This is a genomic window from Glutamicibacter sp. NPDC088483 (assembly GCF_044753145.1).
Lineage (GTDB): Bacteria > Actinomycetota > Actinomycetes > Actinomycetales > Micrococcaceae > Glutamicibacter.
Genome location: NZ_JBIVMP010000002.1, coordinates 1 through 115343, shown reverse-complemented (window position 1 = coordinate 115343; position 115343 = coordinate 1). Strand labels below are relative to the sequence as shown.

The following is a 115343-nucleotide window of genomic DNA, read 5'->3' as shown; positions in this document are numbered from 1 at the left end:
GTGACCCTTTCCGGGATTACTGCGGCAAGCCTCTTGGCACCCATCGCCCCGAGCCTGGGCATCGACCCGGTGCTCATCGCGTTGGCGGCAGGTTCCGGAGCGCTGTTCATGGTCCATGTCACCTCGAACACCTTCTGGCTCCTGCAGTCGTTGTTCGGGCAGACCGTGCGCGGTGCGCTGAAGACCGTCAGCGTAGGCGTCTCGGTCGCATCCATCGTGGCCCTTGGAATGGTCATGATCCTCAACCTCTTCATTTAGCGCGACAGCAAAGGAACGGCAGAACATGTCAGAGCACATCACCCCATTGAAGGGTGTCCGCGTTCTCGAATTGGGCAATTACATTGCCGCCCCCACTGCAGGCCGGCTCCTGGCGGACTTCGGCGCCGAGGTCATCAAGGTGGAACGCCCGGGAACCGGGGACGAGCTGCGAAATTGGCGGCTCAAGAAGGGCAGCGTCTCGATGCTGTACCGGACGATCAACCGCAACAAGAAGTCCATCGTCCTGGACCTGCGCAGCGACGCCGGCCGGGAGGCCGTGCTGGAACTGGCCAAGCACTGCGATGTGCTGCTGGAAAACTTCCGTCCGGGCACCTTGGAGAAGTGGGGCCTGGGCCCCGAAGAACTCAGCGCCGTGAATCCGGACCTGGTGATCACCCGCATCTCGGCCTTCGGCCAGACCGGGCCGCTCTCCGAGCGCCCAGGCTTTGCCGCCGTGGCCGAGGCCTTCAGCGGCTTCCGCAATCTGGTGGGCGATCCGGATCGCGCGCCGGTTCGTGTCGGCGTATCGATTGGCGATTCCATTGCCGGACTGTACGCCGCGTTCGGCGCGGTGATGGCGCTCTACCAGCGGGAGATGGCGCGCGGGGAAAAGGCCTCCCTCGGGCTGGACCATCGCGTGATCGATGTGGCGCTGCACGAGGCGATGTTCTCCATGATGGAATCTTTGCTCCCTGACCACGGCGCCTACGGCGAAACCCGGACCCGCACCGGTGGACGCATGGAAGGCATTGCGCCATCCAATGCCTATGTCTGCGCCGATGGGGCCAGCATTGTGGTCGCCGGAAACGGTGACGGGATCTACCGCCGCTACATGGAAGCCATCGGCAGGCCGGAGCTCGGGGCCGATCCGCGGCTGCAGGGCAATGCCCAGCGTTGGGAGGCAAGGGAAATGCTGGATGCCGCCATTGGCCAGTGGGCCGCAGGCGTGGATTCGAGCACGGCCCTGGCCATCCTCGATGCGGCAGGAGTTCCTGCCGGCCCGATCTACACCGCCAAGGACATTGCCAACGAGCCGCAATACATCTCCCGGAACATGATCCAGCATCTGGATGTCTCCACCGGAGAAGAAACCTTGCAAGGTGTCGGCTTCCCCGGCATCGTGCCGGTCATGGGAGGCACCTCGCTGCCCATTCGGAACCTCGGCCCCGACCTCGGGGAGCATACCGAACAGGTATTGGGCGGATTGCTGGGAATGACCGATGCGCAAATCGCGCAAGCCTCGGCTGGCGAAAGGAATATCGCGTGAGCTACTCATTCACCCCCGCAGCCGCGTTGCGCGACGTCACGCTGCGTGACGGGCTGCAGCTGACCGGGAAGCTGCTGAGCACCCCGGAGAAAATCAGGACCGTGCGCGAGTTGATCCGGCTCGGAGTACAGGAAATCGAGCTCGGCTCCATGGCGCGTGCCGACCTGGTGCCGCCCATGGCCAATACCCTCGATGTTGCCCGGGGGCTGCGCCCCGACGAGCTGGAACGCTGCTGGATCTGGGTGGCGACCCCGGGGCATGTGGCCAAGGCGGCCAAGGCGGGCCTCCGGAACTTCCAGTATTGCCTCTCTGTTTCTGATGCGCACAACCAGGCGAACATCGGGCGCAGCACGGAGGCGAGCCTCGCCGCCCTGCCAGAAGCCGTGCGCTATGCCCAGGAAGCCGGCGGGCGCATCCAGCTGTGCCTGGCCACCTCGTTCACCTGCCCTTTCGAGGGGCAGGTCCCCGCCGAGCGCGTGCTGGAGATCGCCAATGATCCACGGGCCGAGGGCACCTGCGACATCGTCATCTGCGACACCCTGGGCCAAGCAGTTCCGGCACAGGTCGCCTCGCTCATTTCCAGGGTGCGCGGCGAAACCCCGCAACGGCGCATCGTGTTCCACGGCCACGATACCTGGGGGCTGGGTGTTGCCAATACGCTGGCAGCCATTTCGGCAGGAGCCACCCTGGTTGATGGAGCGCTCGGCGGCTTGGGAGGCTGTCCCTTCGCCCCCGGGGCCAGCGGGAACACGTCCAGCGAGGACATCCTGTTCGCCACCCAGCCGCCATGGCTCACGCCGCAGCGCTTTGCCGGGCTCGTCGGGCTCTCCGAATCCTTGCTGCAGGAGCTGGGCGAGCCGAACCGTTCCAAGTCGGCCCAGGGGGCGCGTTCCAAGGCAGAAGCCTTTGCCTGGGTGATCCCCTCTGATGCCACGCCGGATTGCGGAACGAGCCTCTAGTGCCGCTGCTGCCTGGTGCCGCCGCGGCCCTCGGACCGGGCGGGCGGCGCTAGGCGGAAGGCCGGTGGGTTTCGCCCGGGAAGCGTCCGCCGATCAGCCGGGTCATCCGTTCAGCAGTGTCCAGCAACGGTTCGATCCAGCTCTGGCAGATCTCCCGCGGCATGCGCAGGGTGGGTCCGCTGATGGTCACCGCCGCCACTAGGCCCGCCGCGGAATCGAACACCGGTGCGGACAGTCCCGAGGCCCCGCTTTCACGCTCCCCCGTGGTGATCGCGAAGCCATCGGCGCGGGTCTGCTGAACCGCTTTCTCCAGGCTGGCCATGCCGGTAATCGTGGCATCGGTCAACGGCTGCAGCTGTGATTCCTGCAACCGCTGCATGAGCTCGGGCTTCCAGGCCAGCAGCACGCGGCCGGCAGATCCGGCATGCAATGGGGCGAGCTCACCCAGGTGCATTTCCCTGCGCAGCGCGTGGCGAGTTTCGGCAATGCCCACGCACACGCGGAATTGCTGCTCGGCACGGAAGAGGCAGGCTGTTTCCCCGGTGAAGTCGCGCAGTTCGCGCAACGACGGGCTGATGACGTCCAGCACTTCCCGCCCCCGGGTCGCCGGCGCGGCCCAGTAGGCCATTTTCATCCCGATGCGGAAGCCGTCATCCTCGCGGTCCAAGAAACCCTGCCCCACCAAATTCGCGACAAGACGCTGCACCGTGGAGGCAGGCAAATCCGTTGCTTCACGGATATCGGCCAAGTTCATCACCGGCTGGCGCAGTGAAAAGGAATCGAGGATGGAACTGATTTTTCCCAAGACCAACAGGGGGTTGTGCTTCTTGGCGGGGGTCTCTTCCTTTGGCATAGTCCAGACGCTAGACCATCGGCATCTGCGAGTCCAGTTGCCTGCCCGGCACTGCTCTCAGGATCCATGGCCAGCCCGCCACCGTCAGCATCCCCGCCAACGGGTTCAGCCGGATCGGGCATTCGGTCACTATGCATGCCCGCACAGGAAGCTAGTGGACAAAATTCGTGAACTTCAGCACCTGCACCACGCATGGTGACGCAACAATTCGCCAGAACTGTGCACTGAAGTATATTGAATCCTGAAGACCGAAGAATTCTGTCGGGCGCAGGCGCCCATCACGCAAAGGACCCCCATGGGCAATACCGAGAAGTTCCGCGCAGCACGCGATCTGCTGCTGGCAGCACGCGATGACTACGACCGGGCTCGGGCAGAGTTCACGTGGCCGGAATTCACCGATTTCAACTTCGCCTACGACTGGTTCGACGAGGTAGCCAAGGACCCGGCGCGGGCCAATGAGCCGGCACTGATCCTCACTGAACCCGATGGCAGCTCGGCACGCTACAGCTGGGCCGAACTTTCGCGCCGCTCCACCCAGGTGGCCCGCTGGCTTTCCGACGAGGGCCTGCAGCGCGGCGATACCATCATCGTCATGCTGGGCAACGAGGTGGCCCTCTGGGAAGTGATGCTGGCCGGCATGAAGCTCGGCGCGGTCATCATCCCGACCACCACGCAGCTGGTCAGCGCGGACCTCGCCGACCGCATCGAGCGCGGCAACGCGAACTGGGTGATCACCAGCCATGACCAGGTCGCCAAATTCGAAGCAGTCCCCGGGGACTACCGGATCGTGCAGGTGCGCGGGCAGGCCGCCGAAGGGACCTTGCACTATGCCAAGTCCCACGACGCACCGGCCGAATTCCGCCTGGACTCCCCGACCCTGGCCGATGAGAACATGCTGCTCTACTTCACCTCGGGCACCACCTCGTTGGCGAAGCTGGTCCAGCACACCCATACCTCGTACACCATCGGCCACCTGGCAACCATGTTCTGGATCGGCCTGGAACCAGGCGATGTCCATCTGAATGTGGCGTCCCCCGGGTGGGGCAAGCACGCCTGGTCGAATTTCTTCGGCCCGTGGATCGCCGAAGCGACGGTCTTCGTCTACAACTACGAGCGCTTTGATCCGCTGGCGCTGATGAACCAGATGGATACGGAGAAGGTCACCAGCTTCTGCGCACCGCCCACCGTCTGGCGCTACCTGATCCAGGCGGACTTAGGCAGCTTGCAGACTCCCCCGCGCAAGCTGGTCTCTGCCGGCGAGCCATTGAACGCCGAGGTCATCGACCAGGTGCGCACCGCGTGGGGGCAGGTGATCCGTGATGGCTACGGGCAGACCGAGACCACCGTGCAGATTGCCAATTCGCCGGGCACCGAGGTGAAGGTCGGCGCGATGGGCCGCCCGATGCCGGGCTACGCGGTGGAGCTGCGCAATCCGACCACCGGGCAACTGGCCGAAATCGGGGAAATCTGCCTGCGCCTGGATCCCCGGCCTGCCGGCTTGATGAAGGGCTATTTCGCCGATCCGGAGAAAACCGCCGAGGCGCTGCGTGGCGGCGTGTACCACACGGGAGATATCGCCGAACGCGATGATGAAGGCGTCTTGACCTACGTGGGGCGTGCCGACGACATCTTCAAATCCAGCGACTACAAGCTCAGCCCCTTCGAACTGGAGTCAGTGGTCCTGGAGCATCCCGCGGTGGCCGAGGTGGCGGTGGTGCCTTCGCCGGACCCGCTGAAGCTCTCGGTGCCCAAGGCCTTTGTGGTGCTGGCCTCGCACGTCGAGCCCGGCGCGGAGGTCGCCAAGGACATCCTCGGCTTCTGCCGCGAGCACCTGGCTCCGTACAAGCGGATCCGGCGGCTCGAATTCACCGCGCTGCCCAAAACCATTTCAGGCAAGATCCGCCGCGTGGAGCTGCGCCTTGCCGAGGAAGAGCAGCATGCGGCCGGCACGACCCCGAGCGGCGAGTACCGGGATACCGACTTCCCTGAGCTGAAGGAACGCGGCTAGGAACGACAAGCAGAAGACAGCCCGGCGGGAAGCGGATCCAGCCTTCCCGCCGGGCTGTTCTTTGGACGCGGTGAGCGCCTAGCGCTTGTTCTTGGCCTTCAGCGCATCGACGATGCCCTTGCCCAGATAGAAGGCGCCATCGGCGTACCAGGCCAGCATCAGCAGCTGGCGCGCCGGCTTGGGCAGCCAGGCGAACTTGCCGCTCTTGGCCAGGACCAGGTGCGCTGCCGCGCCGGAGGCCAGTACGGCGGCACTCGAACCCATCAGCGCTTTCGGATTCCAGTTGTGGCGGTACAGCAGCCGTTCCAGTCCCTTGGCCTCGCGCTCCTGCTCAGCCAGTGCGGACTTCAAGGTCTTGAACGGGCCGCCGGTGGCAATGACCCTGCGGTCTTCGGGCAGCGGGCGGCCGGTGAGGTAATCGATGCTGCGCGGGTCGAAGCCGAAGAGCGAGACCAGGCGCTTCATGTCCTTCAGGTCCCCGCTGCTGCACAGCAGCTGCTGGGCCTCGGCGCGGTCGGCCGGATCCGAAATCAGCTGCTCGATGATCTGCATTTCTTCTTCGTCCCACCCATTGAGCAAGCTGTTGAGCTCATCGAGGCGCTCCGCTGCCGGCGAGCCGGCTTCCGGTTCCAGGATTGCCGTGCGTTCCAGGTCCACTACCATGGACACCGAGGAACCGAACATGGTCCGGCGTGGGCCCTTGGCCTCGATGGTTGCGGTAATGGCATTGCCGGTACGGTCCAAGCACAGGTACGGGCGGTTCGAGCGCGAGATGCTCGGGGCATAGACCGGTTCCTTGGGCATGGCCATCAGGCCGGATGCATTTTCCCAAACGGTGATCTCGTTCTCGGCAAAGCCGGCTGCCAGCACCAGTTCGGACCCCTTGAGCTTTGGCCCGTGCAGCAGCTCGTTGGTGCCGCCGTACTCGCCGAGCTGCTCGTCATCCGGGTTGGGGCCGTCAATTTCGTCCCCGTCCACCAGTACGTAGTCGGCCCCGGTGGAGTTCTTCAGCTCGTGGACCAGTTTGGTCACGCGCGAGCCTTCGCGCAGCTTGCCCTTGGCATCGATGCGGTAGAGCACCGCATCGCGGGCTTCGCTCACCGTGGCCACCTCGGCGGCTACTTCAGTGGAGTTCTCGCGCTCAACAGCTCCGCCGATGAAACCCAGCAGGCGGCGATCGGCCAGCGCGGTGCGTACCAGTTGTGCAGATTCAGGCTTGTCGCCCATGAAAATGAACTCTAGGTTGAGGTAGTTGAACCCGGTTGAATCCACGAAAAGTAACCCCTTTGGTTAATTGGATATGGCGATAAGTCAATCATAGGCGGTAACCCGTGCTGTCCTGGCAGACAGCGCCCGGGCGGTGGCCTGGCGCTAGCGCCGGCGCCGGGCGCGGAACCAGCGGACCGCGCCGAGGACGGTATTCCCGGTGGCATCAACATAGCCGAGCACCAGCAGCAGCACGATTACCCAGGGCGGCGCCCAGGGCTGCTGCCAATGGGTGGCCGCAAGCACCAGCGAGAAGACCAGGGCCTCGATGAGCCCCAGCGCCAGCTGCGCGGCGGGTTTCCACGACAACGTGTTGTACCATCGCGGCCTGGCACCGGAGGTGCGGGATTCGGCGATCAGTGCACGGCCCACTGCCCGGGCCATTGACACCGGTTCGATCCATCGCGCGCCCTCGGGAAGATCGGCGTCGTCCAGATAGCGGGCCAGGACCGGTGGATGCCCGAAGGTCTCCAGCACCCGCTGGGCCGACTGCAGGCTGCCGGTGCCCACCAGCGCCTGCTTGAGCCGCTCGATGTGCTCGGCGCCGACCACAAGCCCGGCCAGCTCGTCGAGTTCCTGGCCATCCACGCTGTCCTGGTTGGCGATCAGCCAGTCCAGTTCGCGCCGGGCGGGTGTGGAGGCCTGAGGCCAGAAGGCGGGGCTGGCCGCGACCGGCCAGATGTGCACCCAGGCCGGGTGCCCGCCGAGCTTGGCCGGCTGCTTGTCGAACCAGAAGCTCGCGGTGAAGCGCGCGCCGGTGCGGCTGAGCATGATCGCCGGATGCTGGCTGGCAGCCAGCACGCCGCCCACCAGGCAGCCTTCGTGCACGGCCACGGCCGCGCCGGCGGATTCCGGCGGCAGGAGCTGCCAGCTGGTTTTGCTCGCGGCGGCCCACACCCCCATGTCCGGCTCGTTCAGCGCGCCGATGGCCACGGTCCGCCCCGGCGGCATGGCATCGAGCCGCGGATCCTCGATGGGCTCCCCGGTTTGCACCTCGGCGTCGTCCTGGTCGATGTACAGCGCACCGGTGCCCAGCTTCAGCGCCAGCGCGAAGTCCTCGACCTGCTGGCCCAGCCTGATGGCGCCCGCGGGGCCAGCGAGCAGCAAGAGCCCCTCGTGGTTCACCGCCAGACTGGCCTCGATCATCGCCAGCCCGTTCCAGGGCACCGGCACGGAGACCAGCGAGATCACGTCGCGGGCGGCCAGCAGCTCGCGGACCTTGGCTTCGGCCTGCTGCGCCTGGGGTTCTTCGAAGAAAAGAGTCAGGGCGGCGACCAGCGTGTGCTCCTGGTCGCCGCCCTGCAAGGACTGGTTGCTACTTGTTGCCAAGGTACTTTTCGAAGCCCGCCGGCAGGTTCAGGCTCGAAGGGTCGAAGTCCTGGTTGGCGCCCTGCCCGAAGGCGGCACCGCTCGGGGCGGCGGCCTTCTTGTTCTTGGCCTCCAGCTCGGCCTGCGCGGCCTTGGCCGGGTTGCCGAACTTCTGCTGCTTCTTGCCCTTGCCCTTGGCCTTCGCCTTGCGGGCAGCACCCTTGCCGGCCCCCGGCATGCCCGGGATGCCGCCGCCGGCAGCCATCTTCTTCATCATCTTCTGCGCTTCGGCGAAACGCTCCAGCATCTGGTTCACCTCGGAGACCGAAACGCCCGAGCCCTTGGCAATTCGCGCGCGGCGCGAGCCGTTGATGATCTTCGGAGCCACACGCTCGTGCTGGGTCATCGAACGGACGATGGCCTCAACGCGGTCGATCTGGCGTTCGTCGAACTGCTCGAGCTGCTGGCGGGAGATCTGCGCGCCGGGCATCATGCCCAGCAGCTTCTTCATCGAGCCCATCTTCTTGATCTGGGCCATCTGGGCCAGGAAGTCGTCCAGGGTGAAGTCTTCCTGGTCGGCGAATTTCTTCGCCATGCGCTCGGCTTCGGTCTTGTCCCAGTTCTTCTCGGCCTGCTCGATGAGCGTCATCACATCGCCCATGTCCAGGATGCGCGAAGCCATGCGGTCCGGGTGGAAGATCTCGAAGTCGTCCAGGTTCTCGCCGGTGGAGGCGAACATGACCGGCTTGCCGGTGACCGAGGCGACCGACAGCGCGGCACCGCCGCGGGCATCGCCATCGAGCTTGGAGAGCACGACACCGGTGAAGTCGACGCCCTCGTGGAAGGCCTGGGCGGTGTTGACCGCGTCCTGGCCGATCATCGCGTCGATGACGAAGAGGACTTCATCCGGGTTGATGGCGGCGCGGATGTTCGCGGCCTGGGCCATCATCTCGGTGTCCACGCCCAAGCGGCCGGCGGTATCGACAATCACGATGTCGTGCAGCTTGGCCTTGGCCTCGGCCACGCCGTCGCGGGCTACCGCTACCGGGTCGCCGGTGGCGGTGTCGAATTCCGAGGAGACGCCCGGGTGCGGTGCGTAGACCGGCACCCCGGCACGCTCGCCGTTGATCTGCAGCTGCTTGACGGCGTTGGGGCGCTGGAGGTCGCAGGCCACCAGCAACGGGGTGTGGCCCTCGGACTTCAGATGCTTGGCCAGCTTGCCGGCCAGGGTGGTCTTGCCGGCACCCTGAAGGCCGGCGAGCATAATCACCGTCGGCGGGTTCTTGGCCAGGTTCAGGCGGCGGGTCTCCCCGCCCAGGATGCCAACGAGTTCCTCGTTGACGATCTTGACGACCTGCTGGCCCGGGTTCAGCGACTCGGAGACCTCGGCACCCAGAGCGCGTTCCTTCACCTGGGCCACGAAGCCGCGGACCACCGGTACGGCAACGTCGGCGTCAAGCAGGGCGCGGCGGATCTCGCGTGCGGTACCGTCGATATCCGCTTCAGTCAGGCGGCCCTTGCCGCGCAGGTTCTTGAAGGTTGCTGTCAGGCGATCGGAAAGTGAATTAAACACGTGCCGGGCACTTCTTTCGATAGGTCTTGTGGTGTGCATTGGAAAATCGCACAGGACTCAACTCCCAAGAATATCAATAATCGGGCGCTGGACTAACCAGCTGTGCAGCGTTTCACCAGTTGTCTCTTCCCCGGCGCCACGCTGCTCCCGCCCAAAGGGACGGGAGCAGCATCAAGGAACCGGGCAGCCAAGGACTACGGCTTGGCCTCGCTGGCAGGTGGTGCGGCCGCTGCCGGCGCCTGCGGGAGCTTGGCCGGGGCAGCTGCTTCGGGCTTCACCGCCGCCGTTGCCTTCGGCTTGGCCGGTGCCGGAGCAGCTTTCTGCACTGCCGGCGCTGCAATGGCAGGCGTGGGCTTCGGCTTGGGCAGGGTTGCGACCGGCGCCTTGGCGATCTGCTTCACGGGTGCTGCAACTTTAGGCTTGGCCGGGGCCGCGGCCTTGGGCTTCGCTGGCGGCTTGGCCTGCTTTTTCGCAGCCGGTGCGGCGACAGCAGGCTTGGGCTTGGGCTTCTCAGCCGGTACTTCCTTCGCGGCCGGCTTTTTCGCAGCAGTGGACTTGGCCGGTGGCAGGGCCTTGGCCACTGGCGGTTTCTTCTCCGGCTCTCCTGCTTGCAAGTCCACGGTCTTGGGTTGGGCTGCACCTATTTGACGCTCGACGCGGGCAGCAGGGTCCGTGGGATCCTCGCTGGCTGGAGCATCCTTACCGCCTGGGTCCTGGTCCTCCCGGGGGTTCAACGCCTGTTTCCTCGCTGGGTCCAGGCACTTGGGTTGGTTCAGAGGTTGGCGTGGAGTTGGTCGATTCCGATGCTTCCGGGACGCTATCCGGAGCTGATGGCGCCACGCTGGAAGGTAGTGCCGAATGACTTGGCGACGCGGTCGGCGCCGTCGACGGGCTCGGCTCAGCAACTGGTGCAGTGCTGGGCGTCGGCGCTACGCTCGGCGCGCTCGGCTTGGCCGAAACGGGTGCTGGTGACGCTGATGCAGATGGCGTGGCCTTCGGGCTTCCGGTATTCAACTTTTGTGGCGGCTCGGGTGTCTTGCTCGGCTTAGGCGTCTTGCTCGGCTCTGGTGCCGGGTGCGCGGGACGCGGGGTCGGGCGGAGTTTGCCGGATTCCTTTTTCGGCTGGGCCTTCGGCTTGGCTGGCGCGGCTGGTTTCTTCTTGCTCGCCGCTGGCCGCTGGAGCGGATCCGCGTGGGAGTGCCTCGTGGTCTTCGGCGGCGCTGGATGTTCCGTTCGGGCCGATCCGTGATGCCTGGCCGCCCCGGCGTACTGCCCGCTTCTTCCTGTTGCCGGTTGATGGCGCATCGCACTGCCGGCATCGACTGCAAATTGCGTCGAAGCGAACAATGCCTGGCGTTGCCCGCCGCCTGAAGGAAGGTAGTTGCGCGGATTATGCCATTGGCCATTGACGATGACCTCGAAGTGCACATGGCACCCCGTGGAGTTGCCGGTGGTCCCGGCCAGGGCGATGATCTGGCCTTGGACAACAAGCTCGCCCACTCTGACGAGCAAGAGCGAATTGTGGCTGTATCCGGTCTGCACCTCATGCCCGTGGTCAATGGTGACGCGCTGACCCGAATGCCCGGCCCAGCCCGCGACGACCACCCGGCCCGACTCGCTGGCGCGCACGGGCGAACCGCAGGAAATTGGATAATCCTGGCCGATATGGATTTGGCGGCCGAACCCGGTCGGGTTGAACCTCCAACCGTACGGACTGGAAATCCGGCGGGTGGCCACTGGATGCTCCAAGAGCAGACCAGGGCTCAGCATTGCCGGACGAATGCCCTGGTTGGCAGCTAGCGGCGCGGGCTGTGCCAGCGCTCCAGGGCTTGTCTTTGCTGTCATCGCCGCCCGATTGGCGGCCACGTGTGCCAGCGGGTCGGGCGCGGACCCTCCGGTCCTGCCGCCAAGTGAACTCAGTCCGAGGACTTGGATAGCGGATGTTCCGCCCAGATCCGGTGCGGTGACAGCCTCGCTCCCGAGCGCCGGCGCTGGCGCGGCGGGAAAGGCCAGTGTGCTTGATTGGGCTCTGGCTGGCACTGCACCGGCCGCCCCGGGCCAAGCCAATGCACTGTTTAAAGCGAAGGCCGCTGCAATGGCCAGCGCCCCATACGGAAGCCGCCGGCCATTCCCGAAAACGCCGCGCGGCACAGAGCTGCTTAAACCATGATGTTGTCGTTTCATAACTTGCCAGTCCCCCAAAAACTGCAACTACTCAACAGAACCTCAGAATAGCCCCGGCATGATGATTAATCCATGGCTAGTTGAAGCCATCTTCAGCAGCGTGAGGATTCCATGCACCACTGCTTTCCCCCCTGCGCCATCGCGGCCACGCCACGCGCGTGGAAATCCAGCACCGGTTCGATGCGGTTTCGGGACCTGGGCGAGGCCCGACGCACCCTGGAATCCGCCAAAGCACCATGCCTCGCCATCCCAGCCAGCACCTGTTAGGGACCGGATTCGGGCTGAAGCATTTCAAGCCCCCACATGGCATGTGGGCTGGCATGGGCGGTGAAGAGGGCTTCAGCTCGCCGCGGCAGCGGTCTGGCGGGCGGCCCGAGTCCCGGAATTTCCCAGGCCGGGCGATGTCGCTGCCGGACTCAGCCCTACTCATGTGGTGATAATGCTCTTGGGACCGCGCCGCGGCGCAACCGGTCCCACAGCGCAACACGCAGCAAAGGAGCACCGGTGGAGACCAGCACCCTGTCCAGCAGGCTGTCGCGGTGGGCGGCATTGTCCCGCGCCTGGCTGCAGGATTATCTCTATGCCGGTGCCTGGCAGCTGCGTTCGCTGCTGCCAGGTACGGAGGCCGGCCGGCTGCTCTCCGGCAGCCATCCGGCAGCCGAACCGGTGGTGCTGATTCCGGGTATCTGGGAATCCTGGAAATTCCTGCTCCCGCTGGCCGACGCGCTGCACCAGGCCGGCCACCCGGTGCACGTGATCCCGCAGCTCGGCTTCAACCGCGGCACGGTGCCGGAGATGTCCCAGGTGGTCTCCAGCTACCTGGGCCGGGCGCAGCTCGACGATGCGGTGCTAGTGGCGCACAGCAAGGGCGGTCTGATCGGCAAGTACCTGATGTCCGCCTCGTCGCAGGGCTACCGGATCAATCGGATGATCGCCATTGGCACCCCCTTCTCCGGTTCGCGCTATGCACGCTATGCGCCGGTCCGCTCCCTGCGTTCCCTGTCGCCCAACGACCAGGGCCTGCTCAAGCTCTCGGCCAACCTGAGCGTGAATTCCCGGATCATCTCCATCTACAGCAGCTTCGACCCGCATATCCCGGGCGGCTGCGACCTGGCCGGAGCCACCAACATCAAGCTGCCTACACTGGGGCATTTCCGCTTGCTGGCCGATGTGCGCCTGCACGCCGCAGTGCTCAAGCACTTGGCGCCTGGACTGCCTCCGGCCAGCTGAATTCCGGCAGGCAGCGCACCGCAATCCGTGCGTTCCGTGTGAATCGCCCGGTGCTGTTGAGCCCGCCGGGGCCCTGGCCTAGCGTGAGCGGACAAGGGCTGGATCCCCAGCCCGCAGCCCAGATGCAGATAGGAGTAGCCGATGGACCCGCAGGAATCCTCCGCGTCGCAGCCCGACGCACAGTTGGATGAATCCCAAGAGGCCAATCGCGAAGCCGCAGCCACATCCAACCCCGACCCAGAGCAGCAACTGATTACCGGACTGGAGCCGGGCGGTTCGGTGCCGCCGGGCGAAACCCCGCCCGGTGAAGGCTCGATGAGCCAAGACCAGGGGCATGGCGAATAGCGGCCCGCAGCGTCCGATCAGCGAGGCGCGCATAGGACCCTGGCTTGAAGAGCTGGCCGAGTCGGACGGGAATCCGGGCGGCGGAGCGGCGGCGGCACTAATGCTCGGTGTTGCCGCCGCGCTGATGTCCATGTCCGCCGGCTACGTCTCGGCCTCCGGACCCGCACAGGCAGAGCTCGCCGGCCTGCAGGCCCGGGCCAAGCAGCTGCGGATCGACGCGCTGGGCATGGCCGACCGGGATGCCAAGGCCTCCGCGGATTTCGGGGAAGCGTCCGCGCAACCGCCCTCGGAGCAGCGCGACCGCCAGCTCGCCGCGGCCTGCTTGCAGGCCGCGAAATCCTCGGCGGCACTCGGTGCGCTGGCCATGACCGCCGTGAATGACCTGCGCTGGCTCGACCAGCACGCGAAACCGCAATTGGTGGCCGATGTCGCCGCCGCGCTGGGCATGGTCCGCGCAGTGCTGCAGGCCGCCAGCAGCAACCTGCGCTACGACCTGTCCCAGCTGCCCTCCGGCCCGGCGCACGCGCAGCACTCCGGATTATGGGATACCGCAGCATCGCTGGAGCGGGCGATGCAGACCGCCGCGCAGCTGGCCGCACGCGTTGATGCACGCATCAAGCGCTGATCCGGCTGCCCGGGAGCACCCTCGATGACAAGGAATGATAGCCATGGCCCAGACACCGATTAATGCACTGATCCTGGTCTGCACCCTTTCCCCTTCGCCCAAAGCCTCCAGCAGCGATCTGCTGGCCCGGCAGGTGGCGGCGGAATTCACGGAGCACCAGGTCCACTCCGAGATCCTGCGCATTGCCGATTTCGACGTGAAGCCCGGAGTGCTCAAGGACATGGGAGACGGCGACCAGTGGCCGGGGATCCGGCAGAAGCTGCTGGCCGCGGACATCCTGGTGCTGGCCACCCCGATTTGGGTAGGCCACCCCTCGAGCCTGGCCCAGCGGGTGCTGGAACGGCTGGATGCCGAGTTGTCCCAGACCGACGAGCAGGGCCGCCCGATCCTCTTCGGCAAGGTGGGAGTGGTGGCAGTGGTGGGCAATGAGGACGGCGCGCACCACGTGATTGCGGAGCTGGGCCAGGGCCTGGCCGATGTCGGGTTCACCCTGCCGGCCCAGGGCTCGACCTATTGGGTGGGGCAGGCCATGCACACCACCGACTACCAGGATCTGGACCAGACCCCGCAGGCCACGGCCAACGCCACGCAGATCGCCGCACGCAACGCGGCGCATCTGGCGCGGCTGCTCAAGGCCCGGCCTTTCCCGGCCCCCTAGCCGCCGGATGCTGGGTGCAGCCTGCGGATCAGCGCCCGGCCATTGGCCAGCGGCGGCCGGTGCCCTAGCGTTTCAGCCAGCAGAAGACTGCAACCCCAGGCGAGAACTAAGGACGGGCACATGCCGCACAACACCATCGACCAGACGACCTTGCACCGGTACCTGAGCGAACACCTGCTGGGTTCCGAATCGGGGCTGAACCACTTCAAGGCCGCCCACGGCACTTGGGCGGACACCGCCTATGCCCAGCGCTTCGAATCGCTGCACCAGCAGGTCCAAGCGGATCAGGATGACCTGAAACGGATCATGGACCGGCTGGGCTGCACCAAGCGGCCGATGGCCCGACTGCTCGCTCCGGTGGCCAAGCTCGCCGGGCACGTCAACCCGTTCAATCCGCTGCGCATGCGCAAGCTGGCCGCCGCGCAGGTGCAGCTCGATGTGCTCACCGGGCTGCTCAATGCCAAGCTGCGCATGTGGCAGACGCTGCTGCTGATGCTGCCCCATGATCCGCGCCTGGACCAGGCGCTGCTGCAGGACCTGTCGCACCGTGCCGAGTCGCAGATCAGCCAGCTCAAGGCGCTCAGCGACGAAACCTGGCCCGAGCGCTTCGCCCCGCCAGTGAACGATGAGCAGGGGGAACACCGCCCATGACCGGCAGGAAAGCGAACATTGTCGGCGCCGGGCCCAACGGGCTGGTCGCCGCGGCGGTCCTGGCCGAGCAGGGATTCGACGTCCAGGTCTTCGAGCGCAATGCCCGTCCCGGCGGTGCCGCGGCCTCCGGCAGCACGCTGGGCGAAGGCACCATTGTGGACCTGGGAGCTGCCGCCCACCCCTTCGCCTATGGCAGCCGCGCCTTCGCGCATTTCGATCTGGCCGGACATGGTTTGCAGTGGGATTTCCACGGCTATCCGCTGGCCCACCCGCTGGACGACGCCGAGTCGGTCTTCCTGCACCAGGACCTCGAAGCCACCATGGCGCAGTTCCCCGCAGACCGGAAGATCTGGCAGCTGCTGCATGGCCAGCTGGTGCGCCATCCGCAGGAGATCCTGGACAACGCCACCAGCCCGCTGCTGGGCATCCCGCCGCATCCGGTGCTCATGGCACGCTTCGGGCTGCGCGCGCTGCCGCCGGCGAAGCTGCTGGCTTCCGCCGCGTTCCGGACCCGGCAGGCCGCGGCGCTCTTCGCCGGATCCAGCGCGCATTCCATGCTGCCGCTCTCCCACCCGTTCACCTCGGGATTCGGCGCGCTCTTCGGGGCCTTGGGCCAATCCTGGGGCTGGCCGGTGGCGCACGGCGGCACCGGCAGCATCATCGACGCGCTGCTGCGGGTGCTCGACGCGCTGGGGGTGCAGATCCATACCGGGCACCAGATCAGTCACCTCGCGCAGCTTCCCGATGCGGACCTCACCTTCCTGGATGCCACGCCCCGCCAGGTAGTGCAGCTCGCCGGAGACCAGCTCCCGGCACGACTGCGCCGGCGGTTCGAGCGCTGGCGCTATGGCACCGCGGCCTACAAGGTGGACTACCTGCTCGATGGGCCGATTCCCTGGAAGGATGCGCGCACCGCGCAGGCCGGCACCGTGCATGTGATCGGCGATGCCGCCGAGCTGGCCCGGGCCGAGCGCCAGGTCGCCGCCGGGGCAATGCCCGAACGCCCATTCGTGATGGTGGTCCAGCCTTCGAGCGCCGATGCCTCGCGCGCCCCGGCCGGCCGCCAGGTCATCTGGTCCTACGCCCACGTGCCCCAAGGCTATGACGGGGATGCCGGGGCGCTCATCGATGCGCAAATCCAGCGCTTCGCGCCGGACTTCAAGGACCGGATCGTGCAGCGGGTAGTCACCGGCCCGGCGCAGCTGCAGGCCTGGAATCCGAACCTGGTCGGCGGGGATATCGGCGGCGGATCACTGGCCGGCACCCAGCAGTTCTTCCGCCCCTCGCCCTCGCTGAATCCCTATTCGCTGGGCGTGCCGGGACTGTACCTGTGCTCCTCCTCCACCCCTCCGGGCGGCGGGGTGCATGGCATGGCCGGCTGGCATGCGGCGCACCGGGCGCTGCGTGATCTTGGGCGGCACTGAGCCTCGCAACCGCGGTAGCTGAATAGGGATACTGACTAGTAGAGAATAAAGTCTGGGAATTTCCTCAGAATCGCGGCCTGTTCGCAACAACTTGGTGGGCCAATGATAATTTTTTATCAAGTCCCCACCGCTGGCCGCAGGGTCCACAGCGCATTTCAAGGGCCACGCTGCCCAGTCCGGAGGGACAGATAACTGCATTGTTGAAGTGAGAAGTATCGTCTAGAAGTGGAGGGTAGTTCACATGCCAGGAAGGCTAGTCAGGTCCCAGACCGCGTTGCGCGTAGCAGAGTTGCTGGGATCACGCGAGGGAAGAAGGCATCTGAGCAGCTATGGCTGGACCCAAGGAATGCCAGTGGTCATGACACAGCCTTTGGAAGCGCTCGATGATGTGATGGGCCTGGTCTCGGTGCACAAGCGGCCGGTGCTGGTCGCGATGGTTGAACCGCAGACCGAGGAACTGAAGTTCTTGCACATTTCCGAGCCTTCTCCAGTATTGGAAGTGGTTCAGGCCAGCGCGCCGCGCAGCAAGATCAAGGATCTGTTCGGCCAGGCCGAGCACAGCGGAATGGCTGCATTCCGTGTGAAGTACTGGCAATACACTGCGCTCGCCCACGCGGTTCCGGCTTTCGACGCCAGCAAGCTGGGACACAGGTACGCCACGCAGGAGTCCGGCAGCAGCGTGTAACCGCAAGCACCGCCGCAACGGGCACAGCCCCTCGGGAAATCGCGCATCCGCGCAGATTCGCCGGGGGCTGTTCCTATGCCAGGAACCGGGACCGCTTACTTGGGCGCTACCGGGCGTGGAGCATCTGGTGATCCAGCGCGGCAAGATAGTCCGCGAAGCCCTCGCGCAACCGCCCGCGCAAGCGCCCCGAGGTGATCGCCTGCAGCCGGGCCGTGGCCTGGACCCGGTAGCCGGCGCGGCGCAGCGCCTCGACCAAGGCCACATCCTCCCGGGCCGCCAAGGGCTCGAAGCCTCCAACATCCAGGTAGGCAGCAGCGCACACCCCGAAGTTCGCTCCGTGGATATGGCCATGCCCCTCGATCGGCTGGTAGGCCTGCTCCCATAAGGCGAAGATATGCTCATCGAGTTCGCCGCGGTCCGGTTCCACGGTTCCGGCCACCGCATCGGCCCCGCCGGCGTGCAGGCAGGCAAAGCCCTCCAGCCAATGCTCGGCGACGCAGGTATCCGCGTCGGTGCTGGCCAGCCAGATGGCGCTCGGGTCCGCGTCCGCGCCGAAGCTGGCCAGGGCGTGGCGTGCCCCGGCATCCCGGCTGGCTCCTACATTGCCGAAGCTGGCCTGCAGCAAGCTGATCCGCTGATCTGCGCTGATCTGCCGCTGGGCAACCTGTACCGTGCCGTCGGTGCAGCTATCGGCAACCACGATGGCCCGGACCTGCAGCTGCGGGCGGGCACGCGCCAACCGGTCCATGGCCGCGCGCACCGAATCCAGGCAACGGCCCAGGCGTTCTTCCTCGTCATGGGCCGGGATGATGACCGCCATGGCCGCCAGCTGCCTACCCATGGGCACCAGCGGGCTTGCGCAGTATTTCAAGCAGGAAATCGGCCTCGCGATGCTCCACGATGCGCTCCCACCCCAGTTCTCCCGCCATCCGGTGCACATCCTCCCCGTCCAGCGGCCAGCCTTCAATGGGATGCAGCCAATGGCAGAGCACCAGCTCTCCGCCGGCTTCCAGTGCTGCAGCACTGGCGGCGAGCACCTGCTCCAGTTCGTCAGCGGCCAGGAAATAGCCGATCTCGCTGAGCACTACCAGCTGCACGCTCCCCGGCTCCAGCTGCGGAAATTGTTGGGGCACCGTGGCCTGCAGCAAGCTGACATGCTCCATTCCGGCCACGGCACGCCGGGCCTGGGCTAGCGCGGTAGCGCTGGCGTCCACCGCCAGCAGGCTGGTGCTGCGGCGGGCCAGTTCGGCGCTCTGCACCCCGATGGAGCATCCCAGCTCCAGAACCGCCGCATACTGCTCCCGGGGCAGGGAGGCGAGCAGGATTTGCTGCTTGCGCTGCTCGTAGCGGCTGCTGCGGTATTCCCACGGATCTTCGCGCTTTCCGTAGAGCTCGTCGAAGACCGCCGGAGCCGACGCGGCGTCCTTGTGGCCAGGCCAGGTGGCGCGGAAGATCTCGGCGCCGCGGGAAAAATGCTGCAGGAAGCCTTCGCTAAGGAGGACCTCGTCTCCTGGCAGGGCGGACAGCGGCCTCGTTTGGGAACGGTGGGCCTCCAGGGCGCGGGCCTTGGCCTGGGCGCTGGAAGCATCCAGGGCCAGCCGGCGCCAATGCCTGAAGCTGGGCTGCCGGCCCGGTTGCGCCCAATGCCAGAACCAGATGGGGAATTCCAGATGGCAGGCATTGTGCGCCAGGGCGCAGTCCGCGGCGAGCAGGCCCAGGATTTCGTGGTCCGGGTGCCCGTCGCCGCGGTAGGTGCTGGCGATCAGGCAGCGCTCGCCGGCGTGCTGCTCAAGGGCTGCGCGGATCGGCTCCTGCTGCGCTTCGAGTTTCCCATCGCCCAGGCCCAAGCAGTGCAGATGCAACGTTCCGCTGCGCGGTCCTTGTGCGCGCAGCGTGTCCATGGCCTCGGCCAGCTCGGCCTGGCGCAGCGCGGCCAACCGGGCCGCGGAGTGTGTTGTGGAGTCCGGATGCGAGGCTTCCCCGAAGCTGCAGACGATCACGTGGACATCGATCCCCCGGCCAAGCGCCATGCGGATCAGCCCTCCAGCTCCCAGCGTCTCGTCATCCGGGTGGGCGGCCAGAACAATCACCGATGCGATTGCGTGGAAGAGCTTCTCCGGATCCAGTACGGCGATCCGCTCTAGCCCAGCCTGCTGCCAGCAGCTTGCAGAGGTTCCCTGGTCCTCATGCGTGAAGTTCACCATGCGCTGCCGCCTTCCGCGCCGGCGCGGTCCACCATCAGCTGGCCCAGCGCCGCGTCATCGCGGGCCGCGTGGTGCTGGCGCAGATATATGCCCAGGTCAGCTGCACGCCGCGCATGCTCCTCATCGGCGGTCAGCGGGCCCGGACCGGTGGACTGGCCGCTGAGCTGCAACACCCGCTCGCAGGCCCCGGCCACCTGGCCGCGGACCCGGTGGGCCGAAATGGCATCCAGCGCTCCGGCATCGGCCAGCCCGGCGGCCTGTTCCAGCAGCGCCGCGCAGCCGGCCAGCAAGCGGTCTGCTTCGCCGAGCCAAGCAAGGGCCAGCTGATCCGGGGGGCGCGCTTGGGCGCTGCGCAGCAGATGGCGGTAGATTCCCACCGCTGCCCCGAACCAGCAGGCGGCCACGCCAACGCCCCCGACAGCGAACCCGGGACGGGACAGGTACCAGCCGGCGTCCTGCACCGGTTGTGCCGGCACGCCGGTGAAGTTCACGCTGCCGCTGGGCAGCTGCGCCATGCCGCGGCTGACCCAGGCATCCGATGCCGGTTCAACGCCCGGATGCCGCAAGGAAACCATGAACAGCCGGCCACCATCGGGCGTGGGGGCGGTGACCAGGGCATGCGTCAGCTGCGCGGCCAACGAGCACCAGGGCTTGGTGCCGTTCAGCTCCCATCCCCCGCCGGACTGGCGAACCGCTTCCAGGGTGGCGTTGGGCGGCTGCGCGGCGAAAACGCCCCATGCAGTGCCGGCCGGCCACGAAATGCCCGCCTGGCTCAGGATTCCTGCGGCATCCAAATGCGGTTCCAGCGTCCTGGCTGCGACCAGGTCGGTGGCGGCCACGGTGGCCAGCAGCTCCCACAGGCGCTGGGTCTGTCCGGCCGCTGGCACCGGAGGTTCCTCCCCCGAACTTTCCAGCGTACGCAGCATCGCTTCCGGGTTGCCCTCGCAGCGCACGGCGGCCGCACGCACCGCTTCTTCGGCGCCCCACCATAACTCGCTGTTGCGGGGGCGGGATCCTGGTTCGGCTGCACTAAATGACACCGGCCGCTGGTCCATCGGCTCTCCTTCTCTGTTCGGAACTTTTGGCCAGTCTAGGTCACGGCCCATTCGTGCCCGGCCCAGCTGAATGACTCCTGATAACCGCAAAGGACCACGCAATGCAGCGAGGCAGCTTATGTGGTTGGCCGCCGCGACGGCGGCACTGTGATGATCTGCAAAGTTGGCCGCAAGCAAACTTTCAGCTTCGGGACCCCGATTTGCAATCTGCCCTATAGTTCAAATTGTAAGTAACCAGATCCACACAGGAGGTAAGAATCATGGGAATTGGAGACAAGATCCAGAACAAGGCCCAGGAAGCATCTGGCAAGGCCAAGGAGGCCTACGGCGATGCCACTGATAATGAGCGCCTGCAAGCTGAAGGCGTGAAGGACCAGGCCGCCGCCAAGGCAAAGCAAGCAGGAGAACACGTCAAGGACGCCGCGAAGGATGTCAAGGACGACCTGTCCTAAACCGCACTACCAGCTATGCCCCATGGATGCGTATCCATGGGGCATAGCTCTGCGCTAGGTAATGTGCACAGCAATACGGCCGCTGCTCCGGGAATTCGGAGCAGCGGCCGTTGGCGGTTTTCGGCGTCCTAGAGTTCGACGCTATTCGAGTCCCCGGGCTCGGCAGGTTTTCCGGTGAGCTTCTGCTTCACCCAGCCGGCCACCAGGCTCGCCGCCCCGCCGGGGTTCTCCCAGTATTCAGCGGAGTCGGCATCGATGCGCAGCAGCACAGTCTGCGCAGATTCCGGGCCTTCGCTGGCGAAGGTCTCCACCGCGGCGTTCCACAGTTCCTTCTTCTTGGCGACATCGAGCACCACCTCGGCGTGGCCGCTGACCGACACCCACGCCTTGGATCCGCTGAACGCGGCATTGACCAGTCCCTGGGCCCGGATTTCCTGGACAATCCCGGCGTCGGCGGCAGAGAAGAACCAGAGCTCTCCTTCGTCGGTGGCTTCAATCAGCGTCAGGGGGCGGCTGGCCAGCCGTCCAGCGCTGTGGGTTGTGACCATGGCGATCCGCAGGTCCTTGATGATGCTGATGACTTTGCTTGCTTCGTCGTTGGCCATGATGAGCTCCTTTGTCTTGGAATGATCTGTTCGTTTCACACGCTACCGAGGTGCCGGCCCGCGCCAAGGGGCGCCCAGGCGATTGCCAGCTTCGGCTCCTGCTCAGCTTTCCGGGTTCCGCCTGGAATCCGGATCCGCTTGCTCTTCGGCGTCCAGCTCGCTGGCGAAACGCAGCTGCCGCCCGTCGCTGATGTCCTGCTCTTCTTTTTCCTCCTGCTTCATGCTGGCCTTGGTATCCCGCGGCGGAAGCTGGACCGAGCGCTCGGCGGCAATCCCCGCCTGCAGCTGGCGCCCGCGCTCGGCTTCCGCGTCGAAGACCGCGCCGAACAGCAGCGACAGGTTGGCGATCCACAGCCACAGCAGCAGCACGATGACCCCGCCGATGGCGCCGTAGGTCTTGTTGTAGTTGCCGAAGTTCGAAACGTAGAAGAAGAAGCCGACGGTCGCTACCGCCAGCACGAGCAGCGCGATGGCCGAGCCGAGGCTGATCCAGCGGAACTTCGGTTGCTTCACATTGGGAGCCCCGTAGTAGAGCACGGCCACCAGCACAATCGCGCACAGCACGATCACCGGCCATTTGGCGATATTCCATATCGCCACCGCGCCCTCGCCCAGCCCCATGGAATTGCCCAGCGCCTGGGCCAGCGGACCGGAGACGATCAGCAGCATCCCCAGCACGGACACGGCCACAAGAAGCACCAGTGTCAGCAGCAGCATCAGCGGGCGCAGCTTGTAGAACGGCCGGCCTTCGGCCACCTCGTAGATCTGGTTCATTGCCCGTCCAAACGCCCCGACATACCCCGAGGCGCTCCATAGCGCACCGAGCAGACCGGCAATCAGCGCCAGGCCTGCCGACGGGGCCGAGGCCAGCTGCTCGATGGGCTGGCGCAGGGTTTCGACCACTTCCTTGCTGGCCAGTTCCTGGATCAGCGAGAGGATGTTGCGGGTCATGTTCTCCGCCTGGCCGGCAACTCCGAGCAGAGAGACTACCGCCAGCAGGGCCGGGAAAATGGAGAGCATCGCGAAATAGGTCAGCGAGGCCGCCATATCCGTGCATTTCTTCCGGGAGAATTCCCTGATGGAGCGCTTGGCCGCGTATTTCCATGACCTGGAGTGCATATCCGGCGGGGAATCGGGTTTGGATTCGGCATCGGGTCCAGGAGCGTGCCGGGCTTTGGCAGCGGTTTCGGCCGCGTTCCCGTTCCCGGCATGGCTATCGGTTCCTGAAGGCATCTTGCACCTCTTTTCATCAGCTATCTGTGCCAGTTGATTGCCGCCGGCCCAGCTGCTGGGCCAGGCCGGCGCGGCAGGCGCATCGAGTCATGCACCTGCCGCGCCACCTGCTAGGCCAGCTGGGCCACGCTGCTACTCGGCGACCGGGAAACGCTCCCACGCGCGGTGGGTGGACAGCAACTGCTCCGCGCTTTCGGCCACCGCCGAAAGTTCCACCAGCGCGATGCCCGGCGCATCATCCTCCAGGCCGACCGCTTGCAGCAGGCCATCGGAGAGCCCGTCCAAGGTGATGATGGCCTTGTTGTGCCGGTAGGCCTCCGCGACCAGCAACGCCACGCGAGGGTCGATGGGAACCCCGCCTGCCCCCAAGGCACCGGCCTTGGCATCCAGCGCAACCGCGGCGTCCGGGGCCGGCGGCAACGGGCCGATGAGCACCAGCGCATCGAATTCGATGGAGCGCGCCGTCAGGTAGGTGCGGTCAATGGGCAGGTCCGGGGCCACCTCGCCGCCGGAGGCCGAAACGAGCAGCGGGGACATGCCCCGTTCGGCCAGCGCCTGGGCTATTGCCGGCACGTGCTGGTGGTTTCCGCTGTTGAACACCACCCCGACCTTGCGCCCGTCCACCGGCCAGGCTTTTCCGATCTGGGACAGCGCGGGGCTGGCCACCGGGTCATCCAGCTGCACTGCGGCCGGTGCCGGCAGGCCCAGTGCCTTGGCGACCCCGGCGGCCAGCTGGCTATCGATCTTGGCCAGGCATTCCACCTGCCGCTGGCGGATCGCGGTATCGGTGCACTTGCCCAGCTCAAAGGAGTAGGCCTGCTGCACATGGGCGCGCTCCACGGCCGAGAGGCTGATGTAGAACAAGCGGGCCTGGCTGTAGTGGTCCGAGAAGCTGGCCGGTTCGGAACGCACCTTCTTGCTTTCAGGCACCGGCTGCGGGAAGTCCAGCGGAGGCTGCTGCCCGGAAACCACTTGCGACATGTAGGGGCAGCCGCCATCCAGCGAGTTCGGCTTGTACGGCGCGATGCCTTTGGGCACCCGGTGCTGGTGGAAGCCGTCGCGGAACATGTCGTTGACCGGAGAGTCCGGCGAGTTGATCGGGATCTGCGCGAAGTTCGGTCCGCCCAACCGGGTCAGCTGGGTGTCCAGGTAGGAGAAGAGCCGCGCCTGCAGCAGCGGGTCGTCGCTGATATCGATGCCCGGAACCAGATGCCCGGGGTGGAAGGCCACCTGCTCGGTCTGCGCGAAGTAGTTCTCCGGGTTGCGGTCCAGCACCATCTTGCCCAGCGGCTGGACCGGGGCCAGTTCTTCTGGCACGAATTTCGTCGGATCCAGCAGGTCGATGCCCTCGAAGACCCCCGAACCGTCGTCGGGGAAAATCTGCACGCCCAGTTCCCATTCGGGGTAGGCTCCGGCATCAATGGCTTCGGCCAGATCGCGGCGGTGGAAGTCCGGATCCGCGCCGGCGGCCAGCTGGGACTCTTCCCAGGCCAGCGAGTGCACGCCGAGCTTGGGCTTCCAATGGAACTTCACCAGGGACGCTTTGCCCGCCTCGTTGACCATGCGGAAGGTGTGCACGCCGAAGCCTTCCATCATGCGCAGCGAGCGGGGTATCGCACGGTCGCTCATCTGCCACATCACGTGGGCCTGAGCAGGGGTATGCAGGGAGACGAAATCCCAGAAGGTATCGTGGGCCGATTGCGCCTGCGGGATCTCGGTATCCGGGTGCGGCTTCGCGGCATGGACCAGATCCGGGAACTTGATGCCATCCTGGATGAAGAACACCGGGATGTTGTTGCCCACCAGGTCGAAAATGCCCTCTTCGGTATAGAACTTCGTGGCAAAGCCGCGGGTGTCGCGGGCCGTGTCCATCGAGCCGCGGGAACCGACCACGGTGGAAAACCGCACGAAGACCCGGGTCTGCTTGCCCGGCTTGAGGAAATCGGCCCGGCACAGCTCCGAGGCGTTGCCGTAGCTGATGAAGGAACCGTGGGCGCCAGCCCCGCGGGCGTGGACCACGCGCTCCGGAATCCGCTCATGGTCGAAATGCATGATCTTCTCGCGCAGGTGGTGATCCTGCAGCAAGGTGGGCCCGCGCTCTCCGGCTTTCAGCGAGTGGTCGGTATCGCTGACGGGAGCTCCCTGGTTGGTGGTCAGGAATTCGCTGTCCTGGCCGGGGCCGGACAAGACCGGTTCCCCTCCCGGGCTTGCTTGCTGTTGTGGTTCGCTGGCCATGGCACTCTCCTAGCTGCTTGGGAATAATCGGCTGGTGAATGCCACGCTAGGGGCCGGTGCACCGCTGATGCCAGCGAACTAGGCGATTCCCATGATTTACACATGTGCCCGGCACCGGGCGTGAACACGCCAGGACCGCCGGTGGCTGCATGGCCCACCGGCGGTCCTGGTAGGACGTTTCAGAAACGCCCTGCCCCTCGTGCTTGTGTTGCGTTATTTTCCAGATTCCGCTCCTTACTTGGAAACCAGCTGGTATCCATTTTCGTTGTGCTCCGCCTCGTCGATCCCGGCAATTTCGATATCTGCCGCGACACGCCATGGGCTGAACTTTCCAATGACCGTGGCGATGACCCAGGTCATCACCGCGGAGAAGACCATGACCACAATCAGGGTGGCTGCCTGGGCGATCAGCTGGGCGACGCCTCCGCCGTAGAACAGTCCGCCAGCGCTCTCCTCGGTTGGCAGGGCGAAGAAGCCCAGGAACAGGGTTCCGATCAAGCCGGCGACCAGGTGCACGCCGACAACATCCAGCGAGTCGTCGTAGCCCAGCTTCCATTTCAGGTTCACTGCCCAGGCTGCACCGGCGCCAGCCAGGACGCCCAGCAGCATCGCGGCCCACGGGGCCACATCTGCGCAAGAAGGGGTGATGGCGACCAGGCCGGCCACCAGGCCGGAGGCGACACCCAGCGAGCTGGGGCGGGAACCGCGAAGCTTCTCAACCAGGATCCAGCCAAGGACGGCCGCACCCGGAGCTGCCAGGGTGTTGACCCAGATGAGTCCAGCCTGCTCGACGGTGGTCGCCGCACCGGCGTTGAAACCGAACCAGCCGAACCACAGCAGGCCGGCACCGAGCATGACCAGCGGGGTGTTGTGCGGCTGCGGACGATCGTGGAAGTTGTGGCGCTGGCCCAGCTTCAGGGCCAGGACCAGGGCTGCGATACCTGCGTTGGTGTGGACCACTGCGCCGCCGGCGAAGTCAATGGCTTCGCCGAAGATGCTGCCCAGGAATCCGTCTGCGGAGAGCAAGCCTCCACCCCAGACCCAGAAGGCCACCGGTGCGTACACCAGGGTGACCCACAGCGGGACGAAGAACAGCCATGGCGCAAAGCGGGCACGGTCGGCGATGGCTCCGGAGATGATGGCTACCGAGATCATGGCGAAGGTACCGGCGAATCCGGCGGCGAGCAATTCGGACTGCTCGGTGTTGTGCATGGCGAAGTCGCTGATTGGATTACCGACGATTCCGGCGATGGCTGGTTCCCCGGCAGAGAACGAGTAGCCCCAGAGCACCCAGACAACGGCGGTGATCGCCGCGGCGGAGAAACTCATCAGCATCATGTTCACCACGCCGGTGGCGCGAGTCATGCCGCCGTAGAAAAGTCCCAGTGCCGGTGTCATCAGCAATACGAGTGCGGCAGCTATCAGGATCCATAAGCTGGCTACATCCAACTCCATCTGGATCACTTCCCCTCAAGGTATTCGGTGTATCGGTGGTGTTATGACTATCTAACGCGCCCGATGTTTCCGAACACTCGCTGCTTCGTTTCCGCCGTGTATCAAGTTCCTGCCGGGGGTAACGTTTGCTTCTCGGCAATGTTTCGCCGCCGTTTCGAACAGTTCACGGTGCTGCTGGCCGACGGTCAAAAGAACAGCCCGGCATCAGCAGAAAGTGCTTTCTGCTGATGCCGGGCTGGCGAGGCGGATGCCGGCAGCGGCTACAGCCGCTTGATCTTCACGACCTGGAACTTCGGCACCGTAGTGGATCCGCCGATGGTCGTGTCGTAGCTCAGGGATCCGGTCACCGTGGCGGTGATTTGGACAATGTCCTCGGCCACGATGTCATCCAGCGCCTCGCAGTCCGCCAGGCCGTCACCGGCAGTGAACATCGAATTGTGCTCGTAGTCGTATTTGCCCACCTGCGCGTGGCTCAGCTCGGCACGGAAGGTGCAGGGACCGGTCGCGGAGTCGAACTGGGTGACCAGGCCGTAGAGAATCACATTCTCATCGATGTGCGAGTCCGGTTGCTTCACGATTTGCGCCAGCGCCCGCTTGGTGACCTTCTTGGCCTTGTTGGCCTTGGCTTTTTCCGCCGCGGCCTCAGCTTCCCTGTCTTTCTTTTCCTTCGCCTTGCGTGCCTTCTGGGCTTCTGCGGCCGCTGCGCGTTCTTCCTCGGCTGCGCGAAGCTCTGCTGCTTCTTCCTCGGCCAGGGCCAATTGCGTTTCGGTTTCTGCCAGCTGGGCTTGCAGTGCTTCCTTTTCAGCAGCTATGGCTGCGCTCGAGGCTTGCGCAGCCTCGAACTCTTCTGCCGATACCCCGCAGGCAGCCAGCGATAGACTTCCGGCCAGTGCGGTTGCAGTTACTAAGAACCTTTTCATGCTCATTCCCCATTTCACAAGTGCGAGTTGCTTGAACCCCCAAGTTTCAAGTACCCATGATCCTTACAGGGGCCGGGGACAATTTAGCTGGAGCAGGCACACTGGAAGCATGGACCGATCTTTCTTCTTGCCCGATGCCTTGGACGTTGCGCCCCGGTTGCTCGGTGCAGTGCTCACCGTGGATTCCATTAACGGACCGGTCAGCGTGCGCATCACCGAAACCGAAGCGTACATGGGCCTGGGAACCGCAGGGCCCTACGATCCGGGCAGCCACTCGAAGGACAGGAAAACCGAACGCAACGCGTCCATGTTCCTGGAACCCGGGCACGCATACGTGTACTTCACCTATGGAATGCACTACGCCCTGAATTTCGTCTGCTCACCACCAGGAGCTGCGTCCGGGGTGCTGATACGTTCTGGCGAAATTATTTCCGGCGCCGACCTGGCCCACGCACGAAGACTGGAGAAGCGGCCCGTCCGCTACGCCCGCAACCCCATCCCGGAAATCCAGCTGGCCCGTGGACCGGGGAACTTGGCCACCGCATTGGGCCTCACAAGACTGGAACATGACGGGCTGGATCTGTTCGCTGCACCCTTTACCCTCCGTGCTGCCTGTGGTCTCCCGGAAGCTTTGCGCACTGGACCCCGCGTTGGCGTCGCGGGGATAGCCGGCGGTCCGCAGTTCCCCTGGCGATTCTGGCTGCCCGATGAGCCAAGCGTTTCCGCATTTCGCCCGGGCCGCGATGCTCCCGGGGCAGTCACGGGCATTAGGAAACAAAAATAGGCTCTGGCCCCAACGCATTCACTGCGTTGAAGCCAGAGCCTATCGAGCAAGGTGCCGCAAAGCCCTATGCTGCCGGGAACAGTTCCTTCGAATCCAGTTCCTTCTTCAGCCGGGATTCCAGGGTCTGGGACAGGGACTCGGCAAAGGTTTCGGTCAAGTGCGAGTGGTCCCAATAGGCCACAATGCCACCGACTACCGCAAAGCAGCGTCCGTCCTCGCACAGCTGGTCATTCATGTCCACGTCAATAATATTCGGCTTGTCCAGGGCCTTCACCGCGTCGGCTTGCGGATCCATCGGGATCCATTGCTTCGCCTCGCCACTGCATTCGCTGAATTCGCCATCGCTGGAGGCCACGCAGTCAGGCACATTCTCCACGGTCTCCCCCGGGAAGGACGTGTCCCGGATGACCGCTACAGCGGCGCCAGTGCCGGCCCAGTCCTGGAGAATCTTTTCGTAGGCCTTTTGGGCAGGTTCAGCGGTGTTTTCCATTTCGTATCCGGAAACCGGAAGGGACTGGCGGTTGGAGCTGATCACCAGATCATAGTCTTCCTTTTCGATCTGCTTGGTCACCCAGCTGCCATAATCAGCGCAGCCCTTTTCCCGTGCCTCGGAGTCAAAGACCTGCGGTTCGCCCATGACGGCGCAACGGCTGGCCAGATAGGTATCAATACTCCAGCCATTCTTTTTCGCCATCGGTTCCAAAGCAGGAATCCACTGGCCTGCATGCGAGTTTCCAACCAGTGCTACCTTGATCTTGCCATCACCGTAGTTGCATACCGGGCGGTCCTTGTAGTCGGCGTCCTGGCTGGCGAAGCAATCGTCCTTGTAGACAACCGGCTTGTCGGTCTTCGCAACTACCGGGGCGGGAGCCACCGGCTGGTAGGCCGTCTCGATATTCACTGCTTCACCGCATGATTCACTGAGCGACGCGGCACCGAAGCAGTCTTCGCCCAGCTCCTTTTCGACCTGGGCCAAGGCCTTGTCGACGTCTTGGGCGTCATTGATAATGCGTTCGGTGTTGAGGTAGAAAGCTCCGGCAACCAAAGCCAAGACGAGGCTGCCCGTGGCAAGGAAGCGTGGCGCCGTGAGCAGTACCGAGGCGTCAATGAACTTACGGAATCGAACCTCGACAAGCTTCTGCGTCAAAACAGCCAAGACCAGCGTCAAGGCCAGGGCAATGATCTTCTGAGGCCACTTGAAGTCTTCCACCATGAACGGCATCAGGATCAATAGCGGCCAATGCCAGAGGTAGATGGCATAGGAATTGTCACCGAAGAACTGGAACGGCTTGCTGCTCAAGAACATGTTGGGCGAGTACTTGTGCGTGGAATGGCAGAGCAGGATCAGTGCGGTGCCGAATACGGGAATTGCTGCAATGTATCCGGGGAACGGCATCTGCCCGGTAAAGGCCACTGCGCTGAATGCGACGGCAAGGACTCCGCCCCACGACCCGATCAAGCTCATCACATCACTCTTGGCCGCATGCGCGCGCGTTCCCAATGCCGCTACCAAGGCGCCTGCCGAGAATTCCCAGACTCGGGTAAAGGTTGAGAAGTATGCGCTGCCCGGTTCGGTCGCGGTTGCGTATAGCGAGTATCCGAAGGAAATCAAGAAGACGGCGCTGATTCCGGCCAACGCGGCGGTTGCCGGCTTGATTCCGGACTTGACGGCAGCAATGATCAGCAGGCCGATCAGAATTGGCCATACGAAATAGAACTGCTCTTCTGCAGACAGGGACCAGAAATGCTGGAAGGGGCTTGGAGCTTCGCCTTCGGCAAGGTAATCGACTTTGGTCAGTGCCAGGTACCAGTTCTGGAAGTAGAACGTCGCGGCCATCGCTTGCAACCCCCAGTCCTGCCACACCGTGGACGGTGCGAAGAACCAGATGCCCAAGACGCTGGCCAGGATCACCAAGAAGGAGGCAGGGATCAGCCGCTTGACTCGCCTCATCCAGAAATTGACGACATCGCCAATGCTCTTCGGCGGCTTGGCGAGCAGATGCGAAGTGATCAGGAATCCCGAGATCACGAAGAACACGTCGACTCCGACGAAGCCGCCGGGCAGATAGTGCCCCCAGAAGTGGTACAGCACAACAACACCTACGGCGATGGCGCGCAGGCCCTGGATGTCCATGCGAAAAGCCGTGGGCTTAGGGTCCTGCTTGACTGGTATGGGCAGGTCTTGGTTCGACGACACTTCTGGATGGATCCTTTACCGGCTGGTCTGGCCGCACGGGGGCACCCAGAATCAACCGGAGTATCCCTCATGCAGTGCGTACAGATTGAAGGGACACACTTCCCCAGAAAACATCTTTACCCAAGTAGTCTGGACGTTTTCTGTAGCACTGGTCACTGCCTCCTTGGGTGACCCGCGGCCAGAAGGCGCCGGAAAAGTTCCATTCACTCACTGACTAGATCTTTTCCGTGGAGGCCCCAAGGAAAGTTTCGGACCCAGGGTCGAGTGGTGTGACTGACCTCACTGCAAGATTTCCTTGATTCCAACCCCTGTGTGCGCCCCATGGCCCAACAGGAACAAAACTGCTCTGTGCAGGAATTGCAGATGCGCAGCGCCCGCTTAAACAAGATCTCCCCGCCGTAGGAAACGACGGGGAGATCAAGAAAATATGGAATTATCGATTAGCCTTCGAGCAGTGCGTCCACGAACTCTTCCGGGTTGAAAGGCGCGAGATCATCCGGGCCCTCGCCCAATCCCACCAGCTTCACCGGAACACCGAGCTGACGCTGGATAGCCACGACGATGCCGCCCTTGGCAGTGCCATCGAGCTTGGTCAGCACGATGCCCGAAACATTGACAACCTCGGAGAAGACCTTGGCCTGCTGCAGGCCGTTCTGTCCGGTGGTCGCATCGAGGACCAGCAGGACTTCGTCAATGGTGGCCTTCTTCTCGACCACTCGCTTGATCTTGCCCAGCTCGTCCATCAGGCCGACCTTGTTCTGCAGGCGGCCGGCGGTGTCGATCATGACAATGTCGACTTCCTGCTCGATGCCCGCGGAAACGGCTTCAAAGGCAACGGAGGCCGGGTCGGCACCGTCGATTTCGGAACGCACGGTAGGCACGCCTACGCGGTCGCCCCAGGTAGCCAGCTGCTCGGCGGCGGCCGCACGGAAGGTATCGGCAGCGCCCAGCAGGACGTCCTTGTCTTCCGCAACGAGTACTCGCGCCAATTTGCCGATGGTGGTGGTCTTGCCAACACCGTTGACCCCGACCACCATGATGATGCTTGGGCGGTCCGGATGCGGTTCAGGCAGGTAGCTGCGGTCCAAGCTAGGATCCACCAGCTTGAGCAGTTCCTCGCGAAGCATTGCCTTGACGCGAGCCGGGTCCTTGCTGCCTTCAATCTTCACTCGTTCACGCAGTGCGTCAACAAGCTCAAGCGCAGGCTCGGTACCCAGGTCTGCCATCAGCAGATTTTCTTCAATCTCTTCCCAGACATCCTCGTCAATTGAGTCTTGGCTGAGCAGGGCCAGCAGGCCCTTGGAGAACATACTGTTGGATTTGGTCAGTCGCGCACGCAGCCGGGCCAGACGGCCCTGCACTGGTTCTGGAACATCGAGCTGTGGCGCAGCAGGTGCGGCAGGTGCGGCAGGCTCTTGGACCGCGACAGGCGCATCGCTTGCACCGGCAGTGTCCGCTGCGGCATCAGTATCGCCCTCAGCACTCTGGCCAGCTGGCAAGTCGTCTGCATCGCGCTCTGACGTATACGGAGTCTTGGGCTTGCGGCCCTTGGTGACGAAGGCAATGACGCCAATGGCCACCACGGCAACAACCGCGACAATGATGATGGTTAATATAAGCGAATCAGACACGCTCTAAATCGTCTCATATCTCCAACGATTTAGGGATCATATGGCAGGCGGCACCAGCATCAGCACATTTTGCATTCAAGGCTAGACTGGCAGGTGCGTTGCTTAGCCCCGTTCGTCGTTCCAGAAAGGCTGAGGGTTACTGTTCGCTGAGCGGCAGAACCATCTGTTCAATTGATATGGCATTGAAAACCACCCGTGCTGCCAAGGCGCCCATCCCCCAAGAAATCGGCGTATTGCTGGTTGCGGCATTCATCATCGCATTGGGTTTCGGGCTCATCGCCCCCATCTTGCCCCAGTATGCAGTGAGCTTTGATGTCGGCAATGCGGCCGCCACGATTATCGTCAGCATTTTCGCCTTTACCCGATTGATTTTCGCACCGGTAGCAGGTGTCCTGGTAGGCAAGCTCGGCGAGCCCAAGATCTACGTCACCGGTGTTTTGCTGGTTGCGGTATCGACTTTGCTTTGCGCTGTGGTCCAGGACTATACGCAGCTATTGATTGCTCGTGGACTGGGCGGGTTCGGTTCGACCATGTTTACTATTTCAGCGATGGCATTAATTGCGCGGCTGGCTCCGGAGAAATCCCGTGGACGCATCTCGGGCTTGTACGCCGGCTCGTTCCTCTTGGGCAACGTCTTCGGTCCGGTTCTTGGAACCTTGCTTGCCCCGCTGGGCATGCGTATTCCGTTCTTGATTTACGGCACCGCCCTGGTGATTGCCGCAGGCGTGGTCTACATGGCCTTGGGCCGTCGCCGCGATCTGGATGCAGATGCGGCAAACCCGCGATCAAGGCATTCCGATATTGAAGTGGTGACCACCCGCGAGGCGCTGGTCTCCCCCGCCTACCGGGCGGCATTGTTCTCCGGGTTCAGCTACGGCTGGCTGGCGTTCGGCGTGCGCAACAGCATGATCCCGCTTTTCGCCTTGGCCGTGTTCGGCCAAACCATGGGTGCCACGGCCGCCGGAATCTCCATGACGGTGTTTGCCATCGGCAATGGTTGCGCGCTGGTGTTCTCCGGTCGCCTGACAGACAGCATCGGACGCAAGATCCCTGTGGTCCTTGGCATGAGTGTCCTGCTCGTGTCCATTGGCGCGATGGGGTATTCGACGTCCCTGGTTGGCTTCATCGTCTTCTCGGTCCTGGCCGGCATTGGCGGCGGGCTGCTGGGCCCAGCTCAGCAAGCGTCCGTGGCTGACGTAATTGGTTCCGGCCGCAACGGTGGCAAGGCACTGGCCGGATTCCAGATGTGCACCGATCTAGGCTCCATCATCGGCCCGCTGCTGGCCGGGGCCATGGCCGACATGATCAGCTTCCAATTAGCCTTCAATATTTCGGCTGTCGTGGGCCTGGTCGGAGTGATTGCCTGGCTGTTGGTTCCCAAGACCATAAAACCGGTGGAATTGGCCGATTAAGCAATTCCGCAGTTTTAGATTTCCCCTGACTTTCGCGCCGATATTAATTCCCGGAATCTTGCCGGGAAACATCGGGTAGATATACTAGCAATGGCTTTCGCCATTTCACTTGCACTCGATTATTCAGGGGAATCCATGCCGGCTATCCGGACGCGACGATCCAAAGCTCTATCAATTGCGGTTATAGCCGCACTTTCCATCCCGCTTTCTGCTGGTCCGGGGTTCGCCTCTCCAACAGAAGAGCCCTCCGCTCAAACTGTTCAGTCTCCCTCGCCCACTGCTACCGTGGCTGATGCGCCGGAGCCATCGTCTACGCCGTCTCCCGAGGCCAAGGCCACCGGGACCAGCACCAGCGAAGTTGAGACCAAGGCGCCATCACCCAGTGCGCCGGCTGCTATTGCCACTCCAGCAGCTGAAGAAATTTCCAAGGCACTGTCCAAAGACGATGATCTTTCCAAGAAAGAACGCGTGCAGCTAGCCGACAAGGCGCTGGCCGAATTGGAGCTCGTGCACCTCGATGCCCAGCTGGGCCAGGGTGCCAAGCGAATTGCCGAAACCGGTGACGCGACGATCCCTACCATGGACGAACTAGCGAATCTCGCGAAGCTGCCTTCAAATGATTCTGCGGCTTCAGTTCCGTTCCAGGTGGGCGCGCCAGCTTCCCTCGATGAGTTGCGGACCTGGCGTCCACCGGGCACCCTTGGGATCGATGTTTCCCGCCATCAGGGCGACGTGAACTGGTCCACTGCCAAGGCAAACGGGGCACGTTTCGCCTACATCAAGGCCTCCCAGTCGTGGCCTTCTTCCTTGTACAAGGACCCTAAGTTCAGCCAGAACTACACCAAGTCGCGCAATGCCGGCCTGATTCGCGGTGCGTACCATTTCGCCATGCCTGCCCATTCTTCCGGTGCTGTTCAGGCCAGGGAATTCATGGCCAACGGCGGCGGTTGGACCAATGACGGGTACACCATGCCGCCACTGCTGGATATCGAGTGGAACCCGTACAACAAGACCGCTTATCCGCAGGGCAAGGGCGATATGTGCTACGGCATGACGCCTTCCCAATTGGTTACCTGGATCAAGGACTTCGGCAATACCGTCAAGGCCAAGACCGGTCGCCTGCCGATGATCTACACGGCCCAGTCGTGGTGGGATGAGTGCACGGGTGATTCTGAAGCGTTCAAGTCTTGGCCACTGCATGTCTCGATTTTCCCCACCGCTGACGTTGCGAAGAATCCCCGCGAACTTCCTGAAGGCTGGACCACGTTCAATGTCTGGCAGTATTCTTCCAACTCCAATATGTTGGGGTCAACGAAGAATGTGGATGCCAACGTGTGGAACGGCGATCTGACATCGCTGCGCGACTTTGCGAAGAACCGGCGCAGCACGCAGTACAAGCTGACTACCAGCTACTTTGGCGATATGGATGTCTGGCCGACCCGCTTGGGCCCATCGCGCATGTCTGGGGCCAACCGCTATGGAACGCCTGTTGCGATCTCCAAGCGCACCTTCCCCTACGGGGCCAAAACTGTTGTCGTGGCTTCCGGCGAGCACTTCGCTGACGCACTATCAGTTACCTCGCTGGCCAACCGCCACAATGCCCCGCTGTTACTGACCAAGCAGGCCTATCTGCCGAGCGCAGTGGCTGCGGAAATCAAGCGGCTCAATCCATCACGCATCATCATTGCAGGTGGCCCAACCGCAGTCAGCAGCAAGACGTTCACGCAGCTGAAGAAGTATGCGCCGGTATCCCGCGAAGCAGGAAATACGCGCTATGGAACCAGCGCAGAAATTGCTACGAATTGGTCTTCTGCCAAGAACGTGTTTGTGGCATCTGGACGCTCGTTCCCTGATGCCCTGTCCATGGCAGCTGTCGCGGCAGACCGCAAGGCTCCATTGCTGCTGAGCAGCAAGAAGTACGTGCCAAGCACCATCTTGAAGCAGCTGAAACGCCTGAATCCCTCCACCGTGTACTTGGCTGGCGGGCCACTGGCAATCTCCAGAAATGCGGAAAACGAGATCCGAAAAGCGCTTCCGAATGCCAGGATCGCTCGTTACGGCGGCGAAACACGTTATGACACCAGTGCTGTCATCGCCAAGGCCTTCTGGCCAAATGGTGCGCAGCGCCAGTTCATTGCCAACGGCAAGAGCTTCCCCGACGGACTGAGCGGTGCCGTCGCTGCAGGCTACAATGGCGCGCCAATGCTGCTGGCTAAAAAGTCCTGCCTGCCATCTTCGGTAGCCAGCGCAATGCGGGCAATGGACGGCTGGACTAATGTGCTGATTGGCGGTCCACTGGTTCTCGACGATACTGTGGCATACCGAATGAACGGACAGAAAAACATCTGTTAGTTTCCCAAGGACCGATGGTTGACGTCTAAAGCCACTCCTTGGACCGTAACCTGGTTAACTGGCCAATTCGCCATGATTACGAAAGCTGAATTTAACCTTCCATTCCTGTTCACGTTTCAAGGCTTCATTCATCCGTAGCTCCTAACAGTTAGAAGACCGCGTCAATGATAGGATCGGCAGATCCTTAGGTGAAAGAGGAATCCAAGTGTTTGATCGACTCCGACAAGCTGCAAACCGAATATTCAACGTCAGGATAGTGAACGCAAAGCCTATTGCTGTAACTCTCGACCCCATAGTTGGGCCTGATCAAACGCAAGCGAAACTGCTTCGTCAGATTCATGCAGAACTCAAGACACATCGTCGGGAACTGGAAACCATCCGCCTCGCAGTCACTTCTGAAGTCATGCAGGATGTCACGGCTTTCCACCGCAAGCAGGTCAAAACGTTACTAGAGACATTGGAGTTGCTCGCTTCTACTGACGTGTCTATGGCTCGTTTTGGCGATGGTGAATTCCGCCTAATGTTGTTGAATGATTTCAACCTGCGTTTCCAAAAGAATTCCCCAGAACTTCAAGAAGATCTACGCAAGGTATTCGTTAGCAGAGACGCCAACGTATTAGTCGGTTTCCCTCAGCTCTTCCGTGATGCACATTGGTCCGGTGTATATCAGGAGCTCTGGCCACAGTTGAGCCAGCTGACAGCGATGGATCGAAGTTATGCCTGTGCGCATATTACCCGTCCTCAAGCTTTTTCCGCCCTAGGAGATCGTGCCGTTGAATTGTGGCGTCAGGTATGGGCAGGCAAGAAAGTAGCCATTGTGACTGGCGAGGGATCTCGTTTTGACCTGATTCCCGAACTTTTCGACAATCTTGCAGGTCACGAATTCATCCACTCATTACCAATTGATGCGTACGATGACATTGACCGTGTTGAGGCGTTGGTTTCTGACAGTGATTGTGACCTAGCGCTGGTGGCACTTGGTCCCGCCGGCGGCATCTTGGCTCATCGCCTCGCTGCATCCGGGAAGAGAGCTCTAGACATTGGCCACCTGTCGAATAGCTATGAAAACGTCTACAAGGGCGCGCCGCGCCCTGAAGCCACTGCGGTAATCACGAGCAGCCAAATAAGCGCATAGTCGCAGAATTTTGAAACTACATACTGACGGCGGTGGTTCCGAGCATGTGCTCGTGACCACCGTCGTCATTTCTAGTATTTATGTGCCTCCCTTAAGGAAGTGCCGAAACACCAGCGTGCTACACGTCACGCAAAGATCCTTGAACAGATTCCACCGGGAAAGCATCACGTAGCAAGGTAAAATCTATCTGGTGTTCTGGCAACGTAGCCTGCTAGGTCAATGCTTCCGAATCAATAATGGCAAGTACTTCCTTCATGATCTGCACGCCGATGACGGTGTCCCAGCCCGAAAAAGGCTGAAGAGGGTCTATAACTTGAAGTTCTATGCGGCCTGCTGATGGTCACTAGTGTCCCTCCAAACCCATGGGACACCGTATTGTTTGGGCCGCAAACAAACCGAGTAGGAGACTGGAAACTGCCAGCTTTGAACCAGCTATTTGCCCCTCTACTGACTTCACAGCATTGCGCACATCTATCGCACGTCTGCTGATTACATCATGATGAATCCGTGGTAAATGAACGTAGTGTGAAATGGCAATTACCTCGCGTGGCTTGGCTTCGCGCGCAAAAATCATGTCTGACAGCACCAGCCCTGTGTCATCGTAGACTTCTGGTACTTCCCAGACAGGAGAGTCTCATAGTTCAAGGCGGGTACATTTTCCACGTACCGCATGAATCTCTATACCCATAAACGCTTGACTGCATCAACTTAATTCGGTGCCAAGAGGCGCGTCAGGCCACTTCCCCACACGTCAACATTGCGGCGATTTATCCAACCCAAGATAGATCCCACATTGCACAAAATGCGAGCCCTGGTGCGAGGGCGGTTGACTTGAAAATGGTTGACGACCCGAGTATGCCTCAACCATCTGTGGCCCAGTGCAGTCTCCAAAGTTCGGTTTGACTGAATAACGGTACATCCGAACATTTTTGTCAGCGCCGAATTCGCCAACTTCTTCTTGCTGACGCAATGACAAGCAGGCGCTGGTAACGCAGTTCATCTGTTCCGCTACGGCACCGAGATAGATACCAGCGGACAAGGGATTCGTCGGATTACCGTTCTCGTCGAATTTACCGGATTCCTGAGTGACCAACACATCGTTTAGCCATTGCAATCCAGCTACGATGGCGCCCATGCATCCAACGATGCGTCCGCTGGTTGACAGAACCCAAAGGAAAACGACAGTCGACCCCAACAGTGAAACTGAGGCGCCGAACTTCCGTCTACTTGGCAGAAAATTCTGTGAACGCCCTAGTCCCAATGGAATTGTTCTCGAATTTTGCAGTAATTTCATTGTGAGCGGAGTTTTGCACTGCTACGATAATCCGCGATTTCCGAAGCTTCAATACTGAAGAAATGAATCCATATTTTTCGCGTTCAACGACTAACATGACGTGTCGCGCTAACAAGCAGTACTGCCTTGGATCCCAATTCTTGTATCCAATCACACGCAGTTGCCGACACAGTTATCGCTTCACGAATCGCTTTGCAGACTGGGTCAGGAAGCACCATCGCGTTCGGTATACCAGCGTCGCATATTCGGGCATCAAATGTTCTGCATTTTACGGTCAATTTTCTGGCTAATCACCGTAGAAACCCCGTCTCCGCGCATAGTGACGCCGTACAGGGCATCAGCTACTTCCATGGTCTTCTTCTGGTGGGTAATCACAATCAGCTGCGATGACTCGCGCAGCTCTTCGAAGATCGTGATCAGGCGTCCCAAATTCATATCGTCCAAGGCCGCCTCCACCTCGTCCATCACGTAGAACGGCGACGGGCGAGCCTTGAAGATGGCGACCAGCAACGCGACAGCAGTCAGCGAACGCTCGCCACCGGAGAGCAGCGAGAGCCGCTTGATCTTCTTGCCGGCCGGACGCGCTTCCACCTCGATGCCTGTGGTGAGCATGTTTTCGGGATCGGTGAGCACCAGCTGGCCCTCGCCGCCTGGGAAGAGGCGATCGAAGATCCGCCTGAACTGAACGGCGGTGTCGTTGTAGGCCTCGGTGAACACCCGCTCGACGTGGGAATCAACGTCGGCAATGATCTGCTGCAAATCCCCTCTGGACTTCTTCAAATCCTCGAGCTGGCCGGAGAGGAACTTATGGCGTTCCTCCAAGGCAGCGAACTCTTCAAGTGCCAACGGATTGACTTTGCCCAAGGCCGCCAGGTCGCGTTCGGCCTTCTTCAGCCGCTTTTCCTGCTCGACGCGATCATATGCTCGGGTGCCGACAGGATTGCCTTCTTCATCAACGTTTTGCCGCAGCGCGCCCCACTTGTCGTCTTCGTCGAGGGCCTCCGGAATCAGCTGGTCTGGACCGTAATTGGCGATGAGGTGATCAGGGGTGTATCCCAGTTCTCCCAGGGCCTTGGTCTCAAGATTTTCAATGCGCATCCGCAGTTCCGCACGGGCCATCTCATCACGATGCACAGCATCAGCAAGACGGGCCAGCTCGGCGGAGAGCTGCTCCGCTTCCTTGCGTTGGCTGACAAGCATGGATTCCAGTTCGGATTTCTTTCCGGCCAGCTCTTCGCGTTCTTGGCCAGCCATCGATACGGATACTTCAATGAAACGCAGGACGCGCTCAGCAGCTTGCTCAATACGGATCGCATTGGCCGCTTGCTCCTTGCGCTGCTCCGCTCGACGAGCTGCAACTTCACGGTGATTGCGCTCAGCTGCCGCAGTGCGGCGCAGACCCTCAACGCGCGAACGCAACGCAGAAACGCGCTCTTCACTACTGCGCAAGGCAAGACGGGCTTCTAATTCCTGCTGTCGTGCCGCGGCTGCAGCATCTGCAAGAGCTGCTCGTGCAGCGTCATCAACAGTATCTTCATCTTGATCCGTTGAAGCTAGCTCCATGCGCTCGGTAATCTCTTCCAGAGATTCCTGCTCGATTTCCAGCTTCTCCAGCGTTGCTTCGAGCTTTTCTTCCAGCTTGGCTTTGTCCGATCGCGCGCTGCGAAGTTTCTGTCCAAGACGTGCCAGATACGAGGATAATTCATCAATGGTGGCGTCAGATTCAGCCAGCGCCGACAGGGCTTCATCTCGCTGTTGCTGAGCGATGGAAAGCTCTGGTCCCCGCTGAGCCAATCTTTGCTCGACTGTGGAAAGTTCTTCCTGGCACTGGGAGAGTTCAGTTTCCGTCTGCTCCACTAAGGCCTGCTGCGCGATCAGGGAAGCGCCTGCTGAGTCCCCCACGGAACTGCGGACTGCCGAAACAGTGATGCCATCCAAGGTGGTGAGCAGCGCAGATGGGTTCTGCACCAAGGCCGCAGGTGCTTGGCTCATTTCCTCAATGATGTAATGGCCAACAAGAAGCTGATCAAGCAAGCTGTCCAGCGGGCCATCGGCAGCTACAACTTCACGAGCGCTGACGGCATTAGGCATTGCAGTAGCCTTTGCACCACTTGGCAGAACTTCGGCGTGCAGGAATACCTGGCTGGCCTGCTGCTGTTGGAGGTCCTCGATGAGATCCAACGCATCACCAAGGTTCTTGGCTACCAAAGCTTCGGCACTGTCACGCAAAATCGCGGCGATGGCCTGTTCATATCCCGGATTAACCGTAATCAGCTCCCCCAAACGGCCCAGGAGCAGTCCGGATGTTGATCCAAGAAGCTGTGACGACTGATCATCTGGTTTGGAATTCAGCTTCAGGGCTTCAAGGCGAGCACGCAATCCGGAAACACGCACCGATAGCTCGCGTTCACGCTGACTGTCGGCATTGTGCTCTTCTGACAATGCTGCGTGTTCCCGATCTGAACTCTCGAAATCTATATTCAGCTGGGCTTCGCCCGCCAATTTTTTCTCAAGATCACCGGCAACTTCTGCGTGAGAGCGCAAATCCAGTTCAAGGTCCGAGTCGAAGGACTGGACGCTTTCCTGGAGGCGGGAAATTTCGGCCCGGGTCACGTCGACACGGCTGCGTGCGGAAGCCACCTGCGAGGCGAGCCGTGACATGCCTTCTCGACGGTCCGCCGCGGCGCGGAGCATGGCAGCCATCCGCTGCTGTTCGGCGCGTGATGCTTCCTCGGCCTGCTCTTTAGCCTCTACAGCTTCAGCAAGAATCTCGTGGCGGTCTTCAAGAGCTTCTTCAAGTTCCTCAAGTTCTTCGCTCATTCGCTCAGCTTGAGCTTCCAAACGCTCAGGATCACGGCTGGAATCGAAATGGGTTTCATTGCTTTCCAGCAATTTCCCGCGTTCACGAGCCAACGCGGCCAGCGATCGATAACGCTCTGCCTGCGTGCTCAACGAAACCCACGTTTCCTGGATCTGAACTAGTCGCGGGGTAATGGTTTCCATCTGGGCAGTCAGTTCAGCGATGTGCTTCTTGATGCGTTCCAGGCGTGCCGCAGCGTCTTCTTGCTGAGCTTGGATTTTGGATTCGTCATCAATATCCTGGGCCAGCTTGTTGTTCAGTGTGACCAAATCATCTGCCAGCAGACGGGACTTTGCATCCCTGACATCAAGCTGCACCGTCTGCGCACGGCGAGCGATTTTCGCTTGCCGTCCCAACGGAGCCAATTGGCGGCGAACCTCGGCGCTCAAATCCTCAAGACGATCCAGATTTCCCTGCATCGCTTGCAGCTTGCGCAGGGTTTTCTCCTTGCGCCGTCGGTGCTTGAGCACGCCGGCCGCTTCCTCGATGAAACCACGCCGATCTTCAGCGGTGGCGTGCAAGATGCGGTCCAGCTGTCCCTGACCGACAATCACATGCATTTCTCGACCCAGACCGGAATCCGAAAGCAGCTCTTGAATGTCCAGAAGACGGCAAGAACTTCCATTAATGGCGTATTCGGATCCACCAGTACGGAACAGCGTGCGGGAGATAGTGACTTCTGCATAGTCGATAGGCAGCTGGCCATCAGAGTTATCGATTGTCAGGGACACATGGGCACGGCCCAGTGGTGGGCGGCCAGAAGTGCCAGCAAAGATCACGTCTTCCATCTTGCCGCCGCGAAGCGTCTTGGCACCCTGTTCACCCATGACCCAGGACAGCGCGTCAACCACATTGGACTTGCCGGAACCGTTAGGTCCTACAACAGCCGTGACGCCCGGTTCAAACTCAAAAGTGGTCGCCGATGCGAAAGACTTGAATCCGCGAACGGTGAGAGTCTTGAGATGCACGGCGTGAAGTTCCTATGTTTGGGCGAAATCGCTAAAGTTAGGTTGGGCAATCAAACCCAATCCTTGTCGCAATTCTAGCGAAGCGCACTGGGGATTATCTGGTTGTGCTCGCAAAATCCGAGGAAGAAAATCGAGGGATAGATCATTCTATGAGCATTCTGACGCAGATTGACCAGTGGCCAAGTGACAATGCGGTATCCGTGGTGGTGAACGGCAATGGTGCAATCGTTGACCAGCACGGTGATACTGCCCGTGTTTACCCCTTGGCTTCGGTGACCAAGTTGCTCAGTGCCTACACGTTCTTGGTTGCTCTGGAAGAAGAAGCCATCACCCTCGAAGACCCTGCAGGGCCAGAGGGTTCAACCGTGCACCACCTATTGGCGCACACAGCCGGGTATGACTTTGATTCCGGAACCATCCGCTTTGCCGTAGGGACTAAACGCGGATACTCGAATTACGGCTTTGAAAAGCTCGCAGAGCATCTGGAACAACAGACCGGAATCAGCATGGCCCAGTATGCCCAGGAAGCGGTCTTCGCTCCTCTGGGGATGGCTGATACAGAAATTGCCGGCAGCTGCGCAAAGGATGGCCGATCCACCGCTGCCGACCTGGCAAAATTCGCTGCCGAACTTTTGAACCCAACTATCGTGGCGCAAGAAACATTGAGCGAGGCAACGCGTGTGCATTTCGAGAACCTCGCTGGAATTCTGCCCGGCTATGGCCGGCAGAACCCGAATGACTGGGGACTCGGGTTTGAGATCCGATCGTCCAAAGCGCCGCACTGGACAGGTGCAAACCATCCCGCGTCCACCTATGGACACTTTGGGCAGTCTGGTACGTTCCTCTGGGTGGACCCTAAACATCGTCTGGCCTGTGTGACGCTCACCGATAAAAGCTTTGGCCAGTGGGCTGTTGACGCTTGGGCCCCGTTCAATGACCAAGTTCTAGTCGCCACGAAAATTACTCGGAATAACTAGTTATTCCGAGTCAGTCTGCCTACGATCCTTTAGTTTGATCTTCGATCAAAACAGCTAGACTGATCAACAGATATAGAAACAGTGTGAATCACAGCTATTCTAAGCATAATCACTATTACAGCTCACTCCTTTCAACACCTATCATCCAGAACTAACGAGGATTTCAATGACTGATAAAAACTACAGGCAGTGGCAAGTTCTGCACTACGTATGGGACAACTTGTCAGATTTTAAAAATCGCTGGATTATGCTACCGGGGATCCATACCATTCAATTTGGTAAAGATGAATCCCCAATTGACATTTATGTAAATGAATATATTAATGCGTCAGATTTTAAAGCACAACCAGTGTTCTTCACAGGTGCCATCTCTTCTCGAGGAGATAAGAAAGGGCCATTCTTTTCCGGACTGGGACTGACGAACAATAAAAAACTTCCACTAATCGCCGTCGCGGACCCAAGCCTCGATGATGACGCTTCCTTAAGCCTAGCCTGGTACACAGGTGGTCCAACCGACAACTTCACAGCTAATCTACTCGCGACTTTAACTGTCCTTCAGGAGAGCCTTAAACGCGAGTTGATTTTCATAGGTGGATCAGGAGGTGGATTTGCTGCGCTAAATATCGCTTCAAGGTTCAAAGGAGACTCGACCGCGCTGGTTTGGAATCCACAAACGGATATATATGAATACGCAGAACGCTTCGTAAAAGCATACTTGAGAAGTCGGTTTAATTTCGCCTTTGCGACTTTAGGCTCACCCGATTGGAAACAATTTTGTAAGAGCAGAACCGATTCCAAAGTACACACCCACGTTTTGCGAAGCCAGACTCTTACCGCGCCCCGACGTGTTATTTACCTTCAGAACAGTGCTGATTGGCATCGGAGCAAACACCTCAAGCCCCTCTGGTCAATGACGACGCAAAAAGAACTACAAGAAGGGGTCAATTCGCTGGACGATAATCACATCGTCTTCGTCAGGGAATTCGCCGAAGGGCACGCACCACCACCGTCCACCCTAATCGGTAGCCTCTTGGAACAATTAATGGACCTCTCGATGAATGCCAAAGATTTAAAATTCTAAGAAGCAAACTCAAATTGAATTCATCAAAAAACGGAAGCCAGTGAGACTGACAATGCTTCCCGCTAAGCAGCTCGCACTGTCCGACCTAGGTTCATCCCTCGAAAATTGCCCATGTTTTCGATATGAAGAAGAGCGGGACACTCCTACCCTAAAGCCGGAGTCACGAAACAAAATGCGCGCTCCTCGTTTACCCGCAATGGGTCAAATGAGATTTCGTTGTGATAACGCGAAGCCATCGACCGTCAAAATAACTATCCAGCCCCAGATAAGGTCCTAGATATGCTGAATCGTACCAGGAACATTAAGAAGCACTCTTCCCGCGGTAGACGCATATTTGACGACTTTGATAGCGCACTTCGTGCAGGTCTTTCTGAAGGGCTTACCATTATCAAATCCAACGGACGATATTTCGATTTCTACTTCGAAGACCGAAATTCTCCGGTGACCCTTGTCACATTCCATGCGGCAACTGGACCCAAAACCGTTGAGTATCCTATTTTTACCGGATCGGGTTTCGCTGAGAAGCTCGGTGTCAACTTACTCGCCTTCGCCGACTCCGCTTGTGGCGGAGCAGAAAAACTACTCACTTTTTGGCACCAAAGCACCAAACGAGTTCCGTCTGGTAAGTTCATCCCGTCAATCATCGCCCTGACACAGCGTCCCGGGCAAGAAAAACATCTTATTTTTTTTGGTTCCTCCGCTGGCGGATATGCGGCTCTTCATTACAGTACCTACTTTCCAAAGTCAGTTGCATTAGTGATGAATCCTCGCATTGAACTTCTTGGAAAACCTGATCGCTTTGACGACTACTCCCGAAAAGCGTATCCGGGATGGAACCCACAAATGATTGCCGCAAAAATTCCAACAAGCATGTCAAAGTGGTACGCCAAAGGAAGAGAAAATACCGTGGCATACATACAAAATACTGGTGACAGACTGTATTACGAGAATCATTTCTCGCGCTTTGAGGCTGCTACGCGTGAGCAATCAAATATTCATTTTAAGATCCAGAATTGGGGAAAGGGGCACATAGTCCCTCCTGCGAACGAATACATGGAACCTCTTAAGTCACTCGTTAACCATGCTCCGAATTGGAACGCAGGGCTATCAAATTTTGCCAGTTGAGGCACCCGTACTTCCAATTCTAGTCACCGTTCATTCGTGATTATCATCTTGGGTTCAGGTTGCTCGTAGTCACGGGGACTGCCCACCGAGACTTGAACAAACATCACATAGTAAGGTTAGACGTATGGCTTCTACTAAGACCTATGCTCCGGTGATTACGGGGTTACCGCATACCTCAATCAGTTCGGCGCCAATAAACACAGTTGTGAAACGGAATGAAGATCCCGTTATTCGTGGTTCACGACGATTCTGGCTCGATGGAAGCGTAATTCTAAACGGAACATGCATTAAGCGAACTGCGGATCTCGATTCGTCACTACCACAAGCCGCGGAACGGTGGAGTATTGAAGAACTTGCTGATTGGTGGTCGAAAGGTGCACGAAACCCTGGTGCACTATTCATTGAAGATTCAGTAGATTCATGGAGCGCTTGTCTTCCTGACCCACTGGGCGGTGCACTTGCGTTCTCTCTCAATAAGCAGGGCAAAGCATTCGTTTCTACCAGCATCGTAGAAATTGTACATGCAGCCGAGACACATGGAATCATCTTGGAAAAGGATCCATTGTTTCAGGTAGAGCGTCTCATGCTTGGCAACGGAGGGCTCACACCTGCAAGTTACAAGGGTGTACATTCACTTGAGCCTTTTCAGTATTTCGTATTGTACGGAAATCAAATCTTTACAAAGAATTACAAGATTCGCGAGAGCCTTGACTCTGCATCGCTCTATGATTTGTTTACAATTCTCCGATCTGACGTCCAAGGCGCTGTCCAAGCAATAGCAGAGACGAATTCTCAGCAAATCACCGCACACTTGACAGGCGGTTTTGACTCACGCCTAGTTCTCTCCGCAGTATTGAACCTAGAACTGCGAGATCGAGTCAATATATTCTGTTCCGGCCCTGAAGGTTCCACCGATCGAATAATCGCCGATGGCCTGACGAGACAATACGGCTTACAACGAGTAGACGGGGCAGGGCTCACGACTGCACCAACGACGAACATGTCAGAACGACTAATGGGCGCACTCTTTGCGAGTGGTGGAATAACTAATACGGGCCCGTTCGGTCGAGAAATCTCTGTACCAGTTAGCGCAATGGGCGGCGGCTACGGAGAAGTGCTTCGAACATTCTTTGGAAACAGAAAAATTACCGACTCACTTGGTCGACTTGATAGCAGCCTCCTTATATCAAGCTATCTGCCCACAGCAAACACCAAGAGCACCTATTTTTCGCCAGAAGCAATCGCGAACGTTTCATCATTACTAACAAAAAAATTCGATCACTTGTCCCATCTTTATCAGGATGCCAGTTTCATAGGCGATGCGTTTTATACGCATAATCGGAATCGCTACCATATCGGTCAGACGTCTTTATTATGGAGTCGTGTTGGCTCTAGGTTTGACCCGTTGTATTCTGTTGCTGGTTTCGAATTAGCCAGAAGATCTACGCAACATGTCAGATCGGCAAATCTCATTGGCCATGATTTACTAGACTCGCTGAAACCTGATCTATTATCATGGCCCTTCGATTACGACAGGTTCAGCCAAGACCTATTGCAACTAAGAAATCGACGAGAATTACGTTCATGGCCAAAGAATAACGAGAAAATTAGTTTTGTAAAAGGGCTCACACCTGAATGTGAAGCTGATAGCACTTTCCTATCCGTTCTTCGACGCCTAAATGCCACCGAACCCAAACTTACTGCCGCGCAACGCAAAGCTAAGGTGGAGGAAGCCAACGGATTGGGAGTTAATTTTTGGCAGGTAGTTTACAAGGAGACTGGACAAGAACTGTTATCTAGCGCTCTCGAACAAACGAATGGTACTGCTTTACAGGGAACTGTCGATATCGAATACATTCGTAAATTATCAACTGCAAGTTCACTAAACAAGAAGCAACTTCGTGATCTTTACAGTTTGGGTGGGATCATGTCTTGGCTCAGTTTCGGGTAATTAAGAATAGTCTTACTAGGTTAAGATCTTCAGTATCCGATAATCTTTTCTCTCATAACTACTAATATTTATTTCGCAGGAACAATGGTAAATTTCTTCATATACGGTGGCTGCGTTTCTAGGGATGCCTATGAACTGGTCAAGGATGAACATTATTTAACGGGTTACATCGCTCGCCAGTCGCTTATTAGCGCCAACTCGCTACCCGAGACACGAATTAACACAGCAAATTCATCGACAAACTTTAATTCCCGGATGGTAGTCGGAGACATTAAGTCCTCGCTCTTCTCTACTTTGCGTGAAAAATCGAATGAAGTCGAAGTATTCCTATTTGACATCTTAAGTGAACGACTAGGAGTTTATCGACTCCAGGGCGGGCGATACATCACGAACTCCGCGGAACTATCCAAATCAAGTCTTTTAGATGATTTTCCGTATGCCAAGGCTAAGATTCATTTTGGCACCAGCCAACACTTTGAGCTTTGGAAACAAGGAGTACTTACCCTCAAAGATATTCTCGTAGAATGTGGTCTATTCAGCAATAGCATATACATTGAGACCATTTGGACTGATCATTCTTGTCAAGGCAGTAACGTTCCTAAATTCAGAAACTGGTCCGCTCATTACGCGAATAAGTTATACGAACCATATTTTTCGTACCTTCGAGAATTGGGTTTTAGATCAATAAAACCGTCTCTGGATATCAGCCTATCCGATGAAAATCATAAATGGGGTAGTTCACCGTATCATTATCAGCCGGAGTACTATCAGGAAATCCTTGTGCAAGTATTCGACCAAATTTCAGAAAAGTAGCTTATCTCGGTGCACGGCGTGGTCGCGGCTGGCACACTGGGCAGCTATAGGAAGAACGGCCCATGAAGGGATCACGACGAATCAGAGACTCACGGCCGTTTTCTCTGCAACGCAAACAGGCTTTGCCTTCGCGCCCGTAGGCGTTCAAGGACCTGGAGAAATAACCGCTAGCGCCGTTAACATTCACGTATAGAGAATCAAAGCTCGTACCACCAGCGGCGAGGGCGCGTGTCATCACGTCAACCAAAGCATCATTGAGGCGTTGCACTTCTGGACGCCTGATAGTGCCAGTATTGCGCAAACCTGAAAGGCCTGCTTGCCAAAGTGCTTCATCCGCATAGATGTTGCCGACTCCGGAAATGATCCCCTGGTCCAGAATGGCTCTCTTGAGTTCTGTCGTCTTTTTGCGAAGCGCGACGTACAGGTCTTCGGTCTTGCGGTGAGGATCCATCACGTCTCGGGCAATGTGAGCAGCCGCCTGTGGGATCGATGCTTTTAGCGACCCGGCTCCGGCAGGCAACCCATCGGTTGTTGCAACCAGTGGGGAGATAAACATTCCCCCAAAGATTCGCTGGTCTACGAAACGCAGTTCGCTGGGGAAATCAGATCTCTCGCTGAGTGAGAGCCTGACTTTTAGATGTTTCTCATCGTGAGCATCAGGTTCTTCGACAAGAAGTTGGCCGCTCATGCCGAGGTGGGCAACCAATGCTGCCGGAGTTGAAAGGCCTTCGAGGTCCATCCAGAGGAACTTGCCCCGGCGAACCACGGAAGCGATAGAGCAACCGCTCAATGTCTGTTCAAAATCTTCAACGCCGTCGGTATGACGGCGGACGGACCGCGGGTCCAGCACTTGAGCGGTTAGTACCGTTCGAGTGCGAACCCACTTATCCAGTCCTTCTCGGACCACTTCAACTTCTGGCAGTTCTGGCATGAACTAAACGCTATCCCTTAGGTAGCTGCTCACCTGGATGCAGCAACAGCCAAGTCTTGTGTGCCGCTTCCTGCTCAGCTTCCTTCTTGGATGGCCCATGCCCCTGGCCGTATCCCTCGTTTCCGATGCGGAGTTCGGCAAGGTAAGTGCGTGCGTGGTCAGGACCGGAACCACTGACCTGGTAGTGCATCTCGCCTAGCTTTTGGGAGGCTACTTCTTCCTGGATTACAGTTTTCCAGTCAGTCGTCGCGCCCAGCAGCCGATGATCTTCCAGCAGTGGAGTGACGAAGCGAAGCACAAACGAGCGCGCAGCTTCCATGCCTTGAACCAAGTAGGTGGCCCCAAGAATTGCTTCCATGGTGTCTGCCAGAATGGAGGATTTATTGGCTCCGTTGGACTGGGCTTCCCCACGTCCTAGGAGCAGGTGCTCCCCCACTTCCAAATCACGGGCAATGATCGCCAAGGCGCGGGTACTGACAATAGCCGCTCGCCGCTTCGCGAGATCGCCTTCTGGCAAATTCGGGAAAGTTGCGTATAGGTATTCTGCAACGCAGAAGCCAAGAATTGAATCACCTAAGAATTCAAGGCGTTCATTCGTTGGAATGCCACCGTTCTCATAGGAATATGAGCGGTGGGTAAATGCAAGACGAAACGTCTCGGAATCAATATTGATTCCGAGACGCTTCATAAGTTCTTCTTTTGAAGACATGTCTTAGACGTCTGCGACCTTGCGACCCTTGTACTCAAGGAACAATTCGGTACCAGCCGAGTCGGTGACAACCTTAGCCTGGTGAGGCAGGCTGTAGGTTACGCGACCGTTTTCAACGGTCTTCACCAGGTTCGGTGCGGTAGCCTTCCACTGAGAACGGCGGGCACGAGTATTCGCACGGGACATCTTCCGCTTTGGAACAGCCACGACTACTTCTCTTCTCTCTTGTCTGACGTTTTATCATTTGTCGCATCCTCTGCGACAATGTCGGACAGCTGCGCTAGCGCTGCCCAACGTGGATCCAGGATCTCATGATCATGCTGAGGGTCATCGTTGAGACTGATTCCGCATTCACTGCAGAGCCCCAAGCAATCTTCCCGGCAAACCGGCTGGAACGGCAGGGCGGTAACCACTGCGCTCCGTACTACCGGATCGATGTCAATCAAGTCACCGACCACCCAATACTGATCCACATCATCATCGTCTTCGAATTCTTCGCTCTCTTCATAATAGAAGAGCTCTTGAATATCAGCCTCGAAGTCGTACTCGATGGGCTCCAAGCATCGTCCACATTCCCCAGCGATTTGCGCTGTAGCGGTACCCGATACCAGAATTCCTTCATGCACGGCTTCAAAGCGAAGATCTAAGTCAAGCTCAGATCCTCCACGAATACCGATGAGTGCATTTCCCACATCTGCGGGTGCCGAAACCTGCTCATTGAGAGTTTTCATTGAGCCAGGCGAACGGCCGAGCTCCCTGGTTGAAAAAACCAGAGGCGAGTTGCGATCGAGTTCGCCGTGTGACGATCGATCAGAACGCTTTTCGCTAATGATGACTCCTATAGAAACATAGTCCGACATTTCATCTTAGCTTGCCGTAGGCCAAGTTCCCAAACTGAAACCAGTTTTCAGAGCTCGATGCCGGTGTTGCACTCACCACAGCATATCGTAGACGACCTGCCAATCCCTACTTGCACGCGTTGCTAATCCAACATTCCCGACCTTGCAATCCGCGCCGCGGACTTCGAAGAAGAATCGGAATAACGCCAGGGACGAGCGCGACGCAAAACGGCTTATAGCAAACATCCCGAAGAAAGCTTGCCCAGCGAATTATGCTTGGTCATGCTTCGAATTAAGTGGTGAGGGATTCTCCGTGAAAGTGTTACGAACCGTCAATAGCGTCGTCAAGAAAGTGCAATCGCGCTTTGAGACACGGCGACACCTGAAGTTCATTCAGAACCACGCCACAGAACTACGCCACCTGCCCGTGGACGCTGACCGGTACAAGGTAGCGCTGCACTTTCCCGATGAGATGGCCAACGCCTACCAGATCAGGCAATGGTACGAACCGCTTTTAGCCTTGGCAGAGTTCGTGCCGGTGGTAATCATCGCACGAAGTCCAGATACTGCGCTGTCGCTGCGCAAGGAATGCCCGCTACCGATTCACTTCGCCCCCGCCGTGGTAGATGTTGAGCGATTCATGCAATCCCAGGATCTACGTGTGGTGTTCTACGTGAATCAAAATATCCGGAACTTTCAAATCATGCGGTTCAATGCGCCTAATCATGTCTTCATCTGCCATGGCGAAAGCGAAAAAGCCTACATGTGGTCCAACCAGCTCAAGGCCTACGATTATGTATTTTCAGCCGGTGAAGCAGCTAGAGATCGCCTGGTAAATCACTTGCGCAATTTCGACGCTTCGTTGCGATGCCGGTTAATTGGGCGTCCGCAAATAGATGTGGATTATGCGTCGCCTGTCGACCTGAATAAGGAACTACCGACGCTTCTCTATGCCCCAACCTGGGAAGGCGACCGGCCTTCCATGAATTATGGCTCCGTACTATCCCATGGTGAACAATTAATTGACGCCTTGATCAAGGACGGCGGATTCAACGTTATTTTTCGCCCCCATCCACGTTCTGGACTGGGTGCGAAACCCTATGGGCAAGGCGTAGAAAGAATCCGAAAACAGCTGAGGGCGCACAGCGAAACTTCGAAAGCCCAATTCATTTTCGATGACTCGGCCCACTGGGGCTGGCAGTGGTCAGCTGCCGACCTTTGCGTGACTGACATTTCCGCAGTTGCTTATGACTTTTTAGCTACAGGAAAACCAATGTTCGTGACGCAACCGGTGTCGACCGAGGCTACCGTTGATGAATCTCCAGCGCTGCAACAGGTGCCTGCCCTTACAGCTGCGGCGGCAACGGAAATCAGCCGGCTGGCGCGAGAAGCCTTGGCCGGCAATAACCCGCAGCTACGAGGACTGGTCAATTACTACTTTGGCGACGTTTCCCCCGGTGCCAGCATGCAACGTTTCATTGCAGAAACGCTGGCGCTAGTGCAAGAAGACAGCGTCACTGATCACTAGCCAGCTTCAGCAGCATAGTGGTGCCGGGCCTGCAGGAGGCCCGGCACCGCAATTTCAATAAGCTGCGGTGTCTTCCTTATTTGAAGAAGCGCTCAACAACGCGCCGCGCGGCATGCCCGTCATCATTTGGGGCAAACTGTTGAATGAATTCGTCTCGATTCACCCCTGGCAGATCAGCCCCCGCCAAAGCTGACGATAGTGCATCCCAAAGGTCGTTCTCTTCTTCAACAATTGGGCCAGGCAACGCACTCTCGTAGTCCAAATAGAAACCACGCAGATTATCCCGGTAGTTCTCCAGATCGTATGCATAGAAGATAATTGGTCGTCGCAACAGCGAGTAGTCGAAGAATACCGACGAATAATCAGTAATCAATACATCAGAAGCAAGGTACAGTTCCTGAATATCTGGATGACTCGAGACATCGATAATGCGATGCCGCAGGCTCTCCGGAATCGACACGGCATTTGATACCAGCACATGCATGCGCAACATCAAGATGGTGTCTTCGCCAAAACGACGGTCGAACTCCTCCAGATCCATTGGCAGGTCGAATCTGAATTTACCGCGGCTTGAAGCCGCATCGTCACGGAATGTCGGCGCGTAAAGTACGGTCTTGATTCCTGGGGGTATCGCAAGCTCATCACGTACACGCTTTTCTTGCTCAGCAACGTCGGTACCGGTCAAGATGTCGTTTCGGGGATAGCCGAGCTCCACGGCTTCGCCTGAGAATGCATAGGCGGATCGCATGATTTCGCTAGTGTAGCGAGAAGGTGAAATGAGGTGCGTCCATTGGCGCGTTGCTCGTGTAACACGCTCAAGATACCCCTCATCGCGGCCTTGAACTTCGCGAACATCGAGTGCCATCTGTTTGAGTGGTGTTCCGTGCCAGGTCTGCAGGAACACTCCCTTCGCGCGACGCTTCACATAGTGCGGGAAGCTCTGGTTATTCACCCAGTATTTTGCCCGTGCGAGATGCCAGAAATATTCTGGGGACAATCGCTTAACGGTAGTCGTCAAAGGATCGGAGAAGCGGTGCTTTCCCGAGTAAACCCATACCTTGCGACGTGTGTCACCTTGTCGCAGCAATTCCTCGTAAATATACCGAGGAGAGTCGCCGTACTGATTCCCGAGACCCGATTCGAAGACGATGAGGTCTTCTTCCATGGGAGCAAGCTTGTACAACTTGTATAGCTTGCGCATGACGTCAAAGTACCGCTTGTTCCTACGGAACTTGTTCTTCAACTTAACCGGCAATTCGGCACGCCAGCCAACGTTGGGTCTGCCACGCAACTCGGCTCGCTCTATTTCTCCCGTTATGCGTTGCGAATTGTTTTGGTCCCGGTGGGTCATGAACACGTCAGCACGTTGACGGTACTTGTCTTCCATGGCTTTACCTCGTTGCAGGGTACGCGAAAGATCATGCAGCAATGTTTCTGCATCAAAGGCAATGCGGCCTGGCAATTCGTCGTCCAAGTTCAAATGCGATCCGCTCGGTCCCAAGAAGCGAGAGCGATCGAACTGGTAGTAGTGAACAGGCTTGTGCAGGAAGCTGAAGTCAAAGTTCACTGAAGAGTAATCCGTGACCATGATTGCCGCGGTCTTGATTAGTTCCTGGACGTCAATTTCACCTTGGACAATTAGTCGAGCGGGCGTGCCAGCGAAATGATCCCTGAATTGCATCATGTTGGGATGGAGGCAGAAAACAACTTCCAGGCCATGCCTCTGGACTAATTCTGCAAGTTCCGCCGAATTAAGCAGGTTTTTCCATTGCTCGAGGTAGTCCGATTCAAGGAAAACTTCCTCATTCTGCAACCAATCACGCCACGTTGGGATGATCAGGAGCATGTTCTCGTTAACACTCAAATCCGTCGCTAGCAAGGAATCGAACCGGGATAGCCCGGTGACCTTGACTTCGTCAGGCGAATAAAGGAAGTCCTTAACGATGTACTGCTTCTCGCGCTCAGAGGAAACCATGAACAGGTCCGTCGCAAAGCCAGGTGAATTCTTGCCGTAGTTGGGAACCATCCATTTGGTTCCCATGACGCCATGCTGCAAGAACACCCGAGTAGCGCGGCAACGCGACGAGAAGCTATGGTGCCTTGTTGGGTACAAGTAATCGGCATGGTGCGTGCCGATGACTCGTTGTGCACGAATAGCCAATTCAAAATGTTCTTTGCTGCCATGGAAAACGACGTGATCCATGGAATCGAAATTCCGCAAATCGGGAGCTTTCTCATCGATGACATAGTATGCATCAATATCTGGGCGTTCTTTGCGCAGGTATTTGAACAGATGCAGCCCGTTGTCCTGAGCCTTGTAGGACAGTTCGCCGACGATCCAAATCGGCTTCGAATCCGATGGCTGGCTGATTGGGAAACTACGCTGTTTAGCGTTAGCAAGTACGGCAAAGGCTTCTTTGTCGAACACTTCCAGAATCACCGATGTTGATTTTGCTTTGAAGGTGAAATACGGAGAAATCGCTAGAGTCTGTTCACCGATTGTCACCGCATCCGCCCGCGTCGTGCTGCGCACGGCAAACGGGGTACGAGTCACCCGGATGCGTGCAAGCTCACCGCTGGAATTCGAAGTCGCCAGCAAATAGAGATCGTAATTATCTCCACGATCGATCGCCTCCCAGTCAGCAGATTTGAAATCCAGGGTTGCTGACCAGCTGTAGATAGCACGTCCAAAACGCTTTGCTGCATGCTTTTCGTCGAAAACCAGCTCCGCTGGAACTTCCACTGCAAATTCCGATTTTCGTCCAACCAGTTGCAAAGTGACTGAGGACAACCGGTCGCTCTGCGTTTCCAGCACTCCGCCCAACGACAGCATGCCGTCGTGGATCCGGGTGATGTCAGTACGAATTCGATATTTGAAGCGTAGAGGGCGGTTCAGGGCCAAAGCCACTTCGGCCTTCTTATTGATATAAAGTCCTACGCTGCGTTCGCCTGAATTATAGACCGTGTCATGGCTAAAAGTAGTCGACGAGAACCGCCCCAGAATACGGTGGGCGATAACAGGGCCGCTGAGGATTAGTTCCCCAACGTCGATCCGTTCCCGGACCTCTTTGCGCCTGAGCAGTTCGCCGTCTTCAGTTAGCTGCAACCATGCGATACCCGGAGGCAATTGATCGAATTCGGAGCTGAAGGTTAGTGCAAGACGAACCGTACCGGCGTACAGGTCATTTTCTAGAGTCACGTGGTTGTCATCTGCGTCATCCGAATCAGGAACGCTGGATTCCGGCTCTTCGTCACTGGAAGCGAGTTCGCGATAGTCTTGCCACCGATCAAGAAGGGGATGCAGAGAGATCTCAGCATGGATTCGATGGGATTCATCGTGACCGTTTTTGACTAGATCAGACGTAAGTGGCGCAACAGAAAGAACGATATGGCTACCGTGTAATACCGAAACGGATTGCACGGAATGGGCAACGCTAGCGTCCAGATGCAGAACTTCATCACGAATTGCAAGGTTCAGCTCTTGGTAGCCGCTGTAGTAGCGATACTTCTTACGCTTCAACCGCTGGGTACGCAAAGTCTGCATCGCTGACTGCGCCAAGTCTTGCATAGCTCGAATTTCAACTGCCACGAATAGTGTCCTTCAATGTTTTAGCTGTTATCCCCCGCCTCAGTCTTTCAGCGGAACAGCCTGGAAATCGCGCGTGTACAACATGAATAGGCCGCTAGCACCACACGGCAGTGGCCGTCATTTCATGTGATTCACAGTCTAAGATTACCGCCCATGGGCGCTCAAATCAGTTTGAAACCGCCACGGACACCTGCAAATGGCCATAGAGTCTGCCTCGACTGGAGCGTTGTCATTATCTGGCGCTTAAAGCAATTGGTCCCAATTCGTATGGTACGAATCGGGACCAAGGAGTCAGCGGACCTCTAGCTGTGCCAACCCCGGAAGTTCTCCAGCTTTCCTTGACGTTCAACAATCAGCTTCTGAATGACGTCCTGGAATCGCTTAGTTGAATCGCCTCGGTTCAGGTCGCCAAAGTAGAACTGGCGCATTTCAATGCGCTGATCCTTGTGTCCGTCACGAGTCAGTGCATCGGCGAGCAGGTCTCCAACGTTCTTCACGCTATCTTGGTCTACCACGTGGCAGGCCTGCGCAACGGGTGCATCGCGGTGAAGAATTTCGCGGTTACTACGTCGGTCGGAAATGACTAACGGATTGCCCGGGTGGAGGTACAGGTAGTCCAGGCCTACGCTGGAAACATCGGTAATCAGCGCATCGGTCGACTCGAACATGGCCAAGATATTGCCCTGTTCGGATATCGCGTGCTCTCCGCCGGCTTCATTGGCAGCTTCGATCATTTCCAGAATGCGTGCGTGTGCCTGAGCAACGCCAGGAGTATTGCTTTCCTGAATTCGTGGGTGCGGCTTGTAGACGACGCGCCAAGAAGGGTTCTCCAACAATGACTCGACAATGGCAACACCGTATTTGTCCAACGAGGTGTAGTTGTTGTCTTCGTTTTCCCCTTCCCACGTCGGCGCATACATGACATCGAACTTCTCGCTTGGTTCCAATTCAAGTTCGAAGTTGATATCCAGCTGCGGACGACCGGTGACTTCCAATTTGTTGAACTCGAAGTCAATCAACATTGCCTCGTGGCGCTTGATGGCTGCAGGGCCTGCGACAAAAACCTTGTCGTAGGCCTTGGCCTTATTCGAAACCATCGAGAGTTTGTCGCTCTCACCATGGTTTACATGCACGTGAACAAGCCTTGGGTGATCCAGGGACTGGAAATTCGTGCGCGAATTGTTGGTGTATATGACCAGCTTCAGGTCATTGTCATCATAAAGATCCATGAGATCGGTCAATCGGCGTACATAGATCCGTGGCAGGTCTGTAAATTTCTCCGCCGCTTTGAAAGCACTCAAAGTACGGAAGACCAGCAGAACTTCTTCTTTCTCATGGAGTTCTTCAAGCACCGGAAGCCACTGAGTCACCTGATAGATCTTGTCAGCGCCATCGCCGAAGTAAACCGCTACAGATCCTGGTACCGGAATATTGGATACACCAACATTCACATTGGCCGACGGACGACCGGTTAGCCCCATCAGACGGGATATCCGTTTTGCTTCCGGACGTCGCCCCACTTTTTGCAGGGCGCCCTTTACGCTGGACTTGATGGAGTCTGTGATGTGCTCGCTAGCCATGAGTACTTTCAAATCTCGAAAACAACAACTTACAACTAAACGAGTTTACTAGCTCAGTTCCTTCACGATCTGGCTCAAAGTGTCCAATGTGTTCTTTAACGACGTGACATGTCGCTCATCGAACTCGCTCAGGACACGTTTCATTTCAGTTGTCGAGATACCGGAGGTACGTGGAAGGTAGACAACTTCGACTTCATCACCGAGGTCGTCAAACTTGCCCATCCAGTCTTCGCCGATGCCGAAGACCTTTGCATCGTACTTCTTGATGTCCGTACGTTTCTGTTCCCAGTTCTCTTCGGGAATGGCGAGGTCTACGTATTTGATGGCCTGGACGATCTCAAGACGCTGTTCGAAAGGAACTACAGGCTTCTTGCCCTTGATGGCGTTGAATTCGTCAGTGGATACGCCAACAACCAGGCGGTCGCCCTTCTCCTTAAGACGCTTCAGGATATTCAGGTGGCCGATATGGAACAGGTCAAAAGTTCCGTACGTCAAAACAGTTTTAGTCATGGGTCCCTTTCGAAGTAAGGTAATAGCTTCGCTTGCTCAGCTAGTGGCGCTCACTTGTATTCGTCGTTAGATAATAGGCAGACGACCCGCGAGGGTCATGCGAACTATTGTTTTCCATCTAAGTTTAGGCCGTGGTTCACGGTACCAGGGGCTGCCGGTCCAACCTGCCCGCCATCCGGCTATGTACTGGGACACAGCGCTTTTGTTGTGTCGCAGCCGCAAGCACTCAATGAGCATCCAGGTTGTTGGATAGATCCAACGCAGCGGCACGGGCAAGTTACGGCGAGCCAGCCACACCCGGTTTCGGGCATTCAAACGATAGAACTCGTCGTGGCGTCGTGGATCCACGATTGGATGGCCAATCTGCATGTCGCCGGCATACCAGACGTAAGTGCCGGTGTCCCATACACGCCAGGCAAGTTCGATGCCTTCATGCGCGTACCAGAATCCCCCTGCCCAGCCACCAGTGGAATCAAAAATTCTACGGGTAGTAACTAGGCAAGTTTCACCCACGTGGAAAACTTTGCTTGGTTCAACTGCCGTTCGTTTTTTCAATCGCGGGATCCAACGTCGTGGATTCTGTTCTTCGTTTTCCGGATCAGTGATGCGCGGCTGCAACAGCCCCATGCGAGGGTAATGCTTGAACCGTTCGACAGCCGTAATCAAGAAGTCATCATCGATGAACCATGAATCGTCATCGAGGAAGCACAAGTATTCGCCATTTACCTGGTTCACTCCAGCATTGCGGCCGGCCGGAATGCCCAAATTCTCTGGAAGAAAATGAGTCTTGATCCCTTCAGGGATATCCGTAGGATCCCATCCGTTGCCTACGACTACAGCGTCAATCAGCACTGAGCGTTGAGCCAGCAAAGATTCCAGGGCGCGTCGGAGCTCAACCGGGCGGTTACCCATGGTCAACACAACTACGCCGATGGTTGGCTTGATCTCTGCAGGCATTTGTCCTCTAAGGCGGTGGGATATACGGAATTAGGTCAAACTATGCTTTGAGTCGGGACGAGGCCATATTGGAAAGGAAATGCCCAAAGTTCACCAAGACGCATGCAGGCAACAGGATCCAGATCATCCACTTTTCAGCGACTCCTGGAATACCAACGATTACGGAGATAATTGAGCATCCAAGAATGATCAGCGATAGTTCCACTGCGTGCAGTAGCTTATGGAATGGCAAGAAGCGAGCCAAGGAACGCAGCTTTCCAACGAATGAAATTGTTGGAACAGATCTGGCGGCGGCAGTATCCGGCAATTTCCCGAGACCCGCCATGCCTCTGGCCGCATGAACCATGAGTGACTGCGAACGGTTCAGGACCAGAAGAACCGACAGGCAAGCGGCCATGAACAGTGTAGGCCAGGCCTGCTCAACTGAGGAATCATCCGCAGATAGTTCTCTGAAGACTCGGTAGCCCAAAGCAATTGGGATCAGCGCCTCTGTTGTGTGGTGCCCAACCATGTCAATGAAAATACCGCGAGGAGATTGAGTTCCCCTCCAACGTGCGACTTCTCCGTCAGAACAGTCAAAATACAGCTGGAGCTGCGACAAGATTACTGCCAGCAACGGTCCCCAGATGCCAGGGATCAACAACGCTAGAGACATGATCCAACCCGCAAGAATCATCAAGCCGGTAACGCCATTGGCACTGATACGCGTGCGCACCAGTATTGCGGTGAGGTAAATGGAGATATGACGCAGGTACAGCTCAGCTGTCCAGTGCTCGGCATTCTTACGCGCACGGACTTCCGGAGGTTGGCAGACCGCACGCAGCTGTTCGAGCGTTGGATTCTTTGGACGTTCAACCATGATTACCTAACGCGCCCTTTGTCGACAGTGCCGGCTGCCCCGCAAAAACGACCCTTGATGTATCCAAAAGCCCAAGGCAAATGGATTGCGGGGAAAGCACATGCTGCCAGCAACTTGTCTTTCAATCCTTTTGCGTTGCTAGTCAGCCCCGCAGCCAACGCGATCGCTGCATAGACCGCAGGTACGGCCTTGGCCAAGTTCAAAACTACGCTCACACCGGTTGGGGCTGCTTCGCGAACTAGCGGCTCAATTACAGTTGCCGCTAGTCCCGTTGCGACCCCCAAAAGCAATAGTGGTGGAACATCGTGGCGCAACGACTTACCTTCAGGGAAGCGCCGCGCAATTTCTGCTCGCCAAGTCCCCGAGGCCTTGGACTGGCTAATCAAGGATTTGAAGCTATCACGCGGATAGTAGCCGACCTTTAGTTCTGGATCGAACCAAACGGTGTGGCCCGCCTGGCGAATACGCAAGCAGAGTTCCCAATCCTGGGCTCGCCATAGTTCCTCGTTGTAGTAACCGACTTCTTCAAATACTTCGCGACGAAAGATACCGAGGTACGCAGATTCAGCAGGGCCTTCTGGGGCACCCGAATGATATGCCGGTCCGCCAAAACCAAACTTCGAATGATAAGCCGCTGCGATTCCTCGCTGGACAGGTGTACGCCCTTTTGCGTCCATCAGTCCCCCAACGTCGTGCGCATTCACGCGAAAAAGAGTTTCGATTCCACGTTGTGTGTAGTGCGACGGCAGCTCGCTATGGGCGTCGACGCGAATAACTATCGGCAAAGTAGACGCCCGAATAGCCAAGTTGAGACCAATGGGTGTTCTGCCAAGAGGATTATGGACTAATACGATTCTTGCGTCGGCATCAGCCAGGCGTCGGGCAACGTTGTTTGTTGTATCAGTACTGCGCCCTAATGCCAGTACAAGTTCCTTCTCGCCAGAATAGTCCTGCCCCAAGATCGAACTTACCGCTTCTTCAAGGTAGTCCGCTTCGTTCAGCACGGGCATGACATAGGAAACGCCAGGAAGTTGAGTCATGCGGGCCTTACTTCTTCGCTTTCAAGAATTTCTGATATTCCTTTATCACTGAAGCAGTGTCACCATCCATCATTTGCACACCCTTTTCAATCCAGATGCAACGATCACAGGTTTCCTTGATGGAATTCATAGAGTGGGAAACATTGAAAATGGTACCCGCGCTATCCCGGATTTCGCGGATTTTGGCCTCACTGCGCTTTCGGAATTTCGCATCGCCTACAGCAAGAGCCTCATCAACAATGAGGATGTCATGTTTTTTAGAAGCTGCAATCGCGAACTTTAGCCTTGCGCCCATGCCCGAAGAATATGTACGCATTGGGAGGTCGATAAACTCTTCGAGCTCGGCAAATTTCGTAATCTCTTCCCGCATCTTCTCGACTTCAGCGCGGCTATATCCAAGCGCCAACCCACCTAGGGTAATGTTCTTGTCGCCTGAAAGATCGGGGATTAAAGCTGCGCCTACGCCAAGTAGGCTGGGGCGTGAACGAGCGAATACTGCGCCATCCGATGGCGGAGTCAGTCCAGTGATGGCCCTAAGCAACGTGGATTTGCCCGAGCCGTTCGAACCAATTACACCGATTGATTCATTTTCATAGGCGACAAAGGAAATTCCCTTGAGCGCATGAACTGTTCGAACACCTCTGAGCTTTGGTTGGAGAAGGCGGCGGGCGCCTGCGTTTCCAATTGCCTTGCCACTTGCAAACACCTCATACTTCACATGCAGATTATCGACGATGACGACAGGCTGCCTTGACGAATCCACAGTAATCGACTGCGACTCGACTTGGTCAGGCGTCACAACGTCGATGAAGGAGGTGTCATCTGAGAATATAGGCGCTGGCTCGTACTCCGGATGCAGCTGCGGGTTAATCAGATCATCGAAACTAATTCGCACGTCCGTACCTTTCTTCGGCCTTCCAGAAGAAGATCAACCCAGCGATAAGCATGAAAATTGCCCAAACGGATATAACCCACCATGCCTGCGGGTCATACTCAGCATGATCCATGATGAATCCACGAGCCAATTGCAGGGTCTGATATATCGGATGTATGTCGAAGATTGCAATCATCCAGGGCCAATGATTCAGAAGTCGTTCTGCGCTGAAAAGCACTCCTGAGGTGTAAAACAGAACGCGGCCAATCATGGGTAACACGTTCGAGAAGTCACGGACGTGCACAGTGATGCGAGCACAAATTAACGCGACTCCGAGGTTGAAAACAGTAAAGATTGCAAGGATCGGTATAATCCCAAACCAAGTCCACTTAGGGCTGGTACCAAGAATCAGAGCGTAAATGAACATCACTGCGATCATTGGCATGAGAGTCAGCAAGTTCTGGGTAACCTGAGCGACAGGCAGAGATAATCGTGGGAAGGCAAGAGATTGCACCAAAGCCGCATTCCCCGTGATCGACTTGGCTCCGCCGTTCATCGAGGTTGAGAAGAACTCGAAAAGGAAAACGCCGATCACGACATAAACGGGGAAATCGACACCTCGTGCGCCGCCCTGCAAGATGCCGAAGACAAATCCGTACACCAAAGCATTGAATGTCGGCTTGATTACGATCCATACCATCCCCAGGCGATTTCGCTGGTTCTGCGATTGGACGCGTGCTTTAGCCAGCTCATAAATGAACTCGCGGCGTTGCCATGTCTGCTTCAGATAGTTGACCAATGTTGGTCTTGCACCAACACGGTGCAAGCCGTATTTTTCGGCCTCATCTGCAACTGTCATGCGAATTATGTCCTCTTGTTCGAATGCTTCTTGATGCATTATCGGCTAAGCATAGATGTACAAAGTCTAGTAGATGGAGAGCTGTTCTTCTGGCTTTCGCTCTTCAGCTTGGTGTAGTACATCCCACATCTACTACTTACGGTGTTTCAGGCGGGTTTTCGCGAAGGTAGTCAGCCATGGCATCGCCTTGCAAAGCTTCGCTAATTTGAGCAATAGCGAGTTCGCTTGCCAATTCTATTGATTGCCCGTCTGCACTAGTCGATGTTCCAGCAGTTGGCATGGTGAACATCTCCATATTCTCCGTGTCCACGTTTTTGAGTTGCAAACCCAGTCCGACCAAGGTTGCGGCATCAAAGTTGTCGTCAAAGGTGAGATAGGGAGAAACCTTGTCGACGATTTCGTACAGCTTGACAGGGTTAGTTAATGTTCCTGATGAGAGCACCTGATTTGCTGCTGCAGCGATGAACTTGCGTTGATTCGCGACACGTTGGTAATCACCATTGGTAAACGACTTTCGCTCGCGCACAAACCGAAGTGCGCGGTCGCCTTCCAGCGTGATGTCGCCGGCTGGGTAGAAGTAGTCCGTGTCGTTTGCCGTGAATGGGATCTCATTATTTACAGTCACACCACCGAGAGCAGTCGATAATTCACGGAACCCTTCGAAATCAACCATGGCTACATGATCAAGCTTGGTGCTGAAGAGTCCTTCAATCGTTTGCATCAACAGAGGAACCCCGCCAAGCGATATCGCGGCATTGAGCTTGTTCATTCCATGCCCCGGAATCTCCACATACATGTCTCGAACCATCGACATAACGTAGACCTGTGAGCGGTCTTCCGGGATATGAACAAGCATCATTGAATCGCTACGTTGTGAAACTGCCCCATCAAGAGCTTGAGCATCGGCAGTACCTTCATCTGCATGATCGACGCCCAGTAATAAGACATTCATGGACTTATCTTCAGGATCTTTGATCGGACGAGCTTGCTCCTCGGCGTCTGAAAATCCTAAATCCACGGTATTAGATTTCGTGTTGAACTGGCGCTGCAAATCGAAAAGAACATAGCCGGTGCTGAGCACTGCCACCAGGAGCACTACAACTACAGACACGACGATGCCTTGTGTTCTCTTCTTTTTCCGACGTTCAGATCGAGTCCGCGCGCTCCGCGACAAAAAGACTGAATCTTGGTCTTGCACTATTCTCATTCCTACTCCACCGGGCAACGATCCCCCAAGGTCAACGGCAGCCTGGGTGACTTCGCGCAATGAAAAAGACTACCCAAGATAAATGTGATTATCCTGAGTAGCCTAGGTCAAGAATTAGTCTTCTAGAGTTCTAACGAAATTCTTCAGCCAAGTCTTCAAGTTGGCCCCGAGTTCTTCGTTCTCCACAGCAAGGGCAATGTTCGCTTGCAGATAACTTAGTTTGTCGCCTGTGTCGTAACGCCGACCTCGGAAAACTACAGCGTGCACACCAGCTCCCTCCCCGTCGGCAGTCGCCAACTCTTGTAGAGCATCCGTTAACTGAATTTCATTGCCCCTACCGGGAGCCGTGTGCTTCAGAATCTCGAATACACGGGGATGCAGTAAATAACGTCCAATGACAGCTAGATTACTCGGTGCTTCTTCAACGCTCGGTTTCTCAACCAATCCATTAACTTTGACGTAGTCGGCATCCTCTACCGGGGACACATCTGCACATCCATAAGCACTGATTTGTTTCGGATCAACTTCCATCAGAGCAATAACTGAACCGCCAGTCGACTTTTGAATGTCAATCATGGAAGAAAGCAAGTCATCATCTTCATGGATCAAGTCATCACCGAGAAGAACCGCAAATGGTTCATCCCCTACATGTTGCTTGGCACATAAGACTGCATGACCCAGCCCGCGAGGATCGCGTTGCCGTACATAATGGATATCCCCCAACGCTGTGGCATCTTGCACCAACGCGAGCTTCTTCGTATCACCCTTCGCTTCCAAAGACGCTTCCAGTGACGGAACACGATCAAAATGGTCTTCAAGAGCGCGCTTGTTTCGTCCGGTAATCATCAGGACATCATTAAGCCCAGCACGAGCAGCTTCGGCGACAACGTATTGAATCGCTGGCTTGTCGACGACTGGGAGCATTTCCTTTGGCATTGCCTTCGTTGCAGGAAGGAAACGTGTCCCTAAACCGGCTGCCGGAATGACCGCTTTGGTAATAGCGCGAGGTGCAGACATAGTGTTGAATCCCCTATCTTCGGATTAGTTAATGGCGACAGTATTGCGCAACTACCTACGGATGAGTAAGCCTCTTGATTACAGCGCGCGGGAAGTACTCATCAACGTCCCCGCCAAGAGCCTGTACTTCCTTGAGCAGAGATGAGGAAAGATGCGTGTATCGCGTATCAGCCTGAAGGAAGACCGTTTCAACACCTGTCAGATGCCGATTCATCGTGGCCATGGGAATCTCATAGGCGTAGTCAACAGTGCTACGCAATCCCTTGACGATTGCTTCCGCTCCCTGCTCCTTGCAGAAATCAGCTAGCAGCCCCTGGCCCATCGGCACAGCGGAAACCCCACGCAGTCCACCGACAGTTTCTTCTACCATGGCGACTCGTTCGTCTTCGCTGAAGCGATACTTCTTGGAGTAATTCGTGGACACTGCCACGATCACCTCATCAAAAAGGCTCGCCGCACGCGCAATGATTTCGACGTGTCCATTATGAATTGGGTCAAAAGAACCCGGGCATACCGCTCTTCGCATGAACTGAATCTATCAAGAACTCATGTCAAATTAGCGATCTGGTGTGAATGTCTCGTAAAGATTCCATGACTTAATACCCTCGTTCCTCTGTACGAGACGATAATGGACTCATGAGCATTGAATTCACTCCATGGCAGCGAACCGCATATGGTGCCAACCTACTAGATTCCAATGGACAGCCCGGAGTGACGATCTTTGAAGAAATCACCGCATTAGCGAATCACCACAAGGCCATCAATCTAGGCCAGGGGTTTCCCGATTCCGAGGGTCCACCAGAAATCAAGCAAATTGCCATCGACGCAATTCAAAATGGCGCTAATCAATACGCACCAGGTTCAGGGACCCTGAACCTCCGCGAAGCTATCGCTGCGCATCAGGAACGGTTCTATTCGTTGAAGCTTGACCCGGAGACTGAGATTGTCGTTTCCACAGGCGCAACTGAAGCCATCGCCGCTTCTCTGCTGGCATTCCTGGAACCTGGCGATGAAGTTGTGACCTTTGAGCCTTACTACGACTCCTATGCAGCCATGATTGGGTTGACCAACGCTGTGCATAAGGTCGTTCAGCTCAAGGCTCCGGATTTCGAACCAGATTTGGATGACCTTCGACGTGCAGTCACTGACCAGACGCGGGTAATCCTCGTGAATAATCCCCATAATCCAACTGGCACCGTATTAGATGTTTCAGTGCTCCAAGAAATCATTGCCCTGGCGCATCAGCACAACTGCATCATCATCGCCGATGAGGTCTATGAACATCTGACTTTCGGTGTGCGACATGTTCCCATCGCGAGCTTGCCCGGTGGACCAGAGCGAACCATCACCATTTCTTCAGCGGGCAAGTCTTTCTCCTTTACTGGCTGGAAAGTAGGCTGGGCAACCGGTCCTCGCCAACTGATCACTGCTGTCCGTACAGTGAAACAGTTCCTGACCTACTCCTCGGGCCCAGCGTTCCAACCGGCAGTAGCGAAAGCCCTGCAACTTCCAGACGCCTTCTTCGAGCGCTTCGCCGCCGATCTCGGACAGTCGGGAGAAATTCTCGCATCAGGCCTAGAAACAGCTGGCATCCCAGTGATTCGCCCAAAGGGTACCTACTTCTTGGTTGCTGATGTACGTGGCTTTGAATTGAATGATGCTGCTGAAGTAGCACGAATGATGCCCGAGCGCATCGGCGTTGCAGCGATACCGATGTCGGCCTTTGTCCGTCCCGAAAACCGAAATGATTACCAGGGTCTGCTGCGCTTCGCCTTCTGCAAAAAGCCTGACGTGATTTCCGATGCGGTTCAGCGATTGCAGCGCCTGCCAGAGGTGCTCTCCAATTGACACGAAAGCCGGCTAAACGGTGGCTTGGTTTCGTCCAGGAACACGCCACGATTTACGACGATGACTTGGTCCCCGGGTCAAAAATACTCGCCATAGGCGACGCGCCCCAGTCGCATGTCAATCTTTCGCATCCGGAAGAAGTCTTCTACGAATATCTCGCGCGCATTGCCAATCATCTGAAGGTCCTGCGCCCAGAAGAGCGTCCAATGAAGATGCTGCATCTCGGCGCTGGCGCCTTGACTCTGGCTCGCTGGGCGAGTGTGGTTTATCCATCGAGTACTCACGTAGCTGTAGACATTGAGCGGGAACTTCTTGATTTCGTTCTCACGCATCTGCCTTTGCCTCAAGGCTGCGACCTGTCTCCAATTGTTGCCGATGCAAGGAGCGTGCTTGCTGAACAACTGGTCGATGAAAAATTTGACGTCATCGTACTGGATATCTTCTCTGGGCCGGACGCACCTGAACACCTCACCACCGACGGCTACTATGCAGAACTCAAGAATTCGTTGGCCAACGACGGATTGCTGTTCGTGAACATTGGCGATGATCCTCCCTTGGATTTCACCTGTTCTCAAGTTGAGGCAGCAGGTTCCAGCTTTGAATTCGTGATGCTGAGTTCAAGTCCGGAGATGTTTACCAAGCGCTTCCCCGGGAACTTGATATTGACAGCGTCCGGCCAACGATTCCGGGACGATCTAATACTCGAATGCCAGGCAGCGGGACCATACCCGTCAGAGGTTCGCCATTCGATGGATCTAGATGGGTTCTGCAAACCATAGGTGCGTTTCGCCGTATTTCTTGTCGGCGAACTTCTCCATGGCGCTCGGCCATGTTGGTTCGGGTGAACGACCGGAACGCTCGACGATCACGGTGGCATCTTCAGCTAGGATTCTGGATATCTTTTCGAGTGTGACAGCTAGTTCTTCTTCAGTCAGGGGGTAAGGAGGATCCAGCAAGACCACGTCAAAAGTCTTGCTGGGCACTCCAGAAACCGCGTTGTAATAACCATCGAGGACGCTATCAACGCTCCCGCGCTGAACCGTCACGGTATCGGTCTTCAATACCTTATTCACCAGTGCCGCATTTTGCTGGCAAACAGAGACCGCTTTGGGCGCCTTTTCTACAAGAACAACCTGCCGCGCACCGCGACTGGCTGTCTCGACTCCTAGCGACCCTGATCCTGCAAAGAGATCCAGTACTCGTGCACCGGAGAGGATGTCCCAGCTTTCCAAACGGGAGAAGAGGGCCTCTTTGACCCGGTCCGTTGTAGGGCGTGTTGCATCACCAGGTACGGACTTCAGTGGACGCCCGCCGGCGGCTCCAGCGATTATTCGGCTCATTGCCTAGATCTACCTTCAATCAGTTCTTATTCAAATATTCTTTGGTGGATTCATCAAGCCAATTCCCGGCAGCCACCAGGAGCCCGGGGTGTTGACGTCCCCAGTTGCCATCGGCAAGGAGGAGACCCGCATCGGTTCTCGCCCGCTCAATAAGCGAGCGATCCTTGATGATGCTCAGTTCCCGCAACGACGATCGGCTACCCGATTGCTGAACGCCGAGGATGTTTCCTTCTTTGCGTTCTGCCAAGTCTGCTTCGGCTAGCTCAAAGCCATCGATTGTTGACTCGATCGTCTTCAATCGTCCTACCGACGGATGGTCCGCGTCCAACCATGTGGTCATGAGGCACGTCCCGGGAAATCCGCCACGGCCTACGCGGCCACGCAGCTGGTGGAGCTGCGAGATGCCAAAGCGCTCAGCGTCCATGATCACCATCAACGTCGCATTATGAACGTCAACACCGACTTCAATGACAGTCGTAGAAATCAGCACGTCAATTTCGCCACGTGCAAAGGAATCCATGGTTTCTTGCTTGTCTGCTGCATCCAGTTGCGAGTGCAGCGCTTCGGTACGTATCCCAACAAATTCAGGCATCCCACCCAGCAACTCCTGCATGGCTTCGACGCTCATGGTTTGTCCGGCAGAATCTTCATAGGTCGCTAGGAGAACGCCTTGTTCCGCTGTCGTGTCCGAAATTCTTGGACACACCACATAGACTTGGTGGCCCTTCCCGACTTCCTCAATGATCCTTGAGAACAACCTGTCCCGGAAACCGGTCAGCTGCATGGGCACAATATGCGTTTGGATCGGTGCGCGCCCCGCGGGCAGGCGCTTGATTGTCGACGTGTCCAAATCGCCGAACACGGTCATAGCGACGGTTCTCGGGATCGGCGTAGCGGTCATGACCAGTGTATGCGGAACAGAGCCGGCCGCCTTAGCCCGCAAGGCATCGCGCTGTTCAACGCCAAAACGATGTTGCTCATCCACGACGACTAGGCCAAGTTCAGCAAATTGCACCTGATCGCCCAGCAGGGCATGCGTCCCAATCACCAGTCCTGTTTCACCGCTGGCAATACCTAATAGGGCTTCGCGACGCTGTGCAGTTTTTGCCGAACCTGTCAGGAGCGCGACTCCAGTTCCCTCGCCTTCGCCGAACAATCCGGGTTCTGCAAGGTTGCCAAGCATCTTCTTGATAGACGCATAGTGCTGGGCGGCCAGGACTTCTGTCGGCGCTAGGAGCGCCGCCTGTCCTCCGGCATCGATCACCTGCAAGATGGCGCGTAGCGCGACAATGGTCTTGCCGGAGCCCACCTCTCCCTGGAGCAACCGATGCATCGGATGTGGCTGTGCCAGATCGGCAGAGATTTGTTCTCCGACAAGGAGCTGGTCTTCAGTCAGGGTAAACGGCAGGATGGCATCAAATTTATCGGCCAGTCGTCCTGGCACCTGTGGACGCGCGATAGCTTTCTGCGCTCCCAGCTGGCGACCGCGTTCCCCTAATGCCAGCTGCAGCATGAAGGCTTCTTCAAAGGCAAAGCGCTGTCGAGCCACGTATGCCTGCTTGATTTCTTTGGGAAAATGTCGATCCAAGAACGCTTGATGGCGTACTGGGTAATGATGGGTGCGTAGCAGTTCTGCTGGAAGAAATTCAGGAAGATTCTGATCTGTGAATTGTTCCATCAACAACGCCATCAAATCCCTGATGCGCTTATTCGGCATCTTCGCCGAAGCCGGATAGATCGGGATAGGGCGCGGATCCGCTTGTGATGCCTCATCTAGGATCGCGTATTCGGGCTGGCTCAGCTGCAGATGGTCTTGGTACCAGCCAACCTTGCCGCTGAACATTGCAATAGTTCCAATATCCAGGTCCGTTCGGGCTTGGTAACCATTGAAGAAGGTCATCTTCAGCTCTTGGCCACCTGCACTGAGCTCATCGCTAACGGTCACTTCAAAAATGAAACCGCGACGCGAGTGCATCTGTCGCTGGCTAACGTTGACCACCTGGGCTACAACGGTGACGTGCTCGTCAAAGGGAAGCTCTGAAATCGGCGTAAGTTCGCCTACTTCGACATAGCGCCGCGGAAAATGCCAGAGGAACTCCCCCACTGTGCTGTAGCCGAATGCCTTTTCCAGCGCGGTGGCGTTCTTATTTCCGAGGAATGTTGAGAGTTCTGCATTCTCAAACGTTGTCAGCGTTGTTTCAGCCATCGTGGGTGCACAGATCGGTGACGCTGATATTCACTGGGTCACCGTATTTCTTGATCAGGTCCAAGGCTTTTTCAGACTCCGGGACATGCACATGTACGCGCCAACGGTAAGTGTCTTCTTCAAGCTGGTTTACCGGTGACATGATCACGGAATTGCCCATGGCATCTAGCTGACCGCGCAGAGTAGCAGCGCCTAATGCATCCAGAGATACAGTGCACATGACTTCGACGCCGGTTTCAGTGTCATTGTTCAGATGAACATGCGGATCCTGGACCTGATAGCCATGGAATTTCTCGTAGGACTCAAAATCAGTGGCGTCGCTTCGAATAGCAGCGCAAAATTCATCGATGATGATAAGCATGCCCACCGCGCCCGCATCTACTACACCGGCTTCAACGAGGGACGGGAGCTCTGTTTCAGTTCCCTTCACTGCCAATCGAGCCGCTTGGCTCATCTGGGTCAATACCGTGTCCAACGCTGCACGGCTCTCTAAATCACACTTCAAGTGAGCAAGGGTTGAGCCTGCGGCCAACGCGATGGCGTTGATCACGGAGAGCATGGTGCCTTCAACTGGTTCACTCAGTGCTGACCAGGAGCGCACCTTGGCGCGTTCAAGCCCAAGAGCTAGCAGCGGAGCGGTAAGCCGCTCGTAACCGACCCACGGTTCACTCAGGCCGCTGAGAAACACAGCCAGCAAGGTTCCAGAGTTGCCGCGCGCCGATTCCATTGACGCGCGCGCAGCAACTTCTAAGAAGCCACCGATGTCGTCGCTTTCCAGTTTACTCACTGCATCGTGACCTGCCCGTGCAGTCAGATACAGGTTACTGCCCGTATCTCCGTCTGCTACCGGGAAAACGTTGATGGCATTGAGCCGGTCAGAATGGTTCCCGAGACTCTTGACACTCCGTGCGAGCCATTCTCTGATGGCACGCACCGAGGTATCGAGTTTTTGGGGAGTCATGGAAAGTTGGTCCTTCAGTGGAGTTATCGTGACAGGTCAGTAGTTTCTACGAACTCTGCCATCTTGTCTTCTTGCAGTGCCTTGCCAAACTTCTCAATCACTTCCATATCCGGAATGACAATGGACTGTCCGTCGGCAGAACGTCCCGGACCCTTGTTAGGAAGGGTGAAGAATTCCATATCGTTCGAACGCAGGTTCAGCATGGAGGAAGCGTAAGAGGCAACCTTGCCAGAATCCAGAGTTTCATCAACTGCAATGAACGGTGCAATTTGAGAAACAACTTCAGAGACCTTACCCGGGTTGGTCAGGGTTTCCTTGGACATCAACTGACCAAGCAAAGCCTTGACGAAAAGCTGCTGGTTCTTGACGCGTTCGTAGTCGCTGCCTGGGAAGGACTTGCGTTCACGGACAAATGCCAGTGCCTGTTCACCGTCCAGAGTTTGAACACCCTCTGGGAAGTACATGCCATTAACAATCGACTGCTTGAAGCCGCGCGGATTATTGACGGTAACTCCGCCCACTGCATCGGTTAGACCCTTGAATCCTTCGAAATCGACGGACGCGACGTGGTTAATGCGAACACCAAAGAGCCCCTCAAGGGTTTCGACTGCTTTGGGCACTCCACCGCTGGCAAAAGCGCGGTTGATCTTGGCAGTGCCTACGCCCGGAATATCAAGCCAGGTGTCGCGCATGACGGAGGTGACAAACACATTCTCGCGGTCTGCAGGAATATGAACCAGCATCATGGTGTCTGAGCGGCCACCGTTAGGCAGGGTACCAAAGTCTTCGCTGTCCTCATCCGCCTCACGAGTTGCGCGAGTATCGCTTCCGAGCAGCAGGATGTTGACGGCGTCCTTGGACTCGTCATTGACTTCAGGACGAGTTTCTTCGGCAGGGAAGGCATCCGTAATCGTCTGGCTTTCAGAGTCGAAAGTTCTGCCAAGGTTCCAAAGGTAACCGGCGGCAACAAGCGCCGCGACCATGACGAGGGCAAGCACGCTTAAGACGATGGCTCGCCCTGTGCGCTTTTTCTTTTTGCGCGGTCGCGCTGGGTGCTCTTCAAAGGACATTTGCTACCTTTCACAGTTTCAACTCTGTACATCCTATCTTTCAGAGTGCCGATGTAGTCTTATAACGTGTCTAAAATCAGCTTGAAAGCCCGACTGTCACCAAAACTTAACCGAAAACTTGCTCAAACTTCGGCATTGGTGATGAGCGGTACTTTATTACTACCAGTACTTGCAGGCTGCGCATCAGTCGCTTCCGTGGACGCTGCCCCGGACGCAGCCAACCCGCTTTGTGCGGAAATGATGGTTGTCCTGCCCGAAGCCATCGATGATGCCGAGCGTCGTTCAACGACCTCGCAGGCAACCTCGGCCTGGGGCGACCCGTCAAAAGTTGTCTTGCGTTGCGGTGTCGAAGTTCCAGGACCCACTACTGACCCCTGCGTATCCGTGAATGACGTCGACTGGGTAGCGAATGAGGATGAAGAATCAGGTATCTGGACCTTGACTACTTACGGCCGGACGCCGGCGACCGAAGTCGTCTTGGATCCTAACGTCATCCCGTCAAGTACCGTGCTGGCCACGCTGTCGGATGCAGCCCAGAAGATCCCGGCTTCCAAAAAGTGCGTCAGCGTTGACAAGTCAGTGAACTTGTAAGCGGATCGCCTACAAGTAAAGCGTGAGGGTGTGTTGATTCTTCAACACACCCTCACGCTTTAACGGCTATTCCCGGATTAGCGCAAACCGATATTCCGGTCGGTAGCCAGCCCAATCAGCTCATCAATAAGTTCACGGTACTCAATTCCCGTTTTGGCCCACATTTGCGGGTACATGCTTGACGGCGTGAAGCCGGGCATGGTGTTGATTTCATTGATGATCCACTCCCCTTCAGGAGTGTAGAAGAAATCAACTCTAGATAAGCCTTCTGCATCAATAGCGTCGAAGGCCTTGACTGCAAGTTCGCGGATCTCGCGAGTGGCTTCTTCGCTCAGATCTGCTGGGCAGCTGAGCTCGGCCGCGGCGCCATCAACATATTTCGCTTCGAAATCGTAGAAGGTGTGCTCGTTATCTGCCACCGCGATTTCGCCTGGCAATGACGCACGCGAAGGTTCGCAGCCGCGGCCTTCAAGAACACCGCATTCGATTTCACGGCCAACGATCCCCTGCTCGATGATCACCTTGGGATCTTCAGCACGGGCAATTTCAATAGCGGCACGAAGCCCCGAAGACTCGTCTACCTTGGTGATGCCTACCGAAGATCCTGCACGGGCCGGCTTGACGAACAACGGGTACTGCAGGTCTTCGCAACGCTTCATGGCAGCTTCGCTGTTGCGCAGCCACTGCTTGTTGGTGATGACTTCGTACGGGCCTACTTTGAAGCCTGCCCCTTCGAAGACTACCTTCATGAAATGCTTGTCCATGCCCATCGCGCTGGCTGCGATACCCGAGCCAACGTAGGAAACGCCAGCCATTTCCAGCATGCCCTGGATTGATCCATCTTCGCCAAATGGACCATGAAGCAACGGGAAGACCACGTCGATCTCGCCCAGATCTGCCACCGTGGAGTCCGAGTAGGACAGCAATGATGTCTTCTGCGCGTCGGTGGAAAGATGCACCGGATGATCCACCGAGGAAATTTCTGGCAGCTTGCCAGCATTCAGTGCCCAGCCTTCTGGATCCTCGTCCAGCAGGGTCCAGCCGCCGTCGCGGGTGATACCCACCGGAACAATTTCGAAACGCTCGCGGTCGATGGCGTGCATGACGCCGGCCGCAGTAACGCAGGAAACGGAGTGCTCTGAGGAACGGCCACCGAAGAGCAAGAGGACGCGGAGCTTGCGTTCAGTCATTAGTGACGTTCTCCTTCAGATTTCAATTCACGCGCCAACAGGCGTGCAGCCATATTTTCAACGCTCAAGGTGCCCTCCAGGACCATGACCACTGCTTCGGTGATTGGCATTTCCACGTGATGGGCCTGGGACAAGTCGAATACGGCACGTGCTGACTTGATGCCTTCCGCAGTCTGCGACATGCGGTCATTGACCTCTTCCAAGAAGAGCCCCTGGCCAAGCAGGCGTCCTGCAGTGTTGTTGCGGGAGAGCGAGGAAGAACAGGTAGCCACAAGGTCGCCTAAGCCAGAAAGACCTGCCAAGGTGTCCAAACGGCCACCCAGGGCGAGGACCAAGCGAGTGGTTTCAGCCAAGCCGCGCGTGATGACGGTGGACTTGGTGTTATCGCCCATTCCCATGCCATCGCACATGCCAACGGCAAGGGCGATGATGTTCTTGACGATTCCGCCAAGCTCAACACCCAAGACATCGTCGTTAGTGTAGGGACGGAAGTATGCAGCAGAGCACAGTTCAGCAATCCACTGCGCAATATCAGAATCGGTGCAGGCCACGACCGAAGCTGTTGGCTGCTCGCGTGCGATTTCCATTGCCAGGTTTGGTCCGGACAGCACAGCGATCTGCTCTGCAGGCAGCCCGGTGACTTCGGCGATGACCTGGCTCATGCGCAGATCGGTCCCGCGTTCAAGACCCTTCATCAGTGAAAGCAATACCGCACCGGGTTCAAAGAATTCTTTGAACTTCGCCAATTCCTGGCGCAACGACTGAGCCGGAATCGCCAAGACGACAAGGTCAGCGTCGGTGAGAACGGTCTTCGGATCCGATGATGCCGTGATGTTGGCCGGAAGCTTGGTTTCGCGCAGGTAGCGTGAATTGGTGTGGCGTTCATTGATTTCAGTGGCGGCGTCTTCGCGACGGGCCCAAATCTGAACGTCGATGCCCTTGTCTGCAACGGAATCAGCAAGCACCTTGGCGAAGGTTGTCCCCCAGCTGCCAGCGCCCATGACGGCGATTTTGCGTGGTAGCGGCTTAGTCAATGTCAGTCCTCTGGAAGGTGTTGATCAAGGTAATTAGTTATCCGGGGTATCGAAATTGCGTCCAGTCTTCGACTGGCCATGCTTGCTGGGATCCCAACGCGCAGCTGGTGCTTCTTCTTGGCGCAGTTCTGCGGTCAGTGCGGTGATCGCGTCCATGATGCGATCGGTGGCTTCTTGCAGCACTGCACGAGTCCGCGGGCCATCACGCAAGTCATCAAGATCCACTGGCTGGCCAACTGACACCGTGACGTGCTTTCGCGGGAACGGATACATTTTCTTGGAATAGCGCGGCAGCAGTTCCTGGTCGCCCCAGTGAGCCATCGGTACCACTGGTGCGCCAGTCTGCAGGGCCAAACGTGCGGCACCGGTTCGTCCTACCATTGGCCACAGAGCAGGGTCGCGGGTCAGAGTCCCTTCCGGGTAAATGACTATGACCCCGCCGGCGTCCAAGACTTTTCGGGCCGCGGCCAGCGATTCGCCAGCATTGGATGCGCTGCGTGACACCGGAACCTGGCCGGTCTCGCGCAGCATCCATCCGAGCACTGGGATCTTGAACAAGGATTCCTTGGCCAGCCAGCGTGGCAGCCGGCCATTGCTGTAAATAGCATGGCCGACAACCAGCGGATCAATCTCGGTCAGGTGATTGGGGCAAAGGATGTACCCGCCCGGAGGGAGGGTTTCGAAGCCCTTCCACGTTTTGCCCATCAAACCGTTCATGGCAGAACGGACAATGCCCGCCAATAGCGAGAAAACCCGTTTAGTCTTAGCAGATTCGCCAGGGGCCAGAATCTTTACCACGAATCGGATCCCCTTTAGTTGCTCAGCTCTACATTTGCGCCCAGGGCCTGCAGCTTCTCCATGAAGTGCTCGTAGCCTCGGTTGATGATTTCAATGCCGGTGACCTTGCTGGTGCCTTCGGCAGCCAGGGCAGCGATCAAATGGGAGAATCCGCCACGAAGATCAGGAACATCGATGTCGGCACCGGTCAGCTTCGCTGGGCCAACGACAACAGCAGAATGCTTGAAGTTGCGCTGCCCGAAGCGGCAAGGGGTGGATCCGAGGCAGTCGGTGTGAACCTGGACGGTGGAACCCATGCGAACCAGCGCATCGGTGAATCCGAAGCGGTTCTCATACACGGTCTCGTGAATGACCGATACACCCTTGGCCTGGGTCAGGGCCACTACCAGCGGCTGCTGCCAGTCAGTCATGAAGCCCGGGTGGACGTCGGTTTCCAGGATCAGTGGATTAAGGTCTCCACCTGGGTGATAGAAGCGAATGCCGTCGGACTTGACGTCGAATTCACCACCTATCTGGCGGTAGACGTGCAGGAAAGCAGTCAAATCACGCTGGGTCGCGTCCTGGACGAAAATGTCGCCCTTGGTGACCAGCGCGGCAGAGGCCCATGACGCGGCTTCGTTGCGGTCAGGCAAAGCGGAGTGATCGAAGCCCGTAAGCTTCTCAACACCCTGGATGCGGATCACGCGGTCGCGGTGCACCGAGATGATGGCGCCCATCTTCTGCAGCAGCGAGATCAGGTCTAGGATTTCTGGCTCAATGGCCGCGTTGCTGACTTCGGTGACACCCTTGGCTCGAACGGCCGAGAGCAGTACCTGTTCGGTGGTGCCGACACTTGGGTATTGCAGTTCAACCTTGGCGCCGGTCAGCCCATTAGGGGCCGAGATGCGGATGCCATCGGCAGCCTTGTCAACGATCGCTCCAAAGTCGCGCAGCACTTCCAGGTGGAAGTCAATCGGACGGTCGCCGATGCGGCAGCCACCCAGATCCGGGATGAACGCTTCGCCCAGGGCGTGGATCAATGGTCCGCAGAAAAGAATAGGGATACGCGAGTCACCGGCATGGGCATCGATCGCCTGGTTCGAGGCGGTCTTGACCTGGGTAGGGTCCATGGTGAGATCGCCGGTTTCAGGGTCCTGGTCAACCTTGACACCGTGGATTTCAAGAAGGCTGCGCACGACAGCTACATCTTTGATCTCCGGTACGTTGCGCAATACCGAAGGGGTATCGCCAAGCAGAGCCGCGACCATGGCTTTTGGCACTAGGTTCTTTGCTCCGCCGACTCGTACGGTGCCCTTGAGCGGGACACCACCATGGATCGTCAGGATCTTACCCATGTATGAATTACCTCATCGCGTAGTCGTTATCGCCCGCCGAAGCCTCTAGGCTTTCGAACTGGCAGGACTAAGTAAGCATACCGCCTCTGTACCTGCCAGTATGCCCAGATCATCTCGTGGCGCACACATTGTGAGCATGCTTTCAGACAGACCTATTATGCTCTGCCGAAATTCATTCCATCAGGAATGCAATAATCCGCTCACCCCTAACAACGTCAGGGAGGAGCGGACCATTCCAATTACTTTGAACTCGTTGCTTAGCCTGCGGTTCGTGCCGGCAAAGTCTGCGGCTTATGCGCAGGACGCTTGGCTTCGTATGCGGTGATATCCTCCTCATGCTGCAAGGTCAGGCCGATATCGTCCAGGCCTTCCATCAAGCGCCAGCGGGTGTAGTCGTCAATCTGGAACGGTGCCGAGATGGAACCGCACTGGACCGTACGCGATTCCAGGTCAACGGTGACCGTGGTGCCGGGATTGTTCTCCAGTTCCTTCCAGATCAATTCAATATCGCTCTGGGCCACTTCAGCAGCAACCAGTCCCTGCTTGCCCGAGTTCCCACGGAAAATATCGGCAAAACGAGCGGAGATCACAGCCTTGAATCCGTAGTCCTTCAACGCCCAGACAGCGTGCTCGCGCGAAGAACCGGTGCCGAAGTCGGGACCTGCCACCAGCACGGAGCCCGTATTGAAAGGTTCCTGGTTCAGGATGAAGTTCTCATCCCGTCGCCAACCCGCGAACAACGCATCCTCGAATCCGGTACGGGTGATGCGCTTGAGGTAAACAGCAGGAATAATCTGGTCCGTGTCCACATTGCTCTGGCGCAGTGGAACACCAATACCGGTGTGGCTGACAATCTTTTCCATGACGGTGATCCTTCCTAGACCGAAGCCGGTGCGTTGACAAGGTCGCTAGGCGACGAGAGAGTTCCACGGATTGCGGTAGCCGCGGCCACCAGCGGCGACACCAGGTGGGTACGTCCGCCCTTGCCCTGGCGTCCTTCGAAGTTGCGGTTGGAGGTGGACGCGCAGCGCTCCCCCTCGGCCAGCTGGTCCGGGTTCATGCCCAGGCACATGGAGCAACCTGCAAAGCGCCATTCAGCACCGAAATCCTTGAAAATCTGGTCCAGGCCTTCTGCTTCGGCTTCCAGCCGAACACGCGCCGAGCCGGGTACCACGATCATGCGGACATCAGGATCCTTTTCCTTGCCCTTGATGACCTGAGCTGCTGCACGCAGGTCCTCCATGCGGGAGTTGGTGCAGGACCCCAGGAAGACGGTATCCACGCGGATGTCCTTCAGCGGAGTGCCGCCGGTCAGACCCATGTAGTTCAAAGCACGCTCGCAGGCCTTGCGATCATTCTCGTCTTCGAAGTCTTCCGGAGAAGGCACATTCTCAGACAGCGATACACCCTGGCCCGGGTTGGTACCCCAGGTGACAAATGGTTCAAGTTCATCTGCATTCAAGAAGACTTCAGCGTCGAAGCGCGCGCCTTCATCGGTGTGCAGCTGCTTCCAGTCCTCGACGGCGGCGTCCCAGTCTTCGCCTGCCGGTGCGTGCGGGCGCCCCTTGACGTATTCGAAGGTGGTCTCGTCCGGAGCGATCATGCCGGCGCGGGCGCCAGCCTCGATGGACATGTTGCAGATGGTCATGCGGGCATCCATGGACAGCGAACGAATCGCTGAACCACGGTACTCCAGCACGTATCCCTGGCCGCCACCGGTACCGATCTTGGCAATGACCGCCAAGATGATGTCCTTGGAGGTAACACCAGGCTTCAAGGTGCCTTCGACGTTAATCGCCATGGTCTTGAATGGCTTCAAGCTCAGCGACTGGGTGGCCATGACATGCTCGACTTCCGAGGTGCCGATACCCAAAGCAAGGGCTCCGAAGGCGCCATGGGTCGAAGTATGCGAATCACCGCAGACAACAGTCATGCCTGGCTGGGTCAGACCCAGCTGCGGACCTACCACGTGAACGATGCCCTGCTCCTTGTCGCCCAAGGAGTGCAGGCGAACACCGAATTCCTTGCAGTTATCCCGCAGGGTGTGGATCTGGGTGCGGCTGGTCAGGTCGGCAATGGGCTTGTCAATATCCAGCGTGGGAGTGTTGTGGTCTTCGGTCGCAATCGTCAGGTCTGGACGACGCAGCGGACGGCCAGCCAGGCGCAGGCCCTCGAAGGCCTGCGGCGAGGTCACCTCGTGCAGCAGGTGGAGATCAATGTAGATCAAATCCGGCTGGCGGGCTTCACCTTCGCCTTCTCCTCGGCGCACAACATGTGCATTCCAGACTTTTTCTGCCAATGTCTGGGGCGACTGCATGGCGGACATGCGACACACTCCTCAAGCTACGAACATTTGATACTCCAACTTTGACACTTCATAGATCGACTTTTCCAGTATGCGGACTTGAATCTCAAATACTGAGACGTGATACTGGAACTATGACAACAGGCAGCGGCGTAGGCGTACTGGACAAGGCAGCAGCCATTCTCAACGCATTGGAGAATGGCCCCACTTCCTTGTCCCAGCTGGTGGAACTCACCGAGATTTCGCGTCCTACGGTGCACCGCATTGCGCAATCGCTGGTTCACCATGGATTGGTGGGACGCGACATGCATGGCCGCTTTGAACTGGGAAACCGTCTGGTGGAACTCGCCAGCGCCGCTGGCGAAGACCGATTGGTCAGCGCCGCTGGCCCCGTGCTCATCAAGCTTCGCGACCTCACCGGTGAAAGCACGCAGATTTTCCGCAAGCAGGGCGATTATCGTGTGTGCATCGCCAGTGCTGAGCGTCCAATCGGCCTGCGTGACACCATCCCTGTTGGAACCCAGCTGTCCATGAAAGCCGGCTCGGCAGCCCAGATTCTGCTCGCCTGGGAAGACAATGAACGCATGGTCGATGGATTGCATCACGCGCGCTTCACGCCGACAATTCTGGCTGGCGTCCGTCGACGTGGTTGGGCCCAGTCGCTGGGAGAACGCGAGCCAGGTGTTGCTTCCGTATCGGCACCTGTTCGCGGTCAGTCCGGACGAGTCATCGCGGCTCTGTCCTTATCCGGCCCGATTGAACGGCTCACGCGCCAGCCGGGGAAGATTCACCACGAAGCCGTGACTAGCGCCGCCCACGAGCTTTCTGAACTGCTGCGCATCCAGAATGATCGCGCGTAGCCAGCTCTTGAAGCACGTTCGGTGCAGCTAGCCGAAGTGGTCAAAGCCTGTCTCGGGCTTTGAGACCTTGCCATCAAGTTTCACTACTGCGCGGCGGCCATTAGCCGGCTTGGCAGCACCAATTACGGTGAATTCCTCTGGGATTTCAATTCCCTCTGGGAAGGCGGCAAGGAGTCCAAAATCTTCGCCGCCGTACAGTACCCACGACATCGGATCGGTGCCTGTCAGTTCTGACGCGGCTTCCAAGCGAACAGCATAATCCTGCAGCGCGGAAGACTCTAACTCGAGATTCACATGGCTGGCTTTGGCCAGGCGCCCAGCGTCACGGATCAGCCCATCAGATATGTCCATCATGGCTGTAGCACCAGCTCCCGCGGCACGCGGGCCGGATTCCAACGGTGGCACGGGTCGGCACTGCGCCTGGACCAGCCGGCGCACCGCCCGGCTCCAGTCTTGTTCGTTGCGATCATGTTCCAGGACGGAAAGCCCTGCCCCAGCTGCACCGACACGTCCTGCCACGGCAATGCGGTCGCCAACTTGGACTCCGCTCCTCAGGACCTTGCCATGCTCGCATTCGCCCAGAACTGTAGTGGTAACGGAAATTTCTTGGGACTTCCCGAGGTCTCCCCCCAGAATGGTAAGTTCCTGTGCGCCAAGTCCCTGTATCGCCTCGGCGATGCCGCGGCTGAAGTCCCTGACCCATTCCAAGGAAGTGTCCTTCGGCAGGGACAAAGAAATCACGGCGCCAGTTGCGTGACCGCCCATCGCATTAATGTCCGAAACATTTTGGGCAATGGATTTCCACCCGATGTCATAGGCTCTGTGCTCTAACCCGCTGGGCCAGATCAACCTAAAATCTTGATTCTCAACCAGAGTATCCACGGAGACGAGAACTTCCGTTCCGCGCACGCGCAGCGCGCCTGCGTCATCGCCGGGCCCGAGACTTGCTTGTTCAGAATCAAGCAGCGGCAACATCGCGTCCAGGATGCCTTGTTCCCCAAGGTCACCTACCGTTGCATCGACGTTTGGTTGGTTTGTAGTCACAGGGTTCTAATCGGCTTTCTTGGCTGCTGAGGTGATCAATGCTGAATAACTATTGAAGGTGTCCAAGTGCTGGTCAACAGGATCAATCACGGCCTGCCTGACCAAGTGGGATATCGAGCGTTCAATGTTCTTCAACGCTTTCCTACGCTTAACTTTAGCGACTATTCGGTTGACAAACGAGCAAGCCAAGCCAAGGACAATACCCAGCAGTATTCCTATGAAAACCAGCAGCGTCGGGACGGCGATTCCTTCGACCCGGGGAGCCTGTGGCAGGTCGAATTGGAAGTATCCAGCCACCGGATAGCCTGCGAGCCACAAGGCTCCGCCCAGGGCCGCAACAAGTGCCACCCATTGGATGACTTTGACTACCGGCCACCACCACGAGGACCGTTCAACACCCAGCGGTGTGCCGGCTATAGCCGCATCGATGCCGTCATCTAGTACCTCCGTATTCGCGTGCACCTTTTCACGCAGTGGCTCTTTCCAGCTTTCCGGAAGATCATTGGAAGCCTCGGAAACATACTGGTTAATGCCATGTTCGATAGCCGAAGCCTCCGCGACAGAAAGCTCTGGACGCGAAGTCAAGGACAATTCCGGGTCTTCATACCGGCGCCCAAGATTCATCCGTTTCAGCGGATCGTTGCGCAGCTTGACCAGCCACGTGGTCAAAGGCCATCCTGTTCGCGAAGCACCCCGAAGCAGGTAGGAGGTCTCCACTGCGTCAGCAATGTACTGGGCGCCGTGCGCTTTTGCGATCACACGCTCCAGCTCTGCTTGGTGCAGCTGGCTAGGCAGGCGCACCTTTTCCACCTGGAGCTCCTCACTGAGGCGGTGGATGACTTGATCAACATCTGCGCGGAGCCGACGCGTGGAAAGTGCCTTGTTTTTCGCCGCGGCCGCAATCTTGGCATGCACATCTGCGATCCCTTCGCCCGTGGCAGCAGAGGCGCAAACGATGGGAAGGTTCTCCAAGCCGGAGGTTGCCAAGATGCCGCGCAAGGAATCGACGACTTGCTTGCGTTCTTGTTGTGCAATCTTGTCAATCTGGTTCAGGACGATCAGCAGGTTCCCCTGCTGGCTGCGCAAGGAATTGAGATATCCATGGTGTATTGACGCGTCGGCGTATTTCTGCGGATCAAGCACCCATACCAGATAATCCACTTGGCCCACCAAACGAGCAGCAATCTTGTGGTGATCCACTGCCGTGGAATCCATGTCCGGTAGGTCCAACAGCAAGAGACCGGAGTCGAACTTCTTTTTCTTTCCATGTTGCGCCCGGTTGTCCTGATCGCCCATGACGTGACGAGTAGTAACTTCCAGCCAGTCCAGTAACTCGCTTGATCCTTCTGGTTCCCAGATTGCAGCGACAGTATCAGTAGTAGTCGGGCGGATGACACCCGTGGCCGCCAACTCATGCCCTACCAAAGCGTTGAACATCGTTGATTTTCCGCTGCCCGTGGCACCGAAAAGTCCTACAACCACATGTTCGGATGAAAGCTGGCGCCGAGATTCAGCACGCGTGATAACGTCCGCGGCTAGATCGATGGTTTCTGGTTCCAGATATGGTTCTGCAAGCTGCATCGCTTCCACGATGCTGTTGATTTGAGAGTTGAGACCGCTGACTGCTCTGAGAATCTTGCGCTCGGACATTAGTGAGCCCCTTTGCTGCTCAAGGCTGAGGTAATCTTGCCCAAACGATCGGCAAGCTCCGGCTGCGATTTTGCGGCTAGCTCGTCCAGGTAGATCGACGAGGTCCTATCCAGTAGATCCCGTGCCCGGGTGTCAAGCATCTTGCGGGCTTTGGTGGCCATGCGACGTACCGCATCCTCGCCAAAAATTGCTTCCAGCAGTTTCTGCCCTACCAATGCGGAGCCGCCGGCAATACCGATTTCCAGACCGGTGAGGCCCGCTGTTGACGCAAAGACCACGACCATCAGGATGACCGCCACCCCGTTGACTCCAAATGCCGCCATGCGGGCCGTCTTGCGCTTCCCGGCGCCCTCCTGCCGAATCATGTCCAAGACATCTTTTTGCCAAAGCCGGATGCTTTCCGAAGCTTGCTCATTGAGATCCTGTGGCGGGCGCGGCGATTGCAGATTAGAGCTTAACGCTTGGCCAAATGGCGTGTTCTTCCACGACCTGTCAACGTCGTGGCAGGCCTTGGTTGCCTCGGCAATGAAGACCATGTGCAGGCCTGATTCGATGGCTTGTTCAACACGATGGGTTGCTGGCGGTTTACCAGTCAGGAATGCGCCAACACGATCCCTCATCCGTCCAATGGCGCCTTCGATTCCGCGCAGCAGCTCGCCCGCTCCTACGAAGTCCTGCCACCGGGCCAGGATTTCGCCACGCAGCAATGAGCCGTCATTGAGCGAATCGTTAATTCTGGCCAGCGATTGCTCAAAGCGCTCATTGGTAATGGCGCGCAATTCAACGAGCTGTTTCTCCTGCTCTTGCAGTTCAGCGATAAGCTCACTGACATCTGCGGTGGTGCGCCGCAACGCGCCGTCAAGTGTTTGGGCCGCAATCTGCTGCCGTTTAGCGGAATCTGCTGCCAGTGAGTTCAGCCACGCGAGCAAGGGTTCCACGTGCTCACTTGGAATCAATTTCTGGTCATCCAGTTGCGTCTCGTTCAGGACATGCAGCAACGACGGATCCAGGTCCTTCTCGCTTAACAGGCGTTTCAAATCCGGAACAATATCGTCTTCGGCTCCAGGTGGCACCCTGTTCAAGACGACGCAGACGGTAATTTTCCGTGCGCCGGCTTCGGTGAGCATATCCCAAGGAAGAGCATCGGCGTATCTATTGGCTGTGGTGACAAAAATCCACAGATCTGCTGCGTTCAGAAGCTGGCCCGCCAATTCCCTGTTCTCGTCGGAAACCGAGTCGATATCCGGGGCATCGAGGATGGCCAAACCTCGTGGTACCTGCTCACGGGGCGTCATCAACAGCGCATGATTACTGGCTGCTCCGGCATCGGCATTGAAGCCACGTCCGGCTACGCGTTTAAGTTCGGGAAGAATCCGTTCAGATTCAAAGAAGGATTGGTCAACAGGGTTGAAAGCCAAGACCGGAGTCCGGGTGGTCGGACGCACGGCGCCGGAGAGACTGACAGGTTCTCCCAGAAGGGAATTGACTAGAGTCGATTTGCCCGAGCCCGTGGAGCCACCGACGACCACCAGTAGCGGTGCGCCGAGATTCGAAACTCGTGGAATCAGGTAGTCCGAGATTTGATGCAATGCCTTGTTGCGCAGTTCTTCGAACGCAGAGGCTTCTCGTGGCTGGCCATTTACAAAGGAAAGCTCTTCGAGCAGCTTCTGGAGCTCGCTCAAACGCGCCGCGGAATCACTGCCAATTTCGGTTTGCGAGGCAGTTTCCTGCGCTGAGCTCTTAGCCAGATCTGAATTCGACTCCATGAGAACTATCTTGCCTCATGCCAACAGGGAAACCCGCGAGCCTGATGCAGATTTTGTCCGGGAAACGCAAAAACCGCGGAATTCTCCGCGGTTTTACTGTGGTGACCCCAACGGGATTCGAACCCGTGTTGCCGCCGTGAGAGGGCGGAGTACTAGGCCGCTATACGATGGGGCCGTATGCTGAAGATTAATCTTCAGCTCACCAAATCTCTTTGGTGAAGCGCTGGGATACCAGGACTCGAACCTAGAATGACGGAACCAGAAACCGTTGTGTTGCCAATTACACCATATCCCACTGTGACTTGGCCTTTCCGGAATTCAGCTGAGCGTCATTCCGGCCACTGCCGTAGCACGAGATAAAACTATACCGGCCTAATGTTCAGTACACAAATCGAGCCTCGCGACCGGTGCCCCACGCAGAATCCGCGGAAAATCAGCAAAGAACAGCTGCCAGTCATCCCAAATCCGCCACTAGCCAAGCAGGGAAATTCTTGTGAAGTGAAGCACTGTCCGTGAGAAAATACTGGAGTCCCCCGTCAACGGCACATTGATAGCCGCCAACAGGGTCATCCCCTATGCAAAGCGCCTGTGCCGGCAGACCCTCTAGTTCAGCGCACCGGCCAAGGAACGGGGCACAAATGGGGTTTAGGCTTCTCCGCTTGACGCGGTTAATCTTGCCAAACTCCACGCACGCAGCAACCGCACTTCTCGCTGCCCCATGAACATAAGCCCGCCTGCCATGTACCTTTCCCGGGCATAAGCACCATCATCCGCAAAACCTGCCTCAATCCCGGCCAGTCGCTCAAGATACAGATGCGCCAGCTCCGGCTCGGACATGGACGATAAACGCGGATTGCGGCCGTTCGCACATCTACGAGTGCGTCAACAATCTCAACGAAAACGCCTCGGACAGGACCAGCTCACAGGACTGGAACCATCCGAGGCGTTCAACGTGCTTCTCAGCGGGCATTCGGCGAATAGCTAGCGGGACTCGCCAAATGCGCGCAAACGCTTGAGACTCGACTCGCGTCCAAGAATTTCCATGGACTCGAAGAGCGGTGGAGATACGCGCTTTCCCGAGATAGCAACGCGGGCTGGACCGAATGCCTGACGAGGCTTCAGTTCCAGTTCGTCCACAAGCTTCGTGCGCAGTGCTTTCTGGATGGTTTCGGCGTTCCATTCGGTAAGGGTTTCGAGGCCCTGGACGGTAGCGTCGACAACCTCAACCAGGTTTGCCGGCATTCCCTTGAGCGCTTTCTCATCAATGACAATTTCGTCATCAGACTTGAAGAGGAATTCAAGCATGTCGGTCGCTTCACCCAACAGGGCAATACGTTCCTGCACCAGCGGCGCAGCCTGGTCCAGGATGTCGTTTTCACGTTCAGTCAGCTCCTCGCCCACCAGGCCAGCGGCCTGCAGGTAAGGGACCAAACGATCACGGAAATCCTGTGCTTCGAGCATGCGCACGTGGGTTCCGTTGATTGCTTCTGCCTTCTTCACATCGAAGCGGGCAGGATTGGACAGCACATCTGCTACATCGAAGGCTTCTACCAGCTGCTCACGCGAGAAGATATCTTCATCAGCACTTAGCGACCAGCCAAGAAGCGCGAGATAGTTCAGCAGGCCTTCCGGGATGAATCCATTGTCGCGGTGCAAGAATACGCTGGATTCTGGATCACGCTTGGAGAGCTTCTTGTTGCCCTGTCCCATAACGTATGGCAGGTGGCCAAAACGCGGCATGTACTGGGCAACGCCGATATCGTGCAGCAACGCATACAAGACGACCTGGCGTGGGGTCGAGGACAACAGGTCTTCGCCACGAAGTACGTGGGTAATGCCCATCAGCGCATCATCGATTGGGTTGACCAGGGTGTACAGCGGCTTCCCGTTGGCGCGCACCACCACATAGTCGGGAACGGATCCAGCCTTGAAGGTGATCTCGCCACGTACCAGGTCATTGAAGGTAATGTCGTGATCCGGCATGCGAACACGCAATACCGGTTCACGACCCTCGGCCTTGAACGCGGTTTTCTGCTCATCGGTCAGTTCGCGGTCGAAGTTGTCGTAGCCCAGCTTCGGGTCACGGCCGGCTGCCTTGTGGCGTGCTTCAACTTCTTCTGGGGTCGAGTAGGACTCGTAAAGATGGCCTGCAGCGCGAAGCTTGGCAATGACGTCCTCGTAGATCTCACCACGCTGCGACTGGCGGTATGGCTCATGCGGACCGCCCGCGTTGACGCCCTCGTCCCAATCGATACCCAACCAAGCCAGAGCATCCAAAAGCTGGTTGTAGCTTTCCTCGGAGTCACGCTTGGCATCAGTGTCTTCGATGCGGAAGACCATTTTGCCGCCGGTGTGACGCGCGTAGGCCCAGTTGAAGAGGGCAGTACGGATCAAACCTACGTGAGGGGTACCAGTTGGGGATGGGCAAAAACGAACGCGTACCGGGGTATCTTCGGTAACAACGGGAATCAACGAAAGATCAGTCATGATGTTTTCATTCTATGCCTTCTGCAAAGAAACTTGCAGTTAAAGCGCGAGGCTCCCGATCACATTAGCGATCGAAAGCCTCACAACATCAGTGATGGTTCCTAGCGACGGAAGACGGTTCGCAATGAACCGATACCTTCGACTTCCACTTCTACAACGTCGCCTGCATTGACTAGGCCGACACCCGCAGGGGTCCCAGTCATGATGACATCGCCTGGCAGCAAGGTGAAAGCTTCGGAAGCACGAGCAACCAATTCGTTGACTGGCCAGATCATGTCGTTGGTAGTTCCATCTTGGCGAACCTCGCCATTGACGCGGCTGATAATTCCCAGATCATCCGGGTCGGCAATCTCAGTCTCAATCCACGGGCCCAGCGGGCAAGAACCGTCAAAGCCCTTGGCACGAGCCCACTGCGGATCGGTGCGCTGAGCATCGCGGGCGGTCAGGTCGTTTGCTACGGTGTAGCCGAAGATCACGTCCTGCGCCTTGTCGGCTGGAACGTCCTTGCAGATACGGCCGATCACCACGGCAAGTTCACCTTCGAAGGAAACTTCATTTGAAAACGCCGGCAGGGTGACGGGGTCTCCATGGCCGACTACGGAAGTATTCGGCTTCAAGAACATCAGCGGCTCAGCAGGAACTTCATTTCCAAGTTCCTTGGCGTGCTCGCGGTACGTGCGGCCAAAGCCCACCACCTTTGAGCGAGGGATGATCGGCGCTACCAACCGAACATCATCCAAAGGGTGCGTAGCACCAGTGGTCTTGATCCCCTGGAAAAATGGATCTCCAGCCAAAACATGAATATCGTTACCGTCGACGACGCCGTACAGCGGGTCGCTATCTACTACAAATCGTGCAATGCGCATGAATACAAGCCTAAACTATGACGTCTCGGCTTTTCCTTCACTGCAGGAACTGCGACTGCGAAATACGGCTAATGAAGGGAAGGAAATCCTCGGACGGCAATCCACCTCGGCTCGTCGCCGCGAACTTGGCTAGGTCAATTCCGGCGCCAGGGCAAGCTGCACCAGTGTGGTTTGATTTAGAATCCCGTACACGTGGCCGTCGGCACCAACGGTCAATCTGGTGCCGTGCCGGTCATGGCTTCGTGTGGACACGACGGAATGAGTAGTTCCTGCAACATAATCCATCACTGTTATTCCACCCCCTGCAGCATGAACCATCTTCTGCCCATCCGGCGTTGCCCTTACGTCTGCAGCTAGCCATCCAGGACGATAGGAAGTGTTTTTAACGTTGTTGACGATATGCCGTTTCTTCAACTGTCCGCTGTCCAAGTCCAGCAAGGCTACACCTTGCAGATCGGCTACGGCCAGCCAACCGCCGGTAATCACAGGTGAATACAACGCGCCAGCGGATTCCACAGGACTTGTTTCCCAGAGGATCTTGCGGGACGCTATGTGCATCTTGAAGACCTTGGCAGGACTTTTCGTATCTTCAACGCCATATCCGTTGCGTACCGAAGTGGTGCCATAGAGATACGATTCATCGGCGGCTAGCCCGATGATGGAATGGCCTGAAACGAATCCTTTGCCGTCCCCGTCAAGAACCCAAGAGACCGTATCAGTAGCAGGATCAATCTTCCCCAGAACACCGCCTGAAACTCCATATTCCGGAACAGTTCCGAAAAACACGCTGGATGAATTTGCTGCCCAGCCAAAGGGCCTCGATTGCGAGTACTCAGTGAGCAGCCGTGCAATCCGGTCATAGTTTCTGTCGGCGTTGTTTTGAGGTGTCTCCATGAGGACCAGGTCAGCACTACCGTAGGAACCGATATAGGTTTTGTTCTGGTCGTATTCGACCATTCCTTCGATCTGATTGATCACCTGCTCGTCATCGCCGGAGTTCCAACGAACGCCAGTTTCCGGATTCAACGCGGCGACACCGTTCGCCTTGTAACCTCCGATATAGATGTTTCCGTCACTGTGTCCGAGCAGCGATTGGATCTTGATGGCGCTCGGGGTCAATCTGATTTCGCGGGTAGCGCGTACGCGATTCAAACCCAAATCGAATGTTTCGCAGAGAATCCCATCGGTTGTCGTACTGAAGATGAGGATGCGCCCATTCTGCGGAATGATGCACAAGATGCCACGCGCCTCGACTTTTCCGAGCTGCTTGTCATCCATTCCCTGGAATGCAGTTGAATGCAGATGGCCGGCAGTGATGCTGAAGAATCTCCCCGAACTGGCCTTGGAAATCTCGCGCGATGCCCATACCCGGGTCACTGGCTCGTGCCATTTCATCGTCCGGGTATCGAGTATGAGTTGTTCAGAAACGGAGCTAACGGTAACAGCGAGGTAGTGCCCGATAGGGTCGATTGACCCAATGAATCCATGGGCCACATCCACTGGAAGGTCTATTTCACGTACTGCATCCGGCTTCCCCGCCTCAAAGGTGAATAGCCTAGGATTCCGAGACCCCGTTCCCATCCAAACCCTGCCCCGGCCATCCAATGCCAGCCGGCGGATATAGTCGGTGTCTTCGGCTACACGATCAAATACTCGAAGATTCTTGCTTTCGACGTTGTAGTTGAAGCTTGCGCCGAGTGGATAGGTTCCTCCCCACAAATTGCCGCTCGAATCAAGCCGAAGCTCATATGCAACCGAGGCGCCTTCAACGTCCACCAGGGTAGTGAACTGCTCAGGAGTTGCTGGATTCCATGCGAGAACACTCCCGTCCACACTGACATATAGTGTTTGCCGGGGTTCATCCCAAACCATCGAATCAATTCCGTGCCCGCTGTCATCGGGCAAATTCAACGTGTGAATAGCGTTGCCGACGGAGGGATCGATTATTTGCAGTTCATTGATATGCCCGACAACAGACACCGCCAACCGAAGCTTCGAAGAATTGCGATAGTTGGTTAGAGGTACCGCCTCTAGAATCTTCAGCGTCGAATATGCTCTGCCGAAGACCTTTTCATGGCCACTAATTTCTTTCCCACTCTTCAGATTCGCTAAATACCGCATATCGGGAGTCGGTTTCGGCGTGGGGCTCGGAGACGGGGTCACTGAAGGAGCGCTAATCTCAGAGGCCCGACGGTCCGGGAAGAGGAAAGAAAGCCCTGCGGCGGTTCCACCAACAACAGCCAGACCGAGCAAGCTTCGTCTTGCAATGCTTCTAGTTTCCCTGCGCTCTTCTCCAGACAAACATTACTCCGTTCGATCGGCCCCAGAACTTCTTGCAGTGGAGCAGCGTCTGCTACGTACTGACGCTAGCAACTGCGTTTGCACATGACCAATTCGGTTTAAAAACCACTGGTCCCGAGACTACAAGTCTCGAGACCAGCAACTTTGAGCTAGCTTTACGCCAAACGTTCCAGCCAACCGTGACGGTCTTCCACGGTACCCCGCTGAATTCCCAGCAGTTCTTCGCGAATGGACATGGTCACCTCACCGGCTGCAGCATTCTCCTCACCAATGAGCTCTTCGCCGTTCTTCAGCAGGCCGATTGGGGTGATCACCGCTGCTGTACCGCAAGCAAAGACCTCGGCAATATCGCCTGAGGCGATGCCTTCACGCCACTCATCCAGGGTGATCTTGCGTTCTTCGACCTCCATGCCGCGATCCTTCGCGAGCTGGATGACCGACGAACGGGTCACGCCTTCAAGGATGGTTCCGGTCAACGCTGGGGTCACCAGCTTGTTGTCCTTCGTTACGAAGAAGACATTCATGCCCCCGAGCTCTTCAACGGCATTGTCATTGAAGGAGTCAAGGAACAGAACCTGCTTGCAGCCGTTTTCTTCAGCTTCCAGCTGGGCTACGAGCGAGGCCGCGTAGTTGCCACCGCACTTAGCCGAACCTGTACCGCCTCGGCCTGCTCGTGCGTAGTTCTTCGATACCCAAATAGCCACTGGCTTGAGTTCGCCACCGAAGTAATTGCCTGCTGGAGATGCGATGACGCGGTAGGAAACCTCACGCGCTGCACGCACACCAAGGAATGCTTCGGTAGCAATCATGAATGGACGCAGGTACAGGGCTTCGCCGTCACCGGTAGGAACCCAATCGATATCCGTTGCCACCAGCTTGCGCAGCGAGTCGACGAAAACGTCTTCATCCAGCTGCGGAAGTGCTAGGCGCTGAGCCGACTTGTTCATGCGGGCAGCGTTGGCCTGCGGGCGGAAAGTCCATACCGAACCATCGGCGTGGCGGTAGGCCTTCAGGCCTTCGAAGATTTCCTGGCCATAATGCAGGACCGAGGCGGCCGGATCCATGGCGATAGGGCCGTATGGCTCAATTCGAGCATCATGCCATTCACCGTTACGGCCGCTATCGTCTGCTGACCAGTCGATGACTGCGGTGTGGTCAGTGAAGAAGTCTCCGAACCCAGGATTAGCCAAGACGCCGGCTCGGTCCTGTTCGCTCTTGCGATTCGTTGAGAGATTTTCGGTGAATTCCATCTACCCTGGACTTCCTAGTTCAATAAACAAAGAACGGATGCTCCACGCCTCTGCGGAACATCCGTTCGTGGATTTGGCTACTGGTTATCAGCTAACCAGAAACGTCACTTTCAGCTTATGCCAGTAACGCGACAATTGCATCGCCAATTTCACTTGTGGTGCGATTATCGGTCAATTCTTGACGTGAAGTGATCTCTTTTTCAACAGCTTGCTCAACTGTGCGAGCTTCTTCAGCCAACCCGAGGTGATCAAGCATCAGTGCCACGGACAGAATCGCCGCGGTTGGGTCTGCCTTCTGCTGGCCGGCAATATCCGGAGCCGAACCATGAACCGGCTCGAACATCGATGGGTAGGTACGGTCCATATTGATGTTGCCACTGGCTGCCAGGCCAATACCACCGGTAATGGCGCCGGCCTGGTCGGTGAGGATGTCGCCAAAGAGGTTGTCAGTGACAATCACGTCGAAACGCGATGGGTCCGTGGTCAAGAAGATGGTAGCCGCATCCACGTGCAGGTAATCGTGGGTAACCTCTGGGAATTCCTGCGCCACCATTTCGACAGTGCGCTTCCACAAATGCCCGGCGTGCACCAACACGTTGTGCTTGTGCACCAGGGTGACACGCTTGCGTTCACGCTCTGATGCACGGCGGAATGCGTCGCGGACAACACGTTCCACACCATAGGCGGTATTTACCGATACTTCGGTAGCGATTTCATGCGCGGTGCCCGTGCGCACCGAACCGCCGTTGCCTACATACGGGCCTTCGGTACCTTCGCGAACCACCACGAAGTCAATTTCACCGGGGTTAGCCAGGGGGCTCTCAATTCCAGGATAGAGCTTAGCCGGACGCAGATTCACGAAATGATCCAGCGAGAAGCGGAGCTTCAGAAGCATTTCGCGCTCGATAATTCCGGACGGAATGCGCGTATCTCCAGGGGCAGCGCCAACAGCGCCGAAGAGAATGGCATCGTGCTTCTTAAGAGCTTCCAGCGTCGCATCCGGAAGTGTTTCGCCAGTCGCCAGCCAATGCTCTGCACCAAGCTTGTAGTCGGTCAGCTTGATCTCGTTCTTGCCACCATTAGTGACGAACTTCAGAACCTTAACCGCTTCGGCAACAACTTCTGGGCCAATACCGTCACCCGGAATGACCGCAATATCAATTACATTTCCCATGGCACAGATTCTATCGACTAGCGTCCGCCATTTGAGAGTTCATCTCAAATAATGAGATTTGATGAGTTTCCGCCGACATATTTCCTCCCTGGGCATGAGGCATCGCCGTCTTCATTGCCGATAACCTTGGATAAACAGATCCTTTGCTTCGCTATACGGATCAACAGCTACTAAAACGTTGAATTGCAGGAACTCTTGATCTTTGCCAATCCCCACCGTCGAATTGACGGTTGGATCCGCGAGAATCCCGGACGGGTAGATTTCATCACCGGCCTGCTGTACACGCTGTTCTGCATACCGGCCGCCCTCAGCCTCGCTTCTTCGATGTCAGTTGCCGCCGTTCTCGCCGTGCTGAGCCTTTCTCTTCTCCAGTCAGCTCCGCTGATGGTGCGGCGCCGCTGCCCATGGGCAGCGACCCTCGTTGTCGCCACCGGGCATGTATTGCAACTGGGCTTTGACGGGCTAATGATGTTCTCGCAAGTATCCGTTCCAATCATGGTTTATACCATGGCTGTCTACGGGAAACGCTGGCAGTCATTCAGCACGCTGGGGCTGGGTCTGATTGGCGCGTTGTTGGCGACGTTCAGCATGTTCGGCGCCTCAAGGTACTCACCTGATCCATCCCCCGTCTTCACCTTCGACATGATGATTTCTTTCGTGGGTCTTGCATTGGTTGTCACCCTTTCTTGGACCTTCGGTGACTTAGCGCGAACGAGGCGTCTGGCCATGAAGTCCCTGAGGGATCACGCCGAACGCCTCGAGAAAGAACGCCTCACCGAGCGCGCCCTGGCAGCTTCCGACGAGAGAAACCACATCGCCCGCGAGATGCATGACATCGTGGCCCATTCGCTCTCTGTCATCATCACCCAGGCTAACGGGGCACGATATGCGGCGGCGAAAGACCCGGAGATTGCCATCGAGACCCTGAAGACAGTTTCAGATACTGGCCGCGCTTCACTGAAAGAAATGCGCAGGCTTCTGGGAGTTCTACGCAAAGATGAGGAATTGGAGAATCGCCCTCTTCCGTCATTGGCAAACGTACCTGAACTCGTAGAAAGCGTTGCCGTGTCCGGACTGAATGTCCATCTCGAAACTTCTGGAACCCCGCGGAAAGAACTACCGGCAGGCGCGGAGCTCACAATCTATCGATGCGTTCAAGAATCGCTCACGAATGTCATTAAGCACGCTGGTCCTGATACACAGACCCAAGTCCATATTGAGTGGACTTCCCGGGGCCTGAATTTGAGCGTCAGCGACGATGGGCGAGGTGCCGGTTCCATCGTCCTGGAAGGCGTAGGACAAGGTCTGCAGGGAATGAAAGAACGCGTAGCCTTATATGAAGGTACCTGCACTGCACTCCCCCGGACCGGGGGCGGTTTCGCCGTTAATGTTTTCATCCCTTACACCGAGGACTAATATTCAAATGCCTAATACAGATGCCATCAAGGTCGGCTTGGTCGATGATCAGCTCTTGGTTCGCAGTGGCTTCAGAATGCTCATTAATTCCCAAGAGGATATGGAAGTCATTGTTGAAGCTGGCAATGGCCGTGAAGCACTAGCTGCACCACTGATGGCTCAGGCGGATGTCATCTTGATGGACGTGCGAATGCCGGAAATGGACGGCATCGAAGCTACCGAACGCCTATTGGATCCAGATAAGAAGGCCGCTGATGGTCCCAAGATCATCGTGCTGACGACTTTCGACATGGACGAATATGCGCTAAGCGCCATTCAAGCCGGCGCCAGCGGCTTTCTTTTGAAGGATGCGCCCCCAGAAGAACTCTTGGAGTCAGTACGCACCGTCAATCGAGGAGATGCCGTCATAGCGCCATCGACCACTCGACGGTTGCTGGACCACATGGCGCCAATGCTCAAGAAGAGCTCGTCACAGCACAAGGATCACCTGATTGCCGCGGTTGAATCGCTGACGCCTCGCGAGCGGGAAGTGTTTGGCCTGATTGCAGAAGGTTTTTCCAACCCGGAAATCGCAGAAAAACTATTCCTGTCAGAAGCTACAGTCAAAACCCATGTGGGTCATATTCTGGCCAAACTGGAAGCTCGTGACCGGGTCCAGGCTGTAGTCATCGCCTACCAGACCGGAGTCGTCACACCCTGACTGAATGAAAAAAATTGAGGTGTTCTGCTCGGATTCAGAATCAAGCAGAACTCCTCAATTTCCTCTCAGGAAAATTCTTACTTCTCTTCCTCGTAACGTGGGAACACAGGAGAAGGAGCTGGGAGCTCAGTGCCTGGGACCAAAGCGCTATCAAAGGACTCGAAGGTTCGCGCCGAACCTTCGCCAACTGCCAACGCATTGAGCATAGAAGTCATGGCCTGCGGCAATACTGGCTGAAGCAGCAACGCCACCTTGCGGACAATCTCAATGGTCACGTACAAGACAGTAGCCATACGCTCAGGATCGGTCTTCTTCAGCTTCCATGGCTCCTGCTCAGCGAAGTAGGCATTGGTATCGCCCAGAACGTGCCAAACGGATTCAAGTGCCTTGCTGAATTCCTGACGCGAGAAAGCATCTCGGTTGATCTCCAGCAGCTTGCCGGCTGCTTCCAGAATCTGCTGATCAGCTTCCAGCAATTCGCCCGGGGTCGGGACTACTCCCCCACAGTTCTTTGCGACCATCGAAAGTGAACGCTGTGCAAGGTTGCCGAAGTTATTGGCCAGGTCACCGTTAATACGGGCAACGATGGTCTCGTGGTTGTAGCTGCCGTCGGCACCGAACGGAACTTCACGCAAGAAGAAGTAGCGTACCTGGTCCAAGCCATAACGGTTCACAAAATCATCTGGGGAAACAGTGTTGCCCAGGGATTTGGACATCTTCACGCCGTTATTGTGCAGGAATCCATGGATCATGACGCGCTTAGGCAATGGCAGTTTTGCAGACATCAAGAATGCTGGCCAGTAGATCGCGTGGAATCGCGAGATGTCTTTGCCGATCACGTGGACATCTGCCGGCCAGTATTTCTGGAAAGAAGCAGACTCAACGTCCGGGAATCCAACGCCCGTCAGGTAATTGGTCAGGGCGTCTACCCAGACGTACATTACATGCTTCTCGTTGCCCGGTACCGGGATGCCCCAATCAAAGGTCGTTCGAGAGATCGAAAGGTCCATCAGACCGCCTTCGACAAACCGTACTACTTCATTGAAGCGGGAACGTGGCGCGCCGAATTCAGGGTTGTTCTGGTAGTACTCCAGCAACTTGTCCTGGTACTTGGATAAGCGGAAGAAGTAGGACTCTTCTTCAGTCCAAGTAACTTCAGTGTCGGTTTCAACGGCATAACGAATACCGTCCTTGCGCACTTCCGTCTGGTCTTCGGTGTAGAAGGCCTCATCGCGTACCGAGTACCATCCTGCGTACTTATCCAAGTAAATGTCATCATTGGCTTCCATGCGGCGCCAGAGTTCCTGCGCAGCCGCATGATGGTCTGCATCAGTGGTACGGATGAAGCGGTCGTAGCTTGTACCCAGCTCATCATTCATGGCCTGGAATGCATCCGAGTTACGCTGGGCCAGCTGAGCCGGCGTGACCCCAAGATTCTCTGCGGTCTGCATCATCTTCTGGCCGTGCTCGTCGGTGCCGGTCAGGAAGAAGACGTCAAAACCATCCAGGCGCTTGAATCGAGCCATAACGTCGGTAGCCACTACCTCGTAGGCATGCCCAATGTGCGGGGTACCGTTCGGGTAAGAAATAGCCGTGGTGATGTAAAAAGGTTTCTGCTGAGAAGTCACGATATAAATTTACCTTAGCTAGCGTCGGAAAGCGGATTTCCAGATTGTACTGACTCGTCACATGATCTTGCCCAAATACTCCCAGAAGGCGCCACGAAGTGTGCGGCGGATGATCTGCTGATCAGTTTTCCATTCCCCAAGCACTTGAGCGCAATCCTTGAGCAAAGTCCTGTCAATTTCGGGTGGCAGCTGCGGCTTGTCAGCAATGAGTTCTACTACGTCAGACTGTGTCGTGAAGGCAAGCCAGGATTCAGCAACCTTTGCGCCGATCTCTTCTGCAACCTTCAACTCTTGTTGCTCATAAGCCGCGGAACCCTGATAGCCAGAAGCTTCACCACCACTGGAGTAGATCACCACAGGTTCGGCTTCCGGTTCAACGGCTGGCCTGATAACTGGCTTCTGAGCCATGACGGCAGGAGTAGGAACCGATGGCTTCGCTGCTGGCTTTGCTTCTGTCTCCAAAGACGCACTAGCAATTAGAGACGTCTTTTCAGAATGATTCTTGTCCCATTCAAGAACCTTGGTGAATGCGCTATCCAATAGTTGATTCGGAACGATTTCAATGTAGTCAGCGGTCAAAGCCAGGTGTTCAGCCACCGAGGCTACTCCAAGACGGCTATCGGATTTCGCTACGCCTAGTAACACTACTTTCATGCCCAAGTCTTGCGCTTCTTCGACGGCCTCGGCGAGGTCGTCATCGCCGGAGACCAAGTAAGCAATTGATGCCGAGCCATTACGGGCAACCCCTACAAGGTCCAGCGCCAGTCTCAGGTCCACACCTTTTTGCTCGCCGTTATAAGAGATACGACCTAAGCGCACTTTAACGCCGGGTATCAAGCCAATCCGCTTATGCTGCTCAGTAAATAGCCCGTCTTTCGAGGCGTCATACCAATACACGCGGAGGTTATTAAGACCCGTATTCTTCTTTACGGTTTGCACGATCCCGCGTACCAGCGCCTCGTAATGGGTTGTAAAGGCTGATCTTAAGGTCGTTCCGGCGGCACGATGACCGCCTAGTGAGAGCAGAAATCCGGCATCAATAAATATTGCAGTTTGATTCATCATGATTCGATCGTACTGATAAAACTAGGCAAACCATATTGAAAGGGCCTGCATCGCATGACTCTTTCCGGTGTAAACCAGAAAAGACCAGTTCAACTGGTGTTGAACTGGTCTTTTGAACGGAACTAGATGCTGGTTGCCCGCATCATGTCTTCTGGATCTGACAGACTGGAATCGAATTCCTCGATACGCGAACCTACGCCAAGCAATTCTGCAATTGCAGCGACGGTACGTACGGAAGCCCTGCCATCACCGTAAGGGTTTACAGCGTTAGCCATTTCGTTGTAAGCCGCTTCATCATGCAACAGCTCAGTGACCGATTCGAAGATGCGGTTTTCATCGGTGCCGATCAGGCGTACGGTACCCGCGGTAACAGCTTCAGGACGCTCGGTGTTCAGGCGCATGACCAGAACAGGCTTGCCGAGGCTTGGAGCTTCTTCCTGGACGCCACCGGAATCGGTCAAGACGACGGTCGAAGCATCAATGATGCGAGTGAATTCGCCGTAAGCCAGCGGCTCGGTCAAAGTCACGTTAGGCAGTCCATCGATTTCCGGAAGCAACGCTTCGCGAACCGCAGGGTTGCGATGCAACGGCAAGATGAATTCAACATCTGGTTCCGCCTTGGAGAGCTTTGCCAATGCACGGCCGATGCCGCGCATTGGTTCGCCTTGGTTCTCACGACGGTGCGTCGTCACCAGAACAATGCGCTTGTCAGAAGAAACCAATTCTTCCAACTTGGGATCCGAGAAAGGAACCTTCTTTTCGACAACAGTCAGCAGTGCGTCAATGACAGAGTTACCGGTGATAACGATGTCACTTCCCTTGAACGTTTCACGCTCAAGGTTACGCTTGCTCAACGACGTTGGAGCCAAATGCAGGCTGGCGATCTGGCTGGTCAGCTTGCGGTTAGCTTCCTCCGGGAATGGAGAGAAGATGTCATAGCTCCGAAGTCCAGCCTCGGCGTGAACCACTGGGATACCACGGTAGAAAGCAGCGATTGCGCCAGCCGTCGAAGTGGTGGTGTCGCCCTGGACCACTACAGCGTCAGGCTTTTCCTTTTCGAAAATCTCGTCAAGACCAGCAATGGTCTTAGTAAGCAGACCATTCAGGGTCTGGCGCGGCTGAATGACGTCCAAGTCATAGTCCGGCGTGATGCCAAAGAGCTCGTTGACCTGATCCAGCATTTCCCGGTGCTGTCCAGTTACGACAACAACGCATTCAAACTCGTCAGCTTCTTTCAAAGCCTTGACGATCGGCGCAACCTTGATGGCCTCAGGACGAGTGCCATAGATCGGCATGATCTTCTTCATAGATATATACCTTGTCAGCTTGGAGAACTAGCGCCAGAGACCGCGAGTGTCGATAACTTCCTTGCCGGCCAGCGCGGTTGCTGGTACGGACTTGAACTGGTCGTGGTCGACCAGCAAAGTAATTACACTTGCCGATTCTAGGGCTTCATCGGTTGCAACCAGCTTCAGGTTGGCGATGCCCGCAAGATTCTTAGGCAATTCTTCTACATGTGGCTCCACTGCAAGGAACTCGACGGTTGGGTTGGCTTCAGCCAACTTGCGAGCGATCGCAATCGATGGCGATTCACGCATGTCGTCAATGTTCGCTTTGAAAGCCAAACCCATGACCGCTACCTTGCCGTTGAAGGATGGGAGTTTGGTAGCTTCTACAACCTTGTCGATAACCCAGTTCGGCTTTGCATCGTTGGTGTTACGAGCCATGCGGATCAGCTTTGATTCTTCAGGAGCAGCCGAGACAATGAACCATGGATCAACTGCGATGCAGTGACCGCCAACACCTGGACCGGGCTGAAGAATGTTTACGCGTGGGTGGCGGTTGGCCAGGGAGATCAGTTCCCAAACGTCAATGCCCAGCTTGTCGGAGATGACCGACAATTCGTTAGCAAAGGCGATGTTCACGTCGCGGTACGAATTCTCGACCAGCTTTGCCATTTCAGCAGTCTTAGCATCGGTGGTGAGGATAGCTGCCTGGCAGAAGGTCTCGTAAAGAGCCTTGGCCTTCTCTGCAGCTTCTGGGGTGATACCGCCGACAATACGGTCATTGGTGACCAATTCTTCCATGACGTAGCCAGGAAGTACGCGCTCTGGGCAGTGTGCTACAAGCAGGCTGTCCTTGTTCAGGTCGGGACGCTTCTTCAGCAGGTAGTCGAAGAGGTGCTGGGTTGCACCTGGAGGCGAGGTCGACTCGAGGATAACCAGTTCGCCGCCCTTCAGCTTTGGAGCGATGCCCTCTGCTGCAGCCTCAATGTATGAAAGGTCAGCGGTGTAGTCATCGTTGAACGGCGTTGGCACAGCAACAATGTACGCTTCAGCTTCTGGAGTATCGAAGCTTGCAGACAAGGTACCTGCAGTCACCGCGGCGGAAACGAATTCGCCCAACGCCGGCTCTACGAACGGCACCTCGCCCTTGCTGACTGCCTCTACAGTTCGAGGAGTTACATCGACGCCTTTTACGGTGATGCCCTTCGAGGCAAGAATTGCAGCAGTTGGCAATCCGATGTAACCCAAACCGATTACGGCGACTTCTTTAATGTTGTTCACTAAAGTGACTTTCCTTCTGGTACGAGCGATGTTCCCTACGAAAGGGCCTGCAAGCTGATCTTGAAGCACAAGAAGTGCAAGATTAGCCCTATAAACCATATCCCATCACTGAGTTCAGCGACAGCCTCATTGTCACGGAGCTTTACTTATTACTTGCTCGTAAACTTGGACAACGCTAAGCGCGTTTTGCTCCCAAGTTCTATTGGCAAGCACGAATTCCCGCCCTGACTTGCCCATGCGTTCAGCTGCCCCTTGGTTTAAAATCAACTTTTCGATATTTTCGGCCCACTCAGCCACATCCCCCGCAGGTATCAAGTGACCGTTCTCACCGTCAGTGATCAGCTCCTGCAGGGCAGGAAGATCGGATGCCAAGACAGGTACGTTCGATGCCATTGCTTCAACTGGTTTGAGCGGAGTTACCGAGCGAGTGACAGCAGAGTCAATTCGTGGCACGACGAAAGCGTTCAACGCAGCATGATAGACATGCGACTGTTCCCGCGGAATGCGACCAGGAAAAACACAACGCGCGGCGATGCCTAGACTTTTGGCAAGACTGATCAGATTCTCGCGATCCGTACCATCGCCAACGATCAACAAACGTAACTCCTTGTGCTGCTTCGCAAGTTCAGCAACAGCACGGACAACTGTCGAAAGCCCCTCATAAGGGACCAAGCTGCTAACCGTCCCCACATAAAATGCTTCAGAATCGAGGTCCAGCTGCGCACGAGCCTGGACCCTGGGCACGGGTTCCTCTAGGAACTTTTCCCCTATCCCGTTCGGTAATATTGAAATCTTTGATTCATCAACGCCCGCGTCAATCAGGTTGCGTTTCATGGCATCGCCCAAGGTGAAGACATGATCGGCATGCCGAGCTACAAACGCTTCGCGTTCCACGAATAGTCGGTATCGTTCTGAATCTTTCGAGCGCTCGGGACGCGTAGAAAGCCACGTGTCTGCCAGCTGTCCGCGAACTTCATAAACCCACGGTATACCGGTCGCTTCTGCAACGGACTTAACCGCTAGAGCGTTAGAAAAATCTGTCGTCGTGTGAAGTACAGAAGGGGCCTCTTGAAGGACTCTGCTCAGTAGGTCTTCAGCTTGTTGCTGGATTCTTCCGGTGAAGTCATGCTTCGCTGGAAAAGGCAGGCAGCGCTGGTATTCGATACCAGAAACCACGTCAGCTTCTGAGACGGATAGTTTGCCGATATTCAAGGGATAATTCACACGGGTAAGTCCTTTGACTCCCCATCCTGCATCCCTTAATGACGCGAGAATTGAATGAGTTCGTTGTGCGTAACCGCTACCAGTGTGTGGCAACGAATTGGTAGCAACGTAAAGAACAGAACGAGTCGCGCTAGTCGATATACCGGCGGTACGGAGCGGAGAAAGACAGGGCTCTGCCCCCTTGAAGGATGCCAATTCTGATTCATAGTGACGAAGTTGACGGCCACTGCGATTCTGCTGCAACAGCTCAATGGCATCTGTCATCCAGCCCAATGACCACAATAGACGGGCCTTGGCACGTACGTGGGCGATGGAAGGTTTGCCCCTATTGAGTAATTCTTCTGCAAGTTCCCACTCATTGGAAGCAATGCAAAGGTTAGCCAGGAATACTGACTGCCTTGGGTTGCTGTCGGAGCTTAACCATTCTCTGCAGGCAGAGAGCAGGGCACTAGTGTCATCCTTCAGCATGGCCGAGAGCGCGCGTAGCCGAATGCTGGATTTATCACTCCCAAGAGTAATAATCAACGAGCGTAGAACCGGCTTGGACTTGAAGCGGCGAGCAACTTGGAGCGCAAAATAAGTAGGATCATCAGCAATGTTGGAAAGTACCAAATTACCGGTGTTGATTGCATTCGGAATGACTTTTAGATTCAAAAGTTCTGCTCTATCTCTTGGAGTACGCATCGACGACTGTGGCTAGTAGTTCGGCATATTCCCGCCCGGCTTGACGTAGCGATCCATGTTTCCTGACCCAGTCGGTCCCGCGACGATCGGTCCGCAAAATTCCAGGGTTCGCAACCAAGTTGTTAATGTAAGCGGCCAGGGAAGGTACATCTTGTTCAATCACAGTCCCAGCCTCGGAATCACGAATAATTTCCGCTGCTTCTCCTCTGACCAAACCGCTGATGTGCTGATTCAAGTAAAGAAGTTCATAGAGTTTCGAAGGCACTGTGTGATTAAAGCTCGGCCAGTCAGGACGCAGAGAAACTAGGCATGTATCTGCCCACGAGTAATTTTCCAGTACCTCCTGGCCGTAGACAGGGTCTCGGAAGTCAATATCAAGCCCAAGATCCATCGCTAGGCTCATCAATTTACTCTTTTCAGTACCCTGGCCAACAATGCGCAGACGTACAAATTCTGGTACGTACTCCATCGCTCGGATAACGGTCTCCAGACCCTGGCTCCGACCAATGTTCCCTAGATAGAGAATATGGAATTCGCCATCGATCTCGCGTTGAGAAACTGTAAGATCTTCGCGTTCGGTTTCAACGCCGTTGGTGATTGTGGCGACGTTCTTCACGCCATTTCGCTTCATCTTCCCCGCCAGGCCGTACGTCACCGTGACGAGCATATCGCTTTTATTCACAACGAAACTGATGATCTTCGAAATAGCTGGCTCGACCCAGCGGAACTTGATAACTTGTGATTCACTGAGCAAATCTGGCCAAGCATCCCGGAGGTCGACAACTAAGGGTACACCCCGTAAACGGCTGGCCACGAAGCCAACAATTAGCGTTGGAATTGCTGGGACAGTTGCGATAATAACGTCAGGCTTTTGCCCTCGGAATGCAGCAGGGACGCTCAGAACTGCATCAACGCCATGCTTCAATACTTTTCCGAGCATCGTTTTGGAACGACGCATTGATGGATAGTGTTGCAGCTTCAAATAATGATTATCAAGAAGACGACTTTGCCGTTTAGTTGCAATCCGATTTGATTTCGGGGTCACTACAGTAACTTCGTGCCCCAATTGCCCCAGTTCGTCGGCAATAATTGACCAGCGTCGCTGAGGTGGCGAGATCTCAGGCGTGAACGAGTGAGTCAGAAGCATAACTTTCATCTTCTTCACTCCCCTGATTTACCTCGTACTATTTGCACAATAAGACTTTCCTAGAAAAAGACATGTTTATCATTGCGTCCAAACCACTGAATACTACCAGTTGCAGTCAACTCCGCATCACTCAGATCCCAGGTATGCGCTAGCCCATCATTCCCGCGCATCTGGGTAAAGTTGAAACGGTCACTCGAATAAATGGTTCCTCCACGTTCAATGACGTCTTTTAGGAATCTTGTATCTTCGCCACGGTTACGTGTATCAAAGGGTGTCTCGCGGAAAACGTGCGCGCGGCCAAGCATCGTCGGACCCATCACGAGGTTTGTAAAGCGGTGCTCACGTTCGGCAAATCTCAGCAAAGTAGCATCTGAATCCGCGAGGTACATGTAATGCGCCTGCTTGCCTACTATCGAGGCGCCGCTGTATCGAAGCGCTGAAACTTGATCGAAGAGATAGTACTCCCCGTATAGGTCGTCATCATCCATTTTGGTGATGAAGTCGCCGTTGGCCATGGCCACCGCGGCGTTCAGGCAGTCACCCAAAGTATTTTCTTCACCCATCTCAAGCAGTTGGTAGTTCGCTACTCCAGCTGCTGATGCCATATCGGCCAGTTGTCCAGTGGCGGCCGAGAACTTATGAGCCACGAGGACGAGCTCAACTTCAACATCCTTCTGTTTCCCTACAGTCTCGAATATATGCTGAAGCTGGTGAGGCCTTATGGTCGAAACAATCGCACTTACCTTTGGAGTACAGGACATGGACATTGGCTGACCGTGAGCAGAACGGAGCCCAACGAATTGTTCAACCTGTTGAGCACGATGCGCATAAGTATGGTTCTTCCAGATCCTGCGCTGACCCATATGGACCATTCGCTGGCGAAGTTCTGGGCTCCGAACCAAGCTGCGAATCGAGTTAGATGCTTGTTCCCTGGTGGATACCTGAAGTACCTCTGAAGGCGTGAAGAAATTCTCTATCGCAGCGCTTGGAGCCGAAATCACAGGAGTGCCAGCGGCGGTGATCTCGAATATTCGACGGGCACACATGCTTGGCGAATCGACCACGGAGTTGACGTTCAGAAAAACGTTGTAGTTCTTGTACGCAGAAAGCATCTTGTCATAGTCGAGCGAGCCGACAACATTCTGGTCATACGGTGCCGGGAACTGGTACTTCGCGTCTCCGCCGTGCTGCCGGGAGAAAATGTCTAGCCCGCTAGTGAGCTTTGGCGAGATATCCATGGCTCCGCCAAGCACGATCTCCATCTGTTCTTGTCGTTCGGGGTACTTGTCCGCAAAATACATTCCGGCGAAAGCTACATCTCGGCGTTCTTGGCTAAGTGTCCGTACCGGATTATGGAACTTCGGCTGAGCTGCAAAGCTCAACGCTGTGACCCGTTCATGGCCCAGTGCTTCATGGTATTCCGGAATTTTGCGGGAATCTGATGTGAAAACGACATCGAACAGCCTTGCAGAATCGAGGAAGTCGGCGAAGTGCGGTGGGTCTTCTTTATTCCAGAAAACTGCTGGAACAGATCGTTCTTTAAACGCTTCCACCATCTCGACAAACGCTGGTCGAGGTGCCGACGGACCGGTTAGGTGGTACTGCCAAGACTTGTTGTTTCCAGCCCAGGCCGACTCCACGAAGAGAAGATCAAATTCTCGTGTTTCAAGTTCATCCTGCCATGAGCTGGGGGTGATAAAGGTGCAGTTCCATTCAGGCGCCCAAGCTTTCGCGCTGAAATCATCAAGAATGACGGCAACGTTTAACTTTCCATCGTGGTCCTCTGAAGGTTCAAATTCTACCGGTGGGAATTGCAGTCCAAGCAATTTCTCAACATCTGTTCGCAAGTAGCGCTGCTGTCCCCCGATGCGCAAATCATAGTTGCGGCGCTGGTACCACTCCTGCAATTGCTGTGGACCACCCTGGCGAAGATGCCAAAGTGCTTTTCGGAAGTCCCCTAATGCAATTTTCACTTCTCAACTCACTTTATCTTCAATGCAGACTAGATCAATAATACAGTGAGGTGCATTCGGTGGCGATTGCCACTGAACGCACCTCACTAGAGAAAAGCACTAAAGAGCGCTAGTTAGCTTCAATTTCATTCATGATTCGAGCAAGCACATCGTTGGAATCGTAGTTCTTCACAGTGAACTCGCGTGCAGCTTCAACCTGCTCTGCCAGTTTCGCTTGATCCTGTACCTGACTGATCACGTATTGAGCTGCTGACGCAGTGTCTGCATGCAACCACTCATTCGGGTACAGCCATTCCGCTCCCGGCCAGGCCAGGCCTACCGGCAACGCACGAGATGCCGCTCCATCTGCAAGAGTGAAGTGGAAGGACTCGAAATCACTGGTGGATACGGCAACACCGATCTCCTGGTACCACTGGGCCATATTATCGCCTTGAGGATCGAAGACCACAGCACCGCGGAGTAGATCAGATTCTTCAATACGAGCATACTGCGCCTCGTAGAAGGCCATTTCTTCCTCGCGTGCAGCCATCCAGGGGTAATCTTCCGGTCGTTTGCCCTTGACGCGCAACGTAAAGCGGCTATCGATTGCACGCAACTTTTCCAGTAGATCAAGCACGAGGTCGAATCGCTTCATCTGCGGAACCATGCCGACGAAGCCCAATACAAATTGAGAATCATCGGACTTGGGAAGATCCAGCTTCCTGGTATCCACAGAGTTAGGAATGACCATCGTTTTTTCCTCAGGAATTCCGAACTTTTGAATCGCCATTCCTCGGATCAACTCGCTGACAAAGATCACCTTGTCAACCTTCTTGAAGTTCACCGATCGAGGGTAATCCGTGAATAGTTCCTGTGAGTGGAATCTGGTAACCAGTTTCTGCCCGGGCTTCAAATGCGTTGAATACCACGCCAAATTGCCAAGTGACCATTCGCAGAACACCGTGTCAGCATCTTCTAGAAGATCCTGGCTCTCTTCAACATTGTGCTGAGCGTGGCCGTCCCACTTATCGATCTTCAGGTTGTGCCCGTGTTCGGATATCCCGGCCATGATTGACCCGGCAAACTTCAGGTCATGTCCCGCGACTAGGATGTTCTGCGAGTCCTTGGACGCAGGATTGTCAATGAGCGTGCCGTCCGCTTCTTCGACGTCAAGTGGGCGTCGAAGGCATATGGTCTCTACGGCAGAATCTGCGATGTTGCTACTGCGCGTCAAGGTGGGCAGCTGCGCATCCACGTGCTCGCGCATCCAGAGCGGCAGGCCCTGCGTACCCACGTACTTGTCAGAGACCTGTACCGTTGCAGCTTGGCCATAGAACATGGCAGTTAGCATGTCTTCAAGAACCTGATGATCTTGGAGAATTTCTTCAGCGTTGGAGGCAATCACCTCTGCTTCACGAACTGCGTCATTGCTCATTACTGCAATTCCTGCAGTTCGCAGAATGTTTACTGCAGTATCATCGTCGTTGAACCCAGCAACGTATACCTGCATAGGTCGCACGCTAGCTGCTACAAGATCCCAAGCAATTTCTTCGGTTAACGTCTTCAGTTCAATGCCAAGTGATGGCAAAGTCGGGATATCAACTGCGAGACCAGCCATGCGAAGCGCCATGGCCAAACGATGGTGCGCCAGATGTTTGCGGAAGGTCACACGCAATGGCTCCCAAGCATCGGCCACGCGATCAGCTTCGGAGTTCATCCACAGTGTTGAAATCAGTTCCGATTCCCGGCGCGAACCGACCACAGGAACCGACCCATCAAACATCCAAGTAACGCCGAAGCTCTTGCCGCTAATTACCGGAGTACCACATGCCGCAAGCTCGAAAACTCGACGGGAGAACATAGTTGGCGAGGCATTCACCGAGTTAACGTTCACGTGCACCGGATGAGACTTGTAAGCCTCTACCATTTCTTCGTAAGTCAGACCACCCTGGACATAGTCCTGCAATGCTGGGGGGAACTTGTATGGCGATTCAGGATTATCGGCTTGGCGATCATAGATGGTCAGCCCCTGGGGACGTGCTCCCTCGAGGATTGCGCGCAGTTCCTTCGAACGCTCCGCATAACGATCACCATAATAGGAGCCACCGTACGCCACAGTATGCGAGTAGGTGCGGGAAGATCCCATTGGATTGTGGATTTCCGCTTGCGCCCAGAAGGAAAGGCTGCCCAACGCCTTGAGATTTCCACCACGGTGATCCCAGTAGTCCCGCAAGCAGTTGGCGTCAGTAGTCAAAACAACGTCGAAGTACTTTGCGGTACGGCGGAATCGATTGAAGTGAACCGGGTCTTCCTTGTTCCAGAAGATTGTTGGGATGTTCTTGCTGCGGCAGTAGCCAATTAGCGCTACTAGATCCGCACATTGCTCATCATCGTAGTAACCGACCTTGCGGGTCCAAGTTCCATCATTGCCTGCCCACGCCGATTCTACGAAGAGCACATCGACCGGATTCGATGTCAAGGCTTCTCGCCAGTTCTCAGGAGTTGGCGACACCACATTAACTTCGCGGCTGATGGTTGAGGTCGTAAATTCGTCAGCGATAAGAGCCATCCGAATCTCATTAAGCTTCTTGCCCGCTGGCCTACGGCTCTGGACACTGGCAGCTTGGGCAACGAAAGTTTTTGCCACGATTGGCCATGTACGGTTCTCTACCGTCCACTTACGGGCACGACGCCCCATATCCTGCGCGGTCCTCGGATCATTAGCCAGGAGGGCGATCGATTCAGCCAAGGACTGCACATGATCCGCTTCGAAGAGCAAGCCTCGAGCACTATCGGTACCAAGCAACGTAGCAATTGGCGAAACGTTGGAACCGATCACCGGACGGCCTGCAGCCATTGCTTCAATAGGCTTCAATGGTGAAACTAGTTCTGTAACAATATTCGATTTTCGCGGGCAGACCACGGCGTCAAAAATTGCCAGGTAATCGTTGATTTGTTCATTCGGTACGCGCCCGGTGAAACGAATTCGCTCTTCCAAGCCCAATTCGGTCACTTGCCGCTTGAGCGCGGGTAAGACCAAGCCGTCGCCAACGATTAGTGCGCCAACGTGCGACAGAGATTCTGGTAGCTCGGCTACCGCGTTGATTAGTAGATCCAGCCCCTCGTAGTCCACAAGGCTGCCAGCATATCCAAGAAGGAACTCGCCCTTCTTTTTCTTGTCAACGACCTTCGATCGCTCAGCTGGGAGAGGGACGTACTGGAAAATGTTCGCAGCATTCGGCAAGATTTCAATCTTGTCTCTTTCTGCACCGCGCTTCACCAGTTCCTCACGGACTTCCTCCGTGATTGCGAAGGCGCGATCCGCTTCGTTCGCCACCAGAGTCTCAATGCGGCGTGCTAGTTCGAATCGTTCCGATTTATGCCAGGTTTCGTTACCAGCGGCTGCGGTAATTTCCCAAAGCCCACGTACTTCGTAGATGAACGGGATTCCAAGACGACGAGCTGCGATCAATGCTGGCAACGCCGTAATGTGATTGGACGCAGAAACGATTACTGAAGGTCGATTCATCATCGCTTCGCGAACATAGATATCCGCCGCGATCTGCACAAACTTATCCAGTGGATCGCTACGTAGTGACACACCTGGGTTAAAGTACGTATCGACGCCCTGGTAATCGCGAATCAGGCGCTTTTCTTTCGGCATCTTCTTGTTGACTTTGGAGTCCCAAGGGTAGCCAGGTCGCGCTGCAATGAAGAGATCCATGCCGGCTTCGGTGACGGCAGTGGTGAGACCAGTCGTACGCGTCGAATAACCGTTGCTGTTGTATTCGCCAGTGCTGTGCGCGCAATACATCACTTTATCCGGCTGCGGCATATAAGCAGGCGTAGAGGTCTTCGGCGGAACTACCGGCAAGGAATCGAATAGTCGGGCTTGTCCCAGAATCTGATCGTGCAAGGCTCCGAAGCTTGAAGGCGATTCCTCCTTCGCAGCAAGAGCAACTAACCCTTCTGAAGGTTCAACAATCTCGCCCTGGTCGCGGTAACGGGCTATATATGCATCCGCTTCACGCTTAATAGCATCGATGAAGCTTTCTTCGATGCCGGTTCCGGCAGGACTGCCTGGCCGACTTACATTGTCGAAGTTGGAAATGCTTGGTGATGCCGCCAGGACTGGAACATTCTTTTGAACCTGGCGAGGAGCAACAGGCTTACGCGCAAAGGGGCTCTTCAAACCGCGTGCGGCTCTAACGACCGGATGGTTCTTTAGATTCTCATACGCCGTTTTGAATTTCTCGGCCCGGTCATGCTCATTCGCGAGTTGCTTCTTGAGAATCGATGCCTCACGGCTGAATTTCTGTCGTGCGTCCTTAGCGGCAGCAAGTTCTCGTTCGAGCCTTGCGATTAGACCATCTGACTTCACCTTGCGCGATCGCAGAGACTCGTTCTCCCGCGATAATTTCGATGATTGCGCACGGTACTTAGCCAAATCATCCAGTACCCTGGTCTCAAAGTCACCTTCAAGATTCAGATATTCCTGTCTAATGCTAAAAAGTTCGGCACGCGAACTCATTGCTTGAGCGGTCTTGCGATTCGATCGTTTCAACGAGGAAACTCCCTCAACTTTGTAGTCCTATCCGCAAGTAATTCTAGCGGTTCGATTGGAAGAGCCGAGGTTTGACACAACCTAGCGATAGCAATTCAGCGAAACACTTCCTGACCCACTGGGTTGTCGGTGAAATATTCGTCCATTGTCGCCAGGCACAATCGTTCGATTCCAGCAAGGTTGGGCACCACCAGCAATGTGTAGGCGTTGATGATGCAGGCTCCCAGTAAAACGACTTCACACGCCCATGAATACATACTGTTGACCTTGCCCCGATCAAGCAGAACCGGCCTCGCGTACCTAGTCTTCACGTGAATGTGGTCAAGCAACGAGCGAAATCATAATGTCAATAATTCACCAACACGTAAGTTTGATTACACATCAGCCGTCTAAAGAAGTACCGCAAACGCCAGAAAGTCGACGCGACGGTCAGAAAACGACTCAGAGAAATCAATATGCTTAGTTCATAATTCCGCGCCAACCAGCCCCAAAAAAAATCGGAGTGGCTGATTGGCGATAGGAATTATGTAACTATTCTTTGCCCGGTCGATTAACTGCTGATTTCAACAAGTCCGTCACTTGAGTCGTATAAGCAAATCCTGGGCAAACTGCGAGCTAACTTTATCTGCGGAAAGTCTCTTCTGTTCGGCAGAAATGGCCGCTAGAACAGCCTTACTCCCGATTAGATCTATGGATTCCATCATGGAATCTGCTAGGGACGCTACGGTTTCATCCTCTACAAAAATCGTACTCTCTGAATTTAGTTCCGCCAGAAACGTAGGAGTCGCCGAAGCAACAATTGGGAGATCGAATGCGCCGTACAATAACGCGGCACCGCTATTCAACGATCGAGCATAATGAACAACTCCAACATCTGACGCGCGCATAAAGTACTGCACTTTATCCGTTGGTATGTTTGAGTCTTCGATCAAAACACGTGGGTGAACGTTCGCTCTGGTTATAAACTCTTGCACTTCATCTGAGTTGTCTGCTTTACCAGCAAATATCATTCTAAATCGCTGCATGGGGTTCTTGGCAACCAAATGATCAAACGCATCGAGCGTACGGCTTAGACCCTTGTAAGCCTTAAGTGCACCAAAAACAAGGAAAACAATCTCGTCGCCATGGATTCCTAACGCCGCTCGCGCGTCCTCTCGGCTCACATAATCAGGGTAGGCACCTTTATAGCTCGGATGCGGTGAAACTAGAATCTTGGAACTATCAATCTCGGTAATACCTGACATAGCATCGGCCGTGGCTCCAGACATCACGTGTAAAACGTCTGCAGTGTCGGCGATCCGTTGCTGGATTTCAAGTTCAACATGTACATGCATTGCGTCATGCGGATAGACGTTATGAACAGTCCAGACAATATTGAAACCGAACTTTTGGAGACGTTGCAGCCTTCCAGCCATACCCAAGCCCATCATTCTGGCACGCTCCGGGTCTTCCATCCCCTGGGTCATCCATGAGTTCCAGTGTAAATGCAGAGTCTTTGTTAGTGGCCTCAGGGATAAGTTCTGCAGATCCAAAAACTTAGCCGGCTGGAGAACGGGCGCCGCCAGAATTCCTTCATTCGGAAATTGCTTGTAACACAGGGCCTGATAGGGATTAACCCTCGCAACCGGTGTATATGCCAGTAGGTGTTGGTCTCCAATATCGGATTTAGAAGCATGCAGAGAGCCCAGAAGCTCAGAGGTTGGCGACAACTCAGTCGCACGGAATCCCAAATAAGTGGATTTCATGTTAGCTCCCTAACTTAGAAAATTCTTGTACATATCGATCACCATTGGACTTCCAAGTACGCTCCGATATCACCCACTCGTATCCGGCTTGGGCGATTCTTTCCTGTGCCTCACGATCGTCGAACAATGACTCAAGTCGATCAGCCAATGACTCGGCGTCGCCTGCAGTATAAGACAATCCACGTTTTGGCGCGTCCGTAATTTCCAATAGCGCTGGCAGATCTGATGTAACAACAGGTTTGCGTTGTGCCATCGCTTCGAATGGTTTTAGCGGAGTAACATACGTGGCAGCACGTTCCCGAATGCGTGGAACGACGAAGAGATCAATTAGTGAGTAGTACTCGTCGATCTCGTTATGATCAACGGAACCCGTAAATATCACTCGGTCCGATACACCACGCTCAGTTGCGAGCTCCTTTAACAGATCCATGCGGGGACCGCCGCCCACTAGAATGCATTTTGCTACCCGCCCGCGACTGCCAAGAATAGCAAGCGCCTCAATCAGTGTTTCCTGCGATTCACGGTAGTGGTCCATGTTTGAGACGTATCCGAAAGTCGGAACATTCAACAATCCGTATTTTCTAGCCAACTCAATGTTTCTATCAACGGGTTTGAAGTGTTCAGAGTCGACGGCGTTGGGAATAATTCCGATCTTTTTGGGCGGAACTCCTCTTGAAACAAGTTCATCCTTCATGGATTCACAAATAGTCAAAACACGATCCGCAACTGCCATGCAGTACTCTTCGGTCGCCATCCGCTGAGTGAAGATCTCGCCAGATTGCTCAACGCGTGTATCATCAGTCCAGTTTGCTTCGAAGAACGAGCGCACTTCGTATACCAGTGGAATTCCGGTCTTCGCCCGAAGAGCAATACCTGAAAGCGCGGTCTCAAATCCACGTCTTCCCGAACTGGCATGAATCACTTGTGGGCGAAGTTTCTTGATTTCTTCGTAGGCTAAGTCAGCAAACATCTGATTGAACTGGTCAGCCGGAACTTTCGAATAATCAATCGAACCCATTCCTAATCTGACGTGCAGAATGCCATCAACGAACTCGGTGCGTGTTTTAGGATTGTTATCCGGGAAGCCCGGTTCAGTGATGACGACGGGCTCCAAGCCAGAAGCTTTTTCAGCTAAGAAGTTCTTATGGCTGCGCGAGGTGAATCCATTGGAAAGATTCGGTCGGCTCTCTTTAACCAGATGTACTATACGTCCCTCGACGAGGCTATCGATTCTACGTATTGGACCCTGAATTTTAGGAACTGCGCCATGCAATTCCTTTACACGACCTTCGAGGAACTGCAATCCAGCAGTATTCTGAGATTTTTCTTTCTTGGCAATTCGATAGCTCAATTCGAGAGCATCAGAGATAGACCCCTCTTTGGTTCTCAACACACGAAGAGCCTTCATATTGGAAAGCGAGTCTCTGGTACGATCCAACGTGGCATCAGCCCAAATGTTCGCTTTAGTGAAGTCTCGATCCCGAGTATAAAAAGCTACAGCATTGCCTTCATTGAATTGGGAAGTAAGGACAGGAAATTTTTGCAGAATTTCTTTCAGCCTACGCGACTCACCGCTATCTCCAAGTCCTGCAACCATATCTGCCAATGCTTTTCGTTGCCGACCTGCAAAATTCACTAGACGCGCGATGTCTTGGTGTGCTTTATCCAGTTCTTGCAATACTTCTTTTTTGTTGTATTTCTTAGAATCCATCATTGGCTCCATTCATCTCCAAGGCCGTGGAGTTCTCGAATCGCACAATAGATAAAACCTCATCGGCAACCTTATCAATGACACCAGGTTCACGTGATTCACCGTTGAAGCGTAAATACGGCTCAGTATTCGACGGACGTAAATTGAACCACCACGAGCCGTCCTCGGCCGTAAAAGTCGTGCCGTCCATTTCCGTTATAACCGTAGGTGAAGACTTGAAGGAAGCGACAACTCTAGCGATAGCGCCGGTCTTGTCCTCGACTATTGAATTAATCTCTCCGGTTGAAACATACGGCTCATATTCAGCGCCCAGTTCTGAGAGAGATCCGCTTTGTTCGCCCAGCGCCGCCAAAACGTGCATCGCCGCAAGCATGCCTGTATCCGCATTGTAAAAGTCACGGAAATAATAGTGAGCAGAATGCTCTCCGCCAAATACAGCACCCTGCTTGGCCATTTCAGCTTTAATGAATGAGTGTCCAACTCTTGTCATTACAGGGGTGCCACCTGACTTTTCTACAAATTCGGGGACAGCCTTCGACGTGATCAGATTATGAATGACGATTGGAGTTTTCTCCCCTGCAGCTTGGGCCCGAGCAATTTCACGCGTTGCCACGAGAGCCGTGATTGCGCTTGGTGAAAGTGGCAACCCACGTTCGTCAATTACGAAGCACCGATCCGCATCGCCATCAAACGCCAGACCCAGATCTGCTTTATGCTTCAATACTGCCGATTGTAAATCTCTAAGGTTCTCAGACTCCAGCGGATTTGCAGGGTGATTCGGGAAGGTCCCATCGAGTTCAAAGTACAGCGGCACTATTTCTAGCGGTAGCTTCGAAAGTAAGCCATCGCCAAGTACAGCTGGGGTGGTTAAACCGCCCATTCCGTTACCAGCATCTACAACTAGTTTAAGCGGACGTATATTGGATAAATCGACAAGTTCTCGCAAGTAACTGGAATAGTCGGCCAGCACATCTTGCTCACGAATCTTACCCAGCAAGTTGTTCGGTACCGTTGGTATTCCGGCAGCCAGATAGGCTTGTGCTTGATCTCGAATATCGTAAAGTCCGTTCTCTGATGAGATTGGACGTGCGCTTGATTTCGACATCTTGATGCCGTTGTACTCGGCCGGGTTATGACTCGCTGTAAAAACAACTCCCGCGGCATCATATTTTCCTGAAGCAAAGTACAGTTCGTCCGTAGACACAAGCCCAAGCATGACAACGTTGGCTCCACGCTGAATAGCGCCGCGAGCAAAAGCTTCGGTAAAAGTAGGACTTGATGGACGCATATCTCCACCAACTAACACTTCATTACCTGCTAAGCCCAGTACATCGACGAAAGCAGCTCCAATTGCTTCCACTGCTTCAGCGTTGATACTCTCGTCCACAATGCCCCGTACGTCATAGGCTTTAAAAGAGTCGTTGAGGTTGATATCAATACTTGACAAGATGGATTCTCACTTCTTTTTCATCATTTCATGTTGGCACATAGCAGACCGCTCCTTCAGAACTTGCTCGCCTACGACTTGTAAAGCAAGTCGCGTCATGATCAAGAATCCTACATAGAACGGAGATGTTGTTTGTTGATAGCTGAGGTTAACAACTTGCGGGTGGATGGTGGATTTTAGAGCACCTCGGTAGCGCCGTCGGCCTTCAAGGCCTCCACGGTCTGCTTGACCTTCTGCGCATGCTCCTTGGTGGTCACCAGCAACGCGTCGGCGGTATCCACCACGACCACATCCTCGATCCCGACCAGGGCCACCACGCGCGGGCGGTCCGAATAGACCACGCCGGTAGCGCTGTCGGCATACACGCGCACCGACTCGCCGCCCAGGTTGATGATGCCCTCCTCGGCACTGGCCTTGTTCAAGCGGCCGATCGCGGCGAAGTCGCCCACGTCGTCCCAGTTGAAAACGCCCGGGATCACCGCGACATCGCCGGCCGCGGCGGCCGGCTCGGCCACCGCATAGTCAATGGCGATCTTCGGCAGATCGGCCCAGACTTCGCGCATCACGGTTTCGCGCTGATCGGTTTCCCAGGCATCGGCGATCTTCATCAGGCCCGCGTACAGCGCCGGCTCGTTGGCTTCCAGGTGCTTGAGCATCAGGCTCACCGGCGCGACGAACATGCCGGCATTCCACAGGAACCCGCCCGAGGCCAGGTACTTGCGGGCGGTGTCCTCATCAGGCTTCTCCACGAACTGCACCACGCCGCGCGCCGACGGCGCATTGGGCACCTGCAGCGGCTGGCCGGTCTGGATGTAGCCGAAACCGGTGGAAGGGTGCGTCGGGTGGATGCCGATGGTCACGATCTTGCCGGTCGCCGCGGTATGGA

The 115343-nt window shown here is 56.5% G+C and carries 91 protein-coding genes, 2 tRNA genes and 1 pseudogene (1 of these 94 running past the window's edge); 29 read left to right on the top strand and 65 right to left on the bottom strand.

The genetic code is table 11. From position 1 onward, the window contains the following. The 3 genes in view from ACIP6G_RS04700 to ACIP6G_RS04690 are tightly spaced (at most 25 nt apart) and all read left to right on the top strand, a layout consistent with a single transcriptional unit that may run on beyond the window. Nucleotides 1–258, top strand: the final stretch of a protein-coding gene (locus tag ACIP6G_RS04700; protein ID WP_400288895.1) for a GntP family permease. It extends 1164 nt beyond the left edge of the window; 258 of the gene's 1422 nt are visible here — the last part of the coding sequence; its start codon lies beyond the left edge, outside the window; the stop codon is at nt 256–258. Between the two features lie 25 nt (nt 259–283). Then, nucleotides 284–1525: a CaiB/BaiF CoA transferase family protein gene (locus ACIP6G_RS04695; protein ID WP_400288893.1), complete on the top strand. Its 1242-nt coding sequence runs from the start codon at nt 284–286 to the stop codon at nt 1523–1525. Beyond that, nucleotides 1522–2484: a hydroxymethylglutaryl-CoA lyase gene (locus ACIP6G_RS04690; protein WP_400288891.1), complete on the top strand. Its 963-nt coding sequence runs from the start codon at nt 1522–1524 to the stop codon at nt 2482–2484. Before ACIP6G_RS04695 ends, ACIP6G_RS04690 begins: the two co-directional genes overlap by 4 nt. Before the next feature lie 49 nt (nt 2485–2533). On the opposite strand, the gene ACIP6G_RS04685 is transcribed toward ACIP6G_RS04690, so the two are convergent. Beyond that, a complete protein-coding gene (locus ACIP6G_RS04685; RefSeq protein WP_400288889.1) occupies nt 2534–3337 on the bottom strand; it encodes an IclR family transcriptional regulator in 804 nt (267 codons plus the stop codon). A gap of 295 nt (nt 3338–3632) precedes the next feature. Between ACIP6G_RS04685 and ACIP6G_RS04680 the strand changes: the two genes are divergently transcribed. Continuing rightward, the gene (locus ACIP6G_RS04680; protein ID WP_400288888.1) at nt 3633–5345 is read left to right on the top strand and encodes an AMP-binding protein; all 1713 of its coding nucleotides are present in this window, start codon (nt 3633–3635) and stop codon (nt 5343–5345) included. A gap of 78 nt (nt 5346–5423) precedes the next feature. Here the strand turns inward: ACIP6G_RS04680 and ACIP6G_RS04675 are convergent, their stop codons facing one another. The 4 genes from ACIP6G_RS04675 to ACIP6G_RS04660 form a co-directional block, all read right to left on the bottom strand. Further along, entirely contained in the window at nt 5424–6617 is a 1194-nt protein-coding gene (locus tag ACIP6G_RS04675; protein WP_400288886.1) for a hypothetical protein, read from the bottom strand. 99 nt (nt 6618–6716) lie between these two features. Continuing rightward, nucleotides 6717–7940 (bottom strand): hypothetical protein, encoded by a 1224-nt coding sequence (locus ACIP6G_RS04670; protein ID WP_400288884.1) that lies wholly within the window; start codon nt 7938–7940, stop codon nt 6717–6719. Then, nucleotides 7927–9492, bottom strand: coding sequence for a signal recognition particle protein (ffh, locus tag ACIP6G_RS04665; RefSeq protein ID WP_105661194.1), 1566 nt, complete (start codon nt 9490–9492; stop codon nt 7927–7929). Before ffh ends, ACIP6G_RS04670 begins: the two co-directional genes overlap by 14 nt. 194 nt (nt 9493–9686) lie before the next feature. After that, nucleotides 9687–10226, bottom strand: coding sequence for a hypothetical protein (locus ACIP6G_RS04660; RefSeq protein WP_400288883.1), 540 nt, complete (start codon nt 10224–10226; stop codon nt 9687–9689). Between the two features lie 179 nt (nt 10227–10405). Between ACIP6G_RS04660 and ACIP6G_RS04655 the strand changes: the two genes are divergently transcribed. Further along, nucleotides 10406–10741, top strand: coding sequence for a hypothetical protein (locus ACIP6G_RS04655; RefSeq protein ID WP_400289355.1), 336 nt, complete (start codon nt 10406–10408; stop codon nt 10739–10741). 197 nt (nt 10742–10938) lie between these two features. Here the strand turns inward: ACIP6G_RS04655 and ACIP6G_RS04650 are convergent. Continuing rightward, nucleotides 10939–11262, bottom strand: a pseudogene (locus tag ACIP6G_RS04650) (M23 family metallopeptidase); the annotation flags it as partial. A gap of 918 nt (nt 11263–12180) precedes the next feature. Here ACIP6G_RS04650 and ACIP6G_RS04645 point away from each other — a divergent pair. The 7 genes from ACIP6G_RS04645 to ACIP6G_RS04615 all read left to right on the top strand — a co-directional run bounded on the left by ACIP6G_RS04645 (nt 12181) and on the right by ACIP6G_RS04615 (nt 17294). Then, nucleotides 12181–12906 carry an alpha/beta hydrolase gene (locus ACIP6G_RS04645; protein ID WP_400288882.1) on the top strand — a complete coding sequence of 242 codons (726 nt, stop codon included), beginning with the start codon at nt 12181–12183 and terminating at the stop codon, nt 12904–12906. Between the two features lie 141 nt (nt 12907–13047). Continuing rightward, nucleotides 13048–13251, top strand: a complete 204-nt coding sequence (locus ACIP6G_RS04640) for a DUF6480 family protein (protein WP_400288880.1) — start codon at nt 13048–13050, stop codon at nt 13249–13251. Beyond that, nucleotides 13241–13876 (top strand): cyclodeaminase/cyclohydrolase family protein, encoded by a 636-nt coding sequence (locus tag ACIP6G_RS04635; RefSeq protein ID WP_400288878.1) that lies wholly within the window; start codon nt 13241–13243, stop codon nt 13874–13876. Before ACIP6G_RS04640 ends, ACIP6G_RS04635 begins: the two co-directional genes overlap by 11 nt. 43 nt (nt 13877–13919) lie before the next feature. After that, entirely contained in the window at nt 13920–14534 is a 615-nt protein-coding gene (locus ACIP6G_RS04630; RefSeq protein ID WP_400288876.1) for a flavodoxin family protein, read from the top strand. A 120-nt stretch (nt 14535–14654) separates the two neighbouring features. Continuing rightward, nucleotides 14655–15185 carry a hypothetical protein gene (locus ACIP6G_RS04625; RefSeq protein WP_332498895.1) on the top strand — a complete coding sequence of 177 codons (531 nt, stop codon included), beginning with the start codon at nt 14655–14657 and terminating at the stop codon, nt 15183–15185. Continuing rightward, entirely contained in the window at nt 15182–16609 is a 1428-nt protein-coding gene (locus tag ACIP6G_RS04620) for a phytoene desaturase family protein (RefSeq protein ID WP_400288874.1), read from the top strand. Before ACIP6G_RS04625 ends, ACIP6G_RS04620 begins: the two co-directional genes overlap by 4 nt. A gap of 358 nt (nt 16610–16967) precedes the next feature. After that, entirely contained in the window at nt 16968–17294 is a 327-nt protein-coding gene (locus ACIP6G_RS04615) for a hypothetical protein (RefSeq protein ID WP_286134535.1), read from the top strand. Between the two features lie 106 nt (nt 17295–17400). Here the strand turns inward: ACIP6G_RS04615 and ACIP6G_RS04610 are convergent, their stop codons facing one another. Genes ACIP6G_RS04610 through ACIP6G_RS04600 form a run of 3 tightly spaced genes read right to left on the bottom strand, consistent with a single transcriptional unit; the run spans nt 17401 to nt 20553 of the window. Beyond that, the gene (locus ACIP6G_RS04610; protein WP_400288873.1) at nt 17401–18135 is read right to left on the bottom strand and encodes a glycosyltransferase; all 735 of its coding nucleotides are present in this window, start codon (nt 18133–18135) and stop codon (nt 17401–17403) included. Then, on the bottom strand, nt 18128–19498 hold the full coding sequence (locus tag ACIP6G_RS04605) for a PIG-L family deacetylase (RefSeq protein ID WP_400288871.1): 1371 nt from the start codon (nt 19496–19498) through the stop codon (nt 18128–18130). The genes ACIP6G_RS04610 and ACIP6G_RS04605 overlap by 8 nt, the downstream gene beginning before the upstream one ends. Continuing rightward, nucleotides 19492–20553 carry an acyl-CoA dehydrogenase family protein gene (locus ACIP6G_RS04600; RefSeq protein ID WP_400288868.1) on the bottom strand — a complete coding sequence of 354 codons (1062 nt, stop codon included), beginning with the start codon at nt 20551–20553 and terminating at the stop codon, nt 19492–19494. The genes ACIP6G_RS04605 and ACIP6G_RS04600 overlap by 7 nt, the downstream gene beginning before the upstream one ends. A gap of 260 nt (nt 20554–20813) precedes the next feature. Between ACIP6G_RS04600 and ACIP6G_RS04595 the strand changes: the two genes are divergently transcribed. After that, nucleotides 20814–21005 carry a CsbD family protein gene (locus ACIP6G_RS04595; RefSeq protein WP_105657701.1) on the top strand — a complete coding sequence of 64 codons (192 nt, stop codon included), beginning with the start codon at nt 20814–20816 and terminating at the stop codon, nt 21003–21005. A gap of 128 nt (nt 21006–21133) precedes the next feature. Here the strand turns inward: ACIP6G_RS04595 and ACIP6G_RS04590 are convergent, their stop codons facing one another. The 5 genes from ACIP6G_RS04590 to ACIP6G_RS04570 all read right to left on the bottom strand — a co-directional run bounded on the left by ACIP6G_RS04590 (nt 21134) and on the right by ACIP6G_RS04570 (nt 27453). Next, nucleotides 21134–21610: a pyridoxamine 5'-phosphate oxidase family protein gene (locus ACIP6G_RS04590; RefSeq protein ID WP_400288865.1), complete on the bottom strand. Its 477-nt coding sequence runs from the start codon at nt 21608–21610 to the stop codon at nt 21134–21136. 102 nt (nt 21611–21712) lie between these two features. Beyond that, the gene (locus ACIP6G_RS04585; protein ID WP_400288863.1) at nt 21713–22843 is read right to left on the bottom strand and encodes a YihY/virulence factor BrkB family protein; all 1131 of its coding nucleotides are present in this window, start codon (nt 22841–22843) and stop codon (nt 21713–21715) included. Nucleotides 22844–22975: 132 nt separating this feature from the next. Then, a complete protein-coding gene (locus tag ACIP6G_RS04580; protein WP_400288861.1) occupies nt 22976–25078 on the bottom strand; it encodes a catalase in 2103 nt (700 codons plus the stop codon). A 234-nt stretch (nt 25079–25312) separates the two neighbouring features. After that, complete coding sequence (locus tag ACIP6G_RS04575) at nt 25313–26533, bottom strand: ammonium transporter (RefSeq protein WP_105657853.1); 1221 nt, start codon at nt 26531–26533, stop codon at nt 25313–25315. 260 nt (nt 26534–26793) lie between these two features. Next, nucleotides 26794–27453: a hypothetical protein gene (locus ACIP6G_RS04570; protein WP_400288859.1), complete on the bottom strand. Its 660-nt coding sequence runs from the start codon at nt 27451–27453 to the stop codon at nt 26794–26796. A gap of 109 nt (nt 27454–27562) precedes the next feature. On the opposite strand from ACIP6G_RS04570, the gene ACIP6G_RS04565 reads away from it, so the two are divergent. Continuing rightward, nucleotides 27563–28237, top strand: a complete 675-nt coding sequence (locus ACIP6G_RS04565; protein ID WP_400288856.1) for a DNA-3-methyladenine glycosylase — start codon at nt 27563–27565, stop codon at nt 28235–28237. 64 nt (nt 28238–28301) lie between these two features. Here the strand turns inward: ACIP6G_RS04565 and ACIP6G_RS04560 are convergent, their stop codons facing one another. Further along, nucleotides 28302–30434 (bottom strand): acyltransferase family protein, encoded by a 2133-nt coding sequence (locus tag ACIP6G_RS04560; RefSeq protein ID WP_400288853.1) that lies wholly within the window; start codon nt 30432–30434, stop codon nt 28302–28304. 440 nt (nt 30435–30874) lie between these two features. Next, nucleotides 30875–32065, bottom strand: a complete 1191-nt coding sequence (gene ftsY / locus ACIP6G_RS04555) for a signal recognition particle-docking protein FtsY (RefSeq protein ID WP_400288850.1) — start codon at nt 32063–32065, stop codon at nt 30875–30877. 176 nt (nt 32066–32241) lie between these two features. Here ftsY and ACIP6G_RS04550 point away from each other — a divergent pair, with 176 nt between their 5' ends. The 3 genes from ACIP6G_RS04550 (at nt 32242) to ACIP6G_RS04540 (ending at nt 36964) form a co-directional block, all read left to right on the top strand. After that, a complete protein-coding gene (locus tag ACIP6G_RS04550) occupies nt 32242–33477 on the top strand; it encodes an MFS transporter (RefSeq protein ID WP_400288847.1) in 1236 nt (411 codons plus the stop codon). 285 nt (nt 33478–33762) lie between these two features. Next, entirely contained in the window at nt 33763–35829 is a 2067-nt protein-coding gene (locus ACIP6G_RS04545) for a cell wall-binding repeat-containing protein (protein ID WP_400288844.1), read from the top strand. Nucleotides 35830–36034: 205 nt separating this feature from the next. Then, on the top strand, nt 36035–36964 hold the full coding sequence (locus ACIP6G_RS04540) for a GT-D fold domain-containing glycosyltransferase (RefSeq protein ID WP_400288842.1): 930 nt from the start codon (nt 36035–36037) through the stop codon (nt 36962–36964). A 751-nt stretch (nt 36965–37715) separates the two neighbouring features. Here ACIP6G_RS04540 and ACIP6G_RS04535 read toward each other — a convergent pair. Then, entirely contained in the window at nt 37716–38099 is a 384-nt protein-coding gene (locus ACIP6G_RS04535) for a hypothetical protein (RefSeq protein WP_400288840.1), read from the bottom strand. A gap of 411 nt (nt 38100–38510) precedes the next feature. Beyond that, nucleotides 38511–42086, bottom strand: a complete 3576-nt coding sequence (smc, locus tag ACIP6G_RS04530) for a chromosome segregation protein SMC (protein WP_400288839.1) — start codon at nt 42084–42086, stop codon at nt 38511–38513. A 104-nt stretch (nt 42087–42190) separates the two neighbouring features. On the opposite strand from smc, the gene ACIP6G_RS04525 reads away from it, so the two are divergent. From ACIP6G_RS04525 to ACIP6G_RS04505, 5 genes are all read left to right on the top strand, one after another. After that, complete coding sequence (locus ACIP6G_RS04525) at nt 42191–43063, top strand: serine hydrolase domain-containing protein (RefSeq protein WP_400288837.1); 873 nt, start codon at nt 42191–42193, stop codon at nt 43061–43063. A gap of 166 nt (nt 43064–43229) precedes the next feature. After that, entirely contained in the window at nt 43230–44144 is a 915-nt protein-coding gene (locus tag ACIP6G_RS04520) for a hypothetical protein (protein ID WP_400288835.1), read from the top strand. A 279-nt stretch (nt 44145–44423) separates the two neighbouring features. Next, a complete protein-coding gene (locus ACIP6G_RS04515; RefSeq protein WP_400288833.1) occupies nt 44424–45269 on the top strand; it encodes a hypothetical protein in 846 nt (281 codons plus the stop codon). A gap of 124 nt (nt 45270–45393) precedes the next feature. Then, nucleotides 45394–47220: a hypothetical protein gene (locus ACIP6G_RS04510; protein WP_400288832.1), complete on the top strand. Its 1827-nt coding sequence runs from the start codon at nt 45394–45396 to the stop codon at nt 47218–47220. Between the two features lie 84 nt (nt 47221–47304). Beyond that, the gene (locus ACIP6G_RS04505; protein WP_133833480.1) at nt 47305–48033 is read left to right on the top strand and encodes a DUF6270 domain-containing protein; all 729 of its coding nucleotides are present in this window, start codon (nt 47305–47307) and stop codon (nt 48031–48033) included. 1 nt (nt 48034) lies between these two features. Here the strand turns inward: ACIP6G_RS04505 and mutM are convergent, their stop codons facing one another. Genes mutM through ACIP6G_RS04485 form a run of 4 tightly spaced genes read right to left on the bottom strand, consistent with a single transcriptional unit; the run spans nt 48035 to nt 50404 of the window. Further along, on the bottom strand, nt 48035–48964 hold the full coding sequence (mutM, locus tag ACIP6G_RS04500; RefSeq protein ID WP_133833481.1) for a bifunctional DNA-formamidopyrimidine glycosylase/DNA-(apurinic or apyrimidinic site) lyase: 930 nt from the start codon (nt 48962–48964) through the stop codon (nt 48035–48037). 10 nt (nt 48965–48974) lie between these two features. Beyond that, a complete protein-coding gene (gene rnc, locus ACIP6G_RS04495) occupies nt 48975–49673 on the bottom strand; it encodes a ribonuclease III (RefSeq protein WP_388021798.1) in 699 nt (232 codons plus the stop codon). Nucleotides 49674–49676: 3 nt separating this feature from the next. Beyond that, nucleotides 49677–49880 carry a 50S ribosomal protein L32 gene (gene rpmF / locus ACIP6G_RS04490; protein WP_013348816.1) on the bottom strand — a complete coding sequence of 68 codons (204 nt, stop codon included), beginning with the start codon at nt 49878–49880 and terminating at the stop codon, nt 49677–49679. A 2-nt stretch (nt 49881–49882) separates the two neighbouring features. Then, a complete protein-coding gene (locus ACIP6G_RS04485) occupies nt 49883–50404 on the bottom strand; it encodes a DUF177 domain-containing protein (RefSeq protein ID WP_181148963.1) in 522 nt (173 codons plus the stop codon). A gap of 421 nt (nt 50405–50825) precedes the next feature. Between ACIP6G_RS04485 and ACIP6G_RS04480 the strand changes: the two genes are divergently transcribed. Further along, nucleotides 50826–52040, top strand: coding sequence for a CDP-glycerol glycerophosphotransferase family protein (locus ACIP6G_RS04480; RefSeq protein ID WP_133833482.1), 1215 nt, complete (start codon nt 50826–50828; stop codon nt 52038–52040). A gap of 76 nt (nt 52041–52116) precedes the next feature. On the opposite strand, the gene ACIP6G_RS04475 is transcribed toward ACIP6G_RS04480, so the two are convergent. From ACIP6G_RS04475 to coaD, 11 genes are all read right to left on the bottom strand, one after another. Then, nucleotides 52117–55629, bottom strand: a complete 3513-nt coding sequence (locus ACIP6G_RS04475; RefSeq protein WP_400288829.1) for a CDP-glycerol glycerophosphotransferase family protein — start codon at nt 55627–55629, stop codon at nt 52117–52119. 302 nt (nt 55630–55931) lie between these two features. Further along, entirely contained in the window at nt 55932–57209 is a 1278-nt protein-coding gene (locus tag ACIP6G_RS04470; RefSeq protein ID WP_388021791.1) for a CDP-glycerol glycerophosphotransferase family protein, read from the bottom strand. A gap of 48 nt (nt 57210–57257) precedes the next feature. After that, nucleotides 57258–57719 carry an adenylyltransferase/cytidyltransferase family protein gene (locus ACIP6G_RS04465; RefSeq protein ID WP_134780344.1) on the bottom strand — a complete coding sequence of 154 codons (462 nt, stop codon included), beginning with the start codon at nt 57717–57719 and terminating at the stop codon, nt 57258–57260. A gap of 66 nt (nt 57720–57785) precedes the next feature. Next, nucleotides 57786–58676 (bottom strand): glycosyltransferase family 2 protein, encoded by an 891-nt coding sequence (locus ACIP6G_RS04460; RefSeq protein ID WP_400288827.1) that lies wholly within the window; start codon nt 58674–58676, stop codon nt 57786–57788. A gap of 40 nt (nt 58677–58716) precedes the next feature. Beyond that, a complete protein-coding gene (locus tag ACIP6G_RS04455; protein WP_400288825.1) occupies nt 58717–59535 on the bottom strand; it encodes a CDP-alcohol phosphatidyltransferase family protein in 819 nt (272 codons plus the stop codon). Between the two features lie 2 nt (nt 59536–59537). Beyond that, nucleotides 59538–60575: a glycosyltransferase family 2 protein gene (locus tag ACIP6G_RS04450; RefSeq protein WP_400288823.1), complete on the bottom strand. Its 1038-nt coding sequence runs from the start codon at nt 60573–60575 to the stop codon at nt 59538–59540. A 7-nt stretch (nt 60576–60582) separates the two neighbouring features. Then, a complete protein-coding gene (locus ACIP6G_RS04445; RefSeq protein ID WP_388022946.1) occupies nt 60583–61374 on the bottom strand; it encodes an ABC transporter ATP-binding protein in 792 nt (263 codons plus the stop codon). An 85-nt stretch (nt 61375–61459) separates the two neighbouring features. Further along, complete coding sequence (locus ACIP6G_RS04440; RefSeq protein ID WP_133833488.1) at nt 61460–62308, bottom strand: ABC transporter permease; 849 nt, start codon at nt 62306–62308, stop codon at nt 61460–61462. 136 nt (nt 62309–62444) lie between these two features. Continuing rightward, the gene (locus ACIP6G_RS04435; protein WP_400288821.1) at nt 62445–63419 is read right to left on the bottom strand and encodes an LCP family protein; all 975 of its coding nucleotides are present in this window, start codon (nt 63417–63419) and stop codon (nt 62445–62447) included. 210 nt (nt 63420–63629) lie between these two features. Beyond that, nucleotides 63630–64532 (bottom strand): UTP--glucose-1-phosphate uridylyltransferase GalU, encoded by a 903-nt coding sequence (galU, locus tag ACIP6G_RS04430; RefSeq protein WP_133833489.1) that lies wholly within the window; start codon nt 64530–64532, stop codon nt 63630–63632. A gap of 55 nt (nt 64533–64587) precedes the next feature. Then, complete coding sequence (coaD, locus tag ACIP6G_RS04425) at nt 64588–65058, bottom strand: pantetheine-phosphate adenylyltransferase (RefSeq protein ID WP_105661166.1); 471 nt, start codon at nt 65056–65058, stop codon at nt 64588–64590. Nucleotides 65059–65168: 110 nt separating this feature from the next. Between coaD and ACIP6G_RS04420 the strand changes: the two genes are divergently transcribed. Together ACIP6G_RS04420 and ACIP6G_RS04415 are read left to right on the top strand one after the other, a co-directional pair. After that, a complete protein-coding gene (locus tag ACIP6G_RS04420; RefSeq protein WP_400288819.1) occupies nt 65169–66380 on the top strand; it encodes an aminotransferase class I/II-fold pyridoxal phosphate-dependent enzyme in 1212 nt (403 codons plus the stop codon). Further along, nucleotides 66377–67159 carry a spermidine synthase gene (locus ACIP6G_RS04415; protein ID WP_400288816.1) on the top strand — a complete coding sequence of 261 codons (783 nt, stop codon included), beginning with the start codon at nt 66377–66379 and terminating at the stop codon, nt 67157–67159. Before ACIP6G_RS04420 ends, ACIP6G_RS04415 begins: the two co-directional genes overlap by 4 nt. Here ACIP6G_RS04415 and rsmD read toward each other — a convergent pair. Genes rsmD through ACIP6G_RS04395 form a run of 4 tightly spaced genes read right to left on the bottom strand, consistent with a single transcriptional unit; the run spans nt 67136 to nt 71957 of the window. Further along, nucleotides 67136–67720, bottom strand: coding sequence for a 16S rRNA (guanine(966)-N(2))-methyltransferase RsmD (gene rsmD, locus ACIP6G_RS04410; RefSeq protein ID WP_105661164.1), 585 nt, complete (start codon nt 67718–67720; stop codon nt 67136–67138). The genes ACIP6G_RS04415 and rsmD overlap by 24 nt on opposite strands. A gap of 19 nt (nt 67721–67739) precedes the next feature. Next, a complete protein-coding gene (locus ACIP6G_RS04405; protein WP_400288813.1) occupies nt 67740–69926 on the bottom strand; it encodes an ATP-dependent DNA helicase RecG in 2187 nt (728 codons plus the stop codon). Further along, entirely contained in the window at nt 69919–70887 is a 969-nt protein-coding gene (locus ACIP6G_RS04400) for a DAK2 domain-containing protein (RefSeq protein WP_105661162.1), read from the bottom strand. The genes ACIP6G_RS04405 and ACIP6G_RS04400 overlap by 8 nt, the downstream gene beginning before the upstream one ends. Before the next feature lie 23 nt (nt 70888–70910). Continuing rightward, a complete protein-coding gene (locus tag ACIP6G_RS04395) occupies nt 70911–71957 on the bottom strand; it encodes an LCP family protein (protein WP_105661161.1) in 1047 nt (348 codons plus the stop codon). A 141-nt stretch (nt 71958–72098) separates the two neighbouring features. Between ACIP6G_RS04395 and ACIP6G_RS04390 the strand changes: the two genes are divergently transcribed. Beyond that, nucleotides 72099–72548, top strand: a complete 450-nt coding sequence (locus ACIP6G_RS04390) for a DUF3515 domain-containing protein (RefSeq protein WP_400289345.1) — start codon at nt 72099–72101, stop codon at nt 72546–72548. A gap of 77 nt (nt 72549–72625) precedes the next feature. Here the strand turns inward: ACIP6G_RS04390 and ACIP6G_RS04385 are convergent, their stop codons facing one another. The 6 genes from ACIP6G_RS04385 to leuC all read right to left on the bottom strand — a co-directional run bounded on the left by ACIP6G_RS04385 (nt 72626) and on the right by leuC (nt 79221). Beyond that, nucleotides 72626–73738, bottom strand: coding sequence for a D-alanine--D-alanine ligase family protein (locus ACIP6G_RS04385; RefSeq protein WP_400288811.1), 1113 nt, complete (start codon nt 73736–73738; stop codon nt 72626–72628). Continuing rightward, complete coding sequence (locus ACIP6G_RS04380) at nt 73738–74772, bottom strand: NAD(P)H-dependent glycerol-3-phosphate dehydrogenase (protein WP_400288809.1); 1035 nt, start codon at nt 74770–74772, stop codon at nt 73738–73740. Before ACIP6G_RS04380 ends, ACIP6G_RS04385 begins: the two co-directional genes overlap by 1 nt. A 33-nt stretch (nt 74773–74805) precedes the next feature. Then, the gene (locus tag ACIP6G_RS04375; RefSeq protein ID WP_105661158.1) at nt 74806–75489 is read right to left on the bottom strand and encodes a 1-acyl-sn-glycerol-3-phosphate acyltransferase; all 684 of its coding nucleotides are present in this window, start codon (nt 75487–75489) and stop codon (nt 74806–74808) included. 95 nt (nt 75490–75584) lie between these two features. Beyond that, a complete protein-coding gene (gene murA, locus ACIP6G_RS04370; protein WP_332503888.1) occupies nt 75585–76904 on the bottom strand; it encodes a UDP-N-acetylglucosamine 1-carboxyvinyltransferase in 1320 nt (439 codons plus the stop codon). A 257-nt stretch (nt 76905–77161) separates the two neighbouring features. Further along, a complete protein-coding gene (leuD, locus tag ACIP6G_RS04365; protein ID WP_013348787.1) occupies nt 77162–77767 on the bottom strand; it encodes a 3-isopropylmalate dehydratase small subunit in 606 nt (201 codons plus the stop codon). A 14-nt stretch (nt 77768–77781) separates the two neighbouring features. After that, nucleotides 77782–79221 carry a 3-isopropylmalate dehydratase large subunit gene (gene leuC / locus ACIP6G_RS04360; RefSeq protein ID WP_041649644.1) on the bottom strand — a complete coding sequence of 480 codons (1440 nt, stop codon included), beginning with the start codon at nt 79219–79221 and terminating at the stop codon, nt 77782–77784. A gap of 122 nt (nt 79222–79343) precedes the next feature. On the opposite strand from leuC, the gene ACIP6G_RS04355 reads away from it, so the two are divergent. Beyond that, a complete protein-coding gene (locus tag ACIP6G_RS04355) occupies nt 79344–80069 on the top strand; it encodes an IclR family transcriptional regulator (RefSeq protein ID WP_105659150.1) in 726 nt (241 codons plus the stop codon). 27 nt (nt 80070–80096) lie between these two features. On the opposite strand, the gene thiL is transcribed toward ACIP6G_RS04355, so the two are convergent. From thiL to ACIP6G_RS04305, 10 genes are all read right to left on the bottom strand, one after another. Continuing rightward, the gene (gene thiL, locus ACIP6G_RS04350; RefSeq protein WP_400288807.1) at nt 80097–81044 is read right to left on the bottom strand and encodes a thiamine-phosphate kinase; all 948 of its coding nucleotides are present in this window, start codon (nt 81042–81044) and stop codon (nt 80097–80099) included. A 75-nt stretch (nt 81045–81119) separates the two neighbouring features. Beyond that, nucleotides 81120–82763 carry a GTPase gene (locus tag ACIP6G_RS04345; protein ID WP_400288805.1) on the bottom strand — a complete coding sequence of 548 codons (1644 nt, stop codon included), beginning with the start codon at nt 82761–82763 and terminating at the stop codon, nt 81120–81122. Further along, on the bottom strand, nt 82763–84529 hold the full coding sequence (locus ACIP6G_RS04340) for a dynamin family protein (RefSeq protein ID WP_400288803.1): 1767 nt from the start codon (nt 84527–84529) through the stop codon (nt 82763–82765). The genes ACIP6G_RS04345 and ACIP6G_RS04340 overlap by 1 nt, the downstream gene beginning before the upstream one ends. A 99-nt stretch (nt 84530–84628) precedes the next feature. Next, a tRNA-Glu gene (locus ACIP6G_RS04335) sits at nt 84629–84704 on the bottom strand. 48 nt (nt 84705–84752) lie between these two features. After that, nucleotides 84753–84824, bottom strand: a tRNA-Gln gene (locus ACIP6G_RS04330). A 686-nt stretch (nt 84825–85510) separates the two neighbouring features. Beyond that, nucleotides 85511–87016, bottom strand: a complete 1506-nt coding sequence (gltX, locus tag ACIP6G_RS04325; protein ID WP_400288800.1) for a glutamate--tRNA ligase — start codon at nt 87014–87016, stop codon at nt 85511–85513. A gap of 101 nt (nt 87017–87117) precedes the next feature. Then, complete coding sequence (locus ACIP6G_RS04320) at nt 87118–87882, bottom strand: fumarylacetoacetate hydrolase family protein (RefSeq protein WP_400288798.1); 765 nt, start codon at nt 87880–87882, stop codon at nt 87118–87120. A 129-nt stretch (nt 87883–88011) separates the two neighbouring features. Further along, nucleotides 88012–90183 (bottom strand): hypothetical protein, encoded by a 2172-nt coding sequence (locus ACIP6G_RS04315; protein ID WP_400288795.1) that lies wholly within the window; start codon nt 90181–90183, stop codon nt 88012–88014. Between the two features lie 155 nt (nt 90184–90338). Then, nucleotides 90339–91433 (bottom strand): branched-chain amino acid aminotransferase, encoded by a 1095-nt coding sequence (locus ACIP6G_RS04310; RefSeq protein WP_400288793.1) that lies wholly within the window; start codon nt 91431–91433, stop codon nt 90339–90341. 115 nt (nt 91434–91548) lie between these two features. Then, nucleotides 91549–92607, bottom strand: coding sequence for a 3-isopropylmalate dehydrogenase (locus ACIP6G_RS04305; RefSeq protein WP_105659143.1), 1059 nt, complete (start codon nt 92605–92607; stop codon nt 91549–91551). A 183-nt stretch (nt 92608–92790) separates the two neighbouring features. On the opposite strand from ACIP6G_RS04305, the gene ACIP6G_RS04300 reads away from it, so the two are divergent. Then, the gene (locus ACIP6G_RS04300) at nt 92791–94023 is read left to right on the top strand and encodes a sensor histidine kinase (protein ID WP_105659142.1); all 1233 of its coding nucleotides are present in this window, start codon (nt 92791–92793) and stop codon (nt 94021–94023) included. Between the two features lie 7 nt (nt 94024–94030). Continuing rightward, nucleotides 94031–94723, top strand: a complete 693-nt coding sequence (locus ACIP6G_RS04295; RefSeq protein ID WP_105659141.1) for a response regulator transcription factor — start codon at nt 94031–94033, stop codon at nt 94721–94723. A 77-nt stretch (nt 94724–94800) separates the two neighbouring features. Here ACIP6G_RS04295 and metG read toward each other — a convergent pair whose 3' ends face one another. From metG to ACIP6G_RS04235, 12 genes are all read right to left on the bottom strand, one after another. After that, nucleotides 94801–96351, bottom strand: a complete 1551-nt coding sequence (gene metG / locus ACIP6G_RS04290; RefSeq protein ID WP_400288790.1) for a methionine--tRNA ligase — start codon at nt 96349–96351, stop codon at nt 94801–94803. 57 nt (nt 96352–96408) lie between these two features. Continuing rightward, a complete protein-coding gene (locus ACIP6G_RS04285; RefSeq protein WP_105659140.1) occupies nt 96409–97416 on the bottom strand; it encodes an NYN domain-containing protein in 1008 nt (335 codons plus the stop codon). Between the two features lie 122 nt (nt 97417–97538). After that, nucleotides 97539–98723, bottom strand: coding sequence for a non-hydrolyzing UDP-N-acetylglucosamine 2-epimerase (wecB, locus tag ACIP6G_RS04280; RefSeq protein WP_133834663.1), 1185 nt, complete (start codon nt 98721–98723; stop codon nt 97539–97541). 27 nt (nt 98724–98750) lie between these two features. After that, nucleotides 98751–99983: a UDP-N-acetyl-D-mannosamine dehydrogenase gene (gene wecC, locus ACIP6G_RS04275; protein WP_400288788.1), complete on the bottom strand. Its 1233-nt coding sequence runs from the start codon at nt 99981–99983 to the stop codon at nt 98751–98753. 132 nt (nt 99984–100115) lie between these two features. Then, nucleotides 100116–101891 (bottom strand): glycosyltransferase family 4 protein, encoded by a 1776-nt coding sequence (locus tag ACIP6G_RS04270; RefSeq protein ID WP_400288785.1) that lies wholly within the window; start codon nt 101889–101891, stop codon nt 100116–100118. Next, nucleotides 101872–103047, bottom strand: a complete 1176-nt coding sequence (locus ACIP6G_RS04265; RefSeq protein ID WP_400289343.1) for a glycosyltransferase family 4 protein — start codon at nt 103045–103047, stop codon at nt 101872–101874. Before ACIP6G_RS04265 ends, ACIP6G_RS04270 begins: the two co-directional genes overlap by 20 nt. A gap of 50 nt (nt 103048–103097) precedes the next feature. After that, complete coding sequence (locus tag ACIP6G_RS04260; RefSeq protein ID WP_400288783.1) at nt 103098–105011, bottom strand: glycosyltransferase; 1914 nt, start codon at nt 105009–105011, stop codon at nt 103098–103100. A 109-nt stretch (nt 105012–105120) separates the two neighbouring features. Then, the gene (locus ACIP6G_RS04255) at nt 105121–109554 is read right to left on the bottom strand and encodes a glycosyltransferase (protein WP_400288781.1); all 4434 of its coding nucleotides are present in this window, start codon (nt 109552–109554) and stop codon (nt 105121–105123) included. 575 nt (nt 109555–110129) lie between these two features. Then, on the bottom strand, nt 110130–111299 hold the full coding sequence (locus ACIP6G_RS04250; protein WP_400288779.1) for a glycosyltransferase: 1170 nt from the start codon (nt 111297–111299) through the stop codon (nt 110130–110132). Nucleotide 111300: 1 nt separating this feature from the next. Beyond that, complete coding sequence (locus ACIP6G_RS04245) at nt 111301–113013, bottom strand: glycosyltransferase family 4 protein (RefSeq protein ID WP_400288777.1); 1713 nt, start codon at nt 113011–113013, stop codon at nt 111301–111303. Continuing rightward, on the bottom strand, nt 113000–114457 hold the full coding sequence (locus ACIP6G_RS04240) for a phosphomannomutase/phosphoglucomutase (protein WP_400288775.1): 1458 nt from the start codon (nt 114455–114457) through the stop codon (nt 113000–113002). The genes ACIP6G_RS04245 and ACIP6G_RS04240 overlap by 14 nt, the downstream gene beginning before the upstream one ends. A 176-nt stretch (nt 114458–114633) precedes the next feature. Then, nucleotides 114634–115343 (bottom strand): sugar phosphate nucleotidyltransferase (locus ACIP6G_RS04235; RefSeq protein ID WP_400288773.1); only part of this gene is annotated, 710 nt, incomplete at its 5' end.

What these genes read in the sequence shown, in the direction of transcription:
- ACIP6G_RS04550 (WP_400288847.1), top strand. Translation starts at nt 32,242, where the DNA reads ATGGCATTGAAAACCACCCGTGCTGCCAAGGCGCCCATCCCCCAAGAA.
- ACIP6G_RS04375 (WP_105661158.1), bottom strand. Translation starts at nt 75,489, where the DNA reads ATGAACGGTTTGATGGGCAAAACGTGGAAGGGCTTCGAAACCCTCCCT.
- rnc (WP_388021798.1), bottom strand. Translation starts at nt 49,673, where the DNA reads ATGTCTTCAAAAGAAGAACTTATGAAGCGTCTCGGAATCAATATTGAT.
- ACIP6G_RS04450 (WP_400288823.1), bottom strand. Translation starts at nt 60,575, where the DNA reads ATGACTCAACTTCCTGGCGTTTCCTATGTCATGCCCGTGCTGAACGAA.
- ACIP6G_RS04615 (WP_286134535.1), top strand. Translation starts at nt 16,968, where the DNA reads ATGACACAGCCTTTGGAAGCGCTCGATGATGTGATGGGCCTGGTCTCG.
- ACIP6G_RS04485 (WP_181148963.1), bottom strand. Translation starts at nt 50,404, where the DNA reads ATGAAAACTCTCAATGAGCAGGTTTCGGCACCCGCAGATGTGGGAAAT.
- ACIP6G_RS04635 (WP_400288878.1), top strand. Translation starts at nt 13,241, where the DNA reads ATGGCGAATAGCGGCCCGCAGCGTCCGATCAGCGAGGCGCGCATAGGA.
- ACIP6G_RS04640 (WP_400288880.1), top strand. Translation starts at nt 13,048, where the DNA reads ATGGACCCGCAGGAATCCTCCGCGTCGCAGCCCGACGCACAGTTGGAT.
- ACIP6G_RS04390 (WP_400289345.1), top strand. Translation starts at nt 72,099, where the DNA reads ATGAGCGGTACTTTATTACTACCAGTACTTGCAGGCTGCGCATCAGTC.
- ACIP6G_RS04575 (WP_105657853.1), bottom strand. Translation starts at nt 26,533, where the DNA reads ATGGAGTTGGATGTAGCCAGCTTATGGATCCTGATAGCTGCCGCACTC.
- ACIP6G_RS04420 (WP_400288819.1), top strand. Translation starts at nt 65,169, where the DNA reads ATGAGCATTGAATTCACTCCATGGCAGCGAACCGCATATGGTGCCAAC.
- ACIP6G_RS04630 (WP_400288876.1), top strand. Translation starts at nt 13,920, where the DNA reads ATGGCCCAGACACCGATTAATGCACTGATCCTGGTCTGCACCCTTTCC.
- leuD (WP_013348787.1), bottom strand. Translation starts at nt 77,767, where the DNA reads ATGGAAAAGATTGTCAGCCACACCGGTATTGGTGTTCCACTGCGCCAG.
- ACIP6G_RS04245 (WP_400288777.1), bottom strand. Translation starts at nt 113,013, where the DNA reads ATGATGGATTCTAAGAAATACAACAAAAAAGAAGTATTGCAAGAACTG.
- murA (WP_332503888.1), bottom strand. Translation starts at nt 76,904, where the DNA reads ATGGGTAAGATCCTGACGATCCATGGTGGTGTCCCGCTCAAGGGCACC.
- ACIP6G_RS04355 (WP_105659150.1), top strand. Translation starts at nt 79,344, where the DNA reads ATGACAACAGGCAGCGGCGTAGGCGTACTGGACAAGGCAGCAGCCATT.
- ACIP6G_RS04570 (WP_400288859.1), bottom strand. Translation starts at nt 27,453, where the DNA reads ATGAAAAGGTTCTTAGTAACTGCAACCGCACTGGCCGGAAGTCTATCG.
- ACIP6G_RS04515 (WP_400288833.1), top strand. Translation starts at nt 44,424, where the DNA reads ATGCTGAATCGTACCAGGAACATTAAGAAGCACTCTTCCCGCGGTAGA.
- thiL (WP_400288807.1), bottom strand. Translation starts at nt 81,044, where the DNA reads ATGTTGCCGCTGCTTGATTCTGAACAAGCAAGTCTCGGGCCCGGCGAT.
- rsmD (WP_105661164.1), bottom strand. Translation starts at nt 67,720, where the DNA reads ATGAGCCGAATAATCGCTGGAGCCGCCGGCGGGCGTCCACTGAAGTCC.
- ACIP6G_RS04285 (WP_105659140.1), bottom strand. Translation starts at nt 97,416, where the DNA reads ATGATGAATCAAACTGCAATATTTATTGATGCCGGATTTCTGCTCTCA.
- ACIP6G_RS04695 (WP_400288893.1), top strand. Translation starts at nt 284, where the DNA reads ATGTCAGAGCACATCACCCCATTGAAGGGTGTCCGCGTTCTCGAATTG.
- ACIP6G_RS04405 (WP_400288813.1), bottom strand. Translation starts at nt 69,926, where the DNA reads ATGGCTGAAACAACGCTGACAACGTTTGAGAATGCAGAACTCTCAACA.
- ACIP6G_RS04600 (WP_400288868.1), bottom strand. Translation starts at nt 20,553, where the DNA reads ATGGACCAGCGGCCGGTGTCATTTAGTGCAGCCGAACCAGGATCCCGC.
- ACIP6G_RS04395 (WP_105661161.1), bottom strand. Translation starts at nt 71,957, where the DNA reads ATGTCCTTTGAAGAGCACCCAGCGCGACCGCGCAAAAAGAAAAAGCGC.
- ACIP6G_RS04340 (WP_400288803.1), bottom strand. Translation starts at nt 84,529, where the DNA reads ATGGAGTCGAATTCAGATCTGGCTAAGAGCTCAGCGCAGGAAACTGCC.
- ACIP6G_RS04610 (WP_400288873.1), bottom strand. Translation starts at nt 18,135, where the DNA reads ATGGGTAGGCAGCTGGCGGCCATGGCGGTCATCATCCCGGCCCATGAC.
- leuC (WP_041649644.1), bottom strand. Translation starts at nt 79,221, where the DNA reads ATGCAGTCGCCCCAGACATTGGCAGAAAAAGTCTGGAATGCACATGTT.
- ACIP6G_RS04440 (WP_133833488.1), bottom strand. Translation starts at nt 62,308, where the DNA reads ATGACAGTTGCAGATGAGGCCGAAAAATACGGCTTGCACCGTGTTGGT.
- ACIP6G_RS04250 (WP_400288779.1), bottom strand. Translation starts at nt 111,299, where the DNA reads ATGAAATCCACTTATTTGGGATTCCGTGCGACTGAGTTGTCGCCAACC.
- ACIP6G_RS04265 (WP_400289343.1), bottom strand. Translation starts at nt 103,047, where the DNA reads ATGAAAGTTATGCTTCTGACTCACTCGTTCACGCCTGAGATCTCGCCA.
- ACIP6G_RS04625 (WP_332498895.1), top strand. Translation starts at nt 14,655, where the DNA reads ATGCCGCACAACACCATCGACCAGACGACCTTGCACCGGTACCTGAGC.
- ACIP6G_RS04565 (WP_400288856.1), top strand. Translation starts at nt 27,563, where the DNA reads ATGGACCGATCTTTCTTCTTGCCCGATGCCTTGGACGTTGCGCCCCGG.
- ACIP6G_RS04345 (WP_400288805.1), bottom strand. Translation starts at nt 82,763, where the DNA reads ATGTCCGAGCGCAAGATTCTCAGAGCAGTCAGCGGTCTCAACTCTCAA.
- gltX (WP_400288800.1), bottom strand. Translation starts at nt 87,016, where the DNA reads ATGACTGATCTTTCGTTGATTCCCGTTGTTACCGAAGATACCCCGGTA.
- ACIP6G_RS04455 (WP_400288825.1), bottom strand. Translation starts at nt 59,535, where the DNA reads ATGGTTGAACGTCCAAAGAATCCAACGCTCGAACAGCTGCGTGCGGTC.
- ACIP6G_RS04535 (WP_400288840.1), bottom strand. Translation starts at nt 38,099, where the DNA reads ATGGGCGCCATCGTAGCTGGATTGCAATGGCTAAACGATGTGTTGGTC.
- ACIP6G_RS04595 (WP_105657701.1), top strand. Translation starts at nt 20,814, where the DNA reads ATGGGAATTGGAGACAAGATCCAGAACAAGGCCCAGGAAGCATCTGGC.
- wecB (WP_133834663.1), bottom strand. Translation starts at nt 98,723, where the DNA reads ATGAAGAAGATCATGCCGATCTATGGCACTCGTCCTGAGGCCATCAAG.
- ACIP6G_RS04605 (WP_400288871.1), bottom strand. Translation starts at nt 19,498, where the DNA reads ATGGTGAACTTCACGCATGAGGACCAGGGAACCTCTGCAAGCTGCTGG.
- ACIP6G_RS04580 (WP_400288861.1), bottom strand. Translation starts at nt 25,078, where the DNA reads ATGGCCAGCGAACCACAACAGCAAGCAAGCCCGGGAGGGGAACCGGTC.
- ACIP6G_RS04505 (WP_133833480.1), top strand. Translation starts at nt 47,305, where the DNA reads ATGGTAAATTTCTTCATATACGGTGGCTGCGTTTCTAGGGATGCCTAT.
- ACIP6G_RS04685 (WP_400288889.1), bottom strand. Translation starts at nt 3,337, where the DNA reads ATGCCAAAGGAAGAGACCCCCGCCAAGAAGCACAACCCCCTGTTGGTC.
- ACIP6G_RS04270 (WP_400288785.1), bottom strand. Translation starts at nt 101,891, where the DNA reads ATGCGTACTCCAAGAGATAGAGCAGAACTTTTGAATCTAAAAGTCATT.
- ACIP6G_RS04305 (WP_105659143.1), bottom strand. Translation starts at nt 92,607, where the DNA reads ATGGGAAATGTAATTGATATTGCGGTCATTCCGGGTGACGGTATTGGC.
- ACIP6G_RS04620 (WP_400288874.1), top strand. Translation starts at nt 15,182, where the DNA reads ATGACCGGCAGGAAAGCGAACATTGTCGGCGCCGGGCCCAACGGGCTG.
- ACIP6G_RS04385 (WP_400288811.1), bottom strand. Translation starts at nt 73,738, where the DNA reads ATGACTGAACGCAAGCTCCGCGTCCTCTTGCTCTTCGGTGGCCGTTCC.
- ACIP6G_RS04680 (WP_400288888.1), top strand. Translation starts at nt 3,633, where the DNA reads ATGGGCAATACCGAGAAGTTCCGCGCAGCACGCGATCTGCTGCTGGCA.
- ACIP6G_RS04590 (WP_400288865.1), bottom strand. Translation starts at nt 21,610, where the DNA reads ATGGCCAACGACGAAGCAAGCAAAGTCATCAGCATCATCAAGGACCTG.
- ACIP6G_RS04460 (WP_400288827.1), bottom strand. Translation starts at nt 58,676, where the DNA reads ATGCCTGCAGAGATCAAGCCAACCATCGGCGTAGTTGTGTTGACCATG.
- ACIP6G_RS04295 (WP_105659141.1), top strand. Translation starts at nt 94,031, where the DNA reads ATGCCTAATACAGATGCCATCAAGGTCGGCTTGGTCGATGATCAGCTC.
- ACIP6G_RS04520 (WP_400288835.1), top strand. Translation starts at nt 43,230, where the DNA reads ATGACTGATAAAAACTACAGGCAGTGGCAAGTTCTGCACTACGTATGG.
- ACIP6G_RS04585 (WP_400288863.1), bottom strand. Translation starts at nt 22,843, where the DNA reads ATGCCTTCAGGAACCGATAGCCATGCCGGGAACGGGAACGCGGCCGAA.
- ACIP6G_RS04470 (WP_388021791.1), bottom strand. Translation starts at nt 57,209, where the DNA reads ATGGCTAGCGAGCACATCACAGACTCCATCAAGTCCAGCGTAAAGGGC.
- galU (WP_133833489.1), bottom strand. Translation starts at nt 64,532, where the DNA reads ATGTCTGCACCTCGCGCTATTACCAAAGCGGTCATTCCGGCAGCCGGT.
- ACIP6G_RS04400 (WP_105661162.1), bottom strand. Translation starts at nt 70,887, where the DNA reads ATGACTCCCCAAAAACTCGATACCTCGGTGCGTGCCATCAGAGAATGG.
- mutM (WP_133833481.1), bottom strand. Translation starts at nt 48,964, where the DNA reads ATGCCAGAACTGCCAGAAGTTGAAGTGGTCCGAGAAGGACTGGATAAG.
- ACIP6G_RS04320 (WP_400288798.1), bottom strand. Translation starts at nt 87,882, where the DNA reads ATGCGCATTGCACGATTTGTAGTAGATAGCGACCCGCTGTACGGCGTC.
- ACIP6G_RS04465 (WP_134780344.1), bottom strand. Translation starts at nt 57,719, where the DNA reads ATGACTAAAACTGTTTTGACGTACGGAACTTTTGACCTGTTCCATATC.
- ACIP6G_RS04510 (WP_400288832.1), top strand. Translation starts at nt 45,394, where the DNA reads ATGGCTTCTACTAAGACCTATGCTCCGGTGATTACGGGGTTACCGCAT.
- ACIP6G_RS04310 (WP_400288793.1), bottom strand. Translation starts at nt 91,433, where the DNA reads ATGGAATTCACCGAAAATCTCTCAACGAATCGCAAGAGCGAACAGGAC.
- coaD (WP_105661166.1), bottom strand. Translation starts at nt 65,058, where the DNA reads ATGCGAAGAGCGGTATGCCCGGGTTCTTTTGACCCAATTCATAATGGA.